This window comes from Providencia sp. PROV122 (assembly GCF_028482365.1).
Lineage (GTDB): Bacteria > Pseudomonadota > Gammaproteobacteria > Enterobacterales > Enterobacteriaceae > Providencia > Providencia stuartii.
In genome coordinates this window covers 1-115,343 of record NZ_JAMPQI010000011.1, presented here as the reverse complement: position 1 = coordinate 115,343, position 115,343 = coordinate 1, and the positions used below count along the sequence as shown (strand labels likewise).

The window sequence follows — 115,343 nt, the reverse complement described above, 5'->3', positions numbered from 1 at the left end:
TAAAACAACCTATTCATGCTGTTTACTATCGCAACCAAGCGGTTTCACCTAGGTTACGCTGTTTTATTGATTTTGTGAAAAAGCATGGCACGCAGATTGAGACAAGCTGATTAGTCAGTAACATCACGACGATGACCTTTTTTAAAATTAGATAAGGTTAGCCCTGTATGCCGTTTAAAATATCGACAGAGATAAGAGGTGTCCTCAAAGTTGAGTTGCGCCGCCACTTCTTTGATTGATTTATCTCCACCACCTAACAACGCTTTGATTTCGAGCACAACTTGCCTATCAATCAACGCCTTTGGGGTATCATTAAAAAAATCGCTGGTGATTTGAGACAAATAAAATGGTGTGACGGCTAATTTCCGTGCATAAAATTGGACGTCTCGATGCTCTTTACAATACTGTGTGATCATATCCCAAAAACGCCAGCACAACTGTTCTTTACGGCTTTGTTGTGCTTTTTGTTTAAGGGGTGTTGGTGGCATTTTATTGGCTATCAATAGAAAGAAATTTTGCACATGATGGCATAACATGGTCGTTACGTATTCGCCCTGTTGTTGAATAATAAAATCGAATAACGCTTGCCATTGCTGTAACGCAGCCAAATCAGCTTGCTCCACAGATAGCACCGGCGACGCATTAAAAAATGCAAACAGTGGATTTGGTAACTGAAAAGCGACATCAACTGCAAAATCCTTTTCAAGTAAAAAATAATCAAACAGAGAAGCCCCTGAACACTGTTGCACCATGACAAACGTATCGTCATACAACACAATGATGTCATTTGCTTTTACGACATATTTTTTAAAATTAATATTAAAAACGGCTCTTCCTCTTTTACAAATCAATACGGCGACATAGGTTGGTACAAGTGGCGTTAACTGTGATCTTGCCAACGTTGTCTCCCCCGTGCTTATAACATGAGGTACACAATATCGGTGATTAAATGAGTTCAGCATGCAGGCCCTCTGTGAGCGTCAATATGGATAATGTGTTGGCAAAAGTACCTAAAGTAACGAGGTTTTGCGCTTATTTCTATCACAAAAATACCTAAAATAGGCAGTATCTAGAAAACAATAAGGAAAATCTCGATGAAACTTTATACTGAAAGGCTAATTTTGCGCCCTTGGCAAGAAAGCGATGCTAACGACTTGTATGAATACGCGAAAGATGAACGTGTTGGACCTATCGCGGGTTGGCCCCCTCATAAAAGTGTGGAAGAAAGCCGCTCCATCATCAAAACGATGTTTATGCGTGACGAAGTTTATGCTGTCGCTTTAAAAGAAGATAACCGTGCTATTGGTTTAATTGGTCTGTCCATGCAGGCTGATAGCCAATTACCTATCGGAAAAAACGATGCTGAAATCAGTTATTGGATAGGAGTGCCATTCTGGGGGCGAGGCTTAATCCCTGAAGCGGTTCGCGAGATCATTCGCCACGGATTTGCCGATTTAAAATTAGAGAACTTATGGAGTGGTTATTTTCAAGGCAATCTGCAATCTAAAGCCGTTCAAGAAAAATGCGGATTAACCCATTACGGCACCCTTGAACCCAAATACATGGAATTAATAGGTGAAACGAAAATTGAAGAAATAAGTCGGATCACTTATCAAGAATGGAAAAACCGCACATAATTTCTTTGTTCATAAACAACAGTAAAAGAGCTATTGCCTAATGGCTCTTTTGCCTATAACTATCATTTTTATACACTTCCGGTCGATTCAGGCCGATTTTTTTGTTACAAAACGCTGCGAATAAACAGTTATCTATTCATTAATCTTACCTATCAGTGCTATGATTTTTCGATAATTATAATTTTAAAATAAAAAATTCATTGCAAATAGGTAACCACATGCAAGATTATGGTATTTGGACAGTTATTACTCCCATCGTCACTATTCTGTTGGCGATCCTCACCCGCCAAGTCATGCTTTCGCTCATGCTAGGGATCTTGGTCGGCTTTACCGTTATTCATGACCACAATATATTGCTTGGGATCAAAGGAACTGTCGATGGCGTTATTGATACCTTCGCATCACCGGGAAATACACGCACGATAGTCTTTATGGTGATGATTGGTGGAATTATGCGCTTAGTTGTAGTCACGGGAGGCGTTCGCGCATTAGTCCAACTACTTTCCAATCGGACACAGCTAGTCAAAAACCGAGTCACCACTCAACTTTTGGCTATTTTGATCACCTCATTAATTTTCATAGAAAGCTCCATTAATCAGCTAGTCGCAGGCGCTTCGACTAAAAACCTCGCACGCAAATACGCCGTCGCACCGGAAAAAATGTCTTATATCATCCAAACCGCTTGTGTTTCTGTTTGCTCTTCCGCGGTTATCAACGGTTGGGGGGCAGTGATTATGGGGTTAATTGGCGTCCAGATCTCACAAGGGCTTATCACTGGTGAACCTTTTGATATTTTGATTAAATCAATCGGTTATAATTTGATGGCTTGGTTGTCGCTTGCCACTATTTTATTCTACGTATTCACGAATATATCTTGGGGCCCAATGAAAAAGGCTGAGATGCGATATCAGGCTAATCATACCGTGGAAGCCGATTCTCAGCAGCATGACGCAGATGACGAAACGGATATTATTGATCACCCCAATGCTCACTCCGTTTTGAACTTTTTCATTCCTATCCTTTCAACTGTATTAATGGTTCCCGTTGCCTTGTATATCACTGGTGATGGTGATTTTAGTAAAGGAAGTGGCTCAACGTCCGTTTATTGGGGAGTCATGTTTGGTACTGCTGTCTCTTTTTGCTGGTTTATTGGGCGTCGATTGCTCAATATTGAGCATTTCTTTCAAGAATTATTCATTGGCTATGCCAATATGCTAAAAATCAGCTCAATTATGATCTTAGCCTTTTTAATGGGGAATGTTTCAGCGGAGCTAAATACAGGGACTTATATTGCCAGCGTCACACAAGGGGTGATGGCTCCCGGCTTCTCTATTGGCTTTGTTTTTATCATTAGCGCCATTATGTCGTTGGCAACAGGAACTTCATGGGGCACCTTTGCCATTATGATCCCTATTGGCGTGCAGCTAGGGATATCCGTCGGTATGCCTATTGAATATATGATAGGTGCCGCCATTTCTGGATCAATCTTTGGTGATATGACCTCACCCATTTCCGCTGATGCGATCGTCGCGTCAATGGCGACAGATTGTGATCATATTGAGCATATTCGAACACAAATGCCCTATGCATTAGTCACTGCAAGTATGGTACTCGCTATTTATCTATACTTAGGTTTTTCACATTAGTTTCCGAGGAAGTTGACATGTCACTACAACAAAAACTAGCCCAATTTACCAAGTTGAGTTTGAACAAAAGCTCGACTCCCCTTGAACGACTTGAAAACTTATCTCGTGTATATGGTCGTGAGATCTTTATTAAACGTGATGACATTTCGCCTCTCGCGATGGGAGGAAACAAACTACGAAAATTAGAGTTTCTTATTGCTGACGCATTAGAGAAAAAGGCAAAAGTGATTGTTACCGCAGGTGCAATTCAATCTAATCATGTGCGCCAAACGGCGGCAGTTGCGGCTATGTATGGGCTAAGATGTATTGCTTTACTGGAGAACCCTATACAAAGTGACGACCCTAATTTTTTGCATAACGGCAATAAATTGCTGACCAATCTATTTGGGGCTGAATCTGTCATGTGTGAGGCTTTAACCGACCCTCAAGCTCAAATGGAAGAACTCATTCAAACATTAGCATTAGAAGATGCTTATATTGTTCCTGTCGGTGGCTCTAATGCCCTTGGCGCTCTTGGCTATGTTCAATGTGCCATCGAAATTGCTCAACAAAAGCCTTTAGAAGTGGAGTTTGATAAAGTCATTGTGGCTTCGGGCAGCGCGGGCACCCATGCAGGTCTGGCTATCGGCCTACAAGAGCTGTTACCTCACTCTCAAGTCATAGGTGTGACAGTGTCACGTTTTAAGCAAGATCAGGCACCAAAAGTTGAAAAAATACAGCGGGAATTAGCTGAACTACTCGCTATTTTAAAAACGCCAGAAATAGCGCTCTGGGATGGATTCTTTGAACCTATGTATGGCATGCCAAATCAAGCAGGCCTAAACGCTATCACCCTACTGGCTCGCAGTGAGGGAATTTTGTTAGATCCTGTTTATACAGGCAAAGCAATGGCTGGTTTAATCGATTATTTAGAAAACTCAAATGAAAAAACGCCGGTCCTGTTTGTGCATACAGGGGGCGCACCAGCCCTATTTGCTTATCCCGAAATCAACAAAATAGTTAATCAATAATTAAAAACGGCTCATGCTATTGTGAGCCGTCTTCTCATTTACCGCGATTAACTTAGGCTGATAATCCCCTTCATATCCCCTATGCAAAACAGCGTTCCCAACATCAATTGATCTATAAATCAGCGGTATTCACCTAGATTTACGCTTCTTAAACAAATAATAAGCGCCATGGTTAAACACCGTCAATCAGCCAACCTGTTCATCTCCTCACTCTTTTTTCGCGCCAAAAATGCGCTATACGGACGTTTCTGTAGGCATTGAATAATGAGTTGTATAGACTAATTATTCGATATGGGAGGCAAAGATGAATCTTCAATTACGTACAATAACCAAAGAAAATTACGAAGCAATATCATTACTTGAGGTGTTTGAAGAACAAGAAGATTTTGTTGCTTCAAATACATGGTCTCTGCTTGAAGCAGCATATAATAAGGAGTATGTCACTAGAGGCATTTATCTGGGTGATACCCCCGTAGGCTTTTTTATGTGGGTGCCGAAATCAGATAACACCGTTGCTATTTGGCGCTTTATGATTGATAAGTCACATCAAAATCATGGTATTGGCCGTCAAGCAATGGCGTTAGCCCTAGCAGAAATTAAGCAAGATAATTCATTGCAAGCCATTGAAATTTGCTATAACCCTAAAAATAGCGTCGCAAAATCATTTTACTCATCATTTGGTTTTCAAGAGATTGGGTTAGATGAAGATGATGAAGAAATGCTTGCTATGATGTACTTATAATATTAACAATCTGAAAAATAATATATTTATGAAAATCATACTCCGAAAAGCGACAGAACAAGACGCACAATTACTCTATAAGATAGGCATGGAAAGCTACCTCTATCACTTTGCAAAGCGATGGAAAAATGCAGATGAGCTAGCCAGCTATGTTTATCATGAATACTCTCCCTTTAAAATTATAAGTGATATGCAGCAATCGAATATTGAGTGGTTTGTGATTGAGAATTCCCAACCTATCGGGTTAGTCAAATTAACTTACCATTCCACTATCCCTGATGAAACAATTCAGGGAACCCAACTCAATAAGCTCTACTTTTTACCTAGCCAAACGGGGCAAGGCAATGGCTCCCTCGTATTTAAGCAGATTGAAGCCCTGACTAAGCAGCATGGTGATACCCTATTATGGTTAGATGTTCTCGCTGATAACCACTCGGCGCTCAGTTTTTATCAAGCAAATGGCATGCATAAACTCAAAGAGGTTATATTTACCCGCCATACTCAACAAAGCCTTGAGTTTATTATGGGGAAAGTAATCTAGTTTGCTTAGTGGACGATAATGAAAACCACATTTTCACTCAAGTAAAAGGGAGCTTATTGCGACGATGGGTCATTCGGAACTTGCCTACATGATTTCTGTTTTTTATATAATAAAATTTGCGCGACAAATCATAGAGAAAGGAGTAGCTTGTCATGACGCCAGAACAATTTCATGAGCAAATTTGGAAGGCATTAAAGCCCATCAATAAAGAAGAATTTCACGCCGTTGCCTCAGTTCCACCAACGGCAGAAGCTGTCTCTTTTATTGAGACATCAACGGGGATTAAAATTCCTGAAGAATTCACCACATTCTCAATGAAAACCAATGGGCTATGCATTATGGCCAAAGAGTCTGTATGGCCTGAAGCAAAATTATTTGATGTGGCTCCTGCATGGACATTCCATTGTGGTGTAGTGCTCCTTGGTATAGATACCGATGATCTCCCTGAATGGGCAAGTATTTTAGAAGCTTATAAACAGCTTGTTGAGCGTTTTGAAATCACAGATGTTCTCCCTTTACTCACAATCTATGGTGACGGTAATCATGTATGGGGTGTTCGCAAAGATGGTGCCTTTGTCGAAGTCTATGATGATGAAATCACTGTACTCGATAAAGAGTTTACTGACGTTTATTCTGAAGAAATCGAAGCCTTGATGCAGCGACTCAATGATATGAAAAAACGCGTCGCCGCACGCCAAAAATAATTTTTAACCACGGTATGAGGGGCTTTTTCCTTAAATAGCCTCTCCTCGATACCATTTAATTGCCCTCCAAACATGTGCTTAAAAATAAAGCTATCTCAACCTTTTCGTTCAATTAATCCTATTCCACTAAACGGTAATGGATAACAAACAGTGATTGCTCTGTTGGATAAATTTCACGAATAAGGCTTTTTAAATTATCCAGCGTCATCGCCTCCTGTGTTGCGTGATACTCCGAAATATCATCGTAATCGATCGGTTCAACAGAGAGGATTTCTATATCCGTATAGTACTTCCCCGTTTCAAGAGCAAACACCTTAACAACTGAGTGCGGTACGTAATGGCTTTCATGTTGATCACGAATAGTAATGACTTTTTTACCTGAGATAACCAAAGGTAGCAGCCGCTCATAAAACGTGATTGTGTCTGGCACTGTATTCACATCAAATCCCTGTATAAAAAATAGGGGTTGGTGATGACAATTTCATCACCAACCGATAATTACGACTTAAGATAACGTGCATGAAATGCAATATGATCACCAATAAAGCTAGCAATAAAATAATAGCTGTGGTCATAGCCTTCACGTAAATTCAATGTGAAATTATGGCGTTTACGATTGCACACTTCATCAAATAATTCAGGTTGTAATTGTTCTTGGTAAAAAGGATCTGCCGTTCCCACATCAACCAACATCGGCGGTGTCGATTGCGCCTCATTCAATAAATTGATGGTATCATAGCGAGACCAAAGCGATTTATCCTCACCGAGATAAGCAGAAAATGCCTTTTGCCCCCATGGTACTTGTGTGGGAGCAACGATTGGCGCAAAAGCCGATAAACTACAGTAACGGTCTGAGTTACGTAGGCCAATCATCAATGCACCATGCCCCCCCATAGAATGCCCACAAATGGCACGTTTACCATTGGCGGGTAAGTTCGCTTCGACCAATGCGGGCAGTTCGGAGACAATATAGTCATACATTTTATAATGGCTAACCCAGGGTTCTCTTATTGCATTTAAATAGAACCCTGCACCTTGCCCTAAATCATATGCCTCATCATCAGCAACCTGTTCACCTCGAGGGCTGGTATCAGGTGCGATCAAAATAACACCATGCTCTGCTGCAAACTGCTGTGCGCCAGCTTTTGTAATAAAGTTTTGTTCATTACAAGTTAAACCCGATAACCAGTAAATAACCGGGTATTGTTTGTTCGCTGCCTCAGAAGGTAAAAAAGCCGCAAACCTCATATCGCAATTCAATACGGTAGAATGGTGCTGATAGACATCTTGCCAGCCGCCAAAACAGGCGTGACGTTCAATCCTTTCCATACAATCTCCTTATCAATTTGAATGTAAGATAAGCCCGACATTTCGGGCTTGCGGACAATTAATCGTAATGGATCACTGTACGAATGGATTTACCTTCATGCATTAAGTCAAAGGCTTCATTAATCTTTTCCAGAGGCAGTGTATGAGTCACGAAAGGCGCTAACTCAATATCCCCTTTCATGGCATCTTCGACCATTCCTGGAAGTTGGCTGCGACCTTTTACACCGCCAAATGCCGTTCCTCGCCATGAACGCCCTGTTACCAGTTGGAACGGACGCGTCGAGATTTCTTGTCCTGCACCTGCAACACCAATGATAATGGATTGGCCCCAACCACGATGCGCACTCTCTAGCGCAGCTCTCATCACATTAACATTACCAATACATTCAAAGGTATGATCAACACCCCATTCTGTCATTTCAATAAGGACTTGCTGAATCGGCTTATCAAAATCGTTAGGGTTCAAACAATCTGTCGCACCAAATTGGCGCGCTAACTCAAATTTTGCAGGATTAGTATCAATTGCAATAATACGCCCTGCTTTTGCTTGCCTTGCTCCTTGGATAACGGCAAGGCCAATACCCCCTAGGCCAAACACTGCAACAGAATCGCCTTCTTGAACTTTAGCTGTATTATGTACCGCGCCGATCCCCGTTGTGACTCCGCAACCCAATAGACATACCTCTTGGTGATTGGCTTCTGGATTAATTTTCGCTAATGACACCTCTGCAACCACGGTATATTCACTGAAAGTAGAGCATCCCATATAATGGTAGAGCGGTTGGCCATTATAAGAAAAGCGGGTTGTACCATCTGGCATAACACCTTTACCTTGTGTTGCGCGAACGGATACACACAAGTTTGTTTTACCTGATTGACAAAATACACATTCGCCACACTCTGCCGTATATAAAGGGATCACGTGATCACCTGGTTTTACACTTGTGACACCTTCCCCGACCTCAACCACGACACCTGCCCCTTCATGGCCTAACACAACAGGAAATAAGCCTTCAGGATCATCCCCTGATAAGGTAAATGCGTCAGTATGACAAACACCGGTATGACTAATTTTTACTAATACTTCTCCCGCCTTAGGTGGCATCACATCAATTTCAACAATTTTCAGTGGTTCCCCAGGCCCAAATGCGACCGCTGCACGTGATTTCATATTGATTCCTTATTTTTAACGCAGGTATGTTCGAATAAGAGAAATAGCGTCATCAACTGACTCTTTTTGGCTCTGCGTAGTTGCAGACTCCTGTAATCCTTCTCGTAGATGGCTCTCTAAAACCCCCGCCATCAACCCATTGACCGCTCCTCTAATTGCCGCAATTTGCTGCAACACAGCACTGCACTCCACTTCATCTTCTAGAGCCGATTCCAGTGCCAGCAGTTGTCCTTTTAATTTCCTGACCCGAGTCAGAACCGCTTTTTTTTCTTTTGGTGAATGTGGCATCGTTAGTCATCCATCATATACATAGGGGGAGTATAGTATTTTTCAGATCCACTGTACAGAATAGCAAAATTATAGGTCTAAAAATGCGCTATTGGTGAGGCACGCTATTAAGGAAAATCCGCTTCTTGTAGACTGGCTTTTAGGATAATAAGACTGATAAATGAGATAATTGAATGAAAAATAATGAGCTGTGTTTTTATCAACAAGAGCGTCATTTCTGGTCAGGAATTTGCAAAAATACCGTAAGCATCAGTGATACAGCTATCGCATATTTCTCTGAACTTCCTATTCCCGCCTTTAGTTTTATCTACTTACACTCCGGCGCATCAATCGCTGATTTTAAAGCAGGCAATGCACTGTTTTTTGAACAAAAAAAACCTTATGTCCTTGTCGTACATGAAAAAGTGTTGCCACAGCTCGCGCCAATTATGACTAAGAACCAGTATGAAAGTGATGGAGAAACAACGGCAATGGTACTAACCTCATCAAAGATGGTGGATCATACTGACTGTTTACTGCCTGAAGGCTATAGGATTACCTTAAGTAATGAACAGCTGACTGAATGGGCACAGCCATTAATTACTGCGTTTGCAGCCCCTGACAGTGAGGATGATCCAACAGTCATCAACGAATATATCCGTTATCACCAAAGAGCCTTACAGCGAAAGGGGCAACTTCTACACTATGTATTATTTCATGGCAATACCCCTGTCAGTGCGTTAACTCTAACCTTAAACGGTAGCATGGCTCGCCTAGACGATATCGGTACAGATACACAATATCAGCGTCAAGGGTTGGCAACCTTATTGATTAAACATGCTTTAAAAACCTGCACGCAAAATGGGGTCGAACGTTGTTTTCTTGAGGCATCAAGCGATGGGTTATCTATCTACAAAAAATTAGGGTTTACCCCCCTTTTTCGTTACCACAGCTTTATTGTTGAATAGTGGATTGATGGCTACTCATTCCTACATCAACCATTTTTAATCATTATTTAAAACAAGGTTTCTATGTTTTTTATCTGTGAAAAGAGCAACTGCCATGGTTTCAATGCCACTAAAAAATAAAAATAGTGAAAACTGTATTAGATTGGCGGTGTTTATTTTGCAAGCGCCTAACAGACTATCTTGATTAGCGTATTGATAATGAACCTCCTCCCCGGAAGGTTTTTTGGAGGAGGCGTTAAAACAGTAGTTAGTTTATGGTTTGATACCACTCGTTAATATCTTTCACAATCAATTCTGTTTGTGACTTTCCTTCTTGATCGAGGAAAAAGTGATCTAACCCCTGATATGTTTTAAACGATACCTGTGGATTATTAATTTTCCCCATCATTCGCACAACACTATGGGGATCTACATTGATATCATCCATTGTTTGAATCACTAAGTGAGGTGTTTTTATCGATTGAAGCAGTTTTTGGTTATTCACTGTTAGCATTTCACGCCACCACTTTTCCCCATGTTCACTCGGAAATTGGTTATCATCTAATTTATTTTGTATTACAGATTTAGCGAATTGTTTAAAACCTTCAATAGATTGCGCGACTTCTTCATTAGGCAATGTTTTTTCAATATTATAAATAACATCGTTAATAAAAAACTGACCGCCACCATTCAATGAGATGGAGGCTTGGATCATATCCGTGTTAGAAACAATTAAATTTGTCACTACCGCCCCTTCACTTCCTCCAAGCAAAATAATATGTTGATAATGGTTTTTTAAATGCCTAATTAAAAATAAATAATTCTCTGCTCTTTCTAATGGAGAATCATTTTTCATATAATCAACAGGACAATTTTCGACTAATGCTCCATCCTCATTTTTTCCAACTTGGCTATTTAATCCCGTTTTTTCAACCAGTAAAATATCATTATTAGGAAATGTCGCGCCAAAATTTTTTATCATCTTAGTGTTATTAATAACACTTTTGCAATCAGAGCCTTGGATCAACACTAATACGTTTTTTGCTGTTTTATCGCTTTGCTTTATTATGTAGTAATGTATCTCTTTCCCTTGTTTATCCTGAATTTTTTGTAACTCAGGACCCTTTTCTGCGTGAGCCGTGAGTGTAAAAGCCACTAATAATAAAATAACAGAGCCTATTTTCATTTTTTACCGTATTTATAATCATAAAATATAACGACATGATTATAGACATCAGAGTGCGCTAAACATGGACTAAAAATGCTGTCTTCTGAATAAAGTTCAACTAAATAAAATTAGGTAAAAGCATAATGAAATTTAATATTTCATTATGCTGAGAAAACGCTAATGTATAAAGGTATGCTGAATATTGCATACTCGTTATCATATATTATTATTTTATTTTGTTGACTAAATTCTGTTGTCAGCACTTGGGACTTTTGCATTCTGATATTCTATTGTGAAACAATTTTCGTGGCACGGCTGCAAGTGGTCGTGTCCTATTTTTTCTAAAAACACGCCTTAACGCTGAATGATCAACTTGTATTGTATCTAACAGTAATCGAACACATTAATTGATTAATCTTGTTTAACTAGGCGCTATTAATACCTAATATACTTCCCTAAGTCATAAATTTAATACATATAACCACAATGCCATACTGATTATCTCTATCTCATTCGAGATACCGTGCTATTTTTCAAAATCAATATAGCTAACATAGATAATATTTTTTTGGTTTCGCATGAGAACCCTATCATATTGATCCTTTAACCTTTATTATTATATAGACTGACAAATGGGCCATCGCACTGATAAGAAGAAATGGACAGAAAAGGGAAATACGCCACCCGATATTAGATGATCCACTTTTAGATACTCTTCATCATAGATAATTTAATAACTAAACTAAATATATTGATAAAATGACTCTATCTCCTGAATTATTAGAAACAACACCGACTACGCCACCAGCCAAAAAAGAGCAAGTGGCAACACGGATTATCTTTTTTATTGCAGGTTTTGCAACCGCTTCATGGGCAGCAATTGTCCCTTTTGTCAAAGCCAATACGGGTGCAAATGACGCCACACTTGGATTATTACTTCTCTGCTTTGGCGTCGGTGCGCTGATTGCGATGCCTTTAACCGGGGCTATTGCTGCAAAATTTGGCTGTCGTAAACTGATGGTGGCCTCGACCATCGCCTTTTGCTTGCTACTCCCTTTACTCCCTGCAATATCACATATCGGTATATTGATTGTTGGCTTATTGCTTTTTGGTGTCGGTATTGGGCTAACAGATTGTGCCATGAACATACAAGCAGTGATTGTAGACAAAGCTTCTGAGAAGCCCATCATATCGGGTTTTCATGGTTACTATAGTGTAGGTGGAATTGTAGGGGCTGGTGCTATGAGTGCCATTTTATTAATGGGTACACCACCAATTGCTGCTGCAATTATTATTTCATTGGTTTCGTTACTGTTGCTGTCTATTAGCTTCAAAGGTTTTTTAAGTTATGCCAATGCACCAACCGGCCCTCTTATCGCGATACCCAAAGGTATTGTTCTAGTCATTGGTATTATTTGCTTTGCTATTTTCCTCGCGGAAGGTACGGTACTAGATTGGAGTGCCGTATTTTTAATCGAGCACCACGGTCTAGAAGAATCCCTTGGTGGATTGGGCTTTGCAGCCTTCGCCACAACAATGACAATTGGCCGTTTAACTGGAGATAAAATAGTAATGCGTGTCGGCTCTGCGCGGGTGGTGTTCTGGGGCGCTCTTTTAGCCTGTATAGGCTTTATGATCGCGGTATTATCACCTTACTTATCCATCGCAATTATAGGTTATGCGCTGGTTGGTGCTGGCTGTTCTAATATTGTACCTGTGATGTTTTCATCGATAGGTAAGCAAAATACGATGCCTGAAGCGTTAGCTGTCCCAGCGGTTTCGACGCTGGGTTACCTTGGTATCCTCGCAGGCCCCGCCGCCATTGGTTTTGTTGCCTTTCAGTTTACATTAGCGACCGCTCTACTCACGATCGCCGCATTATTAGTCATTATTGCGTTTGTCTCTAAATTGGTGAGAGTCTAAAGCTGACAATTAAATAAGATTTTCACCTTAAAACGCCCTGACTAACCCAATAATTAAACATGCACCTTAATCTCTATTAAGGTGCTTATACAAAATCATTCTATCCGATGATTTCAATCTAATTATGTTGTGCCGAGGGTTACATCGATGAGCGCCCCGAGCATAGTGCAGTGAATATCGCACAAAATGCGCTATCCGTTATTCAAAATTCATTTATAGGTACAAATAGATTACGCTTAGAAAATGCTTTCATAGGAATGCGACCTATGCCACAGGATGAGATGCCAATTGTCGGTAAAGTTGCTGATTTCAGTGGTTTATATATTATTAGTATGCACGCTGCTATCACACTTGCACCATTAATTTGCCATTTGGCACAAGATGAAATAATACATGGCATAGAGCAGACAGCACTTAGCCCCTATCGATTAACACGCTTTGCGTCAGGTAACTGAAACATGAATATTCCGCTCTACTACTTAAGGCATTATCAGTCCATCGAAAAAACATTTTGGACATCGATTTGTGAGCACAGTATCCAGATCGAACAACATACTATATGTTACCTTACCCCTCTAAATTCGCCTGTATTTAACTTTATTTATCTTCAACCTGAATCATCGATTCAAGCATTTAAGCAGGCTCATCACCTTTTTGTTGCACAAAAGAAAAATCATACACTGGTTGTTCCTGAAGAAATGCAGCAAGATATTGTCAATGAGGCACTTGCCTTAGGCTACAAACGTGACAGCGTCACAACAGCAATGGCATTATCACTTGATAAACAACTCCCTGTAGAACTGCCTGAAAATCAAGTGGATATTGTGTTTGCGAACCATGACCTTTCATTGTGGGCTAAGCCTTTAGTATCTGCGTTTTATATTTCGGATGAACACGATAAGGTTGTCAATGAATATGTCCGCTATCATGAAGATGCTTTATTGCAAGGTGCGCCACAATTTCATCTTGTCCTCTTAGTCGCTGGAGAGCCAGCAACATCGATGACCGTCACTATTGAAGGTAGCCTTGCACGTTTTGATGATATTGGTACGGAGCCAGCACACCAAGGGAAAGGCTACGCGACACAATTAATCGCTTATGCGTTAGCATTTTGTCATCAACAAGGTGTTGAACACTGCTTCCTTGATGCCTCAGAAGCCGGTTTCGACCTATACAAAAAGTTCGGATTTGAACCTTTATTCCGTTATATTAACTATGTCTGGTGCAAGTAATTTATTAGGCTGGCAATTAGCCCCTACGGCAGCAAAAGTACTAGTAACATCACGCATAGTTTGATCTCTTATCGCAATAAACAAGGTGTGGGTGTCGTTATCACCATGCACCTTGTGAGTCTCTTACGTTAAAACCAATGCCGCTTTTCTTGAACCATAAGTTGGTACTGCTTATGTTTTGCCTGAATAGTGACATCAAGACATTGAGCATTTTTTGTTTGATCAAATAGAATAATTCACTGATAAGCTTCGTTTTCCAGAACGCTTTTGTGCAACTTTACCCTTCAGTAAACCTGAACGGCATATCTACCATAAAATGATTTAACTCATGAAAATTAATGTTATTGGCTGTAGTGGCAGTGGTAAAAGCACCTTTGCCCGGCAATTAGCGTCACTTTACGCTGTTCCATATATAGAAATGGATGCTCTTCATTGGCAAAAAAATTGGCAACCCGCAACCGATGAGCAATTGTATAAGAAATTATCGCAAGCCCTGCAAAATGCACCAAACGGCTGGGTACTTGATGGTAACTATACTCGGACACAACCCATTAAATGGAAAGAGGTTGAGCTGGTGATTTGGCTTGATTACTCATTCTTACGGACGCTTTATCAATCGGTGCGTCGAGTGTTCTCACGGATCAGAAGCAAACAAGAGCTTTGGCCGGATACAGGGAATTATGAGTCGTGGAAAAATGTCTTTTTTAGTCGTGATTCCATCCTAATATGGATGATAACGACCTATCACAAAAGTAAATGGCCTAGGATAGCCAGTATGGCGGATAAACAGTATCAACATATACGTTTTATTCGATTAACGACGCCAAAAGAAACCCAGTTATTCTTAACGCAACTGCAAAAAAATGTTGCGCAGCATCACCGAGATTAAGGCATAAACTAACCGATGTTTTATTAGCGTGACATCGCACGCTAATAAAATACCGCGATATTAGTCAATTAATTGACATCACACGCTGTTTTTAAAGCAATGGTTTGTTGATATTTTTCAATGCCTAGTTCAATAAGGCGGCTGATCAACGCTTGATATGTCATTCCGCCCTGTTGCCACAATTTAGGGTACATACTGATATTCGTAAACCCTGGTAGTGTATTAATTTCATTGATAATAACGTGATTATCTTCGGTCAAGAAAACATCAACGCGAGACATACCACTGCAATTGAGTGCACGATAAGCCTGTAATGCAATTTCCCGTATTTTATCACTCACTTCAACATCTAAATCCGCTGGTGCTACCACAGACGCACCATTTTCATCGATATATTTGGTGTGATAAGCGTAGAAGCTATCATGTAGAACAATTTCGCCACATGGACTTGCCAATGGCTGTTCGTTCCCTAATACCGCACATTCTATCTCACGGCCTTTCACTGCACTTTCGATCAGGACTTTCATATCGAACAAGAAAGCGAAATCCAATGCTGCCTTAAACTCAGCCTCATTAGTCACTTTACTGATCCCAACAGAAGAGCCTTGGTTAGCCGGTTTAATAAATAATGGGAGGCCTAATTGTTTAACAACCGCTTCATAGTTGGCTTCAGTGCGATCCGACGCTGTCAGCGTAATAAAAGGTGCAACATGTAGCCCCGCATCGCGTAGTAATCGCTTAGTGATATCTTTATCCATACAGGCTGAAGAGCCTAAAACACCTGGGCCAACAAAAGGTAAATTAGCCATACGCAATAACCCTTGCAAAGAGCCGTCTTCACCCAAATTACCGTGCACAATGGGGAAAATAACATCAATTTGAGGGAGTGGCTGAGCATCTTCAAGGGAAATAAATTGCTGGGTTGTTTTACCAGGGATAATAGCGATACTGCGTTTTGGCGTACTTAGTGCAATACGAGCGGGATCATTTGCATGGATTAAAAAATCAGCTTCATCATATTCATGCCAATGCCCCTGTTTGTTAATGCCGATTAAGCATACATCAAATCTATCGCGATCAAGACCATTAATGATGTTCTTCGCTGACTGCAATGACACTTCATGCTCTGTTGATTTACCACCAAAAATGACACCTACCCGTAATTTACTCATTACTCACTCCACTTAATAAACCGACAAACCCAAGTCTGGAAATATAACACGCTATAAAATAGTTATGTGATAAAATCTTTATTTATTACATGGTTTTGCTGAAAGAATAAACAATTCGAGCGTAAAGTAAAATCTGTGCTACTCCTTTTGGGTTAGTGTATAGCTTTCTTGAAGGCAATCTTTTAGCCACTCAATAAATAGGTGCAAAGCACTTCCGACAACAGGTGGCTTGGGCGCCAACAAATAATAAGCTGAACCATCTTCGATAAAACCATAAGGCGCGGTTAATTGACCTGATTGCAACTCATCTTCAACCATTAAAAATGAAGCAATCGCAACCCCTTGACCAGAAATGGCCGCCTGAATGCAAAGGTAAAAATGTTCATATGAAACCTGTCGATTACCTTGCTGACTATTGCCCATCTGCTGTTGCCATTGCTCCCAAACAGAGGGACGAGAAGCTGGATACAGTAACGCAATGTCGCTGGAGCCATCGTGCCAATGTAAATCGGGCCGCTGCACTAACCCCATCCTTTCACGACACACTTCTTCAGCATAAATATGGCTATTCCACTTAAAATCATTACGCCTAAAAGCAAGATCAACACCTGCTTTAGTGAAATCAATAGGCCCTCCTGCCGCAATCAAATGCACCGTAATATGAGGAAATTGCTGATAAAATTGCGTTAATCGAGGAATAAGCCATTTCATAGCGATAGTGGGTTCACAAGAAATACTCACCACATTACTATCAACGACACTGCCAAGCTCTGCTAATGTCTTATCCAATTGAGCAAAGATTTCACTCGTTGTTTGATATAGCTTTTTGCCTGCCAACGTTAAAAAAACCGCTCGGTTACGCCGCTCAAATAATGCAATACCAATCTGTTCTTCAAGCAAACGTATTTGGCGACTGATAGCACTATGCGTGACATGGAGTTCATCCGCCGCTTTAACAAAGCTGCCATGACGCGCGGCGGCATCAAAGAAACGTAATGAGGATAATGGTGGTAATTTCATCATATAGGTAACAAAAACTGACAGATTTACGTCAGCATAAATCGCTTTTTAACTAAATACAATCTATTGATAATACAGTTAATTAATAAACAAGATGATTTATATCAGCAATTTTTAATATCAGTTTTTATTACCTATTAAGGACAGTTAACATGAATGAACTTATTGCTATGGCAGCCATGACTATTTTAGCGGTAATTAGTCCAGGTCCCGACTTTGCCATGGTGACACGTAGTAGTTATGCTTATGGCACAAAAATTGGGTTGCTTGCAGCATTAGGTATAGCCTTTGGGGTGCAGGTTCATGTTTTTTATACTGTATTCGGTGTAACACTGCTTATCATGAACTCACCGACGCTTTTTACTATTGTGAAATTATTTGGTGTGGGATATTTAATTTATATTGGATTTAGCTCATTTACCAATAAACAAAAAATCAATACAGAAACCGGTGAAACACCTAAACCTACAAGATTTGCTGCCTTTAAAATGGGCTTTTTAACTAATGCATTAAATCCCAAAACCATGCTATTTGTCGTTTCTGTATATACGCAAGTGCTCCAAAATTCTCACTCATTAATGCTTAATTTGAGTTATGGGTTTTTTATCTCTTTTGTTCATTGGCTATGGTTCAGTTTGATCGCGTTATTCTTCGCAGCGCCCGTCATACGCAACCAAGTTCTCAATTACCAATTCGTGGTGGATAAAATAATTGGTCTGTTATTAATGGCGCTCGGTGTTTCATTGTTGTTTTTAAATATAAAATAAATTTTATTTCAACAAGTTAGTTTCATTTACCATGCTTGCCAATTGCAGTAGATCATGTGGGATATTGAGATTGGCTAGCTCTTCAAAAGGCACCCAACAAAATGCAGGATCAGGCGTTTTATCTGGCGATACAAGCTCACATAAATACACCATATCAATATGCCAATGATCCCCTTTTTCTTTATCAGTTATAAACTCTTTTAAGATGGCTAAAGGCATGGGCAAAGCAGTGACTTTTTCACAACCCGTTACCTTGGTTGCTGTTGGATAGGCGCAATCAATCACGCGGCAATCTAACCCTGTTTCTTCCCGTACTTCACGCATTACCGCATCTTGAGGCTCTTCATTATCTTCTAAATGCCCTCCCGGTGGGAGCCAACACCCTAATTTGCGATGCTTATGTAATAAAAACTCCCCTTTTTGATTACGCAGCAATGCCGTTGCCGTGAAATGTTTATCCTCTTGCGTCATCATTCTATTGTTCTCTATTTTGTGTGGCTTTCCAATCATAAGGCATCAATTGCTCTAAGGTGACTTGAGTTTCATTATCGACCCCAACGAGCGTCTGCTTATTTTTATTGGATAATTGACTAACTAATTCTCGACAACGCCCACAAGGCGGTACAACATTTCCAGCGGAATCAACGGCAACCATCGACTTAATGACCGACTTTCCTGCTTTGAGTAATTCAGCAACAGCGCCATGCTCTGCACAAAAACCCAGAGAGCACGCCGTATCAATGCTAATACCTGTATAAATTTCACCATCTTCCGCTTCTAGCGCGGCAGCAACATAACCACATTCAATATAATCATTGATAATAGATGGCTTTGCATAACGGCTGGCAATTTTGATTAAATGCTTCATCAGGTATACATCCTTTTCTCACAGAATAATTTTAATTTTATTATGTCGTTTATCTATGTTGGAAGCCAAACGTGCTCTTTCACCGTTCCATTAGCCAGACTATTTCTGAACACATTTGTACCGCAATAATTCCACTCCAAATCACATGATACTGAAATTCAGAGCACAATTTTGGACGACGGGTTGTATTAGAGACTTGAGAATTGTTTCGAGATTACAGTGATAAAAAAGCCGGCTCATGGCCGGCATCATCATATACCCCTAAAAACTAGGCGGCTAACGCTAATTTAGCCCCAAACATTAAGAAGATAGCACCAATGCAGCTATTAGATAATTTAGACAGTTTTTTGTTATGTTTTACCATGTTAGTAACAGCAACAGCACCAAAAATCAGCATTGATAGATAAATCATACTGCATGCTTCAAGAATGCTGCCTAAAATAAAAAACGGTATGCCTGCATTAGGATAAGCAGGATCAATAAACTGAATAAAAAATGACACATAAAAAATGATCATTTTAGGATTAAGCAAACTTAAAAACACCGCTTTTTGGTATGTTCCTTTCGCTGCTAATACTATTGCATCCACATCCCCAACCGGCTCTTTTTTATGAAAGACGCTATACAGCGTTTTTATTCCTAAATAAACTAAATAGGTAGCGCCAACATACTTAATTACACTAAAAAAGATAGGTGATGTTTTAACCAGTGAAGCAACCCCTAAAAACGATAAAAAAATCAGTATCGCGTCACCCGTAAATACGCCTAGCGCGGCTTTATAACCATTTTTAATGCCATATTTTGCACTACTCGTTAACACAAACAAAGAATTTGGGCCTGGCACCAATGTAATAAAAATGACACCGATTAAATACGTCCATAAATTTGTGATACCAAGATTTTCAAGCATAAGGAACCCGCTAACTTAATAAAAGTTATAACAAAAAATAAACATATTCAGTTAATATTGACTATGATACACGGGGTTATCTTACTATAAAAGATATCACTACGCGCAAATAAAAATATGGGCAAATATGCCATGTATAGACCAAAAACTAGGTTGAATAATCTAAAAATATTGAATTTCATGAACCAATAATTCACGAAATAAACTAAAAATAGAATCGTATTGACACTAACATTTATCTTGGGTTTTTATTCTGCAATATTAAGAAAAATTGAAATAATAACCCAAAATAGGCCATTGGGTAGTGATAGTGAAAATAATTAAGATTAAGGGTATAAATAGCATACGTTTAATGCAATATAACTGTGTGTTTATATTCCGTTTTTATCATGGGTAAAGAGTAGGTATTGGGATGGAAAGTGCCAATTATTTTCATTTGCGAGAACTGGGTGGCTTAGAAATGATAGAAGCCCAGTACCATCAACAAAAATTTTCCCGCCATAGCCATGAAGGCTTTTGTATTGGTGTGATTGAAGATGGTGCTCAGCAATTTTTTCGTACTGGTGAAAACCATTATGCACCTAAAGGCGACATTATTGTGGTGAATGCGGATGAAATCCATACAGGCTCTTCTGCTGTAGCTGGTGGCTGGGCCTATAAAGCTATTTATCCTACCCCTGAAATGTTTCAACGCTTAACCTTAGATTTAAAAACGGATAACTACGGAGTGATCCCTTGGTTCCCTAACGCAGTGATCCAAGATCCCGGTTTAGCAGCTCAGTTAAATTTACTATTTAATTTATTATTACAACCCAATAACACCTTATTCAAAGAGACCTTATTACTCTCATCAATGAGCTGGCTTATTTTGAAATACAACAAAAGCCGAGTACAACCCAATGATATTCCCCCTGCAAAACAACGTATGCAGGATATTTGTGACCTAATCATGAGCACCGCAGAGCAGGATCATTCCCTAAGTGAGTTAGCAGCAATTGCTGGGGTAAGTCAGTGGCATTTTCTACGTCAGTTTAAATTACATACAGGCACAACCCCCCATACATTTTTAATCCAAGCAAGATTATACAAAGCTAAAAAATTGCTATTACAAGGGGAGAAACCTGCTGATGTTTCAAACCAGTGTGGTTTTTCTGATCAGAGCCATTTCACACGGCATTTTAAGAAATCCATTGGGGTCACACCTAGCCAATATACGCGGCATATTACCAGTGGCGGCATTCATTTATGCTAGCCCTTATTTCCGTTATCAGCTGAATAACCGCTTTTATTATTGCTTAAAAGATAGCTGGGAATATTGCGTGCAAATTGTCCACATTGTGTAAATTAAAGGCTAGTTATTTACTTTTATGCCATGGCATTGGTGATAATACACTCATATCAAGAGCAATTTTATTCTATCAGCCATCTCAACTCGACAGTATGATAAAAATAACGAAGCAAAAAAGGTATTAAATCAATGTATTCACAACAACGTAGCCAATGGCAACGTGCTTTTACTCATGGGGCTCTGCACATGACTCCATTGAATTTAGCAGTGATCCCATGGGGTGTTTTAGCAGGTTCAATGGCTGTTGAAGCCGGACTTTCATTTTGGCAAAGTATTTCTATGTCAGCGATGATATTTGCTGGCGCAGCACAACTTGTTACTTTAGGTTTACTTAATTCTGGGGCGGGTTATATCACTATTATTATATCTGTCTTCTTTATTACTTCACAGCATTTGCTATACGGCCTAACAATGCGGCCTCATGTTAAGGATTTTACTGCCACTCAACGTTTAAGCATTGGCTTTTTATTAACAGACGAACTATTTGCTATTAGTGCTGCTAAACGGCAGCCACTCAGTTTTCCTTATTTATTTGGTGCTGGATTCAGTTTTTATATTGTTTGGTTAATCACCAGCCTTCTTGGCATTATGATGGCCAATTTCATTACTGACCTAAGTCGCTTACATTTAGACTTTTCTGTGGTTGCGACACTATTAGCGATTGTTGTTCCACTGACAAAGAAAATAAGCACAATTTGTGGCGTGATATTTTCATTAGTTGTGGCCGTTACCCTCTCTCTATATTCAATAAGTAGTGCGATTGTCATCGCGGGTGTTGGGGGGATGTGTGTTTCAGTTATTGTTTCTCGATTACTTAAGGAAGAAAAATGATTTGGGTATTGATCCTGACACTGACGGTTATTGTTTTCTCTTTACGTTACGTTTTTCTGATCCCACAGCTTCCTGTTAGGTTGCCACTGTTTATTAAACAGGCTCTCGGTTATTCAGCGCCTTGCTTATTAACCGCAATTTGTGCTCCGGTGATCCTGTTAGATAATCATGCGTTGCGGGATTTCCCTGATAACCCCTATTTATGGGGAGCTTTATTTTGCGTCGTTGCCGCGGCGTTACTGAAAAATATGCTATTAACTGTTGGGTTAACCTTAGTCTTTTTTTATAGTCTCATCTATTTTATCGGCTAATTCAACGTCAGACACAATATGCGTAAGGTAGGCTAAAATCGTCTATTTTACGCATTCTTATATTGATAAAAACAAAATTACTCTCTAGTATGCCTTTCTTAAAACGCCTCAATATTTTTGAATCTCAACATTGATAACTATCATTGGTGATTGATTTAGAAAACTTAATTTATGGAAAATCAATAGCCATGCTTAATAATTATGTTTTACGTCGTATTCGCTACATACTAGACCTTAGTGATAACCAGATGGTGGAAATTATGCAGCTCTCTGGTTTAACGGTGACCAAAGCAGAAATAGTAAGTTGGCTAAAGAAAGATGATTCCCCCGAATATAGGGAGTGTAATGATAAAACCTTGGTTCACTTCCTTAACGGTTTAGTCTATTTTCGTCGAGGTAAAAGCGATAACCACCCTGCTCCGACAGTTGAAACACATATCAACAATAATATTATCCTTAAAAAACTCCGTATCGCTTTTGCATTAAAAGATACCGATATGATAGAAATCTACCAAAAAGCCGATTTTCGAGTATCTAAACCCGAAATTAACGCCCTATTTCGTCACCCCGAACATAAAAACTACCGTGAATGTGGTGACCAATTACTGCGCTATTTTCTAAAAGGACTCACCCTGAAATTACGCCATACTTCAGCATGATTGAGTCTGGCAATTACACCTTCTTATTGGCAAATAATGGGATTAAATATTGCAAAAAAGCATCAATCTTCGGTGATAATGAACGTCGACTCGCATAAACTGCACGTAATTCAATCGGAGCGGGTCGCTCATCAAACTCAATAACTTCAAGTAAACCTTGCTCAATATCTGGTTGGCAAGATTCCATCGCTAAAATGGCATAGCCAATCCCTTTTAATGCAGCAACTTTAGCTAAAATACCGCTATTAACTCGGTATCGACTATTAATATTGAGTTTTTGAGGGCGTTCTTGTTGGTCGATAAATATCCATGGCTGACCGGCTATTGCACTTAAACTTGAAATACAAGGCATATTAGCTAGCTCCGTGAGGTTTTTCGGCTTGCCCGTTTGTTCAATAAGATGAGGAGCCGCCACAACAACGCTCGGCCAAGCTTTTATTAATTTCGAATGATAGCTGCTATCGCCTAATTCACCCCGATGGAACGTTAATAATAAATCGATATCATCATTAATCACATCTAAAGGCATAAGCTGAGTATCACAATGAAGCGTTAATTGTGGATGCAACAGAGCAAAATCGGTGATTATGTCGGCTAATAGTAGGCTTCCCGTCTCACTAGGAATAGTGAGCCGTAATGTTCCTGTTAATCTCTCACGATGGCTTATTTGGCTCAATATATCATCAAGCTCTGCATAGAGATTTTGACTATGCTTCCATAATATTTCACCTTGCTCTGTCAGCCTCATATTCCGCGTTGTTCTCTCAATTAACCGACAATTGAGCTGAGTTTCTAATTGCTTAATACTCCGGCTAACATTCGATGTCGGCATAGACAGTTGTTGTGCGGCACGAGCAAAATTGCCCTGAGACGCCACAGAAACAAAAACTCTTAATAAATTCAGATCAACCGACATTTATCGCCTATCCCTATTGAATACATCAAGCCACTACCTTAATTAGAGCCAAAACTGTTCGATGATATGATCATCAAACTGGACACTATTCCCCTTTAATTCAGCACTTAATTTCGCCATAAACTGTACTAAATAATTCGCATTTTGAGTGGCGAGCAATCTTCCCATTGAAGTTTGCATAGTACTCGGTAATTTAAGTAATTTTTGCTGAAAGTGATCTAAAGCCCATTGAGTATCATCCAGTGGCCTATTTTGTGCAAAAGGATCATTTGCATCAAATAATGCCCTATTCAATTGGCCACTAACGGCAAAAACACGCGCTAAGCCAATTGCGCCAAGTGCTTCTAACCTATCCGCATCTTGAACAATTTTCGCTTCAATCGTTTTTGGTTCGAGCTGAGCACTAAAACTATGGGTGATAATACAGTGAGCAATCGGTTCATAGTAATGTTCAGGTAGGCTTGGAAAATGAGACTGAAAAACACTCACCGCTTTATCAGCACTTAAAGAAGATGCTTGGTGTCTTTGGGGGTGATTTTTCGGCAATGAGACAAAATCGTGAAAATAACAGGCAGCCAATACAACCAAAGGATTAACTTGTTCTATTGGCTCCATAATTTTTTGTGCCGTACGCCAAACTCGCCTAAGATGAAAAATATCATGGGCATTATCATCATTAACCCAGTTTTTTAGCAGGTAATTATCAAACTCATTCGCCCATTGCTCTATATTCATTTCTATCACCAAACGACTTCAGATAAAAATGACTATATCATGCTTAACAGTAACCAAACGCCATAATTTTCTGATATCTTTCGGCCAATAATAGATCAACATCCCGTTTTTTGAGGGCCTCTAAATCAATAAGCAACTGCCGTTTTAAATTTTCACTCGCTAATACATAATCGCGATGTGCGCCACCGAGCGGTTCAGGGATAATAGTGTCAATAATACCTAGCTCCTTGAGCCTTTTGGCTGTCATTCCCATTGTTTCCGCAGCAACTTGCGCTTTTTGTGCATCTTTCCAAAGGATTGAAGCACAACCTTCCGGAGATATTGCCGCATATGTGCTGTACTCCAACATATTAATACGGTCGCCAACCCCTATTGCCAGTGCACCACCAGAGCAACCTTCCCCTGTTATCACGCAAATGATAGGTGTTTTTAGGCAAGACATCTCCATAATATTTCGTGCTATCGCTTCAGCTTGCCCTCTCTCTTCTGCACCAATACCGGGATATGCCCCCGCAGAATCAATGAATATCACTACAGGTAAATGAAAACGCTCAGCCATCTTCATTAACCTTAATGCCTTACGGTAACCTTCCGGGGAAGGCATACCGAAATTTCTCATCACTTTTTCTTTTGTGGTACGCCCTTTCTGTTGACCTATAACCATAACAGGTTGCCCGTCAAGGCGTGCTAGACCACCAACAAGCGCCTTATCATCCGCAAATGCCCTATCTCCAGCCAACTCCTGAAATTCCGTAAAAATCAGCGAAATATAATCTAGGGTATAGGGCCTCAATGGATGCCTTGCAAGTTGAACTATTTCCCAAGCACCAAGCTGAGAAAAAATTTTCTTTGTCAGTGTTAAACATTTTTTCTCCAGCAACTTGATCTCTTCATCGAAATCAATATCAGGCTGTTGGCTATTTTGTTTAAAAGCCACTAAGGCGTCGATTCTTTCATTAAGTTCGACGATAGGTTTTTCAAATGCTAAGAAGTGAGTAGACATAGGACCCTTTAAATCAGTGTAGCAATACCTAAAGTGTAGTTAAGATCTAAAAGGCTTTCTATGAAGGAAAATGGGATAAATTGTTATCAAAAGTGGGATAATCACGCGGTTATACCCACTAGATTATGCCTTATTGGCTGAATTTTCGGCTATTTCGTAGGCCTATCGACATTATTTTTTGAAATTTAGGGCAGGCTAAATGATTTTCTTCAGGGCAATTGACGATATGCAAAATACCTTTTTTTAACGCCGACAAATCATCAATGACTTTTTGAATTTCCTCTGCTTTTGTTATTAAATAGCCACGATCAATCGTTGGTCCATTTCTTTGATTCAACATGGTGCTTATTTCATCAAGTGAAAATTTTGCTTCTCTCCCTAAAGCAATAAGTGATAAGCGAGTCATCACATCTTTACCATGATAAACACGCTTCAAACCTTTACGACCAATCGGGGTAATTAACCCCTTTTCTTCGTAATAGCGCAACGTCGATGGCGGTAAGCCCGATAGCTCACTCACCTCAGAAATATCTAGTTCATCAACCATGGCGTTAATAACTCGCTTAATTCACCCATACCTCATTTTTTCATTTGCCACTGCAAATGTCATTGATTCGGTATCTATACTTTTTTATTACCTAAAAGGAGGCTCATCAAAGGTTCTTAATTTTCTTGAATGCAGTTTATCGCCTTCTTGTCGCAAAAGATCAATCGCTCGAATACCAATCTGCAAATGTTCTGAAATTGCCCCTTCATAAAAGCTATTTGCTTGCCCTGGTAATTTGATTTCACCATGTAATGGTTTATCAGAAACGCATAATAGCGTCCCATATGGCACCCTAAAACGATAACCTTGAGCCGCAATAGTCGCACTTTCCATATCTACAGCAACAGCACGGCTTAAGCTGAAACGGCGGGCCGTTGCAAAAAAGCGTAATTCCCAGTTACGATCATCCGTTGTTACCACCGTACCTGTTCTTAGCCGTTGCTTAACTAATTCACCTGGCATATTACTGACTTGTTTCGTTGCATCGTACAGTGCCCTTTGTACCTCTGCGATACTTGGGATGGGAATATCAGGGGGTAAAACATCATCTAAAATATGATCATCACGTAAGTAGGCATGAGCTAATACATAGTCACCAATTTTTTGACTTTCACGTAAGCCGCCGCAATGGCCTATCATTAACCATGCGTGTGGCCGTAATACCGCCAAGTGATCACAAATATTTTTTGCATTCGATGGACCAACACCAATATTAACTAATGTTATTCCTACACCCTCTTTCGCGATCAGATGATACGCTGGCATTTGGAATTTTTTCCATGTGAGATCAGACGTGGCAATTTGTGGGTCAGCGTTTTCAGCCGTTAAATAATTGTGCCCTACACAGGATAATGCAACATAACGACTATTCGGATCCCTAACTTGCTCGCAAGCCCAGCTTACAAACTCATCGACATAACGATTGTAATTTGTAAACAAAATATAAGGTTGCACATGTTCTGGCGGCGTTCCCGTATAATGCTTCAGTCTCGCTAAGGAAAAATCGACACGCAAAGCATCAAAGTGAGAAAGGGGCATCTCCTCTGCGGATTGAAATAAACCATCGGTAATATCATCACTAATATCTGCAAGATCTGTAATAGGAAAATGAGCCGCTAGACTGCTACTCATACTTCTATCTAAAGCTAAATCAGAACCATCAATCACAAACGGGTATGGCACTTCAGTTTGTGAGGGGTAAACAGAAAAAGTGACATCATAACCTTGCTGTAAAATACTCAGTTGCTCGGTTAAATATTGACGAAATAGATCCGGCTGGGTCACCGTAATACGATACTGTCCGGGCTTAACAAAACGTGCATATGCCCTCGTTTTTACGCAATGATCAATTTGACCATGCCACTCAACACATAGTTCAGGATAGGCAAATAATCCCTTTTTGCGGGCATCCGCATCAGGTAATTGCCCATCAGTCACATAAGCTGCAATGGCACTTCTTAAAGAATCAATGGCATTTGTGTACAGCAATGAAAGTTTATCTAATACCTCATCAATAGATAGATTTTCATTATTTTGACATTTTTCTAAAGACACACATGACCCCTTATCATCAAATGATATTATTACCTTATCAAGCAGCAGTGTATGTCTTTAATATTATTCAAACAAGCCTTTATACATTCGCGTTGGGGATAAAAAATTCGTCTTTTCAGGTTGTAAACGCCTTACAACCTTGGTTTCAAAAAGCCATTGAAATTCTGCTTTGCTGAGGCTTAATGGCTGCCCAGTATTACTTTCAACGACAAATAGCGTATTATTTTTAATACCTTTAATTTTTATCCCCATCAACTCAGATTCTTTGGTTGTGAGCTTCTCGGGTGAACTAAAAATAGCCTCTATCGCGCGTGAACTGGGAATCGAGAGTGTTTGGTTTATTTGGGGTTGTTGATTAATACAAAATGGCATTAGCGTTCTCAATAAACAGAATTTTGAATGTAGATATAGCCATTAGACATATTTTATCTAAAACTGTCATAATGCGTTATTCCTACAACCATTTTATCCCCAAAATTAACCCCATATTTTAACAAAGCGATTCTCTATCAAACCCATTATCTCACTTAAGCTAAATAACGATAGCAGCAATGAGTTAATGTATTATCTGGGTAAGAATGAATGGTAATGTCACGACAGCAATTACGGTCTGCAAAGTGATGATGCCTGCCATAAGCTGACTATCACCATTTAGTTGACGAGTTAAAATATAAGCCGTCGGCGCCGTCGGTATTGCAAAGAAAATCACAAATAACGCGGTTTCAAACTCCGGTAATGAGAATAATTTTGCTGTTAAAAGCGCTAATACTGGCATCGCTAATAAACGTAACAGCGTAGAGGTCATTAGCGGCTTAAATTCTTTCCTGAGCGTCGATGTTTGCAATGCCGCGCCAATACAAATTAACCCTAATGGTAAACTCGCTGCCGCAAGTAGCTTTAATAGTTGTCCTGAACCAAAAGGTAATCCTATTGGAGATAAGTTCAGCAAAATACCAATAATACAAGAGAGGATTAACGGGTTTTTAATGATCGGTAAAAATAACTGTTTGATAGAAACTTTAGAGCCAGTGGTTAATGCTAAGACCGCAATAACATTACAACTTGGCACCAGTATCGCCATAATGACGGCAGCAATCGCTATGCCATCAGTACCAAATAAATCGGCTATAATTGCAAGCCCTAAATAAGTATTAAAGCGGGTAATACCTTGAATATGAGCACCAAACCGTGGTATTGGCATTTTAAAAAGTAATTTAAAAATTAGAACTAATACACTGCTAATAATAAGCACAAAAAATATCGCACCCGCGAGATAAGGCAGTTTAGGGCTATCAAGTGGGGCACTCGCTAAACTGTTAATCAATAAAGCAGGAAACAAAATAAAATAGTTCAGTTTTTCAGCGCTAGGCCAAAAATCAACCGAAAACAGCGATGAACGACGTAATATAAAACCCATTGCTATCAGTGCAAATAAAGGCCATAAAACTAACAATATTTGTTCCATATTTTTATACTTTACTTTCGTTAATAACCTTACCCAATAAGAGGGCTTACTGTATCGTTAACAAAATGTAATAGTTAGGTAAAAATGGCTCTATTCACGCGTGAAAATGCGACTTTTTATATCATTTATAAAAAATGTCTGATGCCTCACGTTTTATTTAATTTTCAACACTTGCCAGTTACTTTTTAATCAATCTATTTAAGCTATAACTACAGGTCTTTCTTATGGTATTTCGAAGAATTTATCGATACGCTACCCCAATAGAAATTTATTAGAACAATTTATTATGGATATCCAAACCCTTTGCAAACAATACCGAACAGGTAAAAAATTGAAATACCTCTTTTTCTGGGGTCATCAATCAAAACAAAAACAAGTTACCAAGAGTTGCCTGAGCCAATGGTATCCAGCTACTTTTATGGTTGAAGGCAATCGCTTTGCCAGTGCTGAACATTTTATGATGGCAGAAAAAGCACGATTATTTGATGACAATGAAAGTTTCGAGAAAATTATCCATGCCCCAAATCCTGGCGCTGCAAAAGCATTCGGTAGAGAGGTACGAGGCTTTCAACAGAGCATATGGGATGAACATAGATTTAATATTGTTGTCGCAGCAAATCTTGCTAAGTTTTCACAAAATGAAGAGTTAAAAACATTTTTATTAAATACCAATGAAAGAATATTAGTGGAGGCAAGCCCTGTTGATAAAATATGGGGGATCGGCCTTGCTGAAGATAGTGAAAATATCGAGAACCCTCTCACTTGGAAAGGGCTCAATTTATTAGGTTTTGCGCTTATGGAAGTACGTAAACAACTGGCAACTTAAAACATTCCTTACTCACTCTAACATTGAACCAAGAAAATTGGCTTCCCTGCTACCACAAGCATTGAGTATTCGAGTTGTAGCTAGCGGCTTAGATATCATGAGCATTAAAATTACCCCCTTATGTCAATAAGGGAGTATTTTAAGATTGGTTATTTAACATTCATTTTATCGGCGTATGCTGCTCTTTTTTGCCTATTATCGACGATTTTTTTCGTTATCGATTCAACTTCAAGCAAATCATCACATACACTTGATCGTAATGCCAAGTTCCATTTACTTAATGCCTTCGCATTCGTTACTAATTCAGGATGGTGATTTAACCTGCCATTAATTTGTAACCAATTAGCAACCTCAGCCCAATCCCATAAAGGGGATTGGCCTTTAATACGCTGTATTGGGTTTGGAAAATCCCCTGCACCCCGCTTACCATCTTTCAGCATTGCAACCGCTTGCCTTGAGAGATGTGTTAAATCAGCAATATCACTCAAGCCGACGAGCACCGAATCAACCGATTCTACTCTTGCCCCTAACCCAGATGTTTCAACATGATGGATAGCTGACTCAATTGCATCATCTAATGATTTAGCCTCTCTATCAAATTCTAGATAGACCGATTTACCATAAAAACAGATTAGCGCATCACCGCAACCACTTTCATACAGCGCATCTTCGAGTCCTGGGGTATCAGCATTAACACCTGAAAGCACCAACGTGAAATTGTATAGTGACACTGTATTCTCCTTGATACTCGCCATACATTAATGGATTCGTTAATAGATACCTTTAACTGAGACCATTTTATTATCTATACCGTTCTAGGTGACCTTTCTCATCCCCTAGATTATTCGCTTGAAACAGGCGGCAATGCCGCCTTAAATTAATTTCCAGACCGATAACAACTATCAACTTTCCGTTTGATCTGTTTAGCATGATCCTCAGGACGGCTTGGTGTGGACCACACGCTCATTTGATGGTTTTGATGTGCATCATTCGCGTCACCACAGCGTAAACGGCAAAAGGCATGCGAACTATGACCCGCTGATACCAAAACCCAGCCTTTAGAGACAGCATATTCAATCACTGATTGAATGTGTTTGTTTGGATGTCTCTTCATTTCCCTCCTGTATCCGTACTGTAGTTACTTCGTTGACGGGTGTCAACAAGGTGTTTTCCTTTGAATATCACATGTAGTGATTGTTTACTGTTATTTTTCAATAACAGTCGGATATAACTTAACAAAAAGCTACTTTGAACTTTGTCTGAAATTAAAACAATGAGCATAGCAAAGGAGATAAAAGCCCCACCGCTCGCAAAAACAGTGGGGATGGCAGAAATCGCCAAGAGATCACAAGTAGGATAAAAAATCTTCGGATGATGAGTGGGTATGTAACCTATCTCATGAATAAATCACTAAAAGATTACAACGGCATTCTATATTCAATCACACCTGGTTTTTCAGCAACCCAATCATATAAGCGCTGCCCTCGTAAATTGGTTTCCTGCGTATGCCAATACAGACGTCCACAAGCTTGTTTTTTTGCTTGTTCATGCACGAATTCAATCAGATGTTTTCCTACCTGACGCCCCCTTACGTCTGGCGAAACAAATAAATCTTCCAAATAGCAGAAATTATTTTCCGCCCATGTGGAGCGATGGTAGAGGTAATTGACAAAACCAACCACTTTTTCACCTTCAAGTGCAACGGCGCAATACATAGGCTCATTTTCATCGAAAAAACGCTCCCATGTTTTTAATGTGATTTCTTCGCTTAAATCCACTTTATAAAATTCTTGATACTGCAACCAATAAACTAGCCATTGCGAATAATGCTCGGGTGACACAAACTCAACAGTAACAGGTAACATATTGTTATTCATGATATATCCTTTAACGATTCGACATATAAAACAATGGCGTTATATTACATATCAATCTGGTACTAAATAAGATACACTTTTGATATTTATTTAGGATCCACTTCTAATGAAACGTAAACCGCAAGCTCTCTTCCCTCATTTACTCTTAGAAGCAGGTTGTATTAAAGAAAATGTTTATCACACCATCAGAAATGCCATTCTTGATGGGCGATTATCTGCGGGGATCAAACTGCCCTCGAGTCGTGCTTTTGCTGAAATGATGTCGATATCTCGCAATTCAGTCATTGCTGGTTTTGAACGATTAATCGACGAGGGTTATTTAGTTACTCGTCAAGGCTCTGGTACCTATGTTTCTACAACCATACCTGATGAGCTGGTTAAATTAACATCCAAGACAGATCCTCTCGATAAACAGCAATATTCTGCACCTAATCTCAATCCCGTGATGAGTCATTTAACGACATTATGGAAAACGTCTCGGCCTAATACGAATAAAAAACAGATGTTCAATATCGGCATTGGTTGCGTTGATCAGTTTCCCCATGATTTATGGGGAAGATTACTAGGAAGGGTTTGGAGAAGATCAAAACAAGAAACTCCTCACTACAATCATCCGGCAGGTTATCCGCCACTAAAAAGAATATTAGTCGATTATGTGCACTCAACGCGTGGGGTTAATTGCAGCGAAGAGCAAATTATTATTGTAAATGGTACTCAGCAGGCGATTAATTTAACCGCAAGCGTATTATTACAACAAGGTAGCTCAGTCTGGTTAGATGATCCTGGATATGACAGTGCGCGAGCTATTTTAACTGCTCGTGGAGCCAATATTTGCCCAATTCCTTCTGAGAGTGATGGAATGAATATTACGATGGCCGCACAAACTTACCCTGACGCTTGCTTAGTTTACACCGCCCCTTCCCATCAATTTCCTCTTGGTACGACTTTGAGCTTAACAAAACGATTAGCGCTATTAGAGTGGGCAAACAAGAATCAAGCATGGATTTTTGAAGATGACTACAACAGTGAATTTCGCTATTTATCTAAACCTATTCAAGCACTTCAAGGGCTTGATGCGCATCAACGTGTTATTTATGCCGGCACCTTTTCTAAAATGATGTATCCGGGTTTTCGTTTAGGATTTTTAATTGTGCCAAAAATTCTGATCGAGCCTTTTACTATGATGAAATATTACAGTGATAGCCATTCAGGTTACTTAGAACAAGCCGCTTTAGCACAGTTTATTCAAGAGGGGCATTATGCACGCCATGTGCGTAAAGTTCGTAAAGTTTGCTATTCACGCCAAAATGCATTAATTAGTGCAATTAACACCTATTTGCCCCATGTATTTAACGTTGAGCAAACAGATTCAGGGATCCATGCTGTTTGTTGGTTAAAGCCGGGAATTAGTTTGCCGTTTATACTCTCTACCTGCCATCAGTTAGGTTTTGGTGTACAGCCACTGTCTCGTTATTGTATGAATAGTCATGAAAACAACGCTATTTTATTCGGTTATGCTGCACATACTGAAACTGAGATTACGCGTAGTATTATCGCATTGAGCCATGCCCTACAAACAATAAAATAAATTGAGTTGCATAACCTATAATCAATATAACCTAAACGAAAACGTATTATTTAATTTAATACGCGATTTTAATCCGTATTCTCATTGCTGTGACTCTTTGTCAGGGATTACTATCAAACAGAGTTAAAATTATTGAGAGATATGAATAATGACAAATAATACTCCCCCTAAAAACCTCGAGGTCGGCGATATTATCTTTACAAGTATTGGCACTACGTTATTTCGCCAAATAGCGTCAGCCTCTTTATGTTGGAGCAATCATGTTGGCTTGATAATTGGTCATAACGGGCAAGATTATTTAGTAGCAGAAAGCCGAGTACCGCTATCAACTGTCACGACTTTGACTCGCTTTATTCAACGTTCGGCTGGGCAAAGATATGGTGTTCGCCGACTTACTCACCACCTAACGGATGAACAAAAAGCAGCTTTAGTTGCAGAAGTTCCTTCAAGACTTAATAAATTTTATCATACTGGCTTTGATTATCACTCTTCCCGCCAGTTCTGCTCGAAATTTGTATTTGATATTTACCAGTCAGCGCTTTCAATTAACGTAGGTGAAATTGAAACTTTTAAAGATTTATTAAGTAAAAACCCCGAAGCCAAACTTAACTTTTGGAAATTGTGGTTTATCGGTCATATTCCTTGGGAGCGTGCGACAGTGACCCCCGCCAGTTTATGGAGTCATCCGCAATTAGAGTTAATTTACCGCAGTCACGAGGATATTCATTAGTTCGGATTGCGATAATTCTTTGGCTTGTTGGGAATTAACAGTAACCGAAAAACAAACACAAAGTCCTGAGTTTTGCTCATTTACCTTTTGCCCGCCGTCATTGTATCTGGCGGCGGTGATTTGCTGGACTGCATGGAATGCAACCACAATGACCGCTGGTATGAAACCCCGATTGATTTTACTGGTATTGCGCGCTCGTTTACCTTGTCAGCGGCCTACCATCAATCACCGTTAGTGTTTAAGTGTAATGTGATCACCAGCTGTTTTGAACCAACGCCCTATTTATCACGCCCTGACTTCACCACCTTAGCGCAGGATTTTGTCGTTTTTGGTAATGGTTACCTTGAAAAGCGCATTAACCGGCTCGGCGATATGCTGACATTAAAAACCTCTTTGGCTAAGTATACCCACGCCGGTGTGAATGAGGGGCAATACTGGCAAGTGAAGAATTACCAAGATGCCTTATGAATTTCGCAAAAATAGCGTTATTCATTTGAAAAACCCCTGTATTCACCAAGAGATATATGGCGTTCCCGATTACTTGGCGGGGCTTATTTCCGCTAACTTGAATCATTCGGCTACCCTATTTCGGACAAACTATTATGAGAATGGCAGCCACGCCGGTGTGATGGTATATCTTTCCGCGGCATTGGCTGACGACAAGGCCGTCGAGTCATTAAAAAAATCACTCACCGAAGCTCGCAAAGGCAAAGCATTTAAGAATATCTTTGTGTATGCCGCCAACGGGGGCAAGGATGGAATTCAAATTTTGCCATTCTCACAAATCAGCGCCAAAGACGAGTTTGTCGGTATCAAGGACACCACGCGCGATGATTTGTTGGCTATGCACCGGATACCACCACAACTGATGGGGATCATCCCGCAAGGCTCAGGTAGCCTTGGTGATGTTGAAAAAGCCGCAATGGTATTTTGGTTCAATGAATTATTACCACTAATGGAAAGCATGAAATCAATTAACGACATGCTAGGTGTTGAGGTGATCCGTTTTAAACAATATGCGTTGCTGGATTTTTTGACACAGGCTAAGGATAAAGAGCCTAATTATAAATAAACCATTCAATTCACGTGAATCGATACTTCCCCCTTTCAAACGTAATAGAACGGCCTTAGCGCCGTTCTAACTATTTCACATACCCGAAACTATTTTATATCTCATCTAGGCTGTACAGCCTGAATACTCACAAATAACACCACTCATGGACTAATCACATAATAGCCAGCGCGGCTCACATCTACCCCTTTGCGCGCGCTTGCTCCCCCGCATCGCCCGCACACAAAAGGGGGGGGGGAATTTTGTGTAATTGTGAGGAGCACTAAAACCAGCTGCAATACAAGGTACTAAATAGTATATTAGTTAAAGTTAAGTTTGTGCAATTCGATGCATAATTTAACAAAACTACTTTTCGCACAAATTGTATTTAGCTCTTTCACTTCCTCTATATAATCAATAATTATACATCTGTCTGCATACTATTATTAGGAAGTTCTTTACAAACCTTAGATGAAATTGGGGCTATTTCTGATGTTAAGATTGATGAAAATATACATTTATAATTTTCGTCACTATTTTGCAGAAATAAAGTGATTGGATCTCCTAAATGAGGACCCGCCTGTAAAATCCCAGTTTCCAAATCAGGGAAATTCAATGAATTCAATAAATTAACACAAGCAATCCTGATTCCATTTATATCATCAATTAAATCAGACTCATTTGAATATGGATATGCAATTTTTTTATTATTGGAAGATGCAACATATAATCTATAATATGGAAACTCATTTATTGCTAAAATTCTTTTTAAAGTAATAATAACTGAATATATTTCACTTAAAGTCACAATTAGAATATTACCTCTCTCTTCCACATTTATTTTTTTAAAATTATTACCATCACTTCCATTATAGTTAAAAGTTAAAAAGTCGTTAGCATACTTAGCTTTAAGTATATATCTATTTAAATGATCGAATAGATTTCTTATTTTTCTAGAAAAATCCAAATTCAACTCGGTATTAAATTCGCCTTTAGGATTTGATTTCTTATATACTTGATCATAAATATGGCTGGCACTCATAATTCCAGATTCAATAACTTCCTTCTCCCCATTTGAGTTTAAAAAAATTGATTTATATTTAGGTAATGAAATTATTTTATCATTTATATATTTGTTATGAGAAAAATATAAATCTGCATTATTTTTATCTTGTATTAACTCCAATTGTTTATTAACATTATTAATTTGGGTTTGAGTCAGTGATATCTGCTCATGAGTTTGAACAGTTCTATGCATATACATTACAATTGCAACAAAAGGGATGCAAAGTGATAAAAATAAAAATGCTAACTTACTCGATTGAATAAATTTCTCAAAAGCTGGTATGGAATATTCAAAATCCATCTTCATTACTGGGAATTCAAATATAAAAAATAAAGTTACAGGTATAATAATAGCCAAATGGAAAGGCACTTGTTTATATAATGGTTCTGAGTTTAACTTCAGTGTTACTTTTCCATTGTTTGTTTTATTCTTTTCTTTAGTTTGCATTTAATATACCTATAAAATTATTTCATTATATAAATCGATTTGAAGGTGTAATTGATTTTAATTTTGACAATAATCTCCCCCCTTCTTCAGGATGAATCCGCCTTAAATAATTAACATTCCCCATAACACTATTATACATCTTGGTATACTCATTAATTGCAAGCCTATTATCTCCAAAAGCTTTACCACACAAAAAAACAAGCTGTCTAATATCATTTCTTTTTTGTTTAGGCATGCTCGGCATTGATTTATTAACATTCAACTTATGAATAGTTTGCTGTAGATTTCTTGGCATTATTTCTTGTTTTTTTCTATTTGGACGAACATTAATACTCGCAAATAAATTATAAATTCCTTTTATAATTCTTGTTTTTTCACTCTTTGACATTATTCTTTTAGCCGAAACATGAACGTCATCTACATATCTTGTATACGTGAATCCCTGAAGCTTTAATGATTCAACAAGTTTAGACTCTCTAGACCATAAAACTAAATTAGCTAAATAACTACTCGTTTTACATCCTTGCACCATTCGTCCATTAAAAGTAATTAAGTTAGATAATAACTCAGCTACTTCCTTAGAAAAATTAAAAAAAACAACCCACACTTGATAAACAATATTTTTACCTATACTAGGAAAAAAATTTGATATATCACCTTTTACTATTACTTTTTTTCTTGTATGAATTTCAGCATTAGATATATGATCTTTTTTTGATAAAGAACCTTGTAAATAATCAGGGTAATACACTTTTTTAAGAATATTTTTAGTTATCTTATCATGAATATTTTTTAGTTTTTGGCTTACATCATAAATTTCTCTATAACTACCATCGTCTTTTTGAACCTTACTTGCTAAAAAAAAATATTTATCAGCATTTGCCGATAAATATTGAAGCTCTTCAACTGTTGTTTGAAGTGATTTAGCTAAAGAGAAAATTGATGAGATTGGCTTATTAAGGTAACGAGGTTTCATTTATATCACCTAAAAGTTCAGATATAATGTTATCCATTTTATTTTTAAGATTACTACTTAAATTTACATTTTCACTAGATAGAAAAATAAAAAGGCTTAGAGGAATATCAAGAGCGGTACATATTTTCTCAAGAGTATCTAAATTAGGTTTTCTTTCGTTACTAAAAAGACGTGTTAAATAAGATTTTGAAAGCATAGCTCTCTTTGCTAACTCAGCTTTTGAAATGCCCTTTTTTCTTAGACATAGTTCTAAAGCATAAGCAATATTCATTTTATATCTCCAGATTTTAGTGACCTGCTGTAAGTTAGTATTATAACTTAAACAGAAAATTAAGTATTGAAGCTACAGCAGGTATCGACTCAATAACCTTAGAGAAGACTTCTAATAAATCCTTTCGGGTAATTTTTTGATCCTCTTCGTGTTCTTCTAATGCCTTAATTACTTTTTTAAGTTCATCTAATTTACTATTATCCATTTCATCATGCATCTCTATTGAAAGTAGCTTTAAAACTTCAATAGATTCCTTTAAAAGATTTTTATTACTCATAATAAAGTGCCTTCTATCAATCGGTGCCCTATTGCACCAGTCGACAAAACAATATTGAACCGAAAGAAAATGAAATGGATAACACAGGTCACTTTATCTGGGTGAAATATATTTATATATTTCACCCTCCAGTCGAAAAATACTCATTAGATAATTAACTAGAATAGCCGTTAATCACATTTTGCCTCGCCGCCGCGCCGTCGCTTTGGTCAGTGGAGAGCACATATAAGCTTCTCGTTTGGCATAGTAGATTACCTCAATACTGGGTAATCGGTTCGAAGAACCTCGTGCAAGTTCAATATTTAGCAGTCTTTTAAAGAGCATCAGGGTGATTCACCCTGTCCACATAAAGGATAATGCAATATTAACAATATTGTGTCAAGCAAAATAGTTGCCTGCCAGGCAACTATTTTATCGCCTAAAGTCCCCCCCTTCCGGAAATCAGTTACAACGGGTTACAAAACAGGGGTTAAAAAGTCAAATCCTTATAAAACAATAAGTTATATTTTTAATTTGTAACCTCTCAAAACGGTTACACGTAACTACAAAGTAACCCATTTGTAACCTTTTTCTATTACCATATTTCTTTATAGTATCAATAAGATATAAGGCTATTTTAATTTTGTAACCATTGTAACCGCTTTCCGAACCCCTCCCACAAATTCTCTATCTATATAAAAGACACTTAGTAATGCTTATTTATTGCACAACCCATTATGCTTTCACTTGTTTGTCATTCTGAGTATTTATGATATTTAGTTGGTAACTATCTACAGATATAAAAAAGGCTGCACATCGGCAGCCTATAGATGAATAGAGGGGGAAACTAACTCTCACTGTTTTCCTGAAACACCCAGCACTTAATCACTTCAGGCCTTTTAAGCGTACTCCCCGCCGCAAGCGTGCTATTAAACTGGCTGTTCACCGCGCTTCACACCGTCTTAACGCCCACAAACTTACGCATGCGCCCCGCTTTCAATAAATTCTTAATATCCGTATTCAATAGCATAGACTGGCGGTACTCACTGGCCACCTGTGCAATATGGTTAAAATTCACTGCATAAACACCCTTTTCACTACTGTGATTCACACCAAAAGCCTCGTTATCGTGTAAATAATCAAATATCTCCCAAAACTCCATTACTTGCGGTTGGTCGAGTTGGATCGCTTGAACACGTTGTTTGGCCAGCTCAATAATAAAGTCACGCGTTTGGCGAATATAGGCCGCTTTTACAAGAAGAACTACTTTGCAGAGGCTCCTAGGTCACTCGACATTACAGCAAACACTGACCTACGCTCACTTTGCACCGGACTTTCTTCAAGATGCGATTACGTACAACCCATTAAAGGGAGGAACAGAGTTAGCTTAATAGACTGTTCGTTTTAGGATGATTTTGACGACGAAAAGCAATACAAATTTAACTTTTGCATGTCCACAAATTGTCCACACTGGGATGTATTACTCCGCTGTAAGTACCACCAAATCAGCGTTTAGATCGTCCACAAGTTGTCCACACTTGAACACTTTTAGGCACTTTTGAGCCTTTTTTGTAAAGATTATGCACAAAAAAAGGCACTCGCCCCCGAGTGCCTTTGGGTACAACCTACTGAATTAACAATTATTCAGCGGTTCTGGTACTGGTGCGGATTAGGTAGTCAAATGCGCTAAGTGCGGCTTTTGCACCTTCACCGGCTGAAATAATGATCTGTTTATAAGGTACAGTAGTACAGTCACCCGCAGCGAACACACCTTTCACATTTGTTTCGCCACGTGCATCCACCTCAATTTCGCCTATACGGTTACGTGCAACGGTATCACCTAACCAATTGGTATTTGGCAACAGGCCAATTTGTACAAATGCGCCTGCAACTTCTAATAAATGTACACTATCATCAGTACGGTCTTTATATTCAAGACCCGTCATCTTGCTACCATCGCCCTTCACTTCCAATGTTTGAGCATTAACGATAATGTCAACATTTTTCAGGCTACGTGCTTTATCTTGTAGTACTGAATCCGCCTTCAATTCAGGCGCGAATTCCAATACTGTCACATGTTCAACAATACCCGCTAAGTCAATAGCCGCTTCAATACCTGAGTTACCTCCACCAATCACAGCAACACGTTTGCCTTTAAACAACGGACCATCACAGTGTGGGCAGAATGTAACGCCTTTCGTGCGATACTCTTGCTCCCCAGGTACTCCCATGTTACGCCAACGGGCACCTGTCGCAATAATGATACTCCGTGACTTCATTACTCCGCCGGAAGCTGTTTCGATTTGGTGGTAACCACCTTCTTCTGTTGCTGGAATTAACTTAGTCACTGACTGACCATCAATCACATCAACATTGTAGTCATCAACGTGGTTCTTCAGTGCTCCCGCAAATATCGCCCCTTCTGTTTTGAGTACAGAAATGTAGTTTTCGATATCAACGGTATCCATAACTTGGCCACCAAAACGCTCACCGATCACACCAGTGCGAATACCTTTACGTGCAGTATAAACCGCTGCGGATGCCCCAGCAGGTCCACTACCGATGATGAGTACTTCAAATGGTTCACGTTCCGTTAATGCTTTAGCGGCACGCGCGTCAGCATTCGTGTCAACCTTATTAATGATCTCACTTAATGTCATGCGCCCTTGGCCGAACTCTTTTCCATTTAGGAAAACAGCGGGAACGCCCATCACATTACGTTCTTCAATTTCATTTTGAAACAGCGCACCATCAATCGCTGTATGTGTGACATTTGGATTTAATACTGCCATTAAATTCAGTGCTTGCACAACATCTGGGCAGTTATGGCACGATAATGAATAATAGGTTTCAAAATGGAATTCCCCTTCAAGGGCCTTCACTTGATCTAATAACTCTTGTGCTTCTTTAGATGGGTGACCACCAATTTGCAACAATGCAAGCACAAGCGATGTAAATTCATGGCCTAGTGGTGAACCTGCAAAACGCAATCCACTATCAACACCAGGGTTAGTAATTAAAAATGATGGTACTCTTTGAGTATTATCTTGTACTTCACGAACAGTAATCTTGTCTGAAAGCGCAGCAATTTGGTTTAGAAGCTGTTTTATTTCATTTGATTTATTACTGCTATCTAAATTAGCGACTAACTCAACAGGTTTAGTCAATTTTTCTAAATACGCTTTCAATTGCGCTTGCATATTGTTATCGAGCATATGATCCCCTTGGTCATAAAATCGGGTGCATAGCACCCGATAACATCAGTATGTTTTTACTTTCTACTTTCGAAATAAAGTTTTCGATTAGATTTTGCCAACCAAATCTAAAGATGGAGACAGAGTTGCTTCACCTTCTTTCCATTTAGCAGGGCATACTTCGCCTGGGTGGCTAGCAACATACTGTGCAGCTTTAACTTTACGTAGCAGATCAGAAGCATCACGACCAATGCCTTCTGCTGTGATTTCGATAGCTTGGATGATACCTTGTGGGTCAACAACGAAAGTACCACGGTCAGCCAAACCTTCTGCTTCACGCATATTTTCGAAATTACGAGTCAGTTCACCTGTTGGGTCACCGATCATGGTGTATTTGATTTTACCGATAGTTTCTGAACTTTCGTGCCATGCTTTGTGAGTAAAGTGGGTATCAGTTGAAACTGAATAGATTTCAACGCCCATTTTTTGGAATTCTTCGTAATGGTCAGCGACGTCACCAAGTTCAGTTGGGCAAACGAAAGTAAAGTCTGCTGGATAGAAGAAGAATACACTCCATTTTCCAGCCACATCTTTTTCGGTGACTTCGATAAACTTACCGTCTTTAAAAGCTTGATTTTTAAATGGTTTGATTTGAGTATTAATTAAAGACATTTTACGTTCTCCTGTTTGGTTGATTATTAAGTTACTGGTTTACAGCCTTTTTATCCAATCAGTTAATACTATCGATTTGATAGGTACAGCCTTGTAATAATTTTTGAATTGATAGGCACTACATTACAACGCTTACTGAACAATTCAGCAAGCGTTTTTTGACATAATTGCAACAGCAAGGTGTTATGCCATGGTTGCAATGGTTTTACGAAACCGCATTAATGCGAATGAAAAGAAGACGATACCGATAATTAATAAGACAATAAACTGAGGCCAAACGATCTGGAATCCTGCTCCTCGATATAAAATCGCTTGTGCAAGGCTCACAAAATGTGTTGTCGGCATCGTCAGCATAATGTCTTGAACTAACTGAGGCATACTTTCACGTGCGGTCATACCTCCTGAAAGCATATTTAACGGTAATAGAACAAGGATCATCAATAGCCCAAACTGAGGCATTGAACGAGCTAGCGTACCCATAAAGATACCAATTGATGTGGTCGCAAATAAGCTTAATGCCACACCACACATAAATAGCAGTATAGACCCCTCGATCGGCACTTGTAGCAAGGTTTTAACCACCAGCAGAAGCGATACTGCCGAGGCAACCAAAACCACTAATCCCATTGACCAAATCTTAGATAGCATGATTTCAAATGGAGTTAGTGGCATCACCATTAAATGCTCAACCGTACCGTGTTCTCGTTCGCGAATTAGCGCAGCGCCCGTTAACACTATCGAAAGCATAGTAATGTTATTAATGATTGCCATTACCGACCCAAACCATGATTGCGTTAAGTTGGGGTTAAAACGCATACGAACTTCAAGATCTACAGGTAAACTCGCATCACTACGGTACTTAGCAAGAAACTCATTCACTTCACCTAAAGTGATATTTTGAATGTAGCTATTACCTAAAAACGCTTGGCTCATACGTGTTGCATCAATATTCACTTGGATTTCTGGATGGCGACCGGCCAGTACATCCTTCTGAAAATTAGGTGGAATATCTAAAGCAAAAGTATAAGTACCTCGGTCAAGAAGGCCATCAATCTGTTCGGGAGTTACATCCGCCGGCGTCTTAAAATAAGGTGCATAAAAACTATTGATAATACGGTTCGATAACTGTGATTTATCCTGATCAGCAACCGCAATCGGTGCGTGATGCAAAGAGCCTGGCGTCACTGTTGCCGATGAATAAATCGACACCGTAAAAGCAAAAACAATAAGCGCCATCATCGCCTTATCACGCCCTAAACTACGCAGCTCTTTGACACCTAAATGAAATATGTTTTGTAACTTACGTATCATCAGTTAGGACTCCTGTTTTTTCAGGAAAATAACACTGAGGCCTATCACGATAGGGATAGTAATCAATAGCGGAATAAATGACGCTTGCAAATCAAACAAGTTCAGTCCTTTAGAGAAAGTACCGCGTGTTATTGTCAAAAAGTGCGATGTTGGATAAACCATACCAACCCAACGACCAATCCCTTCAAGTGAAGAGACAGGGTCAATCATGCCTGAAAATTGAGTAGCCGGGATCAGTGTAATAATTGCGGTACCAAAAATAGCGGCGATTTGACTCTTCATAAAGCAAGAGATCAGCAAGCCCATTCCTGTTGCGATAGTAATATAGAGAAAAGCTGCAAGTGTTAAGGTCAGAAAACTCCCTTTAAAGCTAACGCCAAAAACAAATACACTCAACGCGCAGAGCATCACAAAGTTAAACATGCCTAATAAAATATAAGGAAGCTGTTTACCTAATAAAAACTCCAATTTGGTGATCGGGGTTACATAAAGGTTAATCATTGATCCTAGCTCTTTTTCGCGTACCACACTGAGTGCACTTAACATCGCTGGGATCATCATCAGCAACAGAGGAATCACTGCGGGAACAATCGCAGGTAAACTTTTTACATCGGGGTTATAGCGATAACGGGTTTGAATGTCGATGACAGGCATTCCCGCCACACCAACAGGTTGCTTAGCAGCCATGGTGCTTAACCAAGCGAGATGCATCGCTTGTACATAACCACGAACAGTTTCAGCACGATTAGGCATTGCGCCATCAACCCATACGCCAATTTTCACCGCATGCCCTTTTGCTACATCACGCGCAAAATTAGGGGGAATTTCAATGGCGACAGATACTTTACCGCTACGCAGCGCGGTTTCCAGTTCATCATAATCCTTAATGGGAGGCTGCTCGATAAAATAGCGAGAGCCTGCCAAATTTAGGGTATAACCTTGGCTTAAACCTGTCTGGTCACGGTCAAGTACTGCAAAACGTAAATTTTCCACATCCATACTGATCCCATAGCCCATGATAAACATGAGGATCACCGTACCCAGTAGTGCGAGTGTCGAACGTACTGGGTCGCGCCGTAACTCCATCCCTTCCCGAATGCTATAACTAAATAATCGACGGAAACTGAAACGGCTTTTCAGCGCTTCATCCGTCTGTTTTTTAAGCTCAGGGTCGACATGAAATTCAGGGGCTGTATCCTTGGTCGCTCCGGCTTCTCCCACAGCATCTTGTAGATAGGCGATAAAAGTGGCTTCCAGCGTGTCTAATCCGCGCTTTTTGATCAGATTATCAGGAGTATCACAATCAAGTACCTTCCCTGCATGCATCAAGGAAATACGGTCACAGCGCTCCGCTTCATTCATAAAGTGGGTAGAAATAAAAATAGTGACACCGTCACGCCTTGAAAGGTCAACCATTAAATTCCAGAACATGTCTCGCGCCACAGGGTCTACCCCTGATGTAGGCTCATCAAGGATCAACATTTCGGGGCGATGAATAACGGCAACGGCTAGCGATAAGCGTTGACGAATACCTAACGGTAAATCATCGGGCATCGTATCTCGCACATCATCTAAATCAAAACGCTGGCACATCTCATCAATACGCTGCTTAATTTGATCTTCCGCGATATGAAATAGCTTAGCGTGCAAAACTAAGTTTTGTTCGACACTCAATTCGCTATAGAGGGAAAATGCTTGTGACATATAACCAACGCGTTTGCGCGTTTCGATATCTTTTGGGTCAATTTCTTGCCCAAATAACCATGCTTGCCCTTCGCTCGCTTGCAATAGCCCAGTCAACATCTTCATCGTTGTGGACTTACCGCATCCGTTAGATCCCAAAAAGCCAAATATTTCACCTTTCGGTATTTTAAAATTAACATGGTCGACCGCCACAAATTGACCAAAACGCATGGTTAGATCTTGCGCTTCAATCGCTATCACATCATCGTCTGAGGTATCACGAGGCGGGATAACCACTTTTTTATGACCGCTACGCTTCTCTTCTGGCAGTAACGCAATAAATGCAGCTTCAAGATCATCGCACGGTGTTTGTGCTTTCAGTTCAGAGGCATGTCCTGTTGCCATGACCTTGCCATCATCCATCGCAACCAGCCAATCAAAACGCTCCGCTTCTTCCATATAAGCAGTGGCCACCAACACACTCATATTGGTTTGTCGTTCGCGAATACGTTCGATCAAATCCCAAAATTGTGCCCGTGACAATGGGTCAACCCCTGTGGTTGGTTCATCAAGGATCAGTAAATCAGGGTCATGAATTAGCGCACAACAAAGCCCCAGTTTCTGTTTCATCCCCCCTGAAAGCTTCCCTGCTGGCCTATCTTTGAATGGAGCCAACCCCGTGCTTTCGAGTAAATCGTCGATTCGATACTGGCGCTCTTCTTTGGATTGCCCAAATAGACGCCCAAAGAAATCGACGTTTTCATAGACTGAAAGCGTGTGGTATAAGTTTTTCCCTAATCCTTGGGGCATATAAGCAATTTTAGGACAGACTTCTCGGCGATGTTCTTTATCTGCCATATCACCGCCAAGAACGATAACTTTCCCTTGCTGGATCTCTCTTGCACCGGCAATCAATGAAATTAGGCTTGATTTCCCCACACCATCAGGGCCAATTAAACCAACCATTTTCCTTGCTGGAATTGATAAAGTAATGTCATCCAACGCACAATTATCACCGTAATGTTGGCTGACATGGCTTAAATCTACTATCACATCATCCATCAAATTATGGGTCATTGTGGTAATCTCACCTCAAGGTCAGTTGGCCATTGGGCATTAGGATCTAAACGAACATAAGCTTTGCCAGGTAAACCAGTTTTGACATATTCGAGGTTCTTTTCCAGTAGCTCTGGTGAAATTCGTGCGCGAACACGGAACATTAATTTCAAACGTTCGTTTTGCGTTTCAACGGTTTTTGGTGTGAATTGTGCAACACTGGCAACGAAAGTCGCTTTCGCAGGTATCACAATATTAGGGGCAGCATCTAAGACAATATGCACATCACTGCCTAATGCCACTTTTCCAGCATCTTCTGTAGGTAAAAAGAAGGTCATATAAACATCGCTGAGGTCAACCATATTTAATACTCGACCACCGGCCCCTAATACTTCACCAGGTTCAGCAACACGGTATTGAATACGACCGTTACGCGGCGCTTTAAGCACACTATCATCTAAATCAGCAATAATACGTCTTTCAGTTGCAGTCGCTGCATCAACGCGCGTTTTTGCTTGAACAACGCCTGCTTTTGCAGAATCAATTGCCGCAAGAGAGGCTGCAACCTGAGCTTTAGCCGCTTGCAGCGCGGCTTTTGCGCCTTGTACCTGTGCGGTGTCATCATCAACCTGTTGTTGAGAAACCGCTTTGGTTCTTACTAATGCACGAGAACGGTTAAGTCGTTTCTGTGCCGCATCAAGTTCTGCTTCACGTTGACGAACAACCGCTTGTGCGGCTAACTTTTCACTTTCACGTTGCACTAAACCTGATTCTGCTGTTGATACATTACTAATTGCTTGACGTAATTGAGCTTGTACTTCGTGAAGCTGTTCTTGCAGTGCTCTGGTATCCATTTTGGCAAGAACCTGACCTTCCTTGACAAAATCACCTTCTCTCACCGTAATAGTATCGATCCGCCCTGCCGTTTTGGTTGCAATATCAATTTCGGTTGCTTCTATACGACCATTACTTTGAGCGAAACCTGCAGGTAAACTGCTAGAATTCATACTCCAATAATAAAAACCACCTGCTGCAATAATTAAAATAATAGCGACATAAAAAATGATCTTTCGTTTATTTATTTTCATACCATCCCTTCTCTTTTCTTTATGTGAAAGAAAATAGCTAATTTTTAATTCAATTGTTTAGTATTGCCCATCTTATTTAGTCACACTAAAAAATAATAAAACCAAGAAAATAAAAACTGACTAACGCACATTTTCAACTTAACATCTCAATACAACATTCCTTTTTAGATTAAGTTACTTGCCTGTTCTCTATCCCTTTAATTTAATTCTATTTTATCCCTTTTAACCTTAAGTAAAATAGCACATATATCACAAAATACCATATTCAAAAGTTAAAAAGAGTTTATTGGCACTTATTGCTTAAGATTTATTAAAAAACAAAAAAATAATGCTAACAAAAAAGTTTGTTAGCATTATTTTGTTATAAAATTAACTTATTAGGTATTTAACTTATAAATTCAGCAATTGTTTGTTCATCCATACGGTAACGAACCCATTCATCTTGGGGTTTAGCACCAATACTTTTATAAAAATCAATTGCAGGTTGATTCCAGTCTAAAACACTCCATTCCAAACGCTGGCATTTCCTTTCACTGGCAATCATTGCAATATGCTTTAATAATTTTTTACCCGCACCCGCTCCTCGATAATCAGGGGAAACATATAAATCTTCCAAGTAGATCCCATTATTACCTAACCAAGTCGAGTAACTAGAAAAAAAGACCGCATAACCAGCAGGTTTACCGTCCACATAGCAAATTAAAGCCTCTGTATTTGAATTTTCACCAAATAATGAGTTTTCTATATCGGTGACAGATGCTTTAACTTCATGACGTGCTTTTTCATATTCCGCTAATTCGATGATCATATCTAAAATCAAAGCGGCATCTTTAATTGTGGCTGGTTTTATTTCTACATTCATTTTGGCGTTTCCTATATGTTTACATCTTGATTTTACTCCAAAATTATTACTCACCACAGCCACTAGCAGTTTTATTCATGACACTTTTAATGCCATTAGAATCATTTATAACAATACCTAAACACAATACATCATTGTGATTGATAGAAAGTTGCTAGGTTTGTTATGATAGCGATATTGTTCAACACTAGAAAAAAGGAGGCTTATTATGATGTTGTGTGATCTTATTGACTATTCACACTTCTTTGGTAATCGCCAAAGCTCAGGCTTTCACAGTTATATACTGCGATAACCCTGCCTGAGCGAAGCTCCCAAAAGATACCTTCCTCAGCTTACTGGGTTGTCGTCCTGACTATACCCTGGCATTGTCATGCCTAAAAATTGAGTAAGCTATGAGCACTTTATTATCTGTAAAATCATTAAATTATGATACTTCTACAACCTCTTTATTGAGTGATATTACCTTCACGCTACAAAGTGGCGATCGTATTGGTCTGATTGGACATAACGGAAGTGGCAAAAGTACATTATTGAAGCTTTTGACTGGTCAGTTATCACCTAACAGTGGCAGTATTACTTATGCAAATCAGTGTGTAACCGCTTATATTGAACAGCACCTACCCGAAGAGGTAGCGCATTTGAGTTTAATTGATGCAGTTATGCAGCAACTCCCTGCTCAAGAGCGTCTTTCTGAGCGTTGGCGAGCGGAAGTTTTACTGACTGATTTAGGGTTCACTGAGAAACAATGGGCACAAAAAGCCAATCAAATTAGTGGCGGGCAGCATACCCGATTACTTTTAGGTAGAGCATTAATTCAACAACCCGATCTGATGCTATTGGATGAGCCAAGTAACCATCTTGACCTTCCCACATTGATTTGGTTAGGTAACTTTTTGCAAAACTGGAAAGGCAGCTTCGTTTTAGTTTCTCACGATCAAAATCTGCTTGATAAAGTGACTAACTGCACATGGATATTGCGAGATAAAACGCTACATTTCTTCCGGCTCCCATGCTCATCTGCACGTCATGCACTGAGCCAAAAAGATGTCGCTGATGAAAAACGCCATCAAGCGGAGCAAAAGGAGATTGATCGCATTGCGGTAAGTGCCAAACGTTTAGCTATATGGGGTCAAGTTTATGATAACGAAGACCTTTCTCGTAAAGCAAAACAGATGGAAAAACATATCGATAGACTCAAGGAGGCGCAAACTGAGCTGACTGAAGGCTATCAATGGAAATTAGCGCTAAATGGCAAATCGATCCCCGCAGATAGAGTCCTTGAATTAGATCATGCCAACATTAAGACTCCCGATGAGAAATTGCTTTTCACAACAGGTTTTCATCAAGTCAAAAGTGGTGATCGTATTGCCATTATTGGTGCCAATGGCTGCGGTAAATCCACTTTATTACGTTTATTGTGGCAACGTTTTAAAGCAGATGAACGATACAGTGAGCAATTAAAGTTTCATCCATCGATTAATGCGGGTTATTACGACCAACAACTTGAGCAACTCAATGATAATGACAATTTATCTGATGCTTTACGGCCTTTTGCTAATTTAGTCGATGAACAACGCAAAATGGCATTGATTGGTGCAGGTTTTCCTTATACTCGCCACCAACAAAAAGTGGCAACACTCAGTGGCGGCGAACGAGCACGGTTGTTATTTATTGGCTTGAGCTTGGCGCAATATGAGCTAGTGATGCTAGATGAACCCACCAACCACCTTGATCTTGAAGGTAAAGAAGCACTGAGTGAGCAAATATCACAATTTGCAGGCGCTTTGCTGGTGGTTAGCCATGATAAATGGTTAATTGAAACGAGTTGCCAGCGTTTTTGGTATATCAATAATAATCGATTAGAGGAGTATCTTGACGTCGAGGAGATTTACCAACAAATCGAGCAACAATCGCACCTTCAAAATAACAGCGTAATTAACGAAAAAGTAGCTTCACCCCATATAGACGAAGCCGCTTCTCAATCGACTGTTTATGAAGATGAATTGTTGGAAAAGTTATTGTTACTTGAAGATAAATTACACGCAGATAGGCAACGTAAATTAGCTCATCAAAAACCACTGCTTCAACAACAGTGGATCGATGAAATAGAAAAAATACAGGCGCTACTCAACCTGTAATTAAATCAATCCCCTAATAGCCAAGGTTATTAGGGGATTACATGATAATTATGTAATCCATAAACAGCGTTTTACTATGACCGTTCATTAAGAACAGAAAAATGTTTTGGTAAAATAGGTCTATTTTTTTATTTTCATGGCCTTTTTCCACTAAAATAGCGAATTAAAGTGCAAAAAGTTTTACCATGAATAATAAATCAGCAAAATAACCTATTTTATTATTTAGTACGCTGGCGTTTAGCTCGTTTAAAATAAGATGTCGGTACTTTTGGGCAAACAACCTCTTTAAATTTTTTATCTAATGCAGCCTCTGGTTTTACCTCGGCCGATTCCGTACTTTCGTTAGATGGTATATTAGGTGATGTCTTTACGTTATCTTTCATATATGAAGACTCTTTTGCCTGAATAATATCATTGGTTTTAGCCATGTTCGTGCCCTTCTACTGTCAATACCGAGTTGACTTGTTCAATACGTTCAACAGCACTGTTGATAATTTCAACAACTCGCATTGATTGTTCCTTAGTCAATTCCTGCAAAACAATGTTGTGTCGCAGCAATGATTTAAATCTATCAACAGCAAGCTCTATTTCTTTGGCAAATTGGTTGCCAGCCGTAAGCTCTTGTGCATAACTGAGTTTTAGCTGAACTTCCGCTAAAATATCAGCTTTCAATAATAGAAAACATTTTCCTTCAGGTGTCAGCGAATAACACTTACGCCCTTTTCCTTGCTCCTTATACGCGGTGATCAGCCCCAACTCTTCTAGTAATGTTAATGTTGGATAAATCACACCAGGGCTTGGGCAGTAAAAACCCGCCGTTTCCTGCCCTATCTTTTTTATCAATTCATAACCATAGTTTGCCCCATCAGCCAAGAGATGCAGAATGTAGACACGCAACTGTTTTGGGTTAAACATACGGCTTAAGCTTTTACCATCACAAAGGCACGGTTCCGCTTGTTGTTCATTATTCATTAATACTCTCAGAACCCCTTTAGGTCTTAAAAACCGATATATCTAATATAATAGTGGATTTTTTGAAGATTACCAGTTTAGATATATCTGTTTTTTTGCATAAAATGCTAATGATAATTATTCTTATTGAGATACTAATAAAATGCCATCGATAAAAAAGCATTAGCAATGATCGACGTGAAATAAAAAAAGCCAATCCGTTGAGTCCGTGATTGGCTTTATTGATTTGAATGAAAAGGTCAATTACCCTACGTTTGGCAGTATTTTGAAGGCAATTGCCAATTGAACACCGATCACCACAATACCACACAAGAACACGATAAATAGTGCAGGTGTGCCACCGGTAACTTGATATTTACGCTTATTACACAACCTTGATTTAAATGCCATCGCGCTAGGTAACAATAGTGCAAGAATAGATAATGCAATCGCCGCAAAACCTAATGCCATGACAAATCCTTTCGGATAAAACAGCGCAAAGACTAATGGTGGCAAGAAAGTTAATAATCCTGTTTGCAGGCGGCCCTCCATATTATCTTGGCGCTTAAATAAATCCGCTAAGAAATCAAATAGCCCTAAAGCAACACCGAGAAACGAGGTGGCGAGCGCTAAACTCATAAACATCTGAGCAATAAACTGGGTTCTTTCCGACATCACAACATTGCGGATAGCATCCAGTAAGCCATTTAATCCTGAATTTTCTGCAAGAATGCCGACAAAGGTTGTAGGGTTAATGCTACCTAACGTAGCAATCTGCCATAAAATATAGGCAACTAATGGGATAGCACTACCGATAATAAATATTATCCGTAATTTTTTCACATCACCGCCCATATATTTCACAACACTTGGCACACTGCCATGGAAACCAAATGAGGTAAAAAACACAGGAATAGCCGAGAGGATCAAGACTTTCTCTGTTGGTGCAGACAATAAATTTTGCTGCTCAACATGTGGCATCATTAACACTAAGATAATGACTAGAAAAACAATTTTTGCTGCGAATAAAATACGGTTAATAAAATCAACGGATGATGTTCCAAAGCACACGACACCACCACCAATCACCGTAAAAATAACAATCCCCATCCAATCAGCCATCTCAATAGCAAAACTGTTTTTTAAGTTGGAGGTAATAATTTCCCCTGCACCACTAACATAAGCCGCCGTTAGTGCGTACATCAGGAACATCATACTAAAACCGGTAATAAATTTACCGCCTGAGCCTAAGTAGCGCTGAGCAACAGAGCCGATACCCGTTTCTGAGGACTCATGTTGATAGACTTCGACAAGTAATAATGCGGTGTAACACATCAATGCCCAAAGCACGAACAACATTGCTAAACTTATCGTGGAGCCATTACCTGCTGCCGCTATCGGCATTGCAAGCATACCAGCACCAATCGTAGTGCCAGCAACAATAAAAATACTGCCAAGTGTGCGATTTTTCATATTGAGATCCTAGCCAAGAAGTTTATAGCGTTATTTTTTGTTTTGAATGATTTAATTTATTTTCTTCATCTATAAGCTGTTGCAACTTGCCTTCAAAGATATTTTTCAACTCTTGCCAAAAATCGGTGAAATGCTGCTTATCCCGTAAGCAATGTGTCATGATCGCGGCTCTTAATACATATAATGACTGAGTCTTATCCCACTCTTGATCACTAAAGCCAGCCTCACGACAGAAATTTCGTGGATTATCACCGTACTCTTCCGAGGTTAAGGATGTTGAGGAAGTTAAAAAGTCATTCGTATAAGAGCGGCCTGCGGCATATGAGCACAACTCATAAAGGCGCTTATTCAGTTGATTCTGCTTTTCTAATGATTGATTACCAACTTCCTTAAACATGAAGTTGACCATATGGAAATCAGGCGATGGCAGCGCAATAATTTCGAATTTTCTATCTTCGATTTCAAATGCCTCACAGGTATTGATACTTTCAATGATCCAATTCGCTGTGGTTATTCCTGCTGCTATCACTTTTCCGTAACCGAGAATATTTAGCGGAACTAACCGATGGGCCGCCCAGACCGCCGCCGCCGTGGCTCCAGCTTTTGACCCTTCCATGATTGAAGAGCCTAATAATACGTTTTGTTGCTTTTCTGCTTTACGCCCTTTTTCTGCAACTTCTTCAAACACATAAGCGGCATGATAAGAAATGAGATCAACAATACGTTTATCCTTCATGCAGATTGCTCCTGCCGCATAAGGAATAAAGCCCACTTTATGAGGATCAACCGTGATAGAGTCCGCTTCTTGTAATGCCTTGAAGCTTTGATAAACCTCTGGCTTTGGCCAAACAACATCGGAGGGGAAAATACCTTCCTGATGGTAACGTTTAATCAAAACATCATAATCAAGGAATTGATTATTCTCATCACGGAACATGGCACAGGCATAGCCTGCATAAGCGGCATCGATATGAATATAAAACGAGACACCAAAACGCGCTTCGCACTCTCTGCGCAATTCAATCAGTTTTGCGACATTATCAATCGCGCCCGTTTCCGTTGTTCCTACAACAGCCACTACGGCTAAAATAGGCTCACCTTGTTCAATCAATGAAAACACAATTTGTCTCATTTGCTCAGTATCAGTGCGATAACTGGCATCGACGGGGAGCTGTACGATATTTTGTTGTCCTAACCCCAAAATATCCATCGCTTTCATCCAAGAGTAATGTTTAGATTGTGGGACTAATAGCTTACCTAATTTCCCTTGTTCTACCCCTTCACCACGACAAGTCATATCTCTGACTTCTTCAAATAATCCTTGTTTCTTTAAATCATCGATAAGATCTAAAACAGCAGAGGTCGGCATATTCAGCAACGCTTTCTCACTATCCTCTTTTAGTAATTGACGAGCCTGAGGATGCTTAGCTATTGCCAAAGGTAACGTTTTAATATTTCGAGCAACCCACAACCCCTCATAATTAGCGACAGTGCCGCCTGAAGTAATATGCCCCCATGACTGATTAGTGTCATAACCAAACATTGCACACAGGTCTAACCCTGCTTCTAGCTCGAGTACTGTTGTGGTGGGGGAAGACTCTTGGGCACAGTTATTTGGGTTGTACATCATTGCCATAACGTACGCGAGATTCGATATCATTAAGGTATCCGCATTCATGTGGCCCATATAACGAGGAGAAAACCATGGGATTGATGTTGTTTTTAACTTAGAAGAGAGTTGATTTAAAATACCTTCTGTTCGATATAAAGTATCCCTATATTCCGGTGCATAACGATCGACCGTTGTCACATATTCAGGGTCTTCTGGGTGGTAGCCTGAACGCCAATGCATATGTTCCGTTACCGCATATTCCATCATCTCTCTGAAAAATACTGCATTTTCAGATTTCGGTCCTAGAAATAAAGCATCTACATTCATTTTTGAGTTATTAAAATTTGTCATTATCACTACACCTTTAAATCATGCCCATGCTTTTAATGGCATATTTGATTTAAGTAACTACTATCATTGGAAAGTGATATAACGGATGCATATCTTTAAAAGACAACAATATATTAATGATCTTGTTATCTTTATTATCTTTGGGTTATTTATTGATAGGCAAGCCGTTAATGTGCCAACTTAGCTATAGGTATAATCCATAATTGTTAAAATATTAATAAACTCGTATTTATTTCAATCGGATTTGTGCGCAGGAACAAAATTTCGAAAATTAGTCTGCTGTAAAGAGATATTTACGCTAAAACCACTTGAAAATGTAAACCATTTGTTATAAATGAGCAAGCCAATGAGTCATGAAAAAATTAAATCTTCATGACTCAATAAATCTCAATAGTAAAATAATTATTTGTTAATTAACACTATTTTTCCGTAAAGATCGCCAGATTCCATATGGCGATGAGCATCAACCACTTGGTCTAACGGGTAGGTTTTGTTAATAAAAGGTTTTAATTCACCTTTTTGCAACATCCCCCAAACGTGCTGCTTTAACTCTGCGGCGATGCTGGATTTTTCGGCAACGGTACGTGAACGCATGGTTGACCCTGTGTGAATCAAACGTTTAATCATTAAAGGCATTAAATTGAGGCTCTTAGGGTTACCTTTCATCATTCCTATTTGAATGATCCGCCCGAATTTTGCGGCGACTTGATAATTTTTATCCACATAATCACCACCAACAATATCAACAACCATATCAACCCCTTGAGAACGCGTATAATCAAGAGTGTGTTGAACAAAATCATCGTTTCGGTAATTAATTATACAGTCCGCCCCTAATGATTTTGCGACTTCTACCTTTTCTGCTGAGCCGACTGTTGTGATCACCGTGGCACCAAATGCTTTTGCTAACATGATAGCAACGGATCCAATACCGGATGTTCCACCATGAATGAGCACTGTTTCACCCTTTTTCAATTTACCAATCTGAAAAACATTCGCCCAAACAGTAAAAAAGTTTTCAGGTATAGCCGCTCCATCAACAAATGATAAGTGACCTAATGGTAATGCAATATCTTGATGTACCAGACAATATTCGGCGTAACCACCTCCAGCAACTAACGCACAAATATTATCTCCAATCTGCCATTGTTGAACATCGTCTGCTTTTGCAACAATGGTTCCTGCGACTTCAAGCCCTAAAATAGGTGAGGCATCTGGAGGTGGCGGATAAGCCCCCATACGTTGAAGAACATCAGGGCGATTAACACCAGCAGCCTCAACTTTAACCAATAAATAACCCTCTGATAGTACGGGCAATGGTTGTTCAATTATTTGCAGTTTTTCTGCTCCACCGTGCTCCGCGATATTTATTACTTTCATCGTATTGGGAATATTTAATGGATTATTTACCATTTGATGCTCCTCTGAAGTTTTCATTTTTAAGTCGAATATTGCATTATTGTTTAAATATTATAACTAATGTTAATTTTTAAATTTATCAAAATATATCTTTTAAATAGATATTTAATAGATAACCCCTTTTATCTATTAAAGAAATTTTTACTTAACTTAATGGTTGTTTAAGTTAAATAAGGAATATCATGATGTTATAATGAACTATGTAATTTGATTAACTACTTTGTTTTTATACGCTTTTCTATTTGAGATACTTCTGTTTTATATTTCTACTTATCAGTTGCATTATCTTATGTTAAAATTGACTCATATCAATAATTTTAACTTGTATTGAGCATTTAATATGATCCCAGAAAAAAGAGTTGTTCGTCGCATCCAGTCTGGTGGTTGTGCTATTCATTGTCAGGACTGCAGTATTAGCCAACTGTGCATTCCCTTCACACTGAATGAACATGAACTGGATCAACTTGATAATATCATTGAACGTAAAAAACCGATTCAAAAGGGTCAGGCGCTGTTTAAAGCCGGCGATGAATTACGTTCTTTGTATGCCATTCGCTCAGGAACAATCAAAAGTTACACCATCACTGAAGAAGGTGATGAGCAAATTACAGGCTTCCATCTTGCTGGTGACCTGGTTGGTTTTGATGCAATTATACATACACAGCACCCAAGTTTTGCACAAGCTCTTGAAACATCAATGGTTTGTGAAATCCCATTCGAAACTCTCGATGATTTGTCAGGTAAGATGCCTAATCTACGCCAACAAATCATGCGTTTGATGAGCGGCGAAATAAAAGGCGATCAAGAAATGATCCTTTTATTGTCTAAGAAAAATGCGGAAGAACGTTTAGCTGCATTTATTCTTAACCTATCTCATCGCTTTGCAGAGCGCGGCTTCTCTCCAAGAGAATTCCGCTTAACGATGACTCGTGGTGATATTGGTAACTATTTAGGCCTTACCGTTGAAACGATTAGTCGACTTTTAGGACGTTTCCAAAAAAGCGGCATGTTAAGTGTTAAAGGCAAATATATCACTATTGAAGATATGGAAAAACTGACTGATATTGCAGGTAAAGTCTCCACTGTCTCTTGTTCATAATTCTCGGTGGGTCACTATTTTGTGACCCATCATTATTATTTTTCATCAAATCTTGCCTATTTTTCCTCAATACCTTAGTTTATCTTTAGTAGGGAATGTCCAGCCGTTATGAGGATTTTAATATGGCAAACTATAGAAATCTCCTAGTTGCAATTGACCCAAATCAGGATGATCAACCAGCATTACGACGTGCTGTCTACATAGTGCAACGTAATGGTGGACGGATTAAAGCATTCTTACCTATCTATGATCTCTCTTATGATATGACCACGTTGCTATCACCTGAAGAGCGTGATGCAATGCGTAAGGGTGTCATTAATCAAAAGGCTGCTTGGATTAAACAACAAGCGCATTTCTATCTGGAAGCAGGTATTGAGATAGAAATTAAAGTGATTTGGCATAATAAACCTTACGAAGCCATCATTCAGGAAGTGATTAGTGGTGAACACGACCTGCTTCTGAAAATGGCTCATCAAACAGATAACTTTGAGTCGATTATTTTTACGCCGCTGGACTGGCACCTTTTAAGAAAATGCCCTTCTCCTGTATGGATGGTTAAAGATAAAGTCTGGCCAGATCATGGTTCGGTTGTTGTGGCCGTCAATTTATCAAATGAAGAATCCTATCATGATGACCTCAATATTAAGTTGGTTGAGAAAACGAAGGATTTAGCAACACGTATTGTGAAAGATCAGGAAATTCATTTGGTCAGCGCATACCCTATTGCGCCAATGAATATTGCAATAGAACTACCTGATTTCGACCCAAGCCTTTATAACAATGCACTACGTGGGCAACATCTCATTGCCATGAAGGAATTACGCCAGAAATTTTCGATTGATGAAAAATACACTCACGTCCGTGAAGGGTTACCTGAGAAAATCATCCCTGAAATCTGTGAGGAGTTACATGCCGGCGTCGTTGTCCTAGGTATATTAGGCAGAACTGGGATTTCCGCAGCTTTTCTTGGGAATACAGCAGAACATGTTATCGACAAATTGAAATGTGACCTATTAGCGATTAAGCCTGATGGTTTCGTTTGCCCAATCACAGTTGATGATGATTAATTTTATCGCTCAACCTTAAGTAGATTTATTTTAAAGTGGCAAAAGCGCTGTAGGTAACTCAGCGCTTTTGCGATAAATGAATGCACATTCAGTGCTTCAATGCGCAAAAATTAGTATCCCCACTATTTTTGCCAGCAGTATTACTCATAAAATTTGTATATTGGGTAATGTAAAAACTATCTAATTGAAAATATCTCTAATTTACCTTCAGCAGAGATATTAACAGCTACCCCCTCATCGACTCACTGTAATACGTTATTTAATTCCCAATGCTAACCCATTATCAATGTCCAATCCTGAAGCAAATCCATTGGTAATCGTGAGGAAGCCTTATTTACACAGTTGAGAGCCATAATATTGGCCTCCTCGTTATGATTAAAGTGAATAAAATAGCATCATGTGGACGATAAAATGACGGCTATTTTCTATTCTCCGGTTTTAAAATTAAAATGAAACTAATGTACAACATAATGAGATAGACTGAATTTTTAATAAGATAGTTTCTTATACAACCTATTTTTACCCATAAAAAAGCCCTGTAGTTGCCTACAGAGCTTTTGAGGTTAGCGCATTAAAGCGCTTTTAAAATCGCATCAACGCTGGCTTTTGCATCACCAAATAACATCTGCGTGTTTTCTTTGAAAAACAATGGATTTTGTACACCTGCATAGCCGGTATTCATTGAACGCTTAAATACAATCACATTGTTTGCTTTCCAAACCTCCAACACTGGCATGCCGGCAATTGGACTATTTGGATCCTCTTGTGCCGCAGGGTTAACAGTATCGTTCGCACCAATAACCAATACTGTATCGGTATCAGAGAAATCATCATTAATTTCATCCATTTCCAGTACTATGTCATAAGGTACTTTTGCTTCAGCTAATAAGACGTTCATGTGCCCAGGTAAGCGCCCTGCTACAGGGTGGATACCGAAACGCACATTGATGCCTCTCTCACGCAACTTAGCCGTAATATCGTGAACAGGATATTGTGCTTGAGCAACCGCCAATCCATAACCTGGAGTAATAATGACAGAGGTTGAATTTTTCAATAATTCTGCCACTTCTTCCGCCGTTGTTTCACGGTATTCGCCCATCTCCTCTTCATTACCCGTTGAGGAGCCATCTGTACCAAAGCCTCCAGCAATAACACTGATAAAGGAGCGGTTCATGGCTTTACACATAATATAAGAGAGGATAGCACCCGACGAACCGACCAGTGCTCCTGTCACGATGAGCAAGTCATTACTCAACATAAAACCTGCCGCAGCGGCTGCCCAACCTGAATATGAGTTCAGCATTGACACAACAACTGGCATATCTGCACCACCAATTGAAGCAACTAAGTGCCAGCCAAATGCCAAAGCAATAACCGTCATGATCAGCATGGCAAAGACTTGTAAGCCAACACTATTTGTTTTAACAAAGATCAGCAATAACACAAATGAGACAACGAGCGCCGCTAAGTTTAGTTTGTGGCGATTAGGTAGCATCATCGGTTTCGATGAGATCTTACCGGACAATTTTCCATAAGCCACCACAGACCCTGTGAAGGTGACCGCACCAATAAATATGCCTAAGAACACTTCCGTCAGATGGATATTTTCCATCACCGCGTCTGCATGACCTTCACTGGCAATAAAACTATTAAAACCAACCAAAACAGCCGCTAGACCAACAAAGCTATGTAAAATAGCGACCAATTCTGGCATTTCGGTCATTTCAACTTTTTTGGCCAGACGAATACCAATCACTGCACCAATGACCATCGCAACAATCATCCAGCCAATATTGGCACTATCTGGGCCAAAGATGGTAGCCAGTAAAGCAATCGCCATACCGGCAATACCATAAGTATTACCACGCTGAGAGCTTTCATGGCGTGATAACCCTGCTAGGCTGAATATAAATAGGATAGCAGCAACAATATAAGCTGCCGTTACAATTCCACTCGACAACATACGTTACCCCTTATCCTTTACGAAACATTTTTAACATACGCTGGGTAACAGTAAACCCACCGAATATATTGATACTTGCAATCAATATGGCAATGAAAGATAAGAAACTAACCCATCCTCCCGAGCCTATTTGCAATACTGCACCGACAACAATAATGCCTGAAATTGCATTGGTGACAGACATCAATGGTGTATGCAACGCATGTGTTACGTTCCACACAACGTAATAACCGACAACGCAAGCGAGGGCAAATACCGTAAAGTGTGATAAGAACTCTTTTGGCGCTGAGTTTGCAAACCAACCGAATAGAATGATCGCTAATGCCATTAAGCCATACTTAACTACAGGCGACATTTTCTTCTTCTCAGGCGCTTTTTCTTTTTCCGCCACTTGAGGCTTCGCCTGCGGCTGAGCAGATACTTGAATGGGGGGAGCAGGCCACGTGATTTCACCTTGTTTAATAACGGTAACACCGCGGATCACAACGTCATCAAAATCAATATTGATTTCGCCATTCTTCTCTTTGCACAGTAACTTCATCAAGTTAACAAGGTTTGTGCCATACAATTGCGATGATTGAGTCGGTAGACGGCTTGGTAAATCGGTATAACCAATAATTTTGACACCATTATCAGTCACAACCAATTTATCCGCTTGGGTTAACTCACAGTTCCCCCCTGTTTGCGCCGCTAAGTCAACAATCACACTACCGGGTTTCATTGACTCAACCATCTCTTTGGTAATTAATTTAGGTGCTGGACGCCCAGGAATAAGTGCGGTAGTGACGATAATGTCGACTTCTTTAGCTTGTGCAGCAAATAAAGCCATTTCCGCCTTAATAAACGCTTCGGACATGACTTTCGCATAGCCATCGCCGCTGCCTGCTTCCTCTTTGAAATCTAACTCAAGGAATTCGGCCCCCATACTTTGCACTTGCTCTTTAACTTCTGGACGCGTATCAAATGCACGTACAACCGCTCCCAAGCTACCAGCAGCACCGATTGCCGCCAGCCCAGCAACCCCAGCACCAATGACCATCACTTTCGCTGGCGGTACCTTACCGGCTGCTGTAATTTGACCAGTAAAAAAACGACCAAATTCATGAGCAGCTTCGACAATTGCACGATAACCTGCGATATTTGCCATTGAACTTAAGGCATCTAATGATTGCGCACGGGAAATCCGCGGCACTGCATCCATAGCGAATACATTGATGTTTCTTGCTTTTAAGGCATCCATCAATTCAGCATTTTGCGCTGGCCAGATAAAACTCACCAGCGTTGCACCTTCTTTCAGTAATCCAATTTCATCGTCTAGTGGTGCATTGACTTTAAAAACAATATCGGCTGAATAAGCGGTGTCACGATCAACAATCTCAGCCCCCGACTGCTCATAAGCCGCATCCTCAAAACTCGCTAAATGTCCTGCTTCACTTTCGATACAGACACTGAAACCTAACTTAATCAGTTGAGTCACCGTCGAGGGTGTAGCAGCAACACGAGCTTCATTGGCAAGTCGTTCTCTAGGTATACCAATACGCATAATGTTCCCTTTTCAAAGCCAAAGTAATTTTGTATTTGTTAAATTTGCTAAAAATTAACCATCTTAGATAGAAAAGTCCTATTTTTAGCCGAAAACAGTTCTATGGAGTTCTAATAACCTACTGAAAATAACCTTCTTGATCCATAATTGATCTCGATTCTTAAACAGTAAATGGAATTCGCAGTGAAAATCTTAGTTTTAGGTCAATAAAATACTGGATAGCTAAAAAAATCTGGTAATTATGACTAGTCAATGAATATTTATTTCTTATAAAAAATAAAATTATGAGACAACTTGATTGGTTACGTGTAATAATCATAGCCATGTGATACAACTAAAGTTCAGCACTTTTAAAATAAATTGCGCAAGTCGGAAGGATTTTGTATGAAGCTGAAAACTACGGCCATCGCAGCCGCGGTGTTATCATTAACCAGTATTACTGCTGTACAGGCAGCTGTTGAACTGACGCCCAAACAGGCTGAAGAGTTAAAACCTTATGAGCGCATAACAGTGACTGGGCGCTTTAATGCTATTTATGAAGCATCCGATGCCGTCTCACGCCGGGCTGATAAATTAGGCGCTTACGCTTTCTATATCCAGAGCCTTGATGATGTGGGTGATAGCGGTAACATGCGCGTTGTTGCAGATCTTTACCAAAAAGATGCAAAATCTGTGGAAGAAAGCAAACGTCGCGTATTTGGTGGCGTTGAAGAGATGTCAAAAGCAGACGCAACACAGTATGAACCATTTGATGCTGTTACCGTCAGTGGTTTCTACCCTTCTCAGCCTGATCTTTATGAAGCTATTGCGAAGAAAGCAAAAGAAAAAGGCGCAGCATCATTCTATGTTGTTCGTAACATCGCTGTAAATGATGGTGGAAATACCCTAGCTACCGCTTATGTCTATAAAAAAGATGCGCCTAAGCGCCAAGTTCAGCTAGAGGAAGCTGTCGTACCAGCAGATTCAGAAGCGGGTCAAGCATTATTAGCGGAAGGTGGTGAAGCCGCCAAAAAAGTACGTATTCCTGGCGTTGCTTCATCTGAAGAACCAACTACTGCCGTTGGTCGTTTCTTTGAAACATCAAGCAGTGCACCAGGCAAAACCAGCGTAACATTGCCAAGTGGCTATGTTATCGAAGAAGTTAATAAAACCGCTGCTGCACAAATGGTTCCATTTGATTCGATCACTTTCTCGGGTTATTACACCAATACACCAGAAGTGCGTTATCAAATTGCCAAACGTGCTGAAGCTAAAGGTGCCAAATACTTCCATATCACACGTGAGTGGCAGTCAAATGGCGGTAGCGTAACCATCAGCGCTGACCTCTTTAAGTAATAAGTATACTAACTAACCAAGCCAGCTCCATTTTCGAGCTGGCTTTTTTATTTCTGAAAAAAACGTTTGACTGCTGATTTTCCCACTGAATAAAAATCTTATCAAACTGAATAGTTTTCCATTGCATAACCGTCGTTTCATTCGTAGAATCCCCCTCACTTTATCAGTACGACAGATAAACAATCTATAATTTAAAATTGTTCCAGCTTAAATACATTATAAAATTGTAGATTTAACGTTATTTTAACTTTTGATTGTAGAATAACCAGGACATACATTGAAACATACACTCAGTCTTACAGCACTCACCGCATTAGTTCTCAGCTCAATGGTGGGTGCAGGTGTCTTTAGCCTTCCACAAAATATGGCTGAAGTTGCCAGCCCTTTGGCACTTATCATTGGCTGGTCAATTACAGGCATTGGCATTTTATTTTTAGCTTTCTCTCTACTGCTACTTTCTCGTATACGCCCAGATCTTGATGGGGGCATTTTTACTTATGCAAAAGAAGGTTTCGGTGAACTGATTGGTTTTTGTTCCGCATGGGGTTATTGGCTATGTGCGGTTATCGCTAATGTCTCTTACTTAGTTATCGTTTTTGCGGCCATCAGCTTTTTTACTGATACACCCGATAGGATTATTTTTGGCGATGGTAACACTTGGCAAGCCTTAGTTGGTGAATCCATCTTATTATGGATTGTGCACTATTTAGTGTTGCGTGGTGTTCAAACGGCGGCGGGAATTAATAAGCTAGCCACTATGGCAAAATTAATCCCATTAGGGCTATTTATTATCCTAGCATTTGTCGCTTTCAAACTTGATGTGTTCGATGCAGATTTTAGTGGGATTTCCCTCGGAGTGCCTGTTTGGCAGCAAGTTAAAGACACTATGTTGATCACGTTGTGGGTGTTTATTGGTATCGAAGGAGCTGTCGTTGTCTCTGCTCGCGCTAAAAACCGCCGTGATGTTGGCTTAGCCACTGTTTTCGCCGTTAGTTCTGCATTAATCATCTATATCCTAGTGACACTTCTCTCGTTAGGCCTTATGCCAAGGGCTGAGCTTGCTGAAATAAAAAATCCATCAATGGCCAATTTAATGGTAGGTTTAATTGGTTCAAGTGGTGAGATCATTATCGCAGCGGGGCTTATTATCTCTGTGTGTGGAGCATACCTGAGTTGGACAATTATGGCTGCCGAAGTGCCTTATATCGCAGCGCAATATCAATCATTCCCTAAAATATTCAATAAACTGAATAAGAATGATGCTCCATCCTCCTCCCTGTGGTTAACAAATGGTGCCGTACAGCTTTCTCTAGTCTTAATTTGGCTAAGTGGGAGTAATTACAATACGCTCCTAACAATCGCTTCTGAGATGATTTTGGTTCCTTACTTTTTAGTGGGTGCTTTTCTCATAAAAGTCGCTTTTGAACGCCATAATAAGCTGCTACTGATGGTTGGAATGGTGGCCAGCCTCTATGGTCTTTGGCTGCTTTATGCTTCTGGACTGATCAACCTTATGCTGTCTGTCGTTTTATATGCGCCTGGTATACTTGTTTTTTGGTATGCGCGAACTCAGCAATCCCAACAAGCTCCACTTAATATGGCTGAAAAGATTATCGCTCTGGCTATTATCGCGGGGGCAGTGCCCGCAACCTACTATCTATTTTAGCTTCAACTACAATCACTACACTGAAAAGGCTCTAGTATTCAGTGTAGTGATCTCATCGATACTTCTTCCTTCATTAGTTCTAGCAGCGCTTTTTTAAATCATTTGTAAGTGAATCATATATTATCTAATGATTGCATTCAGGAGGTAACATGCACTTAATATTACGTAATGAACATTCATATACCATAACCAAAAATGAGAGAATTCAATTATCACAAGACATTGGTTTTAGCGCTAAAGTTAAAAAAATCAATAAGCTTCATTTTTCGAATAGTGCCTGTGCCAGAAAAATTAGATGTCGCCAGAAATTAAATGAGAAAGGCTCAAAGGAGTTACACCCATTCTCTTTAAATGCCGTAAAAACCAATGGCTCGCCCTATTTGCATAGCGTAACAAGTAAAACACTGTAGTGTTTTGCTCATTTTCCATACAGACAGTTTGTGTTTTTACTCTCTCTGCTAAAACTAGCAAAGGGAGTAAATAGAGACTCTGATTTACCATTTCCCCCCTATTCACCCTACCTTGGATTGATTTCCCATTTAATTCTTAGCTAGCCTAGTCACGTTATCTTTTGTATTGGCGCTGTTGTTTCATTAGGTACTCTCCAAACAATTAGTATGTTGTAACTAAAGCAGTATGTTTTGATGCTATAATCGTTAAAAATTTAACGGTTATACCCTACTCTTAATTTTTAAGAACAATAAACGGAGTATCATGCTGAAAATCATTTTCATAATGCAAATGTTAAAAACAAAATTTTAGAATGAAAAAGAAAGTCGATATCAAATCATTTGGTTTTGTGCACGCCAATTTACCCCTTTTTAACATAAAAAATAGACTTATTATATTGCGCTCAATCAGCAACATATACTGATAGAAATCACACAGCAAATAATTTACAAGGTCATACAATGAACAGTTTATTAAAATATATATTACTTATTTTATTTTTTAATCATTCTATTTCTTTTTCAGCAGATGGTGAAATAAAGTTCGTTGGCAGTATAATTCCAACGGCGTGCTCTGTTGATACTAATTCTGTACATAAAGTGGTAAATATGGGGAAGGTTTCTGTAGCCGCTTTTACTAATAAAAATAGTGCTGCCGCAGCAACACCATTTAGAATAACATTATCTAATTGCCCTACCGATTATAAGAAAATTCAATTTAAGTTTGATGGTAAAAGTGATAGTGCTAACCCTTCTTTATTAGGATTATCACCAAATGCAACCTCACCTGCTGCAACAGGTATTGCAATAGGCCTTTATGAAGAAAATAGTGTTCGCCGTATACCACTAAATGGGGGAAGCCAGTTTAAAGAAATAACCCCAAGTAAAACGGTAGAAATGAATTTTGTGGCTAAATATATTGCAACCAGTGATCAAATCATTCCCGGCTCAGCAGATGCATTAGCGCATTTCAGCATTATTTATCAATAAAAGAGGAGATGAGAGAGAGGTTTTCTTCTCTCTCATTAATTATCATGAAAATAACAGTCACCTTTTTATTATTGCTTCCTTTTCTCTCTTATGCCGGAATTATTATTAATGGCACGCGGTTTGTTTATCCTGAAAACGATAGGGAAATATCATTATCTATTGAGAACCCTGAGGAGCAAACGACTTACCTTATTCAATCATGGGTTGAAAAAGATAATCAACGGTCTAATGATTTTATTATTACACCACCACTATTTAAGCTAAAACCTGCCTCATTAAATAAATTAAGAGTGATAAAAGTGGCGCCATTAAACCAAACTGTTCAAGAGACTCTCTACTGGTTACATATCAAGTCTCTTCCTGCCATTCATGAAAATACAGAAAGTAATTTACATATTGTTGTGAAATCCAGTTTCAAGCTATTTTATCGGCCTGAATCTTTAAATAGCAGTGCCGAATCTGCATTTAAAGAGGTCACCTTTAGCTATAATAACCAAAAAGTAACGGCAACAAATCCTACTGGGCACTATATTACGCTGCGAGAACTATACCTTAATGGTAAAGAGATTGCAGAGCCTGGCATGATAGCCCCCTTTGGGCAATTATCTTGGAAAATAGTATTGCCTCAATTGAATTCTGTTTCTTGGAGCGCATTAAATGATTATGGCGGTAAAACACAATTAATTTCTCAACAACTCTTTAATGATGATGAAAAAAAATAATATCAATTTATTAATGCTGTTTTTAATCACGACTCCTCTTTTGGCATATGCTGAATATTTTAATCTTGAGGCACTTGATAACATTGAAAATATTAATGATATTGAAAATATTATATTAAATCTAGATAATCAACCCGAAGGGATTTATGCCGTTGATGTTATTGTCAACAATGTTAGACTATTTACTGAAAATGTAAGTTTTCAATATATAGATCAACAGTTAGTACCAATATTCAGTCGAAATCAATTATTAAAAATTGGCCTGCATGAAAAAACATTAAATACAATGGCGTTTGATAAAAATGACAACCTAGCTAGCCACCTTTCAACAATTATCGAGGGTTATTCTCATCATTTTGACTTTAATCACTTAACGTTGGATATCAATATCCCTCATCATTACTTAAATAGTGACACTAATGAGAATAACCTTCAATCACAATGGGATGATGGCGTAACGTCAGCTTATATTGATTATAACCTATCCGGAAGTTATAACTCGAATAAGTACATTAATGACAATAATAGCTTTAACCTGTCATTGCAAAATGGTATTAACTATCTAGGATGGCGCCTAAGAAATAATTTAGTCTATTCAAACTCACACCAACAATGGGAGAGTTATAATACAACTTTATCCTACCCGATTAGGTCATTAAAAAGTCAATTTATCTTAGGCGAGTATTACCTTGCCTCCTCATTTTTTATCCCATACTCTTTTAAAGGGATCTCACTCTCTAATGATGAATTAATGTTTCCGGATTATGATGCATATTATTCCCCCATATTACAAGGTATTAATCATAGTCCGGCTCAGGTGACCGTAAGGCAAAATAATATTATCATTTATAATGATTATTTACCTGCGGGGCCATTTACACTAAATCAATTGAAACCATTAGCCCATAAAGGCGTCTTAGAAATGACGATCACTGAGTCTAGTGGTCGAGTTCGTCAATACCAATACCCTTTTTCTTCTTCGCCACTGATGATCAAAAAAGGCCAATTTCGCTATGCCTTAAACAGTGGAATGGTCTCTAACCGCTCACGCTCTGCACCACCTTATTTTTTTCATAGCGAAATAAAATATGGTATTAACAATAATATCACTGCGTATACTGGTTCTATTTTCTCATCACCTTTTAAATCACTGATATTAGGCAGTTCATTTTCAGCCAATGAAATTGGCGATTTGACTATTGATTGGACACAATCCTACAGTCAGAAAAATAAATCAAATAGTTATCAGTTTGAATATTCAAAGTTAATCACGCCCACCGCAACTGAGTTTACATTTAATGTTCAATGGACCGATAACCCTAAGTTACGGCAGTTCACTGATGTATTGGATAAAATAAACTTATCTAACACCGCCTACCCTCAACAGATCATTAAGCTACATTTATCACAAGGGTTAGGTTATTTTGGAAATATATCATTATCAGCATCGCAACAGAGGTTTAGAGAGCAAAGAGAATATCAGTGGGCCTACAATCTCAATTATTCAGGCAATATAAACGAATACCATTTTAGCCTTAACTGCCAGTCAAATTATTCTATCATTGAGCAAAAACCAGAGTATATCTTTTCTGCTTCCATAATTATTCCAGTGAACGCTTGGTTGCCTAATACGCATTTTAGTTACCAATCACAATATGCGCCAAATAACTATCAAAGCCAGCAAGCAACATTAACGGGAGCCATCCTAGAAGATAATTTTATTTCTTATACTCTACAGCATAACTCTCTAAATAACCGCTGTTGTATGAGGCCGAAAAATGAATCAGACACACGATTTTATACTCAGTATCATCATAATAAATTTATTTTAAATGTGGGTTATGGCTACAAACAAGAGCATCAATTGCACTATGGGCTTCGAAGTTCAGTGGTGGCTCATCCGTATGGCATCACGCTAACACCGAGTCGTGGGGAAACTTCCGCTTTATTGGTTGTACCTGATACGCAAGACGTCCGTTTGGATGCTCAACTCAATACCAATACCGATAGCAAAGGCCATGCGATTATCAATCAGCTACAACCTTATCGGCGTAATAACTTTGTTATTGATACACAGACCTTACCTGTAGATACTGAAATTGAAACGAGTTTTCAATCTATTTTACCAACGAAAGGGGCATTGGTACTGGTTCACTTCCCCGTCAAACGGGGCAAACGCTCTTTCTTTACTATTCGGCTTGCGGATGGGAAATTGGCCCCTTTTGGTGCGCTTGCCAGCCTCGTAACAGAAAAAGGAGAACTAACAAGCAATGATATTAATGTAGGGATTATTAACGATATGGGCCAAGTCTATTTAAGTGGGCTTGAGCCATCAGGCACAATAAAATTGAAATGGGGAGCAAAACAATCGCAGCAATGTGAATTTCAATACCAACTATTAGAAACAGATCTGAATCAAGGGTTTTACCATGTTCCGGTGATTTGTCAGCGCAAGGAAGCTTTATGATGACTTTAATTTCTCGTTTATGGCCTTGCTGTATATTCGTTACACATAACGCTTATGCTTCTCAATGCCAATATGTGCCAAATTTCACGCCACATCATACTGTGTTATCCCTCGGTACGGTAACTGTACCTCATCGATTAGCGGTGGGGTCAGTGATCCAAGAGGTGACCTTAAACAGTCTTAGTGACAATCCAATCATGGTAGATTGTCGCTCACCCGTTCAAGCAAAATGGGAAAATAGCCAGTTCCCATTACTATCAAATGATTATAACTCAATTTATCAAACAAATATTGACGGCATTGGCCTTCGCTTCATCCCACAGGGAGTGGCATTTAGCCGAGATAAGTTACCTTTTGTTAATGACTCACCCAATGCTTGCCACATTACCTCTCATCGTTATAGCTATTGTGGTAATGCATTAAATGGGATCCGAGTACAATTGGTGAAAACAAAAAACATCACAGGTTCAGGGATACTTAGCTCTCATCGTCTGATTGAAGCATCAATTGGCCATTTACCTGTTCAAAGTTATCGTTTCCTAAATACAAAGATTGTTACGCCTAGCTGTGAACTGCTCGAAAAACATAAACGAGTAAAAATGAAGAAAGTCAAACAGAGCCAGTTTAGGGGGATTGGTAGCCATTCCGCCCCCGTCTCTTTTTATCTTACGCTAAATTGTAGTGGAGAAACCCCTGTGGGCATTATCCTTAGTGGGCGAGCCAGTCACAGTGCAGATCATTCTGTGATTGCACTAGATAAAAGACCTGATAGCGCCCAAGGGATTGGTTTACAACTGCGTTTTCAAGGTGAGCCAATCCCTCTAAATAAAGTCTTTAATTTAGGAACTAGCTTTGACCGCTCCCCCTATGCCATTTATTTCGAAGCTCAATATGTGCAAATCCACCCCTCTGTTAGTGCGGGAAAAGCCAATGCAACTGCGACATTACAAATTGTTTATCCATAACCGATAACGATAAAAAAACCCCATCTTTAGCATCATGATGGGGTTTTGAAGGTTATCATCTAACTCTGTATTTTATCAAAGTGACTGACTTAAATTTTCCATTGATTGAATAATCCGTTTATCCGAAATCGGATACGGCGTACCAAGCTGCTGTGCAAATAGGCTTATACGCAACTCTTCGATCATCCAACGGATCTCTTGTACTTCCGGTAATTGTTGTTGTACTGGTGTCAGTTTCGCCTTCCATTGCTGCCACATTTGTGTCACATGCTCCACTTTACTCATTTGGGCACGGTCTCTATTAGGATCAATCGCCAGTTTTTCTAATCGGCGCTCAATACCATTCAAATAACGGAGCACGTCAGGAAGCCGTTTCCAACCATGTTCAGTGACAAAGCCTTTAAAGACTAAGTTAGACATCTGCCCTTTTATATCCGAAAGTGCCATTGCCATCGCAAAGTCAACGCGTCCTTTTAAGCGTTTATTGATTGCAAATACCGCAGTGAGTATTTGCTCAACTTGTTTCGCGATTTGTACAACTGCATCATTGAGTTCAGCCCGCACAAACTCTTGTAACTTGCCAAACCCATCTTCCGTCCACACAGGGCCACCATAAGTCGCAATGAGTTGATCAACACCACAGGCGATACAATCATCGATTAACTCTAAAACTTTTCCATACGGATTAAAATATAATCCCAGTTTAGATTTGTTCGGGAGTTTTTCATGTAAGTATTTAATTGGCGATGGAATATTCAGTAACAGTAACCTACGTACACCACCCCACATCGCTTGTTGTTGTTCAAATTCGGTTTCGAAAACGCGGATCCCAACACTGTTTCTTTCATCCACTAAGGCCGGATAAGCCTTAACAGAATACCCTCCTCGTTTCTGTTCGTAACGTTGAGGTAACTCACCAAAGCTCCAGATATGTAAGCCGCTTTGTTCAATGCCATCATCAACCACTTCGGAAAGGGTTTCTTGTACCTTTTCTTTGAGCCGATTTTTCAATTCATCCAGATCTTGACCTTCAGCGATGGTTTTATTTTTTTCACCCACTACGCGGAATGTCATTTTCAAATGGCTAGGTAGTTGGTCTAATTGCCAAGCATCACGTTCAACAGTCACCCCTGTCATGCGACGTAATTCACGCTCAAGCTTATCAAGTAGGCTACCATCTGGTGTCGGTACTCTTTCAAGAAATGCCGCGGCATAATTAGGTGCAGGCACAAAATTCCGACGTACAGGCTTAGGTAATGATTTAATCAACGCAATAATCAGTTCTTGACGTAACCCCGGAACTTGCCAATCAAAACCAACATTGTGTACTTGGTTTAAAATGGCTAATGGGATATGCACTGTCACCCCATCTGCCTCCGTTCCTGGCTCAAATTGATAACTTAAGCGGAATTTCAGCTCACCTTGATGCCAAAAGTTTGGATAATCTAGCAATGAAACGTGCGCCGCATCCTCTTTGATCAACATATTTTTTTCAAAGTTCAGGAGGTCGGGCTGCTGTTTTGAAGCAACCTTCCACCACTTATCAAAATGGCGAGTAGAGATCACATCATTAGGGATACGCTGGTCATAAAACGCAAACAAGGTTTCATCATCAACCAAAATATCACGACGACGAGACTTGTGTTCTAAATCTTCAACTTCCGCCAATAGCTTACGGTTTTCCCTGAAAAATGCGTGACGAGTAACCCAATCCCCTTCGACCAGTGCATGACGAATGAAAAGCTCGCGACACAATAAGGGGGCGATTTTCCCGTAATTCACTTGGCGCGCGGCGACGATCGGTAATCCATACAAAGTGACCTTTTCAGAGGCCATCACAGCACCTTGCGATTTAGACCAATGAGGTTCGCTGTAATGGTGCTTAACAAGGTGCTCCGCTAACGGCTCTATCCATTCAGGCTCAATAGTTGCAGCCACCCGCCCCCATAATTTTGACGTTTCTACTAACTCGGCGACCATTGCCCATTTTGGGGGCTTTTTAAATAAACCTGAGCCGGGGAAGATAGTGAATCTTGCATTCCTAGCGCCTGTAAATTCTGGCTTTTCCACATCTTTTTGACCGATATGAGATAGCAGCCCAGCAAGTAATGATGTATGAATACACCGGTAATCTGCCGCTGCACTATTAATTGGAAAACCTTGCTCTTTAACAACTTGCCTCAATTGAGTATAGAGATCTTGCCACTCTCGAATGCGTAAATAGTTCAAAAAATCTTGGCGGCACATTTTTCTAAATTGCGCATTTGATAAAGCGGTTTGCTGCTCTTTTAAGTAATCCCACAGATTAAGGAATGCTAAGAAATCAGATTGTTTATCGTGGAAGCGGCGATGCTTTTCATCTGCTGCTTGTTGTTTATCTAATGGGCGCTCCCTTGGGTCTTGAATCGATAATGCCGCCACAATCACCATGGTTTCCCTGACTGCCCCTAGCTTTCTCGCTTCTATCACCATTCGAGCGAGACGTGGGTCAACCGGTAGTTGCGCCAATTGACGACCAATATCCGTCAATATATAACCGCGTTCACTCTGTTGATGCACCTGAATAGCCCCAAGCTCTTCTAATAACTTCACGCCATCTTGAATATTACGTTTATCCGGAGCTTCGACAAATGGAAATGCGCTAATATCTCCTAAGCCAATTGAGGTCATTTGTAAAATAACAGACGCCAAATTGGTTCTTAGTATTTCAGGATCGGTAAACTCTGGGCGACTTAAAAAGTCCTCTTCAGAATATAAACGAATACAAATACCATCAGAAACACGACCACAGCGACCTTTACGCTGATTTGCTGAAGCTTGGGAGATCGGTTCAACAGGTAAGCGCTGCACCTTGGTTCTAACACTGTAACGGCTTATTCGCGCATAACCAGTATCAATGACATATTTGATGCCAGGCACGGTCAAAGACGTTTCAGCAACGTTAGTGGCTAAAATAATTCGCCGCCCACCATGTGGGTGGAATATGCGATTTTGTTCACTATTCGATAGCCTAGCAAATAGCGGTAAAATTTCGGTATGGCGCAATTGTAATTTTGACAAGGCATCAGCGGTATCGCGGATTTCTCGTTCACCGCTCATAAAGATCAAAATATCCCCTGAGCTTTCCTGCCCAAGCTCATTTACAGCATCAATGATGCCATCGATTTGATCGCGGTCGCTGTCATTATCATCCCCCATAATCGGGCGATAACGCACTTCAACGGGATAAGTTCTCCCCGACACTTCAATAATGGGTGCCTGATTAAAATGGCGAGAGAAACGTTCAGGATCGATAGTTGCTGACGTAATAATGACTTTTAGATCAGGACGTTTAGGTAATAATTGGCGCAGGTAACCTAAGATAAAATCGATATTTAGGCTACGTTCGTGGGCCTCATCGATAATGATCGTATCATATTGCAGCAGTAACCTATCATTTTGCAGTTCTGCTAACAAAATGCCATCTGTCATTAATTTGACTTGTGTATTATCACTCACTTGATCACTAAAGCGAACTTTATAACCAACAATAGTTCCGACTTCGCTTTCAAGCTCTTGAGCTAGACGGGTTGCTACCGCACGAGCGGCTAGTCGCCTTGGTTGTGTATGACCGATTAGCCCTTTAACGCCTCGCCCTAATTCCAGACATATTTTGGGGATCTGAGTCGTTTTACCGGACCCTGTTTCACCCGCGATGATCACCACTTGATGCTGTTTTATCGCATCATAAATAGCTTGTTTTTTCTGACTAACAGGAAGATTTTCTGGATAGACGATTTTAGGTGGATTAAGCAGCTTGTTCGAAATTTTTTGTTTCGCTGTTTCAACATCCGCTTTTATCGCATTCAGTACCGCAACTCGTGATTTTTCATCACGAATTTTAACTATTCCTTGAAGACGCTTTTTCAGTAACCGTTGGTCACGTAATGAAGTTTGTCCAATATCAGCTTCTAAGGCTGTCAGCATGGATTCCACTTTTTAAATCCTTATTATTTAACTATTTTATGCCATTTTGTTGAATATAGGCTGTCATTACCATCATGATAAAAACGCCATCAATACCACAGAATAAATGGCAACATCAATTTTTTTGATATAACTCTTCTAAAATTCTTTCTTTCATTGATGATTAAAATCTGTATTATTAATTACGATATAAATCAATGAGTTTTAAGGTAAAACGATGAAAAAAGTATTGTTGTTGAAATCAAGTATTCTGGCAGACTATTCACACAGTAACAAAATGGCAGATTACTTTATTGAACAATGGCAAGAAAAAAACCCGAGCGATAGCATAACCATCCGTGATCTTGTCAGCAACCCAATTCCAGCGATTGATGCGGAAATTTTAGCAGCTTTCGCACCAGGCGACAGTAAAACTGAACAGCAGAAAGCGCATTTAGCATTATCTAACCAATTGATCGATGAAATCAAACAACATGATGTGATTGTCATTACTGCGCCAATGTACAATTTGAATATCCCTTCCCATCTTAAAAATTACTTTGATTTTATTGCAAGAGCGGGAGAGACCTTTAAATATACTGAACAAGGCTCAGTCGGTTTATTAGAAAATAAACGTGCATTTGTGTTAACCAGCCGAGGTGGCATCTATAAAGATACGGCTTCTGACATTATTGTTCCATTTTTAAAACTGTTCTTAAACTTTATCGGTATCACCGATATCGAATTTATTTTTGCTGAGGGTACTGCATTAGGTACTGAATCGGCTGAAAAAGCACAGCAAGATGCTCGTCAATGCATCGATACGGTTATCGCTTAACCGCAATTGACCTCACAATGATGTGCGTATGAACAAATCATGCGCATATTATTTTTTCTTCAACCATTGACCATTAATACCGCGTACATACTCCCCACTCGCGGCTCTTTCAACGAGTTTCTGCCCCGCTATTTTACCCACATCCCTAGTTTTTAGATTGTTTTTCTTCGCAATTTCACTGTATTTGATTTCACGCTCACGGTTAATTTCAGTGACAAGCTCATCAACTTCCGCATTACCGTGGGTAACTACCGCTAAATAACCCGATAATGTTTCACCAACTAACCCTTGATTTTTTGCCTCATCAACGGTTAGTGCAGCAGCCGAAAAAACAAATAAACCGGATATCATCAACGCTTGGAAAATGGTCTTCATTGTGCTTCCACCTTACCAAAAAGATCACTATTTTCTTTAAGTAAGTCTTCAACTTGCTTATCAGCTTTAATGAGTATTTCGTGCTCAATTTTAACATTCATGTTGATATTAATGGGTTTATCAGGTGTCGCTACCTCAACCCGCAAACAACCTGTCAGCATCATTGCCATCAATGTAAATACACTCGTCGCGATTATTTTCACTGTTAATCCTTATTCCTTTAGATATTTTTTTCCAGCCACTCTTCTAAGTTACTGCCAAAACGTAGGCTACGCCATAATTGGAAGATATTCTCTTCATGTGTGTAATTTAAGTGGACTTCTCTTTTTTTAGATTCTTGAGGATTAAAACCTTGGATAATGGTTTTCATTGTCAACAAGCCTAAATTGGTGATATTCACATCGGTACGGCTGCGAGAAATTTCCAAGTATTGCAACCAACCTATCGCTGCTCCTGCAGACATATTATCAGCCTTAATTGACTCAACAAACTGAGTATCAAGACGCAAGGCCAACGGGCCACTATTTTCTAACCAACCATTTTTAACGATCCACTCTGGATTATTAAGGTAAAAAGGTAATTCCCCATCAACGCGACCAGAGGCCGCAAACTGAGTTACTTTGAGTATGGTAAATAATCGGCTTAATTCAATTTGATGTAGTCTGATTGTGGCTGGCTGTTTTTGTGGCCAACGGAGTAAATCAAGCTCTACCTTCCCCCCTAATAAATTAAAACCAACTTGGCTCAATTTTAATGGCATTGCATCTGTTGGCGGGTAAGTACCTGATAAATCGGCTCGAATATCGGTTAGTTCAAACAAATTATTTAATTGCTTGATACGTAATTGTACAGCCGATTTTTCACCTAACGTCCATGTGCTATTTTGTAATTTCCAAGGTAAAACGAAATCTAAGCCACTCACTTCACCATCTTTAAGCCACATTCCCGTATTTTCTACACGCCAGTGCCCTCCCGCGATAAAACCGGTTTCTGGATCAATCGAAAAAGCGGCTTGTGAAAAAAGTTTTCCTTCACGCAAGATGATCCCTAAATCATTTGGGATCAATGTTTGGAATGCGCTCACTGATTGTTCTGGCCAACGCGCTTGCCCCCGAAAACGTTCGCCATCCCATCGACTAAAAATAACAATTGGCCCTACGTCTTTAGTACTTAAATCAGCTTTTAACTGAAAATCAGCCGGTGATTTACCTTTTAGAGCCGCATTAACAGTCGTTTTAGGCAAATAGCTTGCGGCTCCAAATTGCATTCGGTTACTGGTAAGTTGGAGTTCACCTTGGAAGTTCTCTTTAGCCGGATCACGTTGCCAAAATAAAGGTTTTGTTAAAATAAGGCGTGTTGCCGTCATCGAAAGCAAACCATATTTTATTTGGTCAAACCCAGTGTTTAACGTATTTAGGGTAATTAACGAATCTTGCCAACTACCTTGCCCTTTGATATCCCAATGCGCCGCTAAAGCCGGTAATTGTGCATTTCCCCAATAATTCCAAAACCACTTACCTTTATCAAATATAAACTTATTCGCCTGACCATCTAAATGAATGGCGAAATCCCCCCAATACTGCTCTTTCACTTTTAAAATAGCTTGGAGGCGCCCGGTGATCCCTTCCGCACTCAATGAAGTCCCCGCTAAAGGTAAGCGCGCTTCTTGTAATAGTAGCGTCGGTGAAACACGCCCATAAGCTCGTAAGAGTGAGCCGGGAAGAAATGAAATTGCGGGCGAAATTAATTGACCCGATATTTTTGACGGCAAGTTGATATCTAAAACCATATCATCATATTTCAATTGCCCATTTAGCTGAAAATGAATATCTGCATCGAGTAAATTAATTTTATTAGCTGGTAAATTTAATACTAAATTCGCTTTACCTTTTTGAGCCTCGGTCATCATATTAGTACGCCCACTAATCACCATGTCACTCAGGCCCGACTGCCAATTCTCTATTTGTAACGAAATACCGCCATGTAATGGAACCTCACTCTCTTCCCACTGCCAACGCCCATCCTCAATACGGATCATGTTGGCTGACACTTGCCAAGGCAAATGAAAAATTTCTTGACCACTTTGCTTATCAAATAAAGACAATGTGCCTTGATCATCCAGCCACCGCAATTTCGCATACAGGGATTTGCTTGGCTGAGTTAATAAAAATTCAGCAAAGAGTATGCCTGATGTCGGAAGTGATTCTGTCGTTAGTGGTAAGCTTAACTCGCCATCGAGTTCAAGGCGCTGCTCTTGTTCTGGTAATTGAACGGAAAAATGTTCAATATTGAGTTGATGGTTAGCAGTGATATTGGTTGAAAAAGATAATTTATCACCACGATAATCTAAAGCTAATGGCGTCCCTTCATTTCGATACAGCCAAATACTGCCTTGATACTCTTCCCAAGGCGATACCTTGGCATTTTCAATGACCAATGAAAATGAAGGTAAGTTATCAATCAATTCAATCACCGATAGTGGTGTACTTTCGCTATCTTTTTCATCTGAAGACAACTGACTTAAACATTGATTATCTTCAGTTAACTCATTAATTGCTAAATGTAATGGAAAAAGCGAAAAACGGCTCTTTTTAGCATCAAACCACAAGCAGTCGCCTGCCTTCAATTGTATGCTATCAACAATTAATTGGTCATGACGATATACAGGCTGGCTAAATGACAGCGTCACGTTTTCGGGTAAATAAGATTTTGCAACAATAGGAAGCCAACGGGTTACTGTGACCCATAAAATAGATAAGAGCACAACGCATCCTACAACGCTTAAGAGTAATATTTTAAGTGCCCTTTTCATCAAACAGCTTCCTTGTTTTATCTATATCGATTGTGAATATTGGTGCTAATCAAGATCGTTATATCTTTAAACGACTACAATCACCAATTAAAGCGCAATAAAGGCGCGCTTTCAGTATTTTTTTGATGATTTACTGTAATAATTATCTTATTCTGACCTTAATGCTTGGTAGCCACTTTTTTAGCTACCCCTTATTTTGGGTTCCTAACGAATAGTACACGGAGTTTCTTAGATGAAAATCGTTTCTTACAGTACTAAACAGTATGATCGTAAACATATGGATCAAGTCAATCAAGGATCCGAGTTTGATTTTAATATCGAATACTTTGATTTTCCATTAACAGTACAAACAGCAAAAAATGCTGTCGGCGCTGATGCCGTATGTATCTTTGTTAATGATGATGCTAGCCGTGAAGTATTAGAAGAGCTTGCGGCGCTTAATATCCGCATTTTAGCATTACGTTGCGCAGGTTTTAATAATGTTGATTTAGTCGCAGCACAAGAGCTTGGGATCCAAGTTGTGCGTGTGCCCGCCTATTCACCTGAAGCAGTTGCCGAACATGCCGTGGGGATGATGTTATGCCTTAATCGTCGTATCCACCGAGCCTATCAACGTACCCGAGATGCTAATTTTTCTTTAGAAGGGTTAACGGGCTTTAATATGCATAACCGCACTGTCGGTATTATCGGCACGGGTAAAATTGGCCAAGCCGCGCTGAGGATCTTAAAAGGGTTTGGTATGCGTTTACTCGCCCATGACCCTTACCCAAATCAAATGGTCCTCGATTTAGGTGCAGAATATGTGGATTTAGATACTTTATACAAAAATTCTGACATTATCTCTTTACACTGCCCTCTCACGCCCGAAAATCACCATTTATTAGATGAAAACGCATTTAATAAAATGAAAAATGGCGTAATGATCATCAATACAAGCCGTGGCGCTCTCATCGATTCTGTTGCAGCCATTAGTGCACTTAAAGCACAGAAAATTGGCTCTCTTGGTATGGATGTTTATGAAAATGAACGCGAATTGTTCTTTGAAGACAAATCGAATGACGTTATCCAAGATGATATTTTCCGTCGCCTTTCATCATGCCATAATGTGCTATTTACGGGTCACCAGGCTTTCTTAACGGAAGAAGCATTAACCAGTATCAGCGAAACAACTTTAGGGAACATCCGCCAACTTAATAATGGCGAAGATTGTCCTAACATTGTCAAAGCCTAATAGAGGCAAAATGATAATGAAACGGATAATCCCTTTAACACTATTGGGTTTTTTATTAGCAGCCTGCCAAACCCAAAATGTGAGTGCTGATAACAGCGATAATGTGACTGAGCAACAGTTAATCCATCATAATTTTGTACTAACAGAGGTTGATGGGCACCCCATCGTTGGTAAAGTCGGCGTTCCTAGTTTGTCCTTTGGCGAAAAAATGTTTGTCTCTGCCACTATGTGCAATGATTTTCATGGAATGGGTCGGATCAATAATGCAACGCTTGTTGTTAAGCATCTATCCAAAACAGAATTAGAGTGCGTTGATGAAGACTTATCAAAATGGGATCCATTAATTAAACGTATGCTAACCGAAGGTGCTGATATATCCTATAATGATAAAAAGCTTACTTTGTCACAAGGTAGGTATAAACTGGTTTATGTTTTGAAAGATTACGTTAATTAATTTTTCTTTATTTTCAAGTGACGACTAATTAAAAATCCCATTATTTGTCATGAATAATGGGATTTTTGCTTGATAATAACACGGTTTCAAAATAGCTAACTTTACCTTGCTTGTGAAAACAGCAGGGTTACCCCCGTTATTTGAGCGATATTTTTCATATAATTCAGTATAGTGGTGCTAAACGGTAAGTCATTCACTATTGATAAACTGCGCAATAAAGGGAAGATAATAATATCATCCATAATATTGTTGCTATTACGCGTTTCTAACCATGCATCTAAAGCATCCATATGTGGTTCAAGCTCCACAATTAATGTATGCGTTTCTTTTAATAACGTATTCAGATCACCAAAAGCACTCTCTTCCCTTTCAATATAAGCGGCTCTCGCCTCTGGGGTCCTTAGCTCAGGAAAATCGGCTTGTGTAAAACGTGGAACAACCAATTTATATACTGTAGTTGAAACGGTGTTATACCATTTATCAATCTCTGGAGAAACAGCATGTTGAGCGATTGCTGGCTCTACTAGCTGATCGACATAATGAACTATATCTAGACTCTCTGGTAAATAGTCACCATCATCTTTTTGCAAAATAGGCAACATTTTGCGGCCAATCATTTTGGTTGGCGTCGCTTTATCATCTTCCATCAAAAATATCTGCTCTACAGCGATTTTTTTAAATCCGAATATCATTCTTGCTCTAACACAAAACGGACAATGATCATAAAGATAGAGTTTCATTATAAGATCCTCTTCATTTAAGTGGTGACAATCATATTGATTATTATGTTAGTATAGCGAAAGGCATGGATGTAACAAAATTGTAAAATTCATTAACTTTAAGTAACCCACCACTAAATCTGTTCTAACCGATGAGTTATGCAAGATATTTATCAGCGAACCTCTTCATTTCGCCCTTTTGTGAACATTCAATTTTGTTACAATTTGCAGTAATTCAGGCCAATATCACCGACTTCTACCACTGTATTATACCATATATACAGCATAAAAAACTGGTCTAATCAGATCAATTAGTCTATAACTTCAAAAAACACCTGAACAATGGCGTTAGTTGTTAGTATGCGCTACCAGAAATGTATGTTTACACATTACATCATTTTTAATATTTAAGTTCAGTTATACTAAAACTATAAACACATATTTACCAATAGAGTTTTATCAATTAATTATGGCGAAACTGCTTTCTGTTAGCTTTTTTACATTAATAGTTATTTTTACTATGTCATTAGGGATCTATGATGAGCTTATCTATATCTTGCATTTTTTTGTTATTAAAATGTAATTTATATTACTCTCCTTCTGATTAGAATGAAGAAATAAGTAATTGATTATAAATAGATTTAATAATTACAATCCTTTCTAGCACTCCCCTCTCAAGACCGTAATTACAGTTAATTGATTAATTTCATTATATACTTATTGAATTTTTTCATTCTACTTTATTATTATTTTAATAATGTATTATAAGCATACGTATATTTACCACGTGAATTTTTATTCAATAATCCTCCGTAAAACAGCAATAAACATTAAATTTCCTTAATATTAATTAATGTTAATATTTTTATATACCAATGAAACCCTCAATAAAAATACTTACCGTGAAAATTAATAGCTTTTTAGATACATATCACTAACATCTAAGGTTATATATTAGAGAACGACATATCCATAATCGAGTATCGATAAAAGAAAAAATGAATAAGGTTTATTTAAATATAATCAAGCCTTAAAATAATCAAATACAAAAACTAAAAAACAAAAAGTAAAACAATTAATTTATATCAAATGTTTATATAGTAATATTTCTGTTATAATTATTATTCTCATTTTAATTAACACATGAGAACACTTACTAATATAAATTGTAAGGTCTTTTCAATATATGGCTTAGCTAAATTAAATAACCGATATATTGAAATTAATTGTTTTTTTAAGATTTTATATATTGTATAATTTTATAATGCATTAGCATTATACTCTACAATCCCTTTATCAATCGAGGGTGTCACATGGACATTCATTATTTTATTGGAATTAAGATAAAAACACGGCGAAAAGAATTAGGCCTTTCGGGGGCTGATTTAGCCAAAAAATTAAATATCAGCCAACAGCAAGTCTCTCGCTATGAGAATGGAATCAATAAAATACCTCTAAATCACTTAGTTAGCATAGCGATTGCGTTGAAATGCCCTATAGACTGGTTCTTTCAAGGATGTATTACTGAAGAGGATTACTCTATGCAAGATGAAACAATTAATATTAAGAGTCAAGAGCTAAAATATACAGCAGAGAGTGTTATTATTCACTCTAAAAACTCGCTCTAATATTTCAATCTATATTATTACATTTATGATACATCTGTAATTAGACAATTATATTTCAAACCTAATCACCTAAACAAAAAAAATAACATAGCGATTAAATCGCTATGTTATTTTTATTTAACCTACATGTTTTTATATGTTAATTATACTGGATTTCATATGTCGCATAACTTGCCATCAACCCAGTTGTCACATCACTCGCCTTCTCTGCTGTGTAACCAATATAATATTGGAAAATTGCATCCTTATTATCCGATATTTTCGGCGTGACTTTAAGTTGCTGAGGATCTGCTGGAATAATTTTATTATCAGCATCTAGAATCGTGTTATTATTGATGGATAATGCAAAGTTAATATTTTTTGCACCATCAACTAACATATTTTTCAGAAGCCCCGCAGTTTCAAAGTTTGTTTTCGGCACCAAGTAACCATCCGCCCAAGTTACACTGATTTTATTGAGATCGGCATCAACAACTTCACCATTATGCTCAACAGATTGACATTGTGATAACTTGATAGTAAACATTTTTGATTTTAAATAGGCACCACCTTCACTATTATGAATTTCCATAAGTGAAATTGGAGCAAGATAGATATTCGCATCACTTCCTTGGTCATTCACGGAAACTACACACGAAACATCAACAACTTTACCCGCAAAAGATACCTTGCCTTCATCATAGTTAGTTTCAAAAGTTGGTAATGCATTTGCATAACCTACCGCTGAAAAAAGCATCAGTATTATCCAGTTTTTCATTGGGCTCCCCTATTAATCATAGGTTATGTTGAATTGCATCACAGCCTGCACATCACCAGCAGTCACTTTGTCTCCATACTGGTAATAGCGAGCAATATAGTTCGTATTAATATATTTATCGAGTGCAGTTGTTAACTCCCCAACCTTATAACTCTTACCCCAAGTTAATTTTACTCCCTTGTCGGTAAGAACTTGCACACCAATACCTTGTGCCGGGGACGATTTTGCAGTGTTATCCAGAACCCCATCTTGAGGGTTGGTATTCGGTGCATTTCTTCCATAGAAACTCATGTTTACAGAAACCGAATCGGGAGAAATACTCACTCCACCATTACACATTAAATTAATAGGGAACTTTTTCTCACCCGCAGTAGTTCCTCGACCTTTAAAATCGGTGCGCTTAACCGTATCTAGATGAACATCTTGGTTTTTACCTGTCATAATTTTACAAGATGGCGATACAATGGTAATGGCATCAGCCGATAAATAAGTAATAATCGCTGGTTCAACTGAATTAGGTTTGTAACCATAACGAGTATACTCACCTTGGGTAATTCGCCCTGAGCCTGTATTTTCTGCTGTCTTAATGATTTGTAACTTAAATGTTGAGCCAGCTAAATACACATTGATCTTTTGTCTATTACTCCCACTAACTTTAAACGTATCTGGGTAGGTCATTGCTACAGCCCCCATACGTTGGAAACGCAATCCTATCCCTGGGATATTCGTGTTATAGACTTTATTTGGCCCCTCAGTCAGCCCCTTTGCTGTTATAATGGCATCTAAAACAGTGCCACCATAACACTGTGCCCAATAACTGCCAGTTTCCTTCATCGGCCATGTTTTTTCTTGTATCACACTACCTACAGGAAGATCTGGGGAGACAACCACTCGGCCAAATTGCATGTCGATATTCTCGGCTGGAACCCAACTATTTCGGGTGCATGTAGCATACGCGGGGATACTCGATAGCACTGCTGCCAGTGCTATTCCATTACGTAAAATTGTGTTTATCGACATACACTATCCTTACTGGTTCCTGCTTCCAGAGAAAATACACATTGCCCATTATCCCATTTCACAATAGCTTCTTTGGCATCTTCGTTACTAATAAATACCGTGCCACCTTGTCCGACAACACCAATTGACTCACCTTCAGCGTTAGTCACTTCCGCGCCAAATGGCATTGGCTTTTTATCGAGACGCACAACGTTAAAAGTCCGATTACGTTCAACTTTAGTGCCAAATTTCACCTTAACAATACTGCCTTCATAAGGAACGACTTGGCTTGATGTGTTTTCGAACACGATATCTTCAGCACTGCCTTTAGGGTCAATTTCAATATTATTAATACGATAAGGTCGTACATATGGTGCTAGTGCATAACCACCTCGATTGACGCGTACACCTGGAGCACTGATAATTGAAGCGCCTTCTGCACCTTCGGCTTCAATCAACGCCATTGTCGTTGCAGTATTTGGTGTGAGTACAACGCCCCCTGAATGCACAACAACAGAGCCATTCGCACCAACGCCAAATTGGCGATAACCTTGCCCTTGACTATAATTAGCATTGGTATTGACATAAGGAGTACGATAACCCGTATTTACTGCAACACTGTGTTCACCACCTCTAGCCGTTGAGGTATTTAGCCCATAAGTCCAGTTATTCTCATCATCTAGTGCCCCATTAACACCGAGCTGAGTTGAGCCAAATTTCTCATTATTAAATACGGTGTTTGAGGTTAATGTGGTACTTCTGCTGTCACCAAAATAGAGTGGAATATTTAGGTTTAGGCTAATACGGTCGTCTTTCTTTCCATGTGAGTTATTATTATCCGAGTAGACTCGCATAAAATTAATGGAATAAGAGAGGCGCTGATATTGGTTGTTATAACTAAACTGATACTGTTTCTCAGTGCCAGAACGTTCCCAATAACTTGATATACGACCTGTAAAATACAGCCCACCAAATCCATCCGGTAAGTTTTGGTTTACTGTATAGCTAAAACCATTTTTTTCACGCCAACGGTTATTTGAAAGACCACGTTTATCATAATCGATCGCATACAGCGCATCGTTAACATTAAAATAGTCTTTCGTTGAATAACGATACGCAGCCAATGAAATATTGGTATCAGTTTGCGATATCAGTCGGTTAAAAGTGATACGATAACTTTGGCCATTATCGGTTCGATGTTTTAACGCAGTTCGAGATTGCGTCACGTCCAGTGCTAACGCACCAATCCCCGTATTAATACCAGTACCAACTAAATAAGCTTGGTAGTCATCAAATGCCGTAACACCACCATAAAGTGAAAACGTATTATTTAAGCCGTGTTGGATCGTACCTTGCATAATATAAGGGCGATGATGCAAACCATCGGTATCAGACTTACCAGCAGCGACTTGATAACGTGTAAAGCCCGGACGTAACAGTTGTGCTAACGATGAATATGGCACACTGAAAGTACTTTCACTGCCATCTGCTTCCTTAACGGTGACGTTTAGGTCATTACCGTAACCGGATGGATAGACATCATTTAAAATAAACGGCCCTGGTGGTACTGAAGTTTGATATATGATCGAGCCATTTTGGCGTACAGTGACTAATGCGTTACTTTGGGCAACACCACGAATTTCAGGTGCATATGATGTCATTCCATCAGGATACATGCTGTCATCTGTCGCAATTTTTGCACCACGCAAGCTAATACTGTCAAACAGATCGCCATCAGTATAAAACTGACCTGCGGTCATTTTTGACTTCATACTTGCAATAGGTCGTTGTAAATAAGTTTGGTTGCTGTTCCAACTGGTGCTTCCTGAACGTTGCCAACTTAAGTTACCGATATGTTTTAACAACCAGCCATCGAATGATAACCCTGCATTTAATCCTAAATACGCACTGGCATCATTTTGCCCCTGAGCTCCGCTCGTATGATTATCATAATAGTTAGCCATATAGGCTACATTAAGTGCTGGTATTCCTTTTTCCCAGAATTGTGGCGCAACATACCCGCGTGATAAACGTTGTTCATAAATTTGGGGTACTGAAATATCTAGACGTAAATTAGATGAGTGAAATTTATCATTCACTTCACTCAAATTATTCCACTCTTTAAGAGGTAAGCAGGTGGATTCTTGTGAATTTAGTTGTGGGTTTAATTTTTCTGCATCAACACCAAAATTGCTCAACATAGCTGGCGTATAGCACACACCTAAATTCCCATCTTTTTGTTGAACAATATTTAAATCATAGCGTCCTTTCCAATTATCATTGGTATACACATCAACAGAATATTTACCTTCACTAATTGGAGCAGTATTGAAGCGTTCTAAATCAACATTATCTTTGCTGCCTACTATGAATCCACTGTTAAACTCGTAGGTTGTGCCTTCCGCCCCCCACGCGTAAAATGTTGGCATCATACATACAGTGACAAAGCAGGTCACAGAGAGTGTATTACTATATTTATTTATTAACTCTCGCTGTTTCATTTTTCTGTCCTATTTAACAGTTGTTTTAACTGCTATGTCCGCCCCATAATCATTGATATTGTTCAAAACAATGTTTTCACCTGCTTTAATTGCTTTTTTCAATACCACTGAGCTCTGGCTTTTTGGTGCCACCATAACCGCTTTATCAGTTAACCCATTTTTTCCATCTGTAGAAATTTTTGTAATGGTAATAAAAAATGGTGTTGGGTTATTTATAGTCAGATTATTTCCATTAGCACTCACAATTAGTTTTTCAGGTGCTAATTCACGGCTACCTAAACCTACAGGACGATAAATAAATTTAAAACGAGAACGAATTGCCAGTTGTAAAAAGTTTTGATCTTCTTTTCCTGCAGTTCGGACTGTCGGTGGAATATCTAAAATATTCAGCCACCATAAACTTTCCTTATCTTGTGGTAGTCCATTTTTATCCATTAATTTAATACGGAGAGTTTGACCACCCTTAGCATCAATACGAGATATTGGAGGCGTAATTTGAAATGGTGTTTTTATTGTATCTGGTGTTTCAGATGCATCACCGGTATCTAACCATGCTTGTGCGACAGCTGGTCTATCCGCGGTATTATTTAACTGCACTGTAATTTCTTTTTCATTTCCAGGATAAATAAATCGTGTGCCGTTAACAATAATGTTGTTCGCTAATGAAGATGCACTGAAAACGAAGCAGAAGAATAAAACAATTGCTTTCATTTGAACCTCTAAATAAAAGCGGCAGTTAACCTACCGCTTAGATAAATATTACTTTTAAATTAATTTAATATTATTCGTAAGTAATTTCGTAAGTTGCATAGCTTTCTACGATACCGCTGCTAACAGTATCTGGCGTAGAAGTTGCGTAACCTACGTAATAAGTGAAACGTGAACCGTCAGCAATATCAACTGTTTTTGCTTTAGGTTGAGTAGCACTAGTTGGGTTGATTTTGGTTTTTAAATCAGGATCAGCATTAGTTGCTAATACTAATTGAATATTTTCAGCACCCGTTGAATCAGTGTTAGCTAAATAACCTTCGTTTGCACCAGAAGCACCTACTAATACGTTACCACCAGTCCAGTTAACATTTAATGTAGTGTCATCAGCTGTACCTTGACAATTAGTCACGTCAATAACAAATGATTTTGGTTTCAGGTAAGTATTTGCACCTGCATCTTTAACTTCTTTTACTGAAACAGGAGCCAAATAAACTTTAGCGTCACTACCTTGGCCGTCAACAGAAATAGTACAAGAAACATCTGTCACTTTACCGTAAAAATTAACTTGGCCACCACCAGCGTTTTCAGTTGCAGCGTAAGCAGAAGATGCACCAATAATTGCAGTAGCAATTGCAGTCAGTAATACTTTTTTCATTGTCATTTCCTAATATGAGGGTTTTTATTATTACACTAAACAGAACTTATTAAGCACCTAGTCTTTTAATAAATAATTAGCGTAGGGTGTTGACCATATGTTTAATATGGTTACACATTTATTTCCGTGTATTTAAGCTACTGCTAATAATTTAATTAAAAATATAGTTCTATCTTAATCAGTCCATTTTTAGAATTAATAATCATAACGTGGTCTATATGATTTCGGAGAGAGGATACATAAAAACTTAAATTACATCAAATCGTTTTTATCATGAGATACAATAAAATTTAATAGCCTTAGCCTATCAAACAACTGCTATTAATCGAAAAACCTTATTGAATATACACGATGTATTACTCGTTTTACGCTAATTTATCAAATTGATTGTTTGTTTTTTATTTTTATGTTTTTAACAAATTCTAAAAAATGATCTTATAGTGATATTTTATAAAAGAGATAAATGCAAAAACTATTCTAAATAAGATTATCCTTATTGTGACTACTTATTCTAAATTTATATACTCAAAATAAATATTAGTCTAAATATGATATTTGGGTTTTAAATAATATAAATTAATTTTATGTTTATTCATTGATGGAATTAATTCTCATTTGAGAATATATTTATGATATAACGGTAATACATCATAATTGGATTATTTACTCATGTAAGGAGTAAAACAATATGATTATATGGATAAAGGTGTATTTTTAGATTAAAAGCAAAACTTAAGCGATAAATCAGAAAGTAATAGGCTTTATTTTGATCTAGTAAGTAGAATAATTACTTGTGATTTGACTATATTTCAAAAGTTCTTTTTATTTCGCTATTTTATTCCTTGCCTAGCACCCAAAATGCGCTAATGAAGAAATAACAAAGGTTACTTATTGTTAGTAAATGTTATCAATTAATTTGATGTATGCACATTTTTTCTTCATATTTTTTGATCTATTCAATTTTTTTTAAATGTGTAACCATTTGATAACTAATGTTAAAAAATAATTTACCCTCCCCTCTATTGAGACTTAACTCAGATATCAAAACCATCCTTAAGAATAGTCCTAAAACTCACCTAAAGAGTATAAATAGCTTTTTATTTCACCAGCGCTGAACAAAAAAGATGCTCAGTTAAGGTTAGTTAGATCACTTTGCGCAATAATCTATCTAAAGATAACAAGATTAATGGAGCGAATAAGCCTGTTTAATGCAACTTATTTAGACCATAACATAAAGCACACATCGTATATTGAATATCTGTTATCGTAAGAAGTGAGAGTTAGATCTCTTTCAACTACACACACCGATCAAACTTTAATCGACATTGTTGTTAAGTTACTACTTTCATATTGTTAGCGACCAATCAATTAAAACTACCGTTAACCTCTTTAACAGCACCTTACAAAATTGCTGACTTAAACTGCTACATTCCATTAATGTGAATGCAATTAACCTACTATTAGCCATAAAGTTAATTGCATTCAACGCCTTTATTGACTGAGATATACCATGCAAGCCCATTTTGTAGAGAATAAAATCATTACTCCGCTAGGCGGGTTTACCTTCAATATTCTTATTGTCTGGGTTATCGGGGGCTGCAAATGCGAGCTCTTTTAACCAGTCTGAGAGAATGGGCTTAGTTTTCTTAGCGTCAAGCTCTGCTCTTTCTTGCTTAGTGAGTCTAATAACCACAACTTCTGTTTTCATTTGATGCATTTTGGTCTCCTCCCTTTAGAGGCTTTACCATGCCATACTCAAGAAAAAGATAGGTCTTAATTACTTAATTTTACAAAAATAGAAGATAGCAATACAAACGACTACCAGAGTGGCATATTGATGTTGCTATACGCTGGTTATGTCATTTTCCGAGTGATAGGTTGGCGGGGCAATCAATGATGCTCAAATAGAGATGATGGAAAATTATAATAATTCTCAGTAAGTTATTCGTTGAGTTATCAACTTATACACTGTATGAATATGATTAATTTATAAGGTGAGATCGTCTAATGCCAATTTCTTTGCCCCAAACCCGAAGTGCCTTTTTACTTTCTCTATGGGTTATCGCTCCATGGTTTATTGCTATCCTCTATAAGCAACCCATGTTAGGGACTTTGATCTCTTTTGGTGCATATTTATTAGTTGTATCATTTCCTAAACTCCCCACGAAAAAACCTATTTATGTTTTACTGCAAGGAGCCTGCATTTTATCTGCTCTTGCGGTAATCGGTGTTAATGTCACCCTTGGTAGCCTTTTATTCTTTATTTGCTCTGGACTTGGCGCTTTTTTTCAAGGCTATGCCGAATTGCGGTCAACCTATCTACGTTTACCAATCGCCCTTGGCGTTTTAGCTTATTTCCTATCAATTGGTCAGGTCCCCGTTCAGGGTAGCTTATTTTATGGCATCGCATTTACACTCGGTACATTTTGGGGCGTCATTATTGCTTATATTCTGTTGCCCCGTCATGACCTTCCCGCACCAACAACTCAAATTGATATGCGCACTCCCGCAGTACAGCGCTTCTCTGTGGCAATAGTTCTCGTTGCGCTCATCGGGAGTGCTCTTGCAACCCTGCTCCCTAGCTCTCATCCCTGTTGGTTACCTGCTGCTGGTTTAAGAGTGATGAAATCTGAACGGACAGCAACTTGGCAAAGGCTAAAACAACGTGGTGCAGGCACTCTGCTCGGTGCTGCTGTAGGGGGGCTTTTACTTGGTTTATCAAATAACCCACTCTTACACGTTTCCTTAGTGGGCCTATTGTTATTCGCCATGTTAATGATCGGTGCGAAACGTTATGGCTATTGGACATTTTGTTTAACCGCTATCGCATTAACATTTAACTTAACGGCCACTGCTGGGCCTATTGTATTAGCGATTGACCGAGTGTTACTGATGGTTTGCGCTTTGGTCATTGCCATCATGATGTTATTGCTACTGCCCAAATCGACAAAATAAGTTCTTACGCGGTGATATATTGGGTACAGTTTTGACATCTATCAGGAGACACTATGATCCCATCATATGAATTACTCGATGGATTCCAAATCCCTCAAATTGGTTTTGGAACATATTCATTAAAAGGTTTACATGGGGTTCGGGTTATTGAAAGTGCGCTATCACATGGCTATCGTTTATTAGATACTGCATTTAATTATGAGAATGAAGGTATTGTCGGCAAAGCCATTAAAAATAGCTCAGTTCCTAGAGATCAAATAACCGTCACATCGAAATTACCTGGCCGACACCAACAATACAATAATGCCATGCACACTATCCAAGAATCAGTGGCTCGATTAGGTTTAGATTATGTTGACCTTTATTTGATCCACTGGCCAAATCCGAAAAGAGGAACATTTGTTGAGGCTTGGCAAGCATTAATCGATTCACAACGTTCAGGTTTAATCAGAAGTATTGGGGTGTGTAATTTTCTCCCCGAACATCTAGAAACATTAGAAAAAGAGACGGGCATACTTCCCGTGGTCAATCAAATTGAGCTGCATCCTAATTTTAATCAAGCCAAACAGCGTCAGTATGACCAATCTAAAGGGATCATTACGCAATCATGGAGCCCATTAGGTCGTGCTGGTGATGTGTTATCTAATCCAACCTTACTCAATTTAGCGAGTCGCTATAATAAATCGGTATCGCAAATTATCATACGTTGGCATTTACAGTTAGGTGCATTACCAATACCGAAATCGGCGCATTCGTCACGCCAAATTGAAAATATTGATGTTTATGATTTCGAATTATCGCCGGAAGATATGCAAGCAATAAATAACTTATCTTCTGCTAATGGTCGATTACGCAATCAAGATCCTGCTGTTTATGAAGAATTTTAATACGTCACTGTTTTAAAATACGACAGCCCTATAAAATAGGGCTGTCGCGTTATTCAAACATATTGGCTAAATCAAGCTTATCTGATTAAGATGATGTTCTATCTACTGGCCGATTCATGATATGGTCTTCCCAATCCACCACATCTTTTTCTCTAACCGCGATATGGCGAACAGAGATCCGCTCACTGTGCATTGCCGCTTTTGACCCCGTTTTAAGAGGATGCCATGCAGGTAAGGTTTTACCTTCTAGCAATAAACGATAAGCACAAGTGTGTGGCAACCATTCAAACGTTTCTAAATTGTAGCGATTGAGCTTGATACAATCTGCCTCATAACTGAAACGATCTTCATAATGCTTACACTGGCAGGTCTTGATATTTAATTGATTACAAGCCACGTTAGTAAAATAAATTTCATCCGTGTCTTCATCCATCAGCTTATGTAAACAACACTGACCACAACCGTCACACAGTGATTCCCATTCATCGTCAGTCATTTCATCTAACGTTTTTACCTGCCAGAAAGGCTGAGACATAATACTTATCAATCCTATATCATTAGATCACTCGAGTCGTTAACGAGTGGTCATTAATTGAGAGCTTTAACATATCACCCGATGTCAACGGCCCGACACCCTCTGGTGTTCCCGTTAAAATAATATCCCCCGCACGCAAAGTAAAAAAGCGAGACATATAGCTAATCAGAGGTAATATTGGCGTGATCATATCACGAGTAGAGCCTGACTGGCGAATTTCCCCATTGAGCTCCAGTGAAAGCTGGGCACTTTGCGGATCACCAAAGTTATTAACCGGAATAAAGCCTGAAATAGGACATGAGCCATCAAACGCTTTACTTTTTTCCCATGGCTGCCCTGCTTTTTTAAATTTTGCCTGCAAATCACGCAACGTTAAATCTAATGCCACAGCAAAACCCGCGATTGAGCGAGAAACTCTATCTTCATCAGCATTTTTTAAGGGCATACCAATCAAAACCGCTAATTCTATCTCATGGTGTACAGAGCCAAGATCTTTTGGAATAACAATCGGTTGGTTAGCGTCACATAATGCCGTTTCAGGTTTGATAAAAATCACAGGCTCTTCGGGGTGTGCTGAGCCCATTTCTTTTATATGTTTCGCATAGTTACTGCCAACACAAACCACTTTGTTTGCAGGGAAATCCAGTAAGGCACCTTGCCAGTCACGATGTTGGTACATAGTTGTAACTCCTATTATCGTTATTGTATTTTTTGAGCAACGCCATCAGCCATGAGGCAAACGCTCAAAGCAAAGTAATATGAACGATTCCAATGCATGATCGTGCGGAAGTTTTCAGTTACTAAGTATGCACGCCCTAACGGATCATCAGGGATAACAACCCACGTTTTTAAATTGGGTGATAACTGCGCAGATGCAGGGAGTTTAACGCCAAGTTGCTCCCACTGTGCAACCGTTTTGCCCTGCTCTGCTTTCACGCCTTCCAGTTGCTTATCAAAGTCGGTAGGTAGGCTCACTTGATAGCCCCAAGGTAGTGCAGACTGCCAGCCTTCCGTAGACAGGTAATTGGCAATTGAGGCAAACACATCCGCCTTATTGTTCCAAATATCCATTTTGCCATCGCCATCACCATCCGCCGCATAAGATAAATAAGACGTCGGCATAAATTGGCTTTGGCCCATGGCGCCTGCCCAAGAGCCTTTTAACTGCTGCTCTTCCGGTATATAGCCTTTATCCATAATTTCCAGTGCAGCCAGCAACTGTTTACTGAATAATGCTTCACGGCGGCCTTCAAATGAAAGCGTAGCTAATGCTGAGATAACATCTTCTTTACCTTGGGAGCGACCAAAACCACTTTCTAGCCCCCACAACGCAACAATATATTGGGGCGGTACGCCATAACGATGGCTAATCGCATTTAAGAGTGACTCATTTTCCCAATATTTTTCCGCGCCTGCATTAATGCGTGATGCAGGTAGCACATTCTTGAGATAACTTTCTAAAGTCACCGTTGCTCTTTTTTCCGGTTGCCCTTTATCGGCCTTAACAACGCGTTCAATAAAATGAATATGGGCGAAACCACGTTCAATAGTTGCAGGTTGAATACCTTGAGCTAATGCATGCTCTTTTAACAACTCCACATAAGCAGGGAATTGCGATGGTTCACGCTCTTCGAGTGGAAAAGCTTTATTTAGCGCGATCACCTCTTTTGCAATCATGGCATCTTGCTCAGCCTGTGGTGTAACCAAAATAGGTTGTTTTGCTGAGCAGCTAGCTAAAAATAGGCCGCTAATTAAAGTAAATAATAACGTTGGTTTTATCACATCACCTCCCCAAGTAAATTAACATCTAAGTATTATCCTAATTTTATTCGCTGTAAGACTCTCGATATTCAGCGAGTAGGTTTTCAACTGGAGGTGGAAATTGCAGATAATACCCAACTTCAATTAAATCAGCTTTGACTTTCTCAATGTCTGCATTTGCCAGCTTGTCGCGGTTTGCAAGGGAAAGGGTCATCGCAAATTGAGGAGTACCAAATTGTTTCATGAGTTCTTCAGGTACACGAGAAAAATCATCCTTCTTCTCAATATAAAGATATGTTTGTTCACGGTTAGGACTACGATATATTGCACAAATCATTATATTTAACTCTTTTTCTTAGTTCATTGGCTTGCTTGAAGAATGTAGTAACTATAACATGCTATTGTTTTACAGAATATCGTCACCCGAAGTTTGTTTCGGATATTTTAATTTGCTGAGCCCGGATAGATGTCACAGTCGCCAATAGAACTCAAAGGCAGTAGTTTTACTCTTTCTGTTCTTCACTTACACAGTGAAGAACCCAAACTCATCAAAAAAGCGCTACAAGATAAGGTTAGTCAAGCTCCTGACTTCCTTAAAAATGCGCCAGTGGTTATCAACATTGCTGATTTAACCACAAATGCTGATTTATACAGTATTCACAAAGCTATTATATCGGTTGGCTTAAGGGTTGTCGGAATAAGCGGATGTACCGATCCTTTGCTACGTAAGAAAGTCAATGATGCAGGCTTACCGGTTCTCAATGAGGGGAAAAGCCAAAAAGCCGTTGATACTCAACCTAAGGCTGTTCATACACCGGTTGAGGTAGCCACTCCCGCCGAACCTGAGTTTAATTACCGGAAAACACGAATTATTAATGCCCCTGTTCGTTCAGGCCAACGAATTTATGCACCAAATAGTGATCTCATCGTAACAAGTAATGTGAGTGCAGGTGCAGAATTGTTGGCAGATGGTAATATTCATATATATGGCATAATGAGAGGCCGAGCACTTGCAGGTGCTTCTGGCGATACGGAAAGCCAAATTTTTTGTGTCCACTTGCAAGCAGAGTTAGTGTCTATTGCAGGTGAATATTGGCTGAGTGATCAGATCCCGTCTGAATTTCTCGGCAAAGCAGCGAAACTTTGTCTCGTTGACAACAGATTAAATATTGAAAACTTAATTTAGACCTTATTTACAAGGAATTATTCATGGCACGCATAATTGTTGTTACATCTGGTAAAGGTGGCGTCGGTAAAACCACTTCAAGCGCGGCCATAGCTACAGGCCTAGCTCAAAGAGGGAAAAAAACGGTTGTGATCGATTTTGATATCGGTCTACGTAACCTCGACCTGATCATGGGATGTGAACGCCGAGTAGTGTATGACTTCGTTAACGTCATTCAAGGTGATGCCACATTAAATCAGGCACTGATTAAAGATAAACGCACCGAGAATCTTTATATTCTGCCAGCATCACAAACTCGTGACAAAGACGCACTGACACGTGAAGGCGTTGAAAAAATACTCGACGAATTAAGTAATGACTTGTCTTTTGATTTTATCGTATGTGACTCCCCAGCCGGTATTGAAAGTGGTGCATTAATGGCACTTTACTTTGCAGATGAAGCGATCATCACCACGAACCCTGAGGTTTCTTCTGTTCGTGACTCTGACCGCATCTTGGGTATTCTCGCCTCTAAATCACGCCGCGCCGAAAAAGGGCTCGATCCTATCAAAGAGCACTTATTATTAACCCGCTATAACCCGGGTCGTGTGACGCGTGGTGATATGTTAAGCATGGAAGATGTGCTGGAAATACTTTGTATTCCATTAATTGGTGTGATCCCTGAAGACCAATCTGTTCTACGTTCATCAAACCAAGGTGAACCGGTCATCTTAGACGCAGAATCTGATGCAGGTCAGGCATACAGTGACTGTGTTGACCGTATTTTAGGTGAAGAGCGCCCTATCCGATTCATTGAAGAAGAGAAAAAAGGTTTCTTGAAACGCCTATTTGGGGGGTAAATAATGGCTTTATTGGATTTCTTTCTGTCGAGAAAAAAGTCGACAGCAAATATCGCAAAAGAGCGATTGCAAATCATCGTTGCAGAACGTCGCCGCGGTGATAGTGAACCTCCTTATCTTGCTGATATGAAAAGAGATATTTTGCAGGTTATTTGTAAATACGTGCAAGTTGACCCTGAGATGCTTTCTGTACAATTCGAACAAAAAGGTGATGATATCTCAGTACTTGAACTCAACGTTACGTTACCGGAAGGTGATGAAATCAAGGCTCCTGAAAAATAATCATAGCAAATAGCCGTTGTTTTTAAGTTGTAAATAGCGGCTTGCTTTTTTATTTGTTCAACCAATTGAATTTAAATAATCATCAATGGAATGAATATTTGTTCTATGTGGTTTGGGTGTCTATTGCCAAAAGAAATACAAAATCCCCCAACTCTCCGATACGCCTCTGCCGATAGTTAACTTTCTGTCGAAACCGTAGCAGTGCAGTAAATAAATCGATTGATTAATGAGTGGGTGAGCTATTCAACGCTTAAGTGCCGTCACTATTCACTAGGCAAAAGGTTAACATTTCACTCCTAGCAAACCTAGGAGTGAAAATAGGCCATTAACGCGCTTGTTGAAGGAGCTTTGTAATTGGCTCAGCAAGCATTCTTCCTCGCCAACCATCAAGTAATTCAGGCTGATTAGGGATAGATTTGATCCCCCAATGTACCGAGAGCAACTGGTTTATTTGTCGCCTTGAAGCAAGCAATTCCGCATTGAATTTCTCATGCTCTGCAATTTCTTTAACAACACTCTTTATCTCTTTAAATAACGTTTTATATTGAGGTTGCTCATTCAAATTCGCCACTGTGGGGGGATATTCACTCTCATCCATTTGTTTGGCTTTTTCAACAATACTGAGTAACCGCCTTCCATGACAGCGGATCTCTTGCCCCGTCAGCCCTAATGCGTCTAATTCACCTAATGAACCGGGTAAATAACGCGCCACTTTCCAAAGATGCTCCTCTTTAACCACAAAGTTAATCGCCATATCACGCGCTTTTGCTTGATTTAGCCGCCATTCCGCCAGCATTTGCAAGCAAGCCAATTGCTCATTCTTTAACTGACAAACACTGGTGATATTACGGTAAGCTAATGCAGGATCAGTCACATTTTGTCTGCGTTCAACCGTTCTTTGGCACTCTTCTAGCGCAGCAGAAAGGTAGCCTGACTCTTCCACTTTCTGCATCAGGATCTTGGCTAGCGGCAGCAAATAAAGCACGTCTGCCGTCGCATATTGGCACTGTTTTTCACTTAATGGGCGCGCTAGCCAGTCGGTTCGAGATTCACTCTTATCAAGCTCTATGCCTAAGTATTCAGAAACTAAAGAAGCGAAACTACAGGAGATTGGATAACCCAAAAAGGCTGCAATAACCTGTGTGTCGACCATCGGTTCAGGCACACACTCAAAATCATGCAAAAACACTTCAAGATCTTCACTACCGGCATGTAAAAACTTAGTGAGGCTCTTATTTGTCAGTAAGGCTTTAAACGGTGAAAAGTCGCTAATAGATAACGGGTCAATCAGTGAAACTTGTTTTCCATCATAAAGCTGTAGCAAACCTAATTGTGGATAGTAAGTTCGAGTACGGACAAATTCGGTATCCAATGCCAACCAATCGGCTTCACTCGCCTGCTGGCATACCTGTGCAAGTTCGCTATCAGTTGTAACTAAACGATAATTCAAAACAAATTTCTCTTTTTATATTCTCATCACAGTAACGCCGGTAAAAACCGGCGTTACTCATAGGGGTGCAAACCGATATGACAACGTTACGCTGTTGATTTATCTTTTTGCTGTTTCTCTTCATCACGTAGTTCCCTACGCAATATTTTACCAACGTTCGATTTTGGTAGCTCGGTTCGGAACTCAAATAACTTAGGTACTTTATAGGCGGTTAATGAGCGGCGACAAAATGTTTTCAGATCATCTGACGTTAGATTAGGATTACTACTAACAACAAAGACTTTAACTGCCTCCCCTGTACTCGTACTCGGCACACCAATCGCGGCACACTCTACGACATCAGGATGAGATGAAATCACATCTTCCACTTCGTTTGGATAGACATTGAAGCCCGAAACGATGATCATGTCTTTTTTACGATCGACAATGCGGATATAACCTTCACTGTCTATTTCAGCAATATCCCCCGTCGCTAACCAGCCATCATGTAAAATTTCCGCGGTTGAATCAGGGCGGTTCCAATACCCTTTCATCACCTGTGGACCTTTCACCCACATTTCCCCTGGTTCCCCAAGTGCAACCTCATTTCCATCATCATCAACCAGCTTGATTTCTGTTGATGGAACCGGTAACCCGATACTACCACTATAAGCCGTCAGATTATACGGGTTTCCAGTGACAAGTGGCGAACATTCCGTCAATCCATACCCTTCTAATAAATGCTTCCCAGTCAGTTTTTGCCATTTTTCAGCAACTACTTTTTGAACAGGCATCCCGCCACCAACCGTCAACCTGAGTTTAGAAAAATCCAGTTGTTGAAACTCTGCGTTATGTAACCATGCATTGAATAAGGTATTAACACCCGTAATCGAAGTGATCGGATAACGTGCTAGCTCTTTAACGGTACCTGCCACATCACGAGGGTTAGTAATCAATAAGTTCACCCCCCCGACATTAATAAACAGGAAGCAATTTACCATAAGAGCAAAGACGTGATAGAGCGGTAGTGCCGTAACAACAAATTCTGAACCTATTTTTAATACCGGACCATAAGCCGCTCGAGCTTGCTCGATATTCGCTAACATATTACGGTGCGTTAGCATTGCCCCTTTCGCTACCCCTGTCGTCCCTCCGGTATACTGAAGGAACGCAAGGTCATCGCCATTGATCTTTGGCTTGATATATTGCATGCGATAACCGTAATGCATCGCACGTCGGAAAGAGATAGCATCTGGTAAATGGTATTTAGGCACCAACCGTTTAACATACTTGACGACAAAATCCACTAATGTCGCTTTCGGACGAGAGAGTTGATCCCCCATCCGAGTTAAAATAACGTGCTTAACCTTGGTATTAAACACCACTTTTTCAAGGGTATGAGCAAAGTTAGACACAATGACAATGGCCGTTGCACCACTATCATTTAACTGGTGCTCTAGCTCCCTTGGGGTATAAAGTGGGTTAACATTGACGACAACCATACCCGCGCGCAAAACGCCAAATAGAGCTATCGGGTATTGCAGCAAGTTAGGCATCATCAACGCGACGCGGTCGCCTTTTTTTAACCCTAACCCATTTTGTAGGTAAGCGGCAAAAGCACGACTTCTCTCTTCTAACTTGCGATAAGTCATCACCGCACCCATGTTGATGAATGCAGGTTGGTCAGCATATTGCGAAACCGAATTTTCAAGTAACTCTGCTAAAGAAGCAAAGCGATCAGGATCGATCTCTTCCGGCACATCGCTTGGGTAATTTTTCAGCCAGATTTTTTCCAAAGTATGACTCCTGAATTTTAGTATAGTAATATAACTCAAACACTCTTTTAACAAATTATTAACTCAGCGTACCAGTTTGAAAAATACCCTGTGCTAAGGTTGAGAGGTCTATCACTAAATAAATTTCATTCCTTCGAAACAAAAATAGGCGGACTATTCCGCCTATTTCGTTTTAGTATGTTATTCCAGAACGATATCTGGTGTAGATATCATAATAATACACTTTTTTGAATCATTTTTGGAAAAATTAACATATTTCCCACGTATAAACCTAATAAATAAACTGACTAAGCTCATTGCCGAATAAATAGCCTTTCACTTCTCATTTTATTCGGTTAAATAGGTTTGTACTGGAGCAACGCCCCCCGGATAGCCATAACCATAGCCATATCCGTAACCCCAAGGATAGTTATAGTAATAAGGGTTTCCGTAATACCCATAACCCCATGGGCCTGCTGGCGGCAAAATTACACTTTGCGCTAAATTCCAACGTTGGTAACCTGTTACGTCTAGCGTGACATACTTATAGGGGATATCACCAATTTTACCAGGCTGCTCTCCGGTAATTTTACCCACCACTGTGATGTAACGACCATTATAGTCAGCAGGATCAAGGAACCCATTAACAAAGGCATAAATACGACCAGTTGATGCCGTATTTAATTCTGGTGCTGCATCATATTTATTCAGTGGGATCACGGCAATTTCTAATCGCGTTTTATTAGGCTGATTAAAAACAGAGATTACTTTCCCACCAAAACGCCCTTCCTGCCCAATATACATTTCAGGCGCATTTTGTACTGACGATAAGTTAACCGCTGGATTAGGTGACGAGCCTTGAATTGAGGCTGGGATCGACACACACCCCGTTAACGTTAATATGCCGACAAATAAAACCGCATTAAATGTCGAACGGCTGTTAATTTTTATACCCATATACCACCTCCATTTAGCTTTAATTATAAATTCAGACGGCAAGGATTAACATTAATATCAACTAACATAACACGATATGTTCAATACTTTGAGAGATAAATACACGAATAATTCAATTATAGACTGATAAAATAAGGCTTGATGAGTCTCGATGCTAATTTCAATCATCGAATTAAAAAAAACATCCATTTAAGACAGTAAATATTGGTAGGAAAAAAGCGTAAAACAGAACTTGGCTATGCCTAACTTAACAATAAAATAAGCATAGCCAATCTAAAAAATATACCTATTCACGACCCGGCAGTTTTTTCCACGTCACTTCGTTACGTAAATATGTTGGTTCAACGTTTTCGACGGCTTGTACCTGACCCGCACGCCATAAACGTTCAGCAATCGGTAACATATCTTGTGCCGCTGGCAATGTGATCCCACTTTCAATCAACGAAAGCGCGCTGTCTTTTAATTGCGGATAAGCTTGCCAACCTGTTCCTGCTAGGCTCCATTGCCCTGCCAACTGAGCGATTGAATCTCTAAATAGCTCCGGCGCCATAACAGCTTCGGTATCCTCACCGAGCCATATGCCCTCTGCTGTACGCTGATATTGAGCGCAATATACCTCTGTCATGCGCGCATCAATCGCCGTCAAAACCTGCTCATGTCCTTGCGTTCGATATGCCCCTTCTGCCAGTGTCATCAATGATGAAACACCGATCATCGGTAAATTGGCGCCGAGTGCTAACCCTTGGGCGATACCGACCCCGATGCGAACGCCCGTAAAACTCCCCGGTCCACGACCAAACGCTAACGCATCCAATTGGTTTAAAGTGACCCCCGCTTGAGATAATACCTCGTCCACCATTGGCAACACTTTTTGTGTATGCTCTCGAGGCGAAACGGCAAAACGCGAAATAATTTCTCCATCGCATAACAATGCGACTGAACATGCTTCTGTTGCTGTATCAACAGCAAGAATACGGCTCGACATGCCACAACTCCGGCAAATGATTAGATTTGATGCCACTGTACCTGTACAGTGACCTGAAAATGACGTTTATAGTAGCATAAACTCAAAATGAAATAGCAGAAAAAACCGCTTATGACCTTGGTTTAATTGCTATTATTATGTTCTATTCGTTTTTTCTCAAGAAACTCAATTGCTTTAGATAAACTGCGAGTTCTTGGTGACGGCGGTAAACTATTCAAAAAAACCTTACCATATGGACGTGTTACTAAACGGTTATCGCAAATCACAATAACGCCGTAATCACTGGTATCACGGATCAAACGCCCAACACCTTGCTTTAAGGTGATCACCGCATCAGGAATTTGAACATCCGCAAATGGGTCACCGCCTCTTAATTGGCAATCCTCAATACGCGCCCGTAATAATGGGTCATCAGGGGCTGTAAACGGTAATTTGTCGATAATCACACATGTCAGTTCATCCCCTCTGACATCTACCCCTTCCCAAAAGCTACTCGTTGCAACAAGCACTGCATTTCCCGCCGCAATAAATTGGGCAAGTAACTTATTTTTACTGCTTTCGCCTTGCATAAGCACAGGTAACACGAGTGTTGTTCTCAGCTCTTCGGCTAATTCACGCATCATCATATGTGATGTACACAAGAAAAAGCAGCGCCCTTGGTTTTTTATAATCAGTGGTCGCAACATATTCGCAAGTTTTTGTGCCACCCCTTTTTGGTTTGTTTCCGGTAAAAAACGTGGCACACAGAGTAAAGTTTGGCTTTGATAATCAAAAGGGCTCGCCAATAGCAAGGTTTTCGCTGACGTTAAACCCAATCTATCGGTAAAGTAATTGAGTTGTTCATTAACGGATAACGTTGCCGATGTGAATACCCAACTTGCTGGCGTACTGGAGACCATTTCACTGAATTTTTCCGCAACCGTCAGTGGTGTTATCGCTAATAAAAAATGCCGGCCATAGCTTTCAAACCAATAGCTATAACCTGGAATTGTGACATCTTTTAGCCGATTCAAACGATTACGGTAGAGAGTCACCCGTTCAAAAACGGAATCTAATGTTTGCGAACGCCCTAATGATGTCTTGATCACTTCATAACATAACTCGAGAGAATCATCGAGTAATGTCAACGCGCGCTGCACCACAGGGCTTTTCAATAGATCACGCAAATTACCACGAAAGCTGCTCTCACCTAAATTTAAGCGAAAATCCAATGTGCTTTGGGTTAGCCTATCTGCACTTTTTTGTAGCTGAACCAGATCTTTTAGCTCTGTGCGATAGGCCATAACCATATCACGTGCGAGATCAAGAAGCTGGCGGCTACTGAGTTGTTGACCGAAATATTGGCTAGCAATATCGGGGATTTGATGCGCTTCATCAAAAATCATCACATCAGCTTGTGGCATTAACTCCCCAAACCCCGTATCTTTAACAACACGATCAGCCATAAAGAGATGATGGTTAACAACGATAATGTCAGCATCTAATGCTTTGCGGCGCGCTTTTAATACAAAGCATTCTTGATAACGAGGGCAATCACTGCCGAGACAGTTGTCATTAGTGCTGGTGACTAATGGCCAAACGGGATGATCTTCCGCGATATCGTGACAAGTGCTGATATCCCCAGACTCCGATTCAATGGACCAGTTGCGTAAGCGGACAACGGCAGACAATATTTCTGGCTCAAGGCTACCCCCGCCTAATGACTGCTGATCTAAACGCTCTAAGCAAAGATAATTTGAGCGGCCTTTTAATAACGCTGTCCGCCCATTAAATTTCATCGCGTCTATAATCGTGGGTAAGTCACGGTGATAAAGCTGATCTTGTAACGCTTTCGATCCAGTCGAAACAATCACTTTTTTACCCGAACGTAAGGCGGGCACCAAATAAGCGTATGTTTTGCCTGTTCCTGTTCCCGCTTCAGCCACTAGCACATGCTGTTTTTCAATTGCCTCCGTGACAGCATGTGACATTTTGACTTGGGCTGCTCGTGGTTGAAAACCTGGGATTGTTCTCGCCAAAAAGCCATTAGAAGAAAAATCGTCGTGCACCGCAAACCTATTTATTGTTCTCTTTGAAGGCGTCTACTTTATCATGTCTTGATGTTGCCTGCTGAGCTAAATCATCCAATCGTCATAGAAAGGATTTTTCATCAATAAAGCAAGCTGTTATCCTTAAAAAGACTCACTAATGAAATGAACTAAGGAATAATGATGACGATTGAAAGAATTGACCCTGACAAACGTTGGTCTGAAGCGGTTATTCACAACAATGTTGTCTACTACACCAGTGTACCGGATAACTTAGATGCTGATATTATTGCTCAAACAGCGAATACCCTTTCAGCGATTGATATTCTTTTACAACGCGTGGGTTCTGACAAAAGTAAAATCCTTGATGCAACGATTTTCCTTGCTGACAAAGCCGATTTTGCGGGAATGAATCAAGCATGGGATGCTTGGGTTGTTGAAGGCAGCGCACCGGTTCGTTGTACTGTACAAGCGGCGCTGATGAAACCGGAATATAAAGTCGAAATCAAAATTGTTGCCGCTATTGAATAACGACACCTAGCAAACGATTTATCATAAAAAAATAGAGCGCCAATCATCAATTGGCGCTCTATTTTTTAAGACATTTTAATAAGCACCATCCCCAACAATAACAGGACGATACCTCCCCAACCTTTATAATTTAGCCGCTGATTGAAAAGGATCCACCCCGCGGCTACCGTCGCAATAATACCAAAAGCGCCCCACAACGCATAAGCAATCGACAATTCGATACCTTTGACTGCTTGAGCCAACGAGCTAAATGCGCCTAATACTGCCACTAAAGATAAAATGCCTAACCAGTAACGTTTAAAGCCGTTCGACATTTTTAAGAGGATGTTTGCAAGAATTTCCAGTACCACAGCAAGAACTAAAAATGCGCCGTGCCACCATTCAAATTGGACGTCCATAATCAGGCCTCCGTTTTAGCACGTTCTTGTGCCAAACCACCTGATTTAACCGCAGAGACCGCACGCCCCGCCGCTTCTTTCACTTTTTGAGCAGACTGAGTGACGGTCGATTTTTTAGTACCTGATTTAATTAACCCAATTCCTGCGATTAACAATACTAAGCCACCAATTTTCATAGGGGAAAGCGACTCGCCAAACCACAACACACTAAACGTCGTGATAAATAGAATACCGATCCCTTCCCATAAGGCGTATGCAACCCCAAGGGCAACTTTTTTCACAGCAACAGCCAGCAAAATGTAAGAAGATGCAATCATGACATACATTACTGCCATCCCAGTAAAATCACCACTCACGCTGGCGTGTTTCATCGATAATGTACCGATCACTTCGGTAATGATAGCTAATGCTAAAAATATCCAATATATCATTATATAATCTCTCTATGGATAATCGCACGACTGCTTATTTTTCATACAGAAATAGCAAACTTTTCGGCTAAGAAAAATTTTGTGCAATTATAAAAAACAAATAAATATCAAAGTGATGCTGATTTTATTCAGCAAAATGAATAATAGAGAGAGACGCTATAATGCACCGCACCAGTGGTGTTCACTGGAAAGGATCGCTGAAAGGAAAAGCCGATGGGTAGTTCTTCTTTGGGACTTACTGATTTTAATGCTATTCACGCTAAGCATGATATCTCATTCATTTCATCGGATGGACATCCATCCAAGTTACTCCGAACCCTCATATAATTGTTGATTACAGGTTATTTTTATCATGCCAAAAATATTAAGTCAATGAATATAAAAAGCTTTTTTAAATGAATATTTCTTGCATAATTATGCAAGAAATAATCAACTAACCTTGACCTATTCTCAAGTGAAACGAATAATCAACCACAAACTTCTCACTAGATAACCATACTTTTTATTGAAAAAAATAAATTTTTCATTGTTTTCTTTTATTACGTAGTCCTATCCATTGTTTATGATTGACTTCAACGGCAAACAGGCATCTTATATTAGCTAACTGCTTAATTTTGGCCGAAAGAGAGATAAATGGACACCTTTAACCTCACCTCTAACAGTTTTCAAAACGATGCAAATGCCACGCCGCTGCCTTATGATGTCATCTCCATCCAGTCGCAAGTTATTTACGGCAGTGTCGGTAACAGTATTGCGGTTCCGGCACTGATGAAGCAAGGGCTAAGGGTCGCTGCTGTACCGACAGTGATTTTAAGCAATACCCCCCATTATGTGACATGTCACGGCGGCGAATTACCGGGTGAATGGTTTCGAGGCTATCTGTCTGGATTAGTTGAGCGCGATTGCCTTGGCAGTGTACGTGCGATCCTAACGGGATATTTAGGCTCTAGAGATAAAGCCCATGATCTTGCACAATGGTTATCAAGTGTACGTCAGTCATACCCTTCTATACCTGTCATTGTCGATCCTGTTATGGGGGATGAAGATAGCGGTTTTTATATTCCCCCAGAAATTGCCGATGTGTATCGCGATGAAGTATTGCCGCTTGCAACAGGTATCATCCCCAATAAATTTGAACTCGCGACACTAAGTGGTCAACAGATAAAGACCCTTGATGATGCAACTCAAGCTGCTCGTTCATTACTAAAAGGCCATACACAATGGGTGATCATTACCAGTGCATTCCAACCCGATGATGAAAGTATTGAGGTCGTGTGTGTCACCAAACAGGATGTCGCGGTTATTCGCCATAAACGTTACCCTGTCACGCCAAAAGGCACCGGCGATCTATTTGGTGCAGAGTTAACAGCTCAATTACTCGCGGGGCTGTCTGTTCCCGATGCGGCTAAAATGGCTTGTTTACGGATAGAGCAAGGTATTATTCATATGGCGGCGACAGGAAGAAGTGAGTTAGTGCTGTAAGATGCTCTCGCACCATGGATAAAAATAAGGCCAGCTTCCTTCTAGAGCAAGCTGGCCTACGAGATAAATCAACTATAGTTTATTCAAATTCGTTCCAAGAACGCCCATCACGAGTGATCATCGCAACCGATGCGATAGGCCCCCAAGTACCCGCTTGGTATGGTTTAGGGGCTTCATTATCCATAGCCCACGCATCCATAATGGAATCAACAAACTTCCAAGCCTCTTCAACCTCATCACGGCGTACGAACAGCGCTTGAATACCGCGCATTGCTTCAAGCAATAAGCGCTCATAAGCATCCGCAAGGTGTGTTTGATTAAAGGTTTCTGAGAAACTCAAGTCCAGCTTAGTGGTTTGCAAGCGATGTTTGTGATCAAGGCCCGGTGCCTTATTCATGATCTCAATATCAATCCCTTCATCCGGTTGCAGACGAATAGTGAGCTTGTTTTGCGGTAATTCCTGATAACTTTCAGAGAAAATATTCAGTGCTGGCTTTTTAAAATAAACAACAACTTCAGAGCACTTAGCAGGTAAACGCTTACCTGTGCGTAAATAAAAAGGTACTCCCGCCCAGCGCCAATCATCGATGTCAACGCGTAGCGCAACAAAGGTTTCTGTCATACTTTGTTTATTAGCGCCTTCTTCTTCAAGATAACCGGGGACCTTATTACCTTGAACAAAGCCCGCAGTATACTGCCCGCGAACCGCTTTTTCTCTGACATTAGTGTGGTCAATTCGACGTAATGAACGTAACACTTTCACTTTTTCATCACGGATCCGGTCAGTGGTGAGATCAGCAGGTGGCGACATCGCGATCATGGTGAGAATTTGTAATAGGTGGTTTTGCACCATATCGCGCATTTGACCTGCCTGATCAAAATACCCCCAGCGCCCTTCTATACCCACTTCTTCTGCAACGGTGATCTGCACATGGTCAATGGTGCGATTATCCCAGTTGTTGATAAATAATGAGTTAGCAAAACGTAGAGCCAGCAGGTTAAGTACCGTTTCTTTACCGAGGTAATGGTCGATACGATAGACCTGACTTTCATCAAAATATTTCGCTACTTCATTGTTGATTTCTTGAGAAGACGCTAAATCTGTACCTAACGGTTTTTCCATCACAACACGGTTAGGCTGTTTATTTAAACCTGCATGTCCAAGTCCATGGCAAACTGCCCCAAAAGTGCTCGGCGGCATAGCAAAATAGTGGATAGCGGGATGGCAGTCTTGCTTCAACATTTGTGCCAAGCTATCGAAATTTTCGGTTTGATTAACATCCAAATTGCAGAAATCTAAACGCGCACTGAGCCTCTCCCAAAGTACTGGGTCGAGATCTTCTTTTAAAAATTCGCTGAACGCCTTTTCAACAAACTCAACATAATCGCTCTGGCTCCACTGCGCACGCCCTACACCGATGATACGGGTGTCTGGGTGAATGTAGCCTGCTTTCTCCAACTGATAAAGGGATGGAAGCAACTTACGACGAGCGAGGTCTCCTTTGGTGCCGAAAATAATCAAGTCACAGGCTTGAGCAGCATTATTTACCGCCATATTGGTTCTCCTCAATTTGCGGAATTTATTGTAATTTTGTTACAAAATTAGCCAGATGTTCCGCTAATGTACCCTTTTGAGGGTATTCAGTAAATATTGATGATACAGATCACAGTTTTTATGCTGAAAAAAGCAGCAAACCTAAACCATGTCATGTTAACTGAATGGTGACAGCATTTGTAATAAAATGACAAAACAGCTAACGAACTTACTGATATGAAAATTAGATACAGCTCATAGTTTTGTAAAAAATTACATCACAAACGCCTCTCATTCAGATAGGTTAGCCATTACCCATAGTATATTCCTTTTATATACACACTGCCTTCAAAACGATATTAATAAAATACAGCGTATCTTTATGGCAGAAAAATTTCTCCTTTTGATGAAATAGGCACTTTCGTTATATGAATATTTTAGAACAAATGAAGAACAGCCTCGATTATTTAAGTAAATCAGAAAAGAAAGTTGCCGAAGTGATTTTAGGTATGCCACAGCGAGCTATTCATCTTAGCATTGCGAGCCTTGCTCAACTTGCTGATGTGAGTGAACCCACCGTTAACCGGTTTTGCCGTAAAATGGATACCAAAGGGTTTCCTGACTTTAAACTTCGATTGGCGCAAAACCTCGCTAACGGCACCCCTTACGTGAACCGAAATATTGAAGAGAATGATACGGTTAACACCTATACCCATAAAATTTTCGAATCAGCAATGGCGGGTTTAGATAATGTCAAACATACTTTAGACATTGCGGCCGTTAATCGTGCGGTTGACCTTCTCACTCAAGCAAGAAAAATCAGCTTTTTTGGCTTTGGCGCATCGGCGGCTGTAGCACATGATGCGATGAATAAATTTTTCCGTTTTAATATTCCCGTCATTTATTTCGATGATATTGTCATGCAACGAATGAGTTGTATAAATAGTACTGAGGGGGATGTTATCGTTTTAATCTCGCATACAGGAAGAACGAAAGCCTTAGTTGATATGGCTCGCCTAGCCCGTGATAACGATGCCACTGTGATTGCCATCACCTCAGAAAACTCTCCATTGTCTCAAGTCGCTACCCTTTCAATTATTATTGATGTACCAGAGGATACCGACGTCTATATGCCAATGGTCTCAAGACTTGCTCAACTCACAGTGATCGATGTCCTCACAACGGGTTTTACCTTAAGAAGAGGTGAAAAATTTAGAGATAACTTGAAACGGGTCAAAGAAGCATTACGTGATTCGCGGTTTGATAGTGTGTAAACGTTAAAAAGTATTCTTTTCTTGCTGTGGGCTTTAATAGTTTTACAGACCTGATAGCATAAACGAATTAGCAGTATATAATAGCTGTGCTCGTGTCAGCATGACGACTTGTCGTAAAAAGGTCTCGAAAATACGCTAAATGATTCAAGTTGTATGTCGACATAATATGATAGGGGCTTACGCCACGAGCACTACATACCGCTTGAAGTATGAAAAGATTTCACTCAATAAATCAACACCATTACAGGTCAACGGAGTAATACATGACTAGACGGCTTAGAAGAACTAAAATTGTTACTACCCTAGGTCCAGCTACCGATCGTGATAATAACCTTGAAAAGATTATTAACGCCGGCGCCAACGTTGTACGCCTAAACTTCTCTCACGGAACTCCAGAAGACCATATTCTTCGTGCTAACAAAGTGCGTGAAATCGCAGCTCGTTTAGGTCGCCATGTTGCGATCCTTGGCGATTTACAAGGCCCTAAAATACGTGTTTCTACGTTTAAAGATGGCAAAGTATTCTTGAATGTTGGTGATAAATTTATCCTTGATGCCACTCTCGGCAAAGGTGAAGGTGACCAACAAAAAGTGGGTATTGATTATAAAGGTTTACCTGCTGATGTTGTACCTGGTGACATTTTATTGCTTGATGATGGTCGTGTACAACTGAAAGTCCGTGAAGTCCAAGGCTTACAAGTTTTCACTGAAGTAACCGTTGGCGGTCAACTCTCCAATAATAAAGGCATCAACAAACTTGGTGGTGGTTTATCGGCTGAAGCACTAACCGATAAAGACAAAGAAGATATCATCACCGCCGCTAAAATCGGTGTCGATTACCTTGCCGTTTCCTTCCCTCGTTCAGGCGAAGATTTAAATTATGCGCGCCGTTTGGCTCGTGATGCAGGCTGTGAATGCCAAATCGTCGCGAAAGTAGAGCGCGCTGAAGCTGTGGCAACCGATGAAATTATGGATGAAGTTATCCTTGCATCGGATGTTGTCATGGTTGCTCGCGGTGATTTAGGCGTTGAAATCGGTGACCCAGAATTAGTTGCGGTACAAAAGAAACTGATCCGCCGTTCACGTCAGCTCAACCGAGTAGTGATCACCGCAACTCAAATGATGGAGTCAATGATCACAAATCCAATGCCGACTCGTGCTGAAGTGATGGATGTCGCTAACGCCGTTCTAGATGGTACAGACGCCGTTATGCTATCAGCAGAAACCGCTGCGGGGCAATACCCAGCTGAAACTGTTGCTGCCATGGCACAAGTCTGTTTAGGGGCTGAAAAAATGCCTGGACTGAATGTCTCCAAGCACCGCTTAGATGCCGAGTTTGATTCACCTGAAGAAGCTATCGCGATGTCAACGATGTACGCTGCTAACCACCTGAAAGGGGTCAAAGCCATTATCGCGATGACTGAATCAGGCCGTACTGCTCGTATGATGTCACGTATCAGTTCTGGCTTACCTATTTTCGCTATGTCGCGCCATGAAAAAACACTCAATCAGTCTTCACTGTACCGTGGTGTTACACCTGTTTTCTGTAGCACTCACACCGATGGTATTGCGGCTGCGAATGAAGCTATCACACGCCTACGTGATAATGGTTATTTAATGACTGGAGATCTCGTTCTCGTTACTCAAGGTGACTTGATGGGCACAATTGGTAGTACGAATACTTGCCGTATTTTGGAAGTCGAATAAATCAATATTGGTGTAAAGGGAGCATTTGCTCCCTTTTTCAATCGATATAGATAATGCTGTATGCTTATTTAGAGTGAGTCATTTTCCAATTATTAAATACAGCAGCAATCACCGAAGCTATTTTGTCATAGTTTTCCCAAGAATTTTCAACATGGTATACTGATGGCAATGCTTGTGCTAAAACACGATGATAGTCATCAAAATAGCTCCCATTCTCTGTTGAATAATAAAATTCAGTAAATGCCAATCCATTCGGTCCAATGCCACCAAGTTCTCCTACGTTCGTCTTTGGCATCACTAAAATAAAAATAAGCACAACATTGTAATAAATATTGTGCTCATCATAATTTATATTGAATAGTTACCGTTTAATCTGTCCGATTTTTCTGGGAATCAATGATATTGCAAATTAAACTGTAACGTTCCATTAGCTTGGCCAGCTTGTGTATCATTCGAAGTTTGAATATACGCTGCTTGTAATGGAATACTATAATTTTCCGACGATACATTTTTTTCTTCGATCGTCATCATTTGATTTATTTTAATGGGGTCATTTTTATACTTAACTTGTATACCATACCCTTTCGCAGTATTGACGTCTGTTGGATTATTTAATGCGATTGTTCCGGGTGTCATACTATTATTGACAGGTGTTCCAGTAAAGGTGATTTTTATGGGTGACACGGGGTCACAACTAAGGTTGATTTGAAAATCTTTCACCCTATTTGGGCTAACACTCCCTACCCCTGAAAAACTCGATTTATCAATCTTATTAAAAGGCACAAGAATATTTTTATTCAGCACTTCACAACCTGTCGAAATAATATTAACCGGCCCTATACTAACCTTAGGCTCCATATTACCGTAGCTATCCGATGTTTGAAATCCATTATTATAAATAATTAACATCGCCGCTCGGCTAGCAGGTAGTACTTGCGTTTTTACGTTATCTTTGAGCTTATAAAAAACAAGTTTTAAAGAAACGGTATACACACCTGAACTCTGGGTAGTGCTACAGATCATCCTATTCGCATTATTTCCATCAATGGTATTAATTCCATCAACATAAGCACTACCTGTGCAAGGTGTTGACACTGTCCCATGTAGCGCATAGCCCACACCAGAATTATTAATTTCTTTAATGTATCTGTTATTATAATATTGTTTACTGCCATACGTTTCAGGTAAATAAATTCCCACTTGAACTTCGTCTGTTATGTTACTCCAACTCCAAGCGGTATAGCTTCCTAAATCAATAGTTCCGACTTCTGATCCAATTGGTGCTGTTCTTGAAACATAAATAGGTTCATTCACTGTATGAGATAATTCATTAAATAATGCTCTAAATTCGGCTAAAGCGGATTGTGAAAATAGAAGCGTCGAAATACCCCCAATTAAAAATAATTTATTCATGTCTGCTCCTATTGGCAAATTCGCTCAATAAATTGAATTTTGTCGTTACTTAAATCAAGCTGAAGTGGCAGTTCACACTGCTGATCCGCATGACTTCCCCATTTGACAACAATACGACTCTGTTCAGGTACACCACTTAAATAGACTTCACCATCATTAGCGACAATACCTGTTGTAACTTCTTCTTTATCAACTAAAACAGACACTTGTGCTCCAAATGGAATGAGTTGATCATGGTGAGTTAATTTAAGCATGACTCTCGCACCACGTTTACCTTTAAAGTCGGCTAATACGATAGCACCACGAGTTGGTACAACTGTTGTCGTGCTTAACCCAACATCGTTATTTCCTGTTAATGTTGAAGGGTCAACGCTGATCTTATTCCTTTCATAACGTGTAGCACTCGGTACAACAGCATATCCCCAAGAGTTAGTATAAAGCGACTGCGCATTATTGACTTTCAGGTCATTAATATCATTGGCTTTGACTAAAACCGCAGAGTCATAAATCGCTCGAGCTGGGGTGATACCACCAGAGTGTAATAGTAACGCGCCAGTTGCCCCGATATTAGCGGACTGATAACGTGGGTCATAACTATAGCCCCCGTTATACTCTCCTGATGAAACAATATAATTACCACTCACCGAACCGCTATTTTCATGTCGGCTATGGTTATAGTTTTGCGTGATATCAAATTGCAAATTGTTATCTTCTAAACGTGTACCACTCACACTGACCGAACTAATCGAATCACCATTCTGGCTAGTATTGTAACGATAATTGACCCAGTTATTTTTTTGTCCAAGCGTAAATGGAACACTAAAATTGATAGATAACATTTCGTTTTTACTATTAGTATGTTCCTGCTTAGTATAAGAGTAAGAAATACCATAGTTTATTTGTCGATAATTAGAGTTAAAGCCTACGGTTAAATTTTTATCGACGCCGCTTCTATCCCAATAATATTGTTGATAACCATTAATGGATAAATAACCAATATCTTTTAATGACTGAGAAATAGAAGCTTGGAACTGCTGTTTCTTTCTTCCGCTCTCATAAGGGTCATTATTTGATGCAGAAAAATCGTAATATTCTTTTGTCGAATAGCGATAAGATGCAAGAGAAAATGACGTACCTGTTCCTGGCATATATTTCGAATATTGCACTCGATAGGACTGACCTTGCGCATTCGTTTTATCAAGTAGTTCTGTTTTAGATTGAGTCACATCGGCTGAAATTGCCCCAATACTCCCCAAGTTGATCCCTGTCCCTGCGGTATAAGCTTGGTAGTCCTTTGATAAAATAAAACCACCATAAACCGACAAGTTATAAGGCAAACCATAAATAGCAGAGGCTTGCGCAAAATTAGGTTTCCGAAGCGCGTTATCAACATTGTATTTACCAATATCAATGCTGTATTTTAATGATCCCGCTCGCTGCATCATAGGAACGGCAGAAAAAGGTTGAATAAACGAACGGATCGTTCCATTTGCTTCTTCTATTTGTACATCCAAATCACCACTATATGACGTAGGATAAAGGTCATTTATTTCAAACTCGCCGGGTGGTACTGTCGTTTGATAAATCACGCTACCATTTTGGCGGATCGTCACAACAGCATTCGTTTGAGCAATGCCTTTAACTACCGGCGCAAACCCACGTTGACTTTGCGGTAACATACTTTCATCGGAGGCTAGCTTTACGCCTCGATAAGGGTTACTTTCCATAACACCGTTATCCGATGCTGTTTCACCAATCGTTAAGTGACTTTTTAATGGACGAATATCCCTTTCCACATAAGTTTGTAGATTATTCCAATCCGTTTTCCCTGAAGTCCGGCTATAAGTACTGTGGTTTCTCAATCGCCACACATCAAAATTAATACCGCTGCGTAAGCCAATAAATGTGTTATTGGTATCGTCACGATCTTTATACCAATTTTGGCTGTGCCGGATATTATAATTTACGAAGGCGGCATTAATACCATCATCCCACTCTTTAGGATCAACGTAACCGCGGCTATAATTATCTAACCCTATTTGAGGGATACTGATATTAAGGCGGCCATTCCCAAAGTCATATTTATAGAACGCACCGGGTATAGTCGCTGCGATATCAGTGATTGCTTGATCATCTTTTGCATCGCTAAAAGCTTGGCTCGCGGTATTTTTAACCCCCCAGCTTAATAGCATCTTCTTTGCTATTTCAGGAACAAGCTTTTTATTTTGCTTATCAAAGATAAAGCGTAAATTTTGTTCATCAACAAATTTGTTATTAATATAAATAGCGACATGATAAGTTCCGGGTAGCTGCCCTCCCGAATATGACAGATAATCTAAATTATTTACATCCGCAACGTGGCTTTCAATCCCTGTATTGATTGCATTAATGTCAAAAACATCATCTGCTTTAGTATTGTTAGAATATAATATAATACTGACTGCAATAAAAACTTTTGAGTGGTATAAACTTTTATTTTTAAAACATGAGGCAGACATTTTTTATACTCTTATTTAGATGTTTTATCAATAATCGCGCCATAGTCATTAATAAATTTAACAACAACTTTTTGATTATTATTTATGCTGTGTTTAACAATGTATTCTTTTGTATGAGGGTAAACGAGATCACCGCCTTGGATGTTTTTCCCGTCTACCAATATATCCCTAACTGATAAATGATAGGGAGTATCGTTATTAATAATAATACCGTCAGGTTTTTTGATAATTTCAACTTTATTAAAGTCAAATGGAACAATATCTTTTGATCTTAAAAATAGTTTAAACTGAGAGTTGATAACAATCTGTAATTGATTTTCAATTTTAACGTCTTTAGGTGGTATTGATTTTACATTA

At 39.5% G+C, this 115,343-nt stretch carries 110 protein-coding genes and 1 pseudogene (1 of these 111 running past the window's edge); 45 read left to right on the top strand and 66 right to left on the bottom strand.

From position 1 onward, the window contains the following. On the top strand, window positions 1–110 hold the final stretch of the coding sequence (locus tag PSE69_RS09860) for a LysR family transcriptional regulator (RefSeq protein WP_172955140.1). The gene continues 790 nt to the left of window position 1, outside the view; 110 of the gene's 900 nt are visible here — the last part of the coding sequence; the start codon falls outside the window, past its left edge; the stop codon is at window positions 108–110. Here PSE69_RS09860 and PSE69_RS09855 read toward each other — a convergent pair whose 3' ends face one another. Beyond that, window positions 111–899, bottom strand: a complete 789-nt coding sequence (locus tag PSE69_RS09855) for a helix-turn-helix domain-containing protein (RefSeq protein WP_230088962.1) — start codon at window positions 897–899, stop codon at window positions 111–113. A 195-nt stretch (window positions 900–1,094) separates the two neighbouring features. Between PSE69_RS09855 and PSE69_RS09850 the strand changes: the two genes are divergently transcribed. The 6 genes from PSE69_RS09850 to PSE69_RS09825 all read left to right on the top strand — a co-directional run bounded on the left by PSE69_RS09850 (window position 1,095) and on the right by PSE69_RS09825 (window position 6,280). Further along, complete coding sequence (locus PSE69_RS09850) at window positions 1,095–1,637, top strand: GNAT family N-acetyltransferase (RefSeq protein ID WP_004919796.1); 543 nt, start codon at window positions 1,095–1,097, stop codon at window positions 1,635–1,637. A 218-nt stretch (window positions 1,638–1,855) separates the two neighbouring features. Further along, on the top strand, window positions 1,856–3,283 hold the full coding sequence (locus PSE69_RS09845) for a Na+/H+ antiporter NhaC family protein (protein WP_004919795.1): 1,428 nt from the start codon (window positions 1,856–1,858) through the stop codon (window positions 3,281–3,283). Between the two features lie 17 nt (window positions 3,284–3,300). Then, window positions 3,301–4,293 (top strand): D-cysteine desulfhydrase, encoded by a 993-nt coding sequence (locus PSE69_RS09840; RefSeq protein ID WP_004919792.1) that lies wholly within the window; start codon window positions 3,301–3,303, stop codon window positions 4,291–4,293. A 304-nt stretch (window positions 4,294–4,597) separates the two neighbouring features. After that, window positions 4,598–5,035: a GNAT family N-acetyltransferase gene (locus tag PSE69_RS09835; RefSeq protein ID WP_004919790.1), complete on the top strand. Its 438-nt coding sequence runs from the start codon at window positions 4,598–4,600 to the stop codon at window positions 5,033–5,035. Window positions 5,036–5,063: 28 nt separating this feature from the next. Beyond that, complete coding sequence (locus PSE69_RS09830) at window positions 5,064–5,576, top strand: GNAT family N-acetyltransferase (protein WP_004919788.1); 513 nt, start codon at window positions 5,064–5,066, stop codon at window positions 5,574–5,576. Window positions 5,577–5,728: 152 nt separating this feature from the next. Continuing rightward, window positions 5,729–6,280, top strand: a complete 552-nt coding sequence (locus PSE69_RS09825) for an SMI1/KNR4 family protein (protein WP_004919786.1) — start codon at window positions 5,729–5,731, stop codon at window positions 6,278–6,280. Window positions 6,281–6,398: 118 nt separating this feature from the next. Here PSE69_RS09825 and yqfB read toward each other — a convergent pair whose 3' ends face one another. From yqfB to frmR, 4 genes are read right to left on the bottom strand one after another with little or no spacing between them, the layout of a single operon-like run. After that, on the bottom strand, window positions 6,399–6,719 hold the full coding sequence (gene yqfB / locus PSE69_RS09820) for a N(4)-acetylcytidine aminohydrolase (RefSeq protein WP_036940233.1): 321 nt from the start codon (window positions 6,717–6,719) through the stop codon (window positions 6,399–6,401). A 59-nt stretch (window positions 6,720–6,778) separates the two neighbouring features. Continuing rightward, the gene (gene fghA, locus PSE69_RS09815; protein WP_104873480.1) at window positions 6,779–7,609 is read right to left on the bottom strand and encodes an S-formylglutathione hydrolase; all 831 of its coding nucleotides are present in this window, start codon (window positions 7,607–7,609) and stop codon (window positions 6,779–6,781) included. 58 nt (window positions 7,610–7,667) lie between these two features. Next, entirely contained in the window at window positions 7,668–8,780 is a 1,113-nt protein-coding gene (locus tag PSE69_RS09810) for an S-(hydroxymethyl)glutathione dehydrogenase/class III alcohol dehydrogenase (protein WP_004919779.1), read from the bottom strand. 15 nt (window positions 8,781–8,795) lie between these two features. Continuing rightward, entirely contained in the window at window positions 8,796–9,068 is a 273-nt protein-coding gene (gene frmR / locus PSE69_RS09805; protein WP_004919776.1) for a formaldehyde-responsive transcriptional repressor FrmR, read from the bottom strand. Between the two features lie 173 nt (window positions 9,069–9,241). Between frmR and PSE69_RS09800 the strand changes: the two genes are divergently transcribed. Further along, window positions 9,242–10,015 (top strand): GNAT family N-acetyltransferase, encoded by a 774-nt coding sequence (locus PSE69_RS09800; protein ID WP_004919771.1) that lies wholly within the window; start codon window positions 9,242–9,244, stop codon window positions 10,013–10,015. A gap of 247 nt (window positions 10,016–10,262) precedes the next feature. Here the strand turns inward: PSE69_RS09800 and PSE69_RS09795 are convergent, their stop codons facing one another. Beyond that, entirely contained in the window at window positions 10,263–11,180 is a 918-nt protein-coding gene (locus tag PSE69_RS09795) for an acyl-CoA thioester hydrolase/BAAT C-terminal domain-containing protein (protein WP_121874986.1), read from the bottom strand. A 741-nt stretch (window positions 11,181–11,921) separates the two neighbouring features. On the opposite strand from PSE69_RS09795, the gene PSE69_RS09790 reads away from it, so the two are divergent. From PSE69_RS09790 to PSE69_RS09775, 4 genes are all read left to right on the top strand, one after another. Continuing rightward, window positions 11,922–13,085 (top strand): MFS transporter, encoded by a 1,164-nt coding sequence (locus PSE69_RS09790; protein ID WP_004919762.1) that lies wholly within the window; start codon window positions 11,922–11,924, stop codon window positions 13,083–13,085. A gap of 266 nt (window positions 13,086–13,351) precedes the next feature. Continuing rightward, window positions 13,352–13,540, top strand: a complete 189-nt coding sequence (locus tag PSE69_RS09785) for an FAD-binding oxidoreductase (RefSeq protein WP_014658347.1) — start codon at window positions 13,352–13,354, stop codon at window positions 13,538–13,540. Between the two features lie 3 nt (window positions 13,541–13,543). Beyond that, window positions 13,544–14,317: a GNAT family N-acetyltransferase gene (locus PSE69_RS09780; protein WP_004919757.1), complete on the top strand. Its 774-nt coding sequence runs from the start codon at window positions 13,544–13,546 to the stop codon at window positions 14,315–14,317. 328 nt (window positions 14,318–14,645) lie between these two features. Next, the gene (locus tag PSE69_RS09775) at window positions 14,646–15,206 is read left to right on the top strand and encodes a hypothetical protein (protein WP_004919752.1); all 561 of its coding nucleotides are present in this window, start codon (window positions 14,646–14,648) and stop codon (window positions 15,204–15,206) included. 68 nt (window positions 15,207–15,274) lie between these two features. On the opposite strand, the gene ddlA is transcribed toward PSE69_RS09775, so the two are convergent. Both ddlA and PSE69_RS09765 read right to left on the bottom strand, forming a co-directional pair. Beyond that, window positions 15,275–16,378 (bottom strand): D-alanine--D-alanine ligase, encoded by a 1,104-nt coding sequence (ddlA, locus tag PSE69_RS09770; protein WP_036940227.1) that lies wholly within the window; start codon window positions 16,376–16,378, stop codon window positions 15,275–15,277. A 138-nt stretch (window positions 16,379–16,516) separates the two neighbouring features. Further along, complete coding sequence (locus PSE69_RS09765) at window positions 16,517–17,401, bottom strand: LysR substrate-binding domain-containing protein (RefSeq protein ID WP_014658345.1); 885 nt, start codon at window positions 17,399–17,401, stop codon at window positions 16,517–16,519. Between the two features lie 149 nt (window positions 17,402–17,550). On the opposite strand from PSE69_RS09765, the gene PSE69_RS09760 reads away from it, so the two are divergent. Beyond that, window positions 17,551–18,165, top strand: coding sequence for a LysE family translocator (locus PSE69_RS09760; RefSeq protein WP_040133126.1), 615 nt, complete (start codon window positions 17,551–17,553; stop codon window positions 18,163–18,165). A gap of 3 nt (window positions 18,166–18,168) precedes the next feature. Here the strand turns inward: PSE69_RS09760 and PSE69_RS09755 are convergent, their stop codons facing one another. From PSE69_RS09755 to leuE, 3 genes are all read right to left on the bottom strand, one after another. Beyond that, window positions 18,169–18,639 carry an NUDIX hydrolase gene (locus PSE69_RS09755; protein ID WP_014658343.1) on the bottom strand — a complete coding sequence of 157 codons (471 nt, stop codon included), beginning with the start codon at window positions 18,637–18,639 and terminating at the stop codon, window positions 18,169–18,171. A gap of 1 nt (window position 18,640) precedes the next feature. Beyond that, window positions 18,641–19,033 carry a cytidine deaminase family protein gene (locus PSE69_RS09750; protein ID WP_040133125.1) on the bottom strand — a complete coding sequence of 131 codons (393 nt, stop codon included), beginning with the start codon at window positions 19,031–19,033 and terminating at the stop codon, window positions 18,641–18,643. A 268-nt stretch (window positions 19,034–19,301) separates the two neighbouring features. Further along, on the bottom strand, window positions 19,302–19,943 hold the full coding sequence (gene leuE, locus PSE69_RS09745) for a leucine efflux protein LeuE (RefSeq protein ID WP_036940216.1): 642 nt from the start codon (window positions 19,941–19,943) through the stop codon (window positions 19,302–19,304). 412 nt (window positions 19,944–20,355) lie between these two features. On the opposite strand from leuE, the gene PSE69_RS09740 reads away from it, so the two are divergent. The 4 genes from PSE69_RS09740 to PSE69_RS09725 all read left to right on the top strand — a co-directional run bounded on the left by PSE69_RS09740 (window position 20,356) and on the right by PSE69_RS09725 (window position 23,092). After that, window positions 20,356–21,195: an AraC family transcriptional regulator gene (locus PSE69_RS09740; RefSeq protein WP_004919737.1), complete on the top strand. Its 840-nt coding sequence runs from the start codon at window positions 20,356–20,358 to the stop codon at window positions 21,193–21,195. 225 nt (window positions 21,196–21,420) lie between these two features. Then, on the top strand, window positions 21,421–22,122 hold the full coding sequence (locus PSE69_RS09735; protein WP_040133124.1) for an AzlC family ABC transporter permease: 702 nt from the start codon (window positions 21,421–21,423) through the stop codon (window positions 22,120–22,122). Further along, window positions 22,119–22,433 (top strand): AzlD domain-containing protein, encoded by a 315-nt coding sequence (locus PSE69_RS09730; protein WP_004919731.1) that lies wholly within the window; start codon window positions 22,119–22,121, stop codon window positions 22,431–22,433. Before PSE69_RS09735 ends, PSE69_RS09730 begins: the two co-directional genes overlap by 4 nt. Window positions 22,434–22,621: 188 nt before the next feature. Next, a complete protein-coding gene (locus PSE69_RS09725; protein WP_014658339.1) occupies window positions 22,622–23,092 on the top strand; it encodes a DUF1456 family protein in 471 nt (156 codons plus the stop codon). Window positions 23,093–23,105: 13 nt separating this feature from the next. Here PSE69_RS09725 and PSE69_RS09720 read toward each other — a convergent pair whose 3' ends face one another. The 7 genes from PSE69_RS09720 to PSE69_RS09690 all read right to left on the bottom strand — a co-directional run bounded on the left by PSE69_RS09720 (window position 23,106) and on the right by PSE69_RS09690 (window position 29,312). Then, window positions 23,106–24,008, bottom strand: coding sequence for a LysR family transcriptional regulator (locus PSE69_RS09720; RefSeq protein ID WP_040133123.1), 903 nt, complete (start codon window positions 24,006–24,008; stop codon window positions 23,106–23,108). A 42-nt stretch (window positions 24,009–24,050) separates the two neighbouring features. After that, complete coding sequence (locus PSE69_RS09715) at window positions 24,051–24,743, bottom strand: phosphohydrolase (protein WP_036940207.1); 693 nt, start codon at window positions 24,741–24,743, stop codon at window positions 24,051–24,053. 43 nt (window positions 24,744–24,786) lie between these two features. Next, window positions 24,787–25,746, bottom strand: a complete 960-nt coding sequence (gene accA, locus PSE69_RS09710) for an acetyl-CoA carboxylase carboxyl transferase subunit alpha (protein WP_036940204.1) — start codon at window positions 25,744–25,746, stop codon at window positions 24,787–24,789. A gap of 130 nt (window positions 25,747–25,876) precedes the next feature. After that, window positions 25,877–26,293, bottom strand: coding sequence for a helix-turn-helix domain-containing protein (locus PSE69_RS09705; protein WP_004919718.1), 417 nt, complete (start codon window positions 26,291–26,293; stop codon window positions 25,877–25,879). 87 nt (window positions 26,294–26,380) lie between these two features. Next, window positions 26,381–27,847, bottom strand: coding sequence for an AMP nucleosidase (locus PSE69_RS09700; protein ID WP_272675213.1), 1,467 nt, complete (start codon window positions 27,845–27,847; stop codon window positions 26,381–26,383). A 63-nt stretch (window positions 27,848–27,910) separates the two neighbouring features. Next, window positions 27,911–28,219, bottom strand: coding sequence for a hypothetical protein (locus tag PSE69_RS09695; protein WP_004919715.1), 309 nt, complete (start codon window positions 28,217–28,219; stop codon window positions 27,911–27,913). A 184-nt stretch (window positions 28,220–28,403) separates the two neighbouring features. After that, window positions 28,404–29,312, bottom strand: coding sequence for an AEC family transporter (locus PSE69_RS09690; protein ID WP_061064052.1), 909 nt, complete (start codon window positions 29,310–29,312; stop codon window positions 28,404–28,406). Window positions 29,313–29,598: 286 nt separating this feature from the next. Between PSE69_RS09690 and PSE69_RS09685 the strand changes: the two genes are divergently transcribed. Beyond that, the gene (locus PSE69_RS09685) at window positions 29,599–30,138 is read left to right on the top strand and encodes an NADAR family protein (RefSeq protein WP_004919711.1); all 540 of its coding nucleotides are present in this window, start codon (window positions 29,599–29,601) and stop codon (window positions 30,136–30,138) included. A gap of 149 nt (window positions 30,139–30,287) precedes the next feature. On the opposite strand, the gene PSE69_RS09680 is transcribed toward PSE69_RS09685, so the two are convergent. The 3 genes from PSE69_RS09680 to PSE69_RS09670 all read right to left on the bottom strand — a co-directional run bounded on the left by PSE69_RS09680 (window position 30,288) and on the right by PSE69_RS09670 (window position 32,015). Next, on the bottom strand, window positions 30,288–30,869 hold the full coding sequence (locus tag PSE69_RS09680) for a helix-turn-helix transcriptional regulator (protein ID WP_053110211.1): 582 nt from the start codon (window positions 30,867–30,869) through the stop codon (window positions 30,288–30,290). Between the two features lie 146 nt (window positions 30,870–31,015). After that, window positions 31,016–31,252, bottom strand: a complete 237-nt coding sequence (locus PSE69_RS09675; protein WP_272513853.1) for a hypothetical protein — start codon at window positions 31,250–31,252, stop codon at window positions 31,016–31,018. A gap of 304 nt (window positions 31,253–31,556) precedes the next feature. Then, a complete protein-coding gene (locus PSE69_RS09670) occupies window positions 31,557–32,015 on the bottom strand; it encodes a GNAT family N-acetyltransferase (protein WP_053110212.1) in 459 nt (152 codons plus the stop codon). 106 nt (window positions 32,016–32,121) lie between these two features. Here PSE69_RS09670 and pdxR point away from each other — a divergent pair, with 106 nt between their 5' ends. The 4 genes from pdxR to PSE69_RS19870 all read left to right on the top strand — a co-directional run bounded on the left by pdxR (window position 32,122) and on the right by PSE69_RS19870 (window position 35,405). After that, window positions 32,122–33,603: a MocR-like pyridoxine biosynthesis transcription factor PdxR gene (gene pdxR / locus PSE69_RS09665; RefSeq protein WP_121874982.1), complete on the top strand. Its 1,482-nt coding sequence runs from the start codon at window positions 32,122–32,124 to the stop codon at window positions 33,601–33,603. 148 nt (window positions 33,604–33,751) lie between these two features. Further along, complete coding sequence (locus PSE69_RS09660; protein WP_004919702.1) at window positions 33,752–34,333, top strand: YebB family permuted papain-like enzyme; 582 nt, start codon at window positions 33,752–33,754, stop codon at window positions 34,331–34,333. 72 nt (window positions 34,334–34,405) lie between these two features. Then, complete coding sequence (locus tag PSE69_RS19875; RefSeq protein WP_227698401.1) at window positions 34,406–34,801, top strand: hypothetical protein; 396 nt, start codon at window positions 34,406–34,408, stop codon at window positions 34,799–34,801. Then, window positions 34,791–35,405 carry a phage portal protein gene (locus tag PSE69_RS19870; protein WP_404824037.1) on the top strand — a complete coding sequence of 205 codons (615 nt, stop codon included), beginning with the start codon at window positions 34,791–34,793 and terminating at the stop codon, window positions 35,403–35,405. The genes PSE69_RS19875 and PSE69_RS19870 overlap by 11 nt, the downstream gene beginning before the upstream one ends. 400 nt (window positions 35,406–35,805) lie before the next feature. Here PSE69_RS19870 and PSE69_RS09650 read toward each other — a convergent pair whose 3' ends face one another. The 5 genes from PSE69_RS09650 to PSE69_RS09630 all read right to left on the bottom strand — a co-directional run bounded on the left by PSE69_RS09650 (window position 35,806) and on the right by PSE69_RS09630 (window position 39,511). Then, a complete protein-coding gene (locus PSE69_RS09650; RefSeq protein WP_154610289.1) occupies window positions 35,806–36,897 on the bottom strand; it encodes a hypothetical protein in 1,092 nt (363 codons plus the stop codon). Window positions 36,898–36,922: 25 nt separating this feature from the next. Further along, the gene (locus PSE69_RS09645) at window positions 36,923–37,873 is read right to left on the bottom strand and encodes a reverse transcriptase family protein (RefSeq protein ID WP_121875206.1); all 951 of its coding nucleotides are present in this window, start codon (window positions 37,871–37,873) and stop codon (window positions 36,923–36,925) included. Beyond that, window positions 37,854–38,144, bottom strand: coding sequence for a helix-turn-helix domain-containing protein (locus PSE69_RS09640; protein WP_121875205.1), 291 nt, complete (start codon window positions 38,142–38,144; stop codon window positions 37,854–37,856). Before PSE69_RS09640 ends, PSE69_RS09645 begins: the two co-directional genes overlap by 20 nt. Before the next feature lie 40 nt (window positions 38,145–38,184). After that, window positions 38,185–38,421, bottom strand: coding sequence for a hypothetical protein (locus tag PSE69_RS09635; protein ID WP_121875204.1), 237 nt, complete (start codon window positions 38,419–38,421; stop codon window positions 38,185–38,187). Window positions 38,422–39,352: 931 nt separating this feature from the next. Next, a complete protein-coding gene (locus tag PSE69_RS09630; RefSeq protein WP_014658326.1) occupies window positions 39,353–39,511 on the bottom strand; it encodes a hypothetical protein in 159 nt (52 codons plus the stop codon). Window positions 39,512–39,665: 154 nt separating this feature from the next. On the opposite strand from PSE69_RS09630, the pseudogene PSE69_RS09625 reads away from it, so the two are divergent. After that, window positions 39,666–39,791 (top strand): annotated as a pseudogene (locus PSE69_RS09625) (phage integrase); the annotation flags it as partial. Between the two features lie 249 nt (window positions 39,792–40,040). On the opposite strand, the gene ahpF reads toward PSE69_RS09625, so the two are convergent. The 6 genes from ahpF to PSE69_RS09595 all read right to left on the bottom strand — a co-directional run bounded on the left by ahpF (window position 40,041) and on the right by PSE69_RS09595 (window position 48,266). Next, window positions 40,041–41,615: an alkyl hydroperoxide reductase subunit F gene (gene ahpF, locus PSE69_RS09620; protein WP_036940177.1), complete on the bottom strand. Its 1,575-nt coding sequence runs from the start codon at window positions 41,613–41,615 to the stop codon at window positions 40,041–40,043. A gap of 87 nt (window positions 41,616–41,702) precedes the next feature. Continuing rightward, window positions 41,703–42,266: an alkyl hydroperoxide reductase subunit C gene (gene ahpC, locus PSE69_RS09615; protein WP_004919611.1), complete on the bottom strand. Its 564-nt coding sequence runs from the start codon at window positions 42,264–42,266 to the stop codon at window positions 41,703–41,705. Window positions 42,267–42,449: 183 nt separating this feature from the next. Further along, window positions 42,450–43,574 carry an ABC transporter permease gene (locus PSE69_RS09610; RefSeq protein ID WP_169342274.1) on the bottom strand — a complete coding sequence of 375 codons (1,125 nt, stop codon included), beginning with the start codon at window positions 43,572–43,574 and terminating at the stop codon, window positions 42,450–42,452. Window positions 43,575–43,580: 6 nt separating this feature from the next. Then, on the bottom strand, window positions 43,581–46,337 hold the full coding sequence (gene rbbA, locus PSE69_RS09605; protein ID WP_121875203.1) for a ribosome-associated ATPase/putative transporter RbbA: 2,757 nt from the start codon (window positions 46,335–46,337) through the stop codon (window positions 43,581–43,583). Next, window positions 46,334–47,404 carry an HlyD family secretion protein gene (locus PSE69_RS09600; protein ID WP_004919603.1) on the bottom strand — a complete coding sequence of 357 codons (1,071 nt, stop codon included), beginning with the start codon at window positions 47,402–47,404 and terminating at the stop codon, window positions 46,334–46,336. The genes rbbA and PSE69_RS09600 overlap by 4 nt, the downstream gene beginning before the upstream one ends. Before the next feature lie 385 nt (window positions 47,405–47,789). Next, window positions 47,790–48,266, bottom strand: a complete 477-nt coding sequence (locus tag PSE69_RS09595; protein WP_036940170.1) for a GNAT family N-acetyltransferase — start codon at window positions 48,264–48,266, stop codon at window positions 47,790–47,792. Between the two features lie 392 nt (window positions 48,267–48,658). Here PSE69_RS09595 and PSE69_RS09590 point away from each other — a divergent pair, with 392 nt between their 5' ends. Next, window positions 48,659–50,404 carry an ABC-F family ATP-binding cassette domain-containing protein gene (locus PSE69_RS09590; RefSeq protein ID WP_121875202.1) on the top strand — a complete coding sequence of 582 codons (1,746 nt, stop codon included), beginning with the start codon at window positions 48,659–48,661 and terminating at the stop codon, window positions 50,402–50,404. Window positions 50,405–50,622: 218 nt separating this feature from the next. On the opposite strand, the gene PSE69_RS09585 is transcribed toward PSE69_RS09590, so the two are convergent. The 5 genes from PSE69_RS09585 to PSE69_RS09565 form a co-directional block, all read right to left on the bottom strand. Next, complete coding sequence (locus PSE69_RS09585; RefSeq protein WP_004919597.1) at window positions 50,623–50,832, bottom strand: hypothetical protein; 210 nt, start codon at window positions 50,830–50,832, stop codon at window positions 50,623–50,625. After that, a complete protein-coding gene (locus PSE69_RS09580; protein ID WP_040133115.1) occupies window positions 50,825–51,376 on the bottom strand; it encodes a PadR family transcriptional regulator in 552 nt (183 codons plus the stop codon). Before PSE69_RS09580 ends, PSE69_RS09585 begins: the two co-directional genes overlap by 8 nt. A gap of 243 nt (window positions 51,377–51,619) precedes the next feature. Further along, window positions 51,620–52,768: a tyrosine transporter TyrP gene (gene tyrP / locus PSE69_RS09575; RefSeq protein WP_310886312.1), complete on the bottom strand. Its 1,149-nt coding sequence runs from the start codon at window positions 52,766–52,768 to the stop codon at window positions 51,620–51,622. A gap of 82 nt (window positions 52,769–52,850) precedes the next feature. Continuing rightward, window positions 52,851–54,791 carry a pyridoxal phosphate-dependent decarboxylase family protein gene (locus tag PSE69_RS09570; RefSeq protein WP_004919591.1) on the bottom strand — a complete coding sequence of 647 codons (1,941 nt, stop codon included), beginning with the start codon at window positions 54,789–54,791 and terminating at the stop codon, window positions 52,851–52,853. 402 nt (window positions 54,792–55,193) lie between these two features. After that, on the bottom strand, window positions 55,194–56,204 hold the full coding sequence (locus PSE69_RS09565) for an NAD(P)H-quinone oxidoreductase (RefSeq protein WP_121875200.1): 1,011 nt from the start codon (window positions 56,202–56,204) through the stop codon (window positions 55,194–55,196). A gap of 346 nt (window positions 56,205–56,550) precedes the next feature. Here PSE69_RS09565 and PSE69_RS09560 point away from each other — a divergent pair, with 346 nt between their 5' ends. Then, complete coding sequence (locus tag PSE69_RS09560; RefSeq protein WP_004919586.1) at window positions 56,551–57,309, top strand: FNR family transcription factor; 759 nt, start codon at window positions 56,551–56,553, stop codon at window positions 57,307–57,309. Between the two features lie 122 nt (window positions 57,310–57,431). After that, window positions 57,432–58,376 (top strand): universal stress protein UspE, encoded by a 945-nt coding sequence (uspE, locus tag PSE69_RS09555; protein WP_014658318.1) that lies wholly within the window; start codon window positions 57,432–57,434, stop codon window positions 58,374–58,376. 571 nt (window positions 58,377–58,947) lie between these two features. Here uspE and pntB read toward each other — a convergent pair. Further along, window positions 58,948–60,336 (bottom strand): Re/Si-specific NAD(P)(+) transhydrogenase subunit beta, encoded by a 1,389-nt coding sequence (pntB, locus tag PSE69_RS09550; protein ID WP_014658317.1) that lies wholly within the window; start codon window positions 60,334–60,336, stop codon window positions 58,948–58,950. A 13-nt stretch (window positions 60,337–60,349) separates the two neighbouring features. Beyond that, on the bottom strand, window positions 60,350–61,882 hold the full coding sequence (pntA, locus tag PSE69_RS09545) for a Re/Si-specific NAD(P)(+) transhydrogenase subunit alpha (RefSeq protein WP_004919579.1): 1,533 nt from the start codon (window positions 61,880–61,882) through the stop codon (window positions 60,350–60,352). Between the two features lie 384 nt (window positions 61,883–62,266). On the opposite strand from pntA, the gene ydgH reads away from it, so the two are divergent. From ydgH to PSE69_RS09515, 6 genes are all read left to right on the top strand, one after another. Next, window positions 62,267–63,217, top strand: a complete 951-nt coding sequence (ydgH, locus tag PSE69_RS09540; RefSeq protein WP_004919577.1) for a DUF1471 family protein YdgH — start codon at window positions 62,267–62,269, stop codon at window positions 63,215–63,217. Window positions 63,218–63,545: 328 nt separating this feature from the next. Then, window positions 63,546–64,883 (top strand): basic amino acid/polyamine antiporter, encoded by a 1,338-nt coding sequence (locus PSE69_RS09535; protein ID WP_004919572.1) that lies wholly within the window; start codon window positions 63,546–63,548, stop codon window positions 64,881–64,883. Between the two features lie 911 nt (window positions 64,884–65,794). After that, on the top strand, window positions 65,795–66,322 hold the full coding sequence (locus PSE69_RS09530) for a fimbrial protein (RefSeq protein ID WP_004919568.1): 528 nt from the start codon (window positions 65,795–65,797) through the stop codon (window positions 66,320–66,322). An 8-nt stretch (window positions 66,323–66,330) separates the two neighbouring features. After that, the gene (locus PSE69_RS09525; protein ID WP_121875069.1) at window positions 66,331–67,044 is read left to right on the top strand and encodes a fimbrial biogenesis chaperone; all 714 of its coding nucleotides are present in this window, start codon (window positions 66,331–66,333) and stop codon (window positions 67,042–67,044) included. After that, on the top strand, window positions 67,025–69,511 hold the full coding sequence (locus PSE69_RS09520; RefSeq protein ID WP_121875068.1) for a fimbria/pilus outer membrane usher protein: 2,487 nt from the start codon (window positions 67,025–67,027) through the stop codon (window positions 69,509–69,511). The genes PSE69_RS09525 and PSE69_RS09520 overlap by 20 nt, the downstream gene beginning before the upstream one ends. Next, the gene (locus tag PSE69_RS09515) at window positions 69,508–70,476 is read left to right on the top strand and encodes a fimbrial protein (protein WP_147441380.1); all 969 of its coding nucleotides are present in this window, start codon (window positions 69,508–69,510) and stop codon (window positions 70,474–70,476) included. Before PSE69_RS09520 ends, PSE69_RS09515 begins: the two co-directional genes overlap by 4 nt. Before the next feature lie 75 nt (window positions 70,477–70,551). Here PSE69_RS09515 and hrpA read toward each other — a convergent pair whose 3' ends face one another. Beyond that, the gene (gene hrpA, locus PSE69_RS09510; RefSeq protein ID WP_272675212.1) at window positions 70,552–74,442 is read right to left on the bottom strand and encodes an ATP-dependent RNA helicase HrpA; all 3,891 of its coding nucleotides are present in this window, start codon (window positions 74,440–74,442) and stop codon (window positions 70,552–70,554) included. A gap of 217 nt (window positions 74,443–74,659) precedes the next feature. On the opposite strand from hrpA, the gene PSE69_RS09505 reads away from it, so the two are divergent. After that, window positions 74,660–75,259 (top strand): FMN-dependent NADH-azoreductase, encoded by a 600-nt coding sequence (locus PSE69_RS09505; RefSeq protein ID WP_004919558.1) that lies wholly within the window; start codon window positions 74,660–74,662, stop codon window positions 75,257–75,259. Between the two features lie 48 nt (window positions 75,260–75,307). On the opposite strand, the gene PSE69_RS09500 is transcribed toward PSE69_RS09505, so the two are convergent. From PSE69_RS09500 to PSE69_RS09490, 3 genes are read right to left on the bottom strand one after another with little or no spacing between them, the layout of a single operon-like run. Beyond that, a complete protein-coding gene (locus tag PSE69_RS09500; RefSeq protein WP_004919556.1) occupies window positions 75,308–75,634 on the bottom strand; it encodes a YdbL family protein in 327 nt (108 codons plus the stop codon). After that, complete coding sequence (locus tag PSE69_RS09495; RefSeq protein ID WP_004919554.1) at window positions 75,631–75,804, bottom strand: YnbE family lipoprotein; 174 nt, start codon at window positions 75,802–75,804, stop codon at window positions 75,631–75,633. Before PSE69_RS09495 ends, PSE69_RS09500 begins: the two co-directional genes overlap by 4 nt. A 50-nt stretch (window positions 75,805–75,854) precedes the next feature. Beyond that, a complete protein-coding gene (locus PSE69_RS09490; RefSeq protein WP_014658308.1) occupies window positions 75,855–78,446 on the bottom strand; it encodes a YdbH family protein in 2,592 nt (863 codons plus the stop codon). A gap of 232 nt (window positions 78,447–78,678) precedes the next feature. On the opposite strand from PSE69_RS09490, the gene PSE69_RS09485 reads away from it, so the two are divergent. Both PSE69_RS09485 and PSE69_RS09480 read left to right on the top strand, forming a co-directional pair. Next, the gene (locus PSE69_RS09485; RefSeq protein ID WP_272675211.1) at window positions 78,679–79,677 is read left to right on the top strand and encodes a 2-hydroxyacid dehydrogenase; all 999 of its coding nucleotides are present in this window, start codon (window positions 78,679–78,681) and stop codon (window positions 79,675–79,677) included. A gap of 16 nt (window positions 79,678–79,693) precedes the next feature. Continuing rightward, window positions 79,694–80,131, top strand: coding sequence for an META domain-containing protein (locus tag PSE69_RS09480; RefSeq protein ID WP_014658307.1), 438 nt, complete (start codon window positions 79,694–79,696; stop codon window positions 80,129–80,131). Window positions 80,132–80,232: 101 nt separating this feature from the next. Here PSE69_RS09480 and grxB read toward each other — a convergent pair whose 3' ends face one another. Then, window positions 80,233–80,871, bottom strand: coding sequence for a glutaredoxin 2 (gene grxB, locus PSE69_RS09475; RefSeq protein WP_042116564.1), 639 nt, complete (start codon window positions 80,869–80,871; stop codon window positions 80,233–80,235). A 1,292-nt stretch (window positions 80,872–82,163) separates the two neighbouring features. Here grxB and PSE69_RS09470 point away from each other — a divergent pair. Continuing rightward, entirely contained in the window at window positions 82,164–82,478 is a 315-nt protein-coding gene (locus PSE69_RS09470; RefSeq protein WP_004919544.1) for a helix-turn-helix domain-containing protein, read from the top strand. Window positions 82,479–82,617: 139 nt separating this feature from the next. Here the strand turns inward: PSE69_RS09470 and PSE69_RS09465 are convergent, their stop codons facing one another. The 6 genes from PSE69_RS09465 to PSE69_RS09440 all read right to left on the bottom strand — a co-directional run bounded on the left by PSE69_RS09465 (window position 82,618) and on the right by PSE69_RS09440 (window position 89,818). Then, window positions 82,618–83,235, bottom strand: coding sequence for a fimbrial protein (locus PSE69_RS09465; protein ID WP_004919541.1), 618 nt, complete (start codon window positions 83,233–83,235; stop codon window positions 82,618–82,620). A gap of 12 nt (window positions 83,236–83,247) precedes the next feature. Continuing rightward, a complete protein-coding gene (locus PSE69_RS09460; protein ID WP_004919539.1) occupies window positions 83,248–84,255 on the bottom strand; it encodes a fimbrial protein in 1,008 nt (335 codons plus the stop codon). Next, window positions 84,246–86,735, bottom strand: a complete 2,490-nt coding sequence (locus PSE69_RS09455) for a fimbria/pilus outer membrane usher protein (RefSeq protein ID WP_040133104.1) — start codon at window positions 86,733–86,735, stop codon at window positions 84,246–84,248. The genes PSE69_RS09460 and PSE69_RS09455 overlap by 10 nt, the downstream gene beginning before the upstream one ends. Window positions 86,736–86,744: 9 nt before the next feature. After that, complete coding sequence (locus PSE69_RS09450) at window positions 86,745–87,446, bottom strand: fimbrial biogenesis chaperone (protein ID WP_004919535.1); 702 nt, start codon at window positions 87,444–87,446, stop codon at window positions 86,745–86,747. 70 nt (window positions 87,447–87,516) lie between these two features. Continuing rightward, window positions 87,517–88,101, bottom strand: coding sequence for a fimbrial protein (locus PSE69_RS09445; RefSeq protein WP_004919533.1), 585 nt, complete (start codon window positions 88,099–88,101; stop codon window positions 87,517–87,519). Between the two features lie 1,549 nt (window positions 88,102–89,650). Next, a complete protein-coding gene (locus PSE69_RS09440) occupies window positions 89,651–89,818 on the bottom strand; it encodes a hypothetical protein (RefSeq protein ID WP_004919531.1) in 168 nt (55 codons plus the stop codon). 290 nt (window positions 89,819–90,108) lie between these two features. On the opposite strand from PSE69_RS09440, the gene PSE69_RS09435 reads away from it, so the two are divergent. Then, window positions 90,109–91,056 (top strand): FUSC family protein, encoded by a 948-nt coding sequence (locus PSE69_RS09435; RefSeq protein ID WP_121875229.1) that lies wholly within the window; start codon window positions 90,109–90,111, stop codon window positions 91,054–91,056. Window positions 91,057–91,109: 53 nt separating this feature from the next. Next, complete coding sequence (locus PSE69_RS09430; RefSeq protein WP_004919527.1) at window positions 91,110–91,943, top strand: aldo/keto reductase; 834 nt, start codon at window positions 91,110–91,112, stop codon at window positions 91,941–91,943. 85 nt (window positions 91,944–92,028) lie between these two features. Here PSE69_RS09430 and PSE69_RS09425 read toward each other — a convergent pair whose 3' ends face one another. Genes PSE69_RS09425 through PSE69_RS09410 form a run of 4 tightly spaced genes read right to left on the bottom strand, consistent with a single transcriptional unit; the run spans window position 92,029 to window position 94,576 of the window. After that, entirely contained in the window at window positions 92,029–92,481 is a 453-nt protein-coding gene (locus PSE69_RS09425) for a YcgN family cysteine cluster protein (protein WP_088499444.1), read from the bottom strand. Between the two features lie 19 nt (window positions 92,482–92,500). Then, window positions 92,501–93,157 (bottom strand): fumarylacetoacetate hydrolase family protein, encoded by a 657-nt coding sequence (locus tag PSE69_RS09420; protein ID WP_121875230.1) that lies wholly within the window; start codon window positions 93,155–93,157, stop codon window positions 92,501–92,503. 20 nt (window positions 93,158–93,177) lie between these two features. Further along, complete coding sequence (locus tag PSE69_RS09415; RefSeq protein WP_004919522.1) at window positions 93,178–94,260, bottom strand: lytic murein transglycosylase; 1,083 nt, start codon at window positions 94,258–94,260, stop codon at window positions 93,178–93,180. A gap of 43 nt (window positions 94,261–94,303) precedes the next feature. After that, window positions 94,304–94,576 (bottom strand): YcgL domain-containing protein, encoded by a 273-nt coding sequence (locus PSE69_RS09410; RefSeq protein ID WP_004919520.1) that lies wholly within the window; start codon window positions 94,574–94,576, stop codon window positions 94,304–94,306. 129 nt (window positions 94,577–94,705) lie between these two features. Here PSE69_RS09410 and minC point away from each other — a divergent pair, with 129 nt between their 5' ends. The 3 genes from minC to minE are packed head-to-tail and all read left to right on the top strand — an operon-like array spanning window position 94,706 to window position 96,546. Then, entirely contained in the window at window positions 94,706–95,425 is a 720-nt protein-coding gene (minC, locus tag PSE69_RS09405) for a septum site-determining protein MinC (RefSeq protein ID WP_004919519.1), read from the top strand. Window positions 95,426–95,448: 23 nt separating this feature from the next. After that, window positions 95,449–96,264, top strand: a complete 816-nt coding sequence (gene minD / locus PSE69_RS09400; RefSeq protein WP_004919516.1) for a septum site-determining protein MinD — start codon at window positions 95,449–95,451, stop codon at window positions 96,262–96,264. A 3-nt stretch (window positions 96,265–96,267) separates the two neighbouring features. Further along, the gene (gene minE / locus PSE69_RS09395) at window positions 96,268–96,546 is read left to right on the top strand and encodes a cell division topological specificity factor MinE (protein ID WP_004919515.1); all 279 of its coding nucleotides are present in this window, start codon (window positions 96,268–96,270) and stop codon (window positions 96,544–96,546) included. 325 nt (window positions 96,547–96,871) lie between these two features. On the opposite strand, the gene rnd is transcribed toward minE, so the two are convergent. The 5 genes from rnd to PSE69_RS09370 all read right to left on the bottom strand — a co-directional run bounded on the left by rnd (window position 96,872) and on the right by PSE69_RS09370 (window position 103,740). Further along, complete coding sequence (rnd, locus tag PSE69_RS09390) at window positions 96,872–97,996, bottom strand: ribonuclease D (protein WP_272675210.1); 1,125 nt, start codon at window positions 97,994–97,996, stop codon at window positions 96,872–96,874. Window positions 97,997–98,082: 86 nt separating this feature from the next. Beyond that, entirely contained in the window at window positions 98,083–99,771 is a 1,689-nt protein-coding gene (gene fadD / locus PSE69_RS09385; RefSeq protein ID WP_004919508.1) for a long-chain-fatty-acid--CoA ligase FadD, read from the bottom strand. Window positions 99,772–100,098: 327 nt separating this feature from the next. Then, window positions 100,099–100,707, bottom strand: a complete 609-nt coding sequence (locus PSE69_RS09380) for a Slp family lipoprotein (protein WP_121875231.1) — start codon at window positions 100,705–100,707, stop codon at window positions 100,099–100,101. A gap of 286 nt (window positions 100,708–100,993) precedes the next feature. Continuing rightward, window positions 100,994–101,692, bottom strand: a complete 699-nt coding sequence (gene tsaB, locus PSE69_RS09375) for a tRNA (adenosine(37)-N6)-threonylcarbamoyltransferase complex dimerization subunit type 1 TsaB (protein WP_004919503.1) — start codon at window positions 101,690–101,692, stop codon at window positions 100,994–100,996. A 122-nt stretch (window positions 101,693–101,814) separates the two neighbouring features. Further along, a complete protein-coding gene (locus PSE69_RS09370; protein WP_272675209.1) occupies window positions 101,815–103,740 on the bottom strand; it encodes an ATP-dependent DNA helicase in 1,926 nt (641 codons plus the stop codon). 162 nt (window positions 103,741–103,902) lie between these two features. Between PSE69_RS09370 and PSE69_RS09365 the strand changes: the two genes are divergently transcribed. After that, window positions 103,903–104,250, top strand: coding sequence for a RidA family protein (locus tag PSE69_RS09365; protein WP_014658300.1), 348 nt, complete (start codon window positions 103,903–103,905; stop codon window positions 104,248–104,250). A gap of 65 nt (window positions 104,251–104,315) precedes the next feature. Here the strand turns inward: PSE69_RS09365 and mdtI are convergent, their stop codons facing one another. Together mdtI and mdtJ are read right to left on the bottom strand one after the other, a co-directional pair. Next, window positions 104,316–104,648, bottom strand: a complete 333-nt coding sequence (mdtI, locus tag PSE69_RS09360) for a multidrug/spermidine efflux SMR transporter subunit MdtI (protein ID WP_004919498.1) — start codon at window positions 104,646–104,648, stop codon at window positions 104,316–104,318. 2 nt (window positions 104,649–104,650) lie between these two features. After that, window positions 104,651–105,079, bottom strand: a complete 429-nt coding sequence (gene mdtJ / locus PSE69_RS09355) for a multidrug/spermidine efflux SMR transporter subunit MdtJ (RefSeq protein ID WP_004919496.1) — start codon at window positions 105,077–105,079, stop codon at window positions 104,651–104,653. Between the two features lie 633 nt (window positions 105,080–105,712). Between mdtJ and pdxK the strand changes: the two genes are divergently transcribed. Then, window positions 105,713–106,561, top strand: coding sequence for a pyridoxine/pyridoxal/pyridoxamine kinase (gene pdxK / locus PSE69_RS09350; RefSeq protein WP_004919494.1), 849 nt, complete (start codon window positions 105,713–105,715; stop codon window positions 106,559–106,561). 79 nt (window positions 106,562–106,640) lie between these two features. Here pdxK and zwf read toward each other — a convergent pair whose 3' ends face one another. Continuing rightward, window positions 106,641–108,116: a glucose-6-phosphate dehydrogenase gene (zwf, locus tag PSE69_RS09345; RefSeq protein ID WP_004919491.1), complete on the bottom strand. Its 1,476-nt coding sequence runs from the start codon at window positions 108,114–108,116 to the stop codon at window positions 106,641–106,643. A 407-nt stretch (window positions 108,117–108,523) separates the two neighbouring features. On the opposite strand from zwf, the gene PSE69_RS09340 reads away from it, so the two are divergent. Then, on the top strand, window positions 108,524–109,369 hold the full coding sequence (locus PSE69_RS09340) for a MurR/RpiR family transcriptional regulator (RefSeq protein ID WP_072502242.1): 846 nt from the start codon (window positions 108,524–108,526) through the stop codon (window positions 109,367–109,369). A gap of 263 nt (window positions 109,370–109,632) precedes the next feature. Next, window positions 109,633–111,075: a pyruvate kinase gene (gene pyk / locus PSE69_RS09335; protein WP_004919488.1), complete on the top strand. Its 1,443-nt coding sequence runs from the start codon at window positions 109,633–109,635 to the stop codon at window positions 111,073–111,075. A 64-nt stretch (window positions 111,076–111,139) separates the two neighbouring features. Here pyk and PSE69_RS09330 read toward each other — a convergent pair whose 3' ends face one another. The 4 genes from PSE69_RS09330 to PSE69_RS09315 all read right to left on the bottom strand — a co-directional run. Beyond that, complete coding sequence (locus PSE69_RS09330) at window positions 111,140–111,370, bottom strand: DUF7832 domain-containing protein (RefSeq protein ID WP_036943896.1); 231 nt, start codon at window positions 111,368–111,370, stop codon at window positions 111,140–111,142. A gap of 98 nt (window positions 111,371–111,468) precedes the next feature. After that, entirely contained in the window at window positions 111,469–112,488 is a 1,020-nt protein-coding gene (locus tag PSE69_RS09325) for a fimbrial protein (protein ID WP_272675208.1), read from the bottom strand. A gap of 8 nt (window positions 112,489–112,496) precedes the next feature. Beyond that, entirely contained in the window at window positions 112,497–114,986 is a 2,490-nt protein-coding gene (locus PSE69_RS09320; protein WP_040133097.1) for a fimbria/pilus outer membrane usher protein, read from the bottom strand. Window positions 114,987–114,997: 11 nt separating this feature from the next. Beyond that, window positions 114,998–115,343, bottom strand: a 346-nt coding sequence (locus PSE69_RS09315) for a fimbrial biogenesis chaperone (protein ID WP_442958717.1), incomplete at its 5' end; no start/stop codon positions are given.

What these genes read in the sequence shown, in the direction of transcription:
- PSE69_RS09850 (WP_004919796.1), top strand. Translation starts at nt 1,095, where the DNA reads ATGAAACTTTATACTGAAAGGCTAATTTTGCGCCCTTGGCAAGAAAGC.
- PSE69_RS09845 (WP_004919795.1), top strand. Translation starts at nt 1,856, where the DNA reads ATGCAAGATTATGGTATTTGGACAGTTATTACTCCCATCGTCACTATT.
- PSE69_RS09840 (WP_004919792.1), top strand. Translation starts at nt 3,301, where the DNA reads ATGTCACTACAACAAAAACTAGCCCAATTTACCAAGTTGAGTTTGAAC.
- PSE69_RS09835 (WP_004919790.1), top strand. Translation starts at nt 4,598, where the DNA reads ATGAATCTTCAATTACGTACAATAACCAAAGAAAATTACGAAGCAATA.
- PSE69_RS09830 (WP_004919788.1), top strand. Translation starts at nt 5,064, where the DNA reads ATGAAAATCATACTCCGAAAAGCGACAGAACAAGACGCACAATTACTC.
- PSE69_RS09825 (WP_004919786.1), top strand. Translation starts at nt 5,729, where the DNA reads ATGACGCCAGAACAATTTCATGAGCAAATTTGGAAGGCATTAAAGCCC.
- fghA (WP_104873480.1), bottom strand. Translation starts at nt 7,609, where the DNA reads ATGGAAAGGATTGAACGTCACGCCTGTTTTGGCGGCTGGCAAGATGTC.
- PSE69_RS09810 (WP_004919779.1), bottom strand. Translation starts at nt 8,780, where the DNA reads ATGAAATCACGTGCAGCGGTCGCATTTGGGCCTGGGGAACCACTGAAA.
- frmR (WP_004919776.1), bottom strand. Translation starts at nt 9,068, where the DNA reads ATGCCACATTCACCAAAAGAAAAAAAAGCGGTTCTGACTCGGGTCAGG.
- PSE69_RS09800 (WP_004919771.1), top strand. Translation starts at nt 9,242, where the DNA reads ATGAAAAATAATGAGCTGTGTTTTTATCAACAAGAGCGTCATTTCTGG.
- PSE69_RS09795 (WP_121874986.1), bottom strand. Translation starts at nt 11,180, where the DNA reads ATGAAAATAGGCTCTGTTATTTTATTATTAGTGGCTTTTACACTCACG.
- PSE69_RS09790 (WP_004919762.1), top strand. Translation starts at nt 11,922, where the DNA reads ATGACTCTATCTCCTGAATTATTAGAAACAACACCGACTACGCCACCA.
- PSE69_RS09785 (WP_014658347.1), top strand. Translation starts at nt 13,352, where the DNA reads ATGCCACAGGATGAGATGCCAATTGTCGGTAAAGTTGCTGATTTCAGT.
- PSE69_RS09780 (WP_004919757.1), top strand. Translation starts at nt 13,544, where the DNA reads ATGAATATTCCGCTCTACTACTTAAGGCATTATCAGTCCATCGAAAAA.
- PSE69_RS09775 (WP_004919752.1), top strand. Translation starts at nt 14,646, where the DNA reads ATGAAAATTAATGTTATTGGCTGTAGTGGCAGTGGTAAAAGCACCTTT.
- ddlA (WP_036940227.1), bottom strand. Translation starts at nt 16,378, where the DNA reads ATGAGTAAATTACGGGTAGGTGTCATTTTTGGTGGTAAATCAACAGAG.
- PSE69_RS09765 (WP_014658345.1), bottom strand. Translation starts at nt 17,401, where the DNA reads ATGATGAAATTACCACCATTATCCTCATTACGTTTCTTTGATGCCGCC.
- PSE69_RS09760 (WP_040133126.1), top strand. Translation starts at nt 17,551, where the DNA reads ATGAATGAACTTATTGCTATGGCAGCCATGACTATTTTAGCGGTAATT.
- PSE69_RS09755 (WP_014658343.1), bottom strand. Translation starts at nt 18,639, where the DNA reads ATGATGACGCAAGAGGATAAACATTTCACGGCAACGGCATTGCTGCGT.
- PSE69_RS09750 (WP_040133125.1), bottom strand. Translation starts at nt 19,033, where the DNA reads ATGAAGCATTTAATCAAAATTGCCAGCCGTTATGCAAAGCCATCTATT.
- leuE (WP_036940216.1), bottom strand. Translation starts at nt 19,943, where the DNA reads ATGCTTGAAAATCTTGGTATCACAAATTTATGGACGTATTTAATCGGT.
- PSE69_RS09740 (WP_004919737.1), top strand. Translation starts at nt 20,356, where the DNA reads ATGGAAAGTGCCAATTATTTTCATTTGCGAGAACTGGGTGGCTTAGAA.
- PSE69_RS09735 (WP_040133124.1), top strand. Translation starts at nt 21,421, where the DNA reads ATGTATTCACAACAACGTAGCCAATGGCAACGTGCTTTTACTCATGGG.
- PSE69_RS09730 (WP_004919731.1), top strand. Translation starts at nt 22,119, where the DNA reads ATGATTTGGGTATTGATCCTGACACTGACGGTTATTGTTTTCTCTTTA.
- PSE69_RS09725 (WP_014658339.1), top strand. Translation starts at nt 22,622, where the DNA reads ATGCTTAATAATTATGTTTTACGTCGTATTCGCTACATACTAGACCTT.
- PSE69_RS09720 (WP_040133123.1), bottom strand. Translation starts at nt 24,008, where the DNA reads ATGTCGGTTGATCTGAATTTATTAAGAGTTTTTGTTTCTGTGGCGTCT.
- PSE69_RS09715 (WP_036940207.1), bottom strand. Translation starts at nt 24,743, where the DNA reads ATGAATATAGAGCAATGGGCGAATGAGTTTGATAATTACCTGCTAAAA.
- accA (WP_036940204.1), bottom strand. Translation starts at nt 25,746, where the DNA reads ATGTCTACTCACTTCTTAGCATTTGAAAAACCTATCGTCGAACTTAAT.
- PSE69_RS09705 (WP_004919718.1), bottom strand. Translation starts at nt 26,293, where the DNA reads ATGGTTGATGAACTAGATATTTCTGAGGTGAGTGAGCTATCGGGCTTA.
- PSE69_RS09695 (WP_004919715.1), bottom strand. Translation starts at nt 28,219, where the DNA reads ATGCCATTTTGTATTAATCAACAACCCCAAATAAACCAAACACTCTCG.
- PSE69_RS09690 (WP_061064052.1), bottom strand. Translation starts at nt 29,312, where the DNA reads ATGGAACAAATATTGTTAGTTTTATGGCCTTTATTTGCACTGATAGCA.
- PSE69_RS09685 (WP_004919711.1), top strand. Translation starts at nt 29,599, where the DNA reads ATGGATATCCAAACCCTTTGCAAACAATACCGAACAGGTAAAAAATTG.
- PSE69_RS09675 (WP_272513853.1), bottom strand. Translation starts at nt 31,252, where the DNA reads ATGAAGAGACATCCAAACAAACACATTCAATCAGTGATTGAATATGCT.
- PSE69_RS09670 (WP_053110212.1), bottom strand. Translation starts at nt 32,015, where the DNA reads ATGAATAACAATATGTTACCTGTTACTGTTGAGTTTGTGTCACCCGAG.
- pdxR (WP_121874982.1), top strand. Translation starts at nt 32,122, where the DNA reads ATGAAACGTAAACCGCAAGCTCTCTTCCCTCATTTACTCTTAGAAGCA.
- PSE69_RS09660 (WP_004919702.1), top strand. Translation starts at nt 33,752, where the DNA reads ATGACAAATAATACTCCCCCTAAAAACCTCGAGGTCGGCGATATTATC.
- PSE69_RS19870 (WP_404824037.1), top strand. Translation starts at nt 34,791, where the DNA reads ATGCCTTATGAATTTCGCAAAAATAGCGTTATTCATTTGAAAAACCCC.
- PSE69_RS09650 (WP_154610289.1), bottom strand. Translation starts at nt 36,897, where the DNA reads ATGCAAACTAAAGAAAAGAATAAAACAAACAATGGAAAAGTAACACTG.
- PSE69_RS09645 (WP_121875206.1), bottom strand. Translation starts at nt 37,873, where the DNA reads ATGAAACCTCGTTACCTTAATAAGCCAATCTCATCAATTTTCTCTTTA.
- PSE69_RS09640 (WP_121875205.1), bottom strand. Translation starts at nt 38,144, where the DNA reads ATGAATATTGCTTATGCTTTAGAACTATGTCTAAGAAAAAAGGGCATT.
- PSE69_RS09635 (WP_121875204.1), bottom strand. Translation starts at nt 38,421, where the DNA reads ATGAGTAATAAAAATCTTTTAAAGGAATCTATTGAAGTTTTAAAGCTA.
- ahpF (WP_036940177.1), bottom strand. Translation starts at nt 41,615, where the DNA reads ATGCTCGATAACAATATGCAAGCGCAATTGAAAGCGTATTTAGAAAAA.
- ahpC (WP_004919611.1), bottom strand. Translation starts at nt 42,266, where the DNA reads ATGTCTTTAATTAATACTCAAATCAAACCATTTAAAAATCAAGCTTTT.
- rbbA (WP_121875203.1), bottom strand. Translation starts at nt 46,337, where the DNA reads ATGACCCATAATTTGATGGATGATGTGATAGTAGATTTAAGCCATGTC.
- PSE69_RS09600 (WP_004919603.1), bottom strand. Translation starts at nt 47,404, where the DNA reads ATGAAAATAAATAAACGAAAGATCATTTTTTATGTCGCTATTATTTTA.
- PSE69_RS09595 (WP_036940170.1), bottom strand. Translation starts at nt 48,266, where the DNA reads ATGAATGTAGAAATAAAACCAGCCACAATTAAAGATGCCGCTTTGATT.
- PSE69_RS09590 (WP_121875202.1), top strand. Translation starts at nt 48,659, where the DNA reads ATGAGCACTTTATTATCTGTAAAATCATTAAATTATGATACTTCTACA.
- PSE69_RS09585 (WP_004919597.1), bottom strand. Translation starts at nt 50,832, where the DNA reads ATGGCTAAAACCAATGATATTATTCAGGCAAAAGAGTCTTCATATATG.
- PSE69_RS09580 (WP_040133115.1), bottom strand. Translation starts at nt 51,376, where the DNA reads ATGAATAATGAACAACAAGCGGAACCGTGCCTTTGTGATGGTAAAAGC.
- tyrP (WP_310886312.1), bottom strand. Translation starts at nt 52,768, where the DNA reads ATGCTTGCAATGCCGATAGCGGCAGCAGGTAATGGCTCCACGATAAGT.
- PSE69_RS09570 (WP_004919591.1), bottom strand. Translation starts at nt 54,791, where the DNA reads ATGACAAATTTTAATAACTCAAAAATGAATGTAGATGCTTTATTTCTA.
- PSE69_RS09565 (WP_121875200.1), bottom strand. Translation starts at nt 56,204, where the DNA reads ATGGTAAATAATCCATTAAATATTCCCAATACGATGAAAGTAATAAAT.
- PSE69_RS09560 (WP_004919586.1), top strand. Translation starts at nt 56,551, where the DNA reads ATGATCCCAGAAAAAAGAGTTGTTCGTCGCATCCAGTCTGGTGGTTGT.
- uspE (WP_014658318.1), top strand. Translation starts at nt 57,432, where the DNA reads ATGGCAAACTATAGAAATCTCCTAGTTGCAATTGACCCAAATCAGGAT.
- pntA (WP_004919579.1), bottom strand. Translation starts at nt 61,882, where the DNA reads ATGCGTATTGGTATACCTAGAGAACGACTTGCCAATGAAGCTCGTGTT.
- ydgH (WP_004919577.1), top strand. Translation starts at nt 62,267, where the DNA reads ATGAAGCTGAAAACTACGGCCATCGCAGCCGCGGTGTTATCATTAACC.
- PSE69_RS09535 (WP_004919572.1), top strand. Translation starts at nt 63,546, where the DNA reads ATGGTGGGTGCAGGTGTCTTTAGCCTTCCACAAAATATGGCTGAAGTT.
- PSE69_RS09530 (WP_004919568.1), top strand. Translation starts at nt 65,795, where the DNA reads ATGAACAGTTTATTAAAATATATATTACTTATTTTATTTTTTAATCAT.
- PSE69_RS09525 (WP_121875069.1), top strand. Translation starts at nt 66,331, where the DNA reads ATGAGAGAGAGGTTTTCTTCTCTCTCATTAATTATCATGAAAATAACA.
- PSE69_RS09520 (WP_121875068.1), top strand. Translation starts at nt 67,025, where the DNA reads ATGATGATGAAAAAAAATAATATCAATTTATTAATGCTGTTTTTAATC.
- PSE69_RS09515 (WP_147441380.1), top strand. Translation starts at nt 69,508, where the DNA reads ATGATGACTTTAATTTCTCGTTTATGGCCTTGCTGTATATTCGTTACA.
- hrpA (WP_272675212.1), bottom strand. Translation starts at nt 74,442, where the DNA reads ATGCTGACAGCCTTAGAAGCTGATATTGGACAAACTTCATTACGTGAC.
- PSE69_RS09505 (WP_004919558.1), top strand. Translation starts at nt 74,660, where the DNA reads ATGAAAAAAGTATTGTTGTTGAAATCAAGTATTCTGGCAGACTATTCA.
- PSE69_RS09500 (WP_004919556.1), bottom strand. Translation starts at nt 75,634, where the DNA reads ATGAAGACCATTTTCCAAGCGTTGATGATATCCGGTTTATTTGTTTTT.
- PSE69_RS09495 (WP_004919554.1), bottom strand. Translation starts at nt 75,804, where the DNA reads ATGGCAATGATGCTGACAGGTTGTTTGCGGGTTGAGGTAGCGACACCT.
- PSE69_RS09490 (WP_014658308.1), bottom strand. Translation starts at nt 78,446, where the DNA reads ATGAAAAGGGCACTTAAAATATTACTCTTAAGCGTTGTAGGATGCGTT.
- PSE69_RS09485 (WP_272675211.1), top strand. Translation starts at nt 78,679, where the DNA reads ATGAAAATCGTTTCTTACAGTACTAAACAGTATGATCGTAAACATATG.
- PSE69_RS09480 (WP_014658307.1), top strand. Translation starts at nt 79,694, where the DNA reads ATGAAACGGATAATCCCTTTAACACTATTGGGTTTTTTATTAGCAGCC.
- grxB (WP_042116564.1), bottom strand. Translation starts at nt 80,871, where the DNA reads ATGAAACTCTATCTTTATGATCATTGTCCGTTTTGTGTTAGAGCAAGA.
- PSE69_RS09470 (WP_004919544.1), top strand. Translation starts at nt 82,164, where the DNA reads ATGGACATTCATTATTTTATTGGAATTAAGATAAAAACACGGCGAAAA.
- PSE69_RS09465 (WP_004919541.1), bottom strand. Translation starts at nt 83,235, where the DNA reads ATGAAAAACTGGATAATACTGATGCTTTTTTCAGCGGTAGGTTATGCA.
- PSE69_RS09460 (WP_004919539.1), bottom strand. Translation starts at nt 84,255, where the DNA reads ATGTCGATAAACACAATTTTACGTAATGGAATAGCACTGGCAGCAGTG.
- PSE69_RS09455 (WP_040133104.1), bottom strand. Translation starts at nt 86,735, where the DNA reads ATGAAACAGCGAGAGTTAATAAATAAATATAGTAATACACTCTCTGTG.
- PSE69_RS09450 (WP_004919535.1), bottom strand. Translation starts at nt 87,446, where the DNA reads ATGAAAGCAATTGTTTTATTCTTCTGCTTCGTTTTCAGTGCATCTTCA.
- PSE69_RS09445 (WP_004919533.1), bottom strand. Translation starts at nt 88,101, where the DNA reads ATGAAAAAAGTATTACTGACTGCAATTGCTACTGCAATTATTGGTGCA.
- PSE69_RS09440 (WP_004919531.1), bottom strand. Translation starts at nt 89,818, where the DNA reads ATGCATCAAATGAAAACAGAAGTTGTGGTTATTAGACTCACTAAGCAA.
- PSE69_RS09435 (WP_121875229.1), top strand. Translation starts at nt 90,109, where the DNA reads ATGCCAATTTCTTTGCCCCAAACCCGAAGTGCCTTTTTACTTTCTCTA.
- PSE69_RS09430 (WP_004919527.1), top strand. Translation starts at nt 91,110, where the DNA reads ATGATCCCATCATATGAATTACTCGATGGATTCCAAATCCCTCAAATT.
- PSE69_RS09420 (WP_121875230.1), bottom strand. Translation starts at nt 93,157, where the DNA reads ATGTACCAACATCGTGACTGGCAAGGTGCCTTACTGGATTTCCCTGCA.
- PSE69_RS09410 (WP_004919520.1), bottom strand. Translation starts at nt 94,576, where the DNA reads ATGATTTGTGCAATATATCGTAGTCCTAACCGTGAACAAACATATCTT.
- minC (WP_004919519.1), top strand. Translation starts at nt 94,706, where the DNA reads ATGTCACAGTCGCCAATAGAACTCAAAGGCAGTAGTTTTACTCTTTCT.
- minD (WP_004919516.1), top strand. Translation starts at nt 95,449, where the DNA reads ATGGCACGCATAATTGTTGTTACATCTGGTAAAGGTGGCGTCGGTAAA.
- minE (WP_004919515.1), top strand. Translation starts at nt 96,268, where the DNA reads ATGGCTTTATTGGATTTCTTTCTGTCGAGAAAAAAGTCGACAGCAAAT.
- PSE69_RS09380 (WP_121875231.1), bottom strand. Translation starts at nt 100,707, where the DNA reads ATGGGTATAAAAATTAACAGCCGTTCGACATTTAATGCGGTTTTATTT.
- tsaB (WP_004919503.1), bottom strand. Translation starts at nt 101,692, where the DNA reads ATGTCGAGCCGTATTCTTGCTGTTGATACAGCAACAGAAGCATGTTCA.
- PSE69_RS09365 (WP_014658300.1), top strand. Translation starts at nt 103,903, where the DNA reads ATGACGATTGAAAGAATTGACCCTGACAAACGTTGGTCTGAAGCGGTT.
- mdtI (WP_004919498.1), bottom strand. Translation starts at nt 104,648, where the DNA reads ATGGACGTCCAATTTGAATGGTGGCACGGCGCATTTTTAGTTCTTGCT.
- mdtJ (WP_004919496.1), bottom strand. Translation starts at nt 105,079, where the DNA reads ATGATATATTGGATATTTTTAGCATTAGCTATCATTACCGAAGTGATC.
- pdxK (WP_004919494.1), top strand. Translation starts at nt 105,713, where the DNA reads ATGGACACCTTTAACCTCACCTCTAACAGTTTTCAAAACGATGCAAAT.
- zwf (WP_004919491.1), bottom strand. Translation starts at nt 108,116, where the DNA reads ATGGCGGTAAATAATGCTGCTCAAGCCTGTGACTTGATTATTTTCGGC.
- PSE69_RS09340 (WP_072502242.1), top strand. Translation starts at nt 108,524, where the DNA reads ATGAATATTTTAGAACAAATGAAGAACAGCCTCGATTATTTAAGTAAA.
- pyk (WP_004919488.1), top strand. Translation starts at nt 109,633, where the DNA reads ATGACTAGACGGCTTAGAAGAACTAAAATTGTTACTACCCTAGGTCCA.
- PSE69_RS09330 (WP_036943896.1), bottom strand. Translation starts at nt 111,370, where the DNA reads ATGCCAAAGACGAACGTAGGAGAACTTGGTGGCATTGGACCGAATGGA.
- PSE69_RS09325 (WP_272675208.1), bottom strand. Translation starts at nt 112,488, where the DNA reads ATGAATAAATTATTTTTAATTGGGGGTATTTCGACGCTTCTATTTTCA.
- PSE69_RS09320 (WP_040133097.1), bottom strand. Translation starts at nt 114,986, where the DNA reads ATGTCTGCCTCATGTTTTAAAAATAAAAGTTTATACCACTCAAAAGTT.